Annotated in this window: 100 protein-coding genes, 1 CRISPR repeat array and 1 other annotated feature (1 of these 102 running past the window's edge); of the genes, 30 read left to right on the top strand and 70 right to left on the bottom strand. The window is 54.7% G+C overall.

Features of this window, described 5'->3' with window-relative positions; translation table 11 throughout:
• The 7 genes from R2K26_RS11900 to R2K26_RS11870 form a co-directional block, all read right to left on the bottom strand.
• Positions 1-1,066, bottom strand: a 1,066-nt coding sequence (locus R2K26_RS11900; protein ID WP_316521519.1) for a type IV secretory system conjugative DNA transfer family protein, incomplete at its 3' end; no start/stop codon positions are given.
• Positions 1,063-1,533, bottom strand: coding sequence for a PcfB family protein (locus tag R2K26_RS11895; RefSeq protein ID WP_025543433.1), 471 nt, complete (start codon positions 1,531-1,533; stop codon positions 1,063-1,065). The genes R2K26_RS11900 and R2K26_RS11895, both read right to left, overlap by 4 nt.
• 91 nt (positions 1,534-1,624) lie before the next feature.
• A complete protein-coding gene (locus tag R2K26_RS11890; RefSeq protein WP_316521503.1) occupies positions 1,625-2,674 on the bottom strand; it encodes a hypothetical protein in 1,050 nt (349 codons plus the stop codon).
• A gap of 14 nt (positions 2,675-2,688) precedes the next feature.
• Entirely contained in the window at positions 2,689-3,402 is a 714-nt protein-coding gene (locus R2K26_RS11885) for an antirestriction protein ArdA (protein ID WP_117567937.1), read from the bottom strand.
• Between the two features lie 4 nt (positions 3,403-3,406).
• Entirely contained in the window at positions 3,407-4,492 is a 1,086-nt protein-coding gene (locus R2K26_RS11880) for a DNA cytosine methyltransferase (protein ID WP_012741700.1), read from the bottom strand.
• Positions 4,479-4,835, bottom strand: coding sequence for a hypothetical protein (locus tag R2K26_RS11875; RefSeq protein ID WP_009901612.1), 357 nt, complete (start codon positions 4,833-4,835; stop codon positions 4,479-4,481). Before R2K26_RS11875 ends, R2K26_RS11880 begins: the two co-directional genes overlap by 14 nt.
• A gap of 309 nt (positions 4,836-5,144) precedes the next feature.
• On the bottom strand, positions 5,145-6,524 hold the full coding sequence (locus tag R2K26_RS11870; protein WP_316521495.1) for a ParB/RepB/Spo0J family partition protein: 1,380 nt from the start codon (positions 6,522-6,524) through the stop codon (positions 5,145-5,147).
• A gap of 401 nt (positions 6,525-6,925) precedes the next feature.
• On the opposite strand from R2K26_RS11870, the gene R2K26_RS11865 reads away from it, so the two are divergent.
• Positions 6,926-9,679, top strand: a complete 2,754-nt coding sequence (locus R2K26_RS11865) for an AAA family ATPase (RefSeq protein ID WP_316521492.1) — start codon at positions 6,926-6,928, stop codon at positions 9,677-9,679.
• A 159-nt stretch (positions 9,680-9,838) separates the two neighbouring features.
• Complete coding sequence (gene cas3, locus R2K26_RS11860; RefSeq protein ID WP_316521489.1) at positions 9,839-11,974, top strand: CRISPR-associated helicase Cas3'; 2,136 nt, start codon at positions 9,839-9,841, stop codon at positions 11,972-11,974.
• Positions 11,975-12,082: 108 nt separating this feature from the next.
• On the opposite strand, the gene R2K26_RS11855 is transcribed toward cas3, so the two are convergent.
• Both R2K26_RS11855 and R2K26_RS11850 read right to left on the bottom strand, forming a co-directional pair.
• Positions 12,083-12,505: a type II toxin-antitoxin system HicB family antitoxin gene (locus tag R2K26_RS11855; protein WP_316521483.1), complete on the bottom strand. Its 423-nt coding sequence runs from the start codon at positions 12,503-12,505 to the stop codon at positions 12,083-12,085.
• Between the two features lie 42 nt (positions 12,506-12,547).
• Entirely contained in the window at positions 12,548-12,736 is a 189-nt protein-coding gene (locus R2K26_RS11850; protein WP_316521480.1) for a type II toxin-antitoxin system HicA family toxin, read from the bottom strand.
• A gap of 192 nt (positions 12,737-12,928) precedes the next feature.
• On the opposite strand from R2K26_RS11850, the gene cas5c reads away from it, so the two are divergent.
• The 9 genes from cas5c (at position 12,929) to R2K26_RS11810 (ending at position 24,082) form a co-directional block, all read left to right on the top strand.
• Positions 12,929-13,576, top strand: coding sequence for a type I-C CRISPR-associated protein Cas5c (gene cas5c, locus R2K26_RS11845; protein WP_396897247.1), 648 nt, complete (start codon positions 12,929-12,931; stop codon positions 13,574-13,576).
• Positions 13,573-15,348, top strand: a complete 1,776-nt coding sequence (gene cas8c / locus R2K26_RS11840) for a type I-C CRISPR-associated protein Cas8c/Csd1 (RefSeq protein ID WP_316521474.1) — start codon at positions 13,573-13,575, stop codon at positions 15,346-15,348. The genes cas5c and cas8c overlap by 4 nt, the downstream gene beginning before the upstream one ends.
• Before the next feature lie 2 nt (positions 15,349-15,350).
• Complete coding sequence (cas7c, locus tag R2K26_RS11835; protein WP_308449382.1) at positions 15,351-16,274, top strand: type I-C CRISPR-associated protein Cas7/Csd2; 924 nt, start codon at positions 15,351-15,353, stop codon at positions 16,272-16,274.
• Entirely contained in the window at positions 16,275-16,946 is a 672-nt protein-coding gene (gene cas4 / locus R2K26_RS11830) for a CRISPR-associated protein Cas4 (RefSeq protein ID WP_316521470.1), read from the top strand.
• On the top strand, positions 16,943-17,974 hold the full coding sequence (gene cas1c, locus R2K26_RS11825; protein ID WP_316521466.1) for a type I-C CRISPR-associated endonuclease Cas1c: 1,032 nt from the start codon (positions 16,943-16,945) through the stop codon (positions 17,972-17,974). Before cas4 ends, cas1c begins: the two co-directional genes overlap by 4 nt.
• Positions 17,975-17,981: 7 nt before the next feature.
• Entirely contained in the window at positions 17,982-18,272 is a 291-nt protein-coding gene (cas2, locus tag R2K26_RS11820; protein ID WP_316521462.1) for a CRISPR-associated endonuclease Cas2, read from the top strand.
• A 179-nt stretch (positions 18,273-18,451) separates the two neighbouring features.
• A CRISPR array of direct repeats spans positions 18,452-21,181; the repeat unit is 33 nt; unit sequence GTCGCCCTCCACCCGGAGGGCGTGGATAGAAAT.
• Between the two features lie 398 nt (positions 21,182-21,579).
• The gene (locus R2K26_RS15480; protein ID WP_396897246.1) at positions 21,580-21,780 is read left to right on the top strand and encodes a helix-turn-helix domain-containing protein; all 201 of its coding nucleotides are present in this window, start codon (positions 21,580-21,582) and stop codon (positions 21,778-21,780) included.
• A 665-nt stretch (positions 21,781-22,445) separates the two neighbouring features.
• Positions 22,446-23,426: an HAD family hydrolase gene (locus R2K26_RS11815; RefSeq protein WP_316521458.1), complete on the top strand. Its 981-nt coding sequence runs from the start codon at positions 22,446-22,448 to the stop codon at positions 23,424-23,426.
• Positions 23,426-24,082, top strand: coding sequence for a DNA-3-methyladenine glycosylase 2 family protein (locus R2K26_RS11810; protein WP_316521455.1), 657 nt, complete (start codon positions 23,426-23,428; stop codon positions 24,080-24,082). The genes R2K26_RS11815 and R2K26_RS11810 overlap by 1 nt, the downstream gene beginning before the upstream one ends.
• A 220-nt stretch (positions 24,083-24,302) precedes the next feature.
• On the opposite strand, the gene R2K26_RS11805 is transcribed toward R2K26_RS11810, so the two are convergent.
• From R2K26_RS11805 to R2K26_RS11770, 8 genes are all read right to left on the bottom strand, one after another.
• Positions 24,303-25,145 carry a hypothetical protein gene (locus tag R2K26_RS11805; RefSeq protein ID WP_316521452.1) on the bottom strand — a complete coding sequence of 281 codons (843 nt, stop codon included), beginning with the start codon at positions 25,143-25,145 and terminating at the stop codon, positions 24,303-24,305.
• A gap of 224 nt (positions 25,146-25,369) precedes the next feature.
• Positions 25,370-25,777: an ATP synthase F1 subunit epsilon gene (gene atpC / locus R2K26_RS11800; RefSeq protein ID WP_308449389.1), complete on the bottom strand. Its 408-nt coding sequence runs from the start codon at positions 25,775-25,777 to the stop codon at positions 25,370-25,372.
• On the bottom strand, positions 25,777-27,180 hold the full coding sequence (gene atpD, locus R2K26_RS11795) for a F0F1 ATP synthase subunit beta (RefSeq protein ID WP_308449390.1): 1,404 nt from the start codon (positions 27,178-27,180) through the stop codon (positions 25,777-25,779). The genes atpC and atpD overlap by 1 nt, the downstream gene beginning before the upstream one ends.
• 5 nt (positions 27,181-27,185) lie before the next feature.
• Positions 27,186-28,085 carry an ATP synthase F1 subunit gamma gene (gene atpG / locus R2K26_RS11790; RefSeq protein ID WP_316521447.1) on the bottom strand — a complete coding sequence of 300 codons (900 nt, stop codon included), beginning with the start codon at positions 28,083-28,085 and terminating at the stop codon, positions 27,186-27,188.
• A gap of 24 nt (positions 28,086-28,109) precedes the next feature.
• Positions 28,110-29,867, bottom strand: coding sequence for a F0F1 ATP synthase subunit alpha (gene atpA / locus R2K26_RS11785; protein WP_316521444.1), 1,758 nt, complete (start codon positions 29,865-29,867; stop codon positions 28,110-28,112).
• Positions 29,860-30,348, bottom strand: coding sequence for an ATP synthase F0 subunit B (locus R2K26_RS11780; protein WP_176820565.1), 489 nt, complete (start codon positions 30,346-30,348; stop codon positions 29,860-29,862). Before R2K26_RS11780 ends, atpA begins: the two co-directional genes overlap by 8 nt.
• Before the next feature lie 15 nt (positions 30,349-30,363).
• Entirely contained in the window at positions 30,364-30,558 is a 195-nt protein-coding gene (gene atpE, locus R2K26_RS15475; protein WP_343285302.1) for an ATP synthase F0 subunit C, read from the bottom strand.
• Between the two features lie 217 nt (positions 30,559-30,775).
• A complete protein-coding gene (locus tag R2K26_RS11770; RefSeq protein WP_316521440.1) occupies positions 30,776-31,606 on the bottom strand; it encodes a F0F1 ATP synthase subunit A in 831 nt (276 codons plus the stop codon).
• Positions 31,607-32,048: 442 nt separating this feature from the next.
• On the opposite strand from R2K26_RS11770, the gene R2K26_RS11765 reads away from it, so the two are divergent.
• From R2K26_RS11765 to R2K26_RS11755, 3 genes are all read left to right on the top strand, one after another.
• Positions 32,049-33,638 (top strand): amidohydrolase, encoded by a 1,590-nt coding sequence (locus R2K26_RS11765; RefSeq protein WP_316521434.1) that lies wholly within the window; start codon positions 32,049-32,051, stop codon positions 33,636-33,638.
• Between the two features lie 106 nt (positions 33,639-33,744).
• Positions 33,745-35,064 (top strand): MFS transporter, encoded by a 1,320-nt coding sequence (locus R2K26_RS11760; RefSeq protein ID WP_316521428.1) that lies wholly within the window; start codon positions 33,745-33,747, stop codon positions 35,062-35,064.
• A gap of 10 nt (positions 35,065-35,074) precedes the next feature.
• Positions 35,075-35,458: a DUF3783 domain-containing protein gene (locus tag R2K26_RS11755; RefSeq protein WP_316521423.1), complete on the top strand. Its 384-nt coding sequence runs from the start codon at positions 35,075-35,077 to the stop codon at positions 35,456-35,458.
• Between the two features lie 109 nt (positions 35,459-35,567).
• Here R2K26_RS11755 and R2K26_RS11750 read toward each other — a convergent pair whose 3' ends face one another.
• The 3 genes from R2K26_RS11750 to R2K26_RS11740 form a co-directional block, all read right to left on the bottom strand.
• Positions 35,568-37,466, bottom strand: a complete 1,899-nt coding sequence (locus R2K26_RS11750) for a hypothetical protein (protein WP_316521420.1) — start codon at positions 37,464-37,466, stop codon at positions 35,568-35,570.
• A 317-nt stretch (positions 37,467-37,783) separates the two neighbouring features.
• Positions 37,784-38,344 (bottom strand): zinc ribbon domain-containing protein, encoded by a 561-nt coding sequence (locus R2K26_RS11745; RefSeq protein WP_308450118.1) that lies wholly within the window; start codon positions 38,342-38,344, stop codon positions 37,784-37,786.
• 205 nt (positions 38,345-38,549) lie between these two features.
• Positions 38,550-39,377: an AraC family transcriptional regulator gene (locus R2K26_RS11740; protein WP_316521416.1), complete on the bottom strand. Its 828-nt coding sequence runs from the start codon at positions 39,375-39,377 to the stop codon at positions 38,550-38,552.
• Between the two features lie 164 nt (positions 39,378-39,541).
• Here R2K26_RS11740 and uxaC point away from each other — a divergent pair, with 164 nt between their 5' ends.
• From uxaC to R2K26_RS11715, 5 genes are read left to right on the top strand one after another with little or no spacing between them, the layout of a single operon-like run.
• Positions 39,542-40,903: a glucuronate isomerase gene (gene uxaC / locus R2K26_RS11735; protein ID WP_316521410.1), complete on the top strand. Its 1,362-nt coding sequence runs from the start codon at positions 39,542-39,544 to the stop codon at positions 40,901-40,903.
• A 30-nt stretch (positions 40,904-40,933) separates the two neighbouring features.
• Complete coding sequence (locus tag R2K26_RS11730; protein ID WP_316521404.1) at positions 40,934-41,749, top strand: SDR family oxidoreductase; 816 nt, start codon at positions 40,934-40,936, stop codon at positions 41,747-41,749.
• A gap of 24 nt (positions 41,750-41,773) precedes the next feature.
• Entirely contained in the window at positions 41,774-42,538 is a 765-nt protein-coding gene (locus tag R2K26_RS11725) for a sugar phosphate isomerase/epimerase (protein WP_316521402.1), read from the top strand.
• Positions 42,539-42,547: 9 nt separating this feature from the next.
• Positions 42,548-43,396, top strand: coding sequence for a TIM barrel protein (locus R2K26_RS11720; RefSeq protein WP_316521399.1), 849 nt, complete (start codon positions 42,548-42,550; stop codon positions 43,394-43,396).
• Between the two features lie 18 nt (positions 43,397-43,414).
• Positions 43,415-44,599, top strand: coding sequence for a Gfo/Idh/MocA family oxidoreductase (locus R2K26_RS11715; protein ID WP_308450123.1), 1,185 nt, complete (start codon positions 43,415-43,417; stop codon positions 44,597-44,599).
• Between the two features lie 291 nt (positions 44,600-44,890).
• On the opposite strand, the gene R2K26_RS11710 is transcribed toward R2K26_RS11715, so the two are convergent.
• From R2K26_RS11710 to R2K26_RS11635, 16 genes are all read right to left on the bottom strand, one after another.
• The gene (locus R2K26_RS11710) at positions 44,891-46,669 is read right to left on the bottom strand and encodes a phosphoenolpyruvate carboxykinase (GTP) (RefSeq protein ID WP_316521389.1); all 1,779 of its coding nucleotides are present in this window, start codon (positions 46,667-46,669) and stop codon (positions 44,891-44,893) included.
• Positions 46,670-46,839: 170 nt separating this feature from the next.
• Positions 46,840-47,343, bottom strand: coding sequence for an anaerobic ribonucleoside-triphosphate reductase activating protein (gene nrdG, locus R2K26_RS11705; RefSeq protein ID WP_316521386.1), 504 nt, complete (start codon positions 47,341-47,343; stop codon positions 46,840-46,842).
• A gap of 11 nt (positions 47,344-47,354) precedes the next feature.
• Positions 47,355-47,516, bottom strand: a complete 162-nt coding sequence (gene nrdD / locus R2K26_RS11700; RefSeq protein ID WP_176820581.1) for an anaerobic ribonucleoside-triphosphate reductase — start codon at positions 47,514-47,516, stop codon at positions 47,355-47,357.
• A gap of 410 nt (positions 47,517-47,926) precedes the next feature.
• A complete protein-coding gene (locus R2K26_RS11695; protein WP_316521380.1) occupies positions 47,927-50,224 on the bottom strand; it encodes an anaerobic ribonucleoside triphosphate reductase in 2,298 nt (765 codons plus the stop codon).
• Positions 50,225-50,583: 359 nt separating this feature from the next.
• Complete coding sequence (locus R2K26_RS11690) at positions 50,584-51,189, bottom strand: pentapeptide repeat-containing protein (RefSeq protein ID WP_308449297.1); 606 nt, start codon at positions 51,187-51,189, stop codon at positions 50,584-50,586.
• Positions 51,189-52,970 carry an aspartate--tRNA ligase gene (aspS, locus tag R2K26_RS11685; RefSeq protein ID WP_316521375.1) on the bottom strand — a complete coding sequence of 594 codons (1,782 nt, stop codon included), beginning with the start codon at positions 52,968-52,970 and terminating at the stop codon, positions 51,189-51,191. Before aspS ends, R2K26_RS11690 begins: the two co-directional genes overlap by 1 nt.
• A 31-nt stretch (positions 52,971-53,001) precedes the next feature.
• On the bottom strand, positions 53,002-54,300 hold the full coding sequence (gene hisS, locus R2K26_RS11680) for a histidine--tRNA ligase (protein ID WP_316521372.1): 1,299 nt from the start codon (positions 54,298-54,300) through the stop codon (positions 53,002-53,004).
• A gap of 50 nt (positions 54,301-54,350) precedes the next feature.
• Positions 54,351-54,559 (bottom strand) — a binding site (T-box leader).
• A gap of 30 nt (positions 54,560-54,589) precedes the next feature.
• Positions 54,590-54,988 carry a methylglyoxal synthase gene (locus tag R2K26_RS11675; protein WP_308449294.1) on the bottom strand — a complete coding sequence of 133 codons (399 nt, stop codon included), beginning with the start codon at positions 54,986-54,988 and terminating at the stop codon, positions 54,590-54,592.
• 45 nt (positions 54,989-55,033) lie between these two features.
• A complete protein-coding gene (locus tag R2K26_RS11670) occupies positions 55,034-55,789 on the bottom strand; it encodes a P-loop NTPase (RefSeq protein WP_176820587.1) in 756 nt (251 codons plus the stop codon).
• 142 nt (positions 55,790-55,931) lie between these two features.
• Positions 55,932-57,989, bottom strand: coding sequence for a penicillin-binding transpeptidase domain-containing protein (locus R2K26_RS11665; RefSeq protein ID WP_316521364.1), 2,058 nt, complete (start codon positions 57,987-57,989; stop codon positions 55,932-55,934).
• Positions 57,990-58,015: 26 nt separating this feature from the next.
• A complete protein-coding gene (locus R2K26_RS11660; protein ID WP_316521362.1) occupies positions 58,016-58,570 on the bottom strand; it encodes a hypothetical protein in 555 nt (184 codons plus the stop codon).
• A gap of 15 nt (positions 58,571-58,585) precedes the next feature.
• The gene (mreC, locus tag R2K26_RS11655; RefSeq protein ID WP_316521360.1) at positions 58,586-59,497 is read right to left on the bottom strand and encodes a rod shape-determining protein MreC; all 912 of its coding nucleotides are present in this window, start codon (positions 59,495-59,497) and stop codon (positions 58,586-58,588) included.
• Between the two features lie 44 nt (positions 59,498-59,541).
• Entirely contained in the window at positions 59,542-60,606 is a 1,065-nt protein-coding gene (locus R2K26_RS11650) for a rod shape-determining protein (protein ID WP_316521568.1), read from the bottom strand.
• A 164-nt stretch (positions 60,607-60,770) separates the two neighbouring features.
• On the bottom strand, positions 60,771-61,220 hold the full coding sequence (gene dut / locus R2K26_RS11645) for a dUTP diphosphatase (RefSeq protein ID WP_308449290.1): 450 nt from the start codon (positions 61,218-61,220) through the stop codon (positions 60,771-60,773).
• Between the two features lie 193 nt (positions 61,221-61,413).
• Positions 61,414-63,495: a DUF3656 domain-containing protein gene (locus R2K26_RS11640; RefSeq protein ID WP_316521354.1), complete on the bottom strand. Its 2,082-nt coding sequence runs from the start codon at positions 63,493-63,495 to the stop codon at positions 61,414-61,416.
• The gene (locus R2K26_RS11635) at positions 63,476-64,033 is read right to left on the bottom strand and encodes a cell division protein ZapA (protein WP_316521351.1); all 558 of its coding nucleotides are present in this window, start codon (positions 64,031-64,033) and stop codon (positions 63,476-63,478) included. Before R2K26_RS11635 ends, R2K26_RS11640 begins: the two co-directional genes overlap by 20 nt.
• A 445-nt stretch (positions 64,034-64,478) precedes the next feature.
• Between R2K26_RS11635 and R2K26_RS11630 the strand changes: the two genes are divergently transcribed.
• The 7 genes from R2K26_RS11630 (at position 64,479) to R2K26_RS11600 (ending at position 74,154) form a co-directional block, all read left to right on the top strand.
• The gene (locus R2K26_RS11630; RefSeq protein WP_316521347.1) at positions 64,479-66,908 is read left to right on the top strand and encodes a glycogen/starch/alpha-glucan phosphorylase; all 2,430 of its coding nucleotides are present in this window, start codon (positions 64,479-64,481) and stop codon (positions 66,906-66,908) included.
• Between the two features lie 75 nt (positions 66,909-66,983).
• Complete coding sequence (locus R2K26_RS11625) at positions 66,984-68,882, top strand: glycoside hydrolase family 13 protein (protein WP_316521341.1); 1,899 nt, start codon at positions 66,984-66,986, stop codon at positions 68,880-68,882.
• Positions 68,883-69,034: 152 nt separating this feature from the next.
• Positions 69,035-69,697 (top strand): response regulator transcription factor, encoded by a 663-nt coding sequence (locus tag R2K26_RS11620; protein ID WP_316521338.1) that lies wholly within the window; start codon positions 69,035-69,037, stop codon positions 69,695-69,697.
• 18 nt (positions 69,698-69,715) lie between these two features.
• Positions 69,716-71,305: a HAMP domain-containing sensor histidine kinase gene (locus tag R2K26_RS11615; RefSeq protein ID WP_316521334.1), complete on the top strand. Its 1,590-nt coding sequence runs from the start codon at positions 69,716-69,718 to the stop codon at positions 71,303-71,305.
• Positions 71,302-72,462 (top strand): hypothetical protein, encoded by a 1,161-nt coding sequence (locus tag R2K26_RS11610; protein WP_316521332.1) that lies wholly within the window; start codon positions 71,302-71,304, stop codon positions 72,460-72,462. Before R2K26_RS11615 ends, R2K26_RS11610 begins: the two co-directional genes overlap by 4 nt.
• Positions 72,463-72,578: 116 nt before the next feature.
• The gene (locus R2K26_RS11605) at positions 72,579-73,319 is read left to right on the top strand and encodes a TraX family protein (RefSeq protein WP_316521328.1); all 741 of its coding nucleotides are present in this window, start codon (positions 72,579-72,581) and stop codon (positions 73,317-73,319) included.
• A 25-nt stretch (positions 73,320-73,344) separates the two neighbouring features.
• On the top strand, positions 73,345-74,154 hold the full coding sequence (locus R2K26_RS11600; RefSeq protein WP_316521325.1) for a C39 family peptidase: 810 nt from the start codon (positions 73,345-73,347) through the stop codon (positions 74,152-74,154).
• Between the two features lie 88 nt (positions 74,155-74,242).
• Here R2K26_RS11600 and R2K26_RS11595 read toward each other — a convergent pair whose 3' ends face one another.
• The 22 genes from R2K26_RS11595 to hflX all read right to left on the bottom strand — a co-directional run bounded on the left by R2K26_RS11595 (position 74,243) and on the right by hflX (position 98,720).
• On the bottom strand, positions 74,243-76,510 hold the full coding sequence (locus R2K26_RS11595; protein WP_316521565.1) for an ATP-dependent Clp protease ATP-binding subunit: 2,268 nt from the start codon (positions 76,508-76,510) through the stop codon (positions 74,243-74,245).
• A gap of 30 nt (positions 76,511-76,540) precedes the next feature.
• Positions 76,541-77,197 (bottom strand): CDP-alcohol phosphatidyltransferase family protein, encoded by a 657-nt coding sequence (locus R2K26_RS11590; RefSeq protein ID WP_316521322.1) that lies wholly within the window; start codon positions 77,195-77,197, stop codon positions 76,541-76,543.
• A gap of 50 nt (positions 77,198-77,247) precedes the next feature.
• A complete protein-coding gene (locus R2K26_RS11585) occupies positions 77,248-77,937 on the bottom strand; it encodes a CvpA family protein (RefSeq protein WP_316521320.1) in 690 nt (229 codons plus the stop codon).
• 66 nt (positions 77,938-78,003) lie between these two features.
• Positions 78,004-79,284, bottom strand: a complete 1,281-nt coding sequence (locus R2K26_RS11580; protein WP_316521317.1) for a DUF5711 family protein — start codon at positions 79,282-79,284, stop codon at positions 78,004-78,006.
• A 68-nt stretch (positions 79,285-79,352) separates the two neighbouring features.
• Positions 79,353-80,105, bottom strand: a complete 753-nt coding sequence (gene truA / locus R2K26_RS11575) for a tRNA pseudouridine(38-40) synthase TruA (protein WP_316521315.1) — start codon at positions 80,103-80,105, stop codon at positions 79,353-79,355.
• Positions 80,106-80,120: 15 nt separating this feature from the next.
• Positions 80,121-80,939, bottom strand: a complete 819-nt coding sequence (locus tag R2K26_RS11570) for an energy-coupling factor transporter transmembrane component T (protein WP_316521313.1) — start codon at positions 80,937-80,939, stop codon at positions 80,121-80,123.
• Positions 80,929-81,810 (bottom strand): energy-coupling factor transporter ATPase, encoded by an 882-nt coding sequence (locus R2K26_RS11565; RefSeq protein WP_316521311.1) that lies wholly within the window; start codon positions 81,808-81,810, stop codon positions 80,929-80,931. Before R2K26_RS11565 ends, R2K26_RS11570 begins: the two co-directional genes overlap by 11 nt.
• An 80-nt stretch (positions 81,811-81,890) precedes the next feature.
• On the bottom strand, positions 81,891-82,727 hold the full coding sequence (locus R2K26_RS11560) for an energy-coupling factor transporter ATPase (RefSeq protein WP_176820605.1): 837 nt from the start codon (positions 82,725-82,727) through the stop codon (positions 81,891-81,893).
• 29 nt (positions 82,728-82,756) lie between these two features.
• Positions 82,757-83,641 (bottom strand): class I SAM-dependent methyltransferase, encoded by an 885-nt coding sequence (locus R2K26_RS11555; RefSeq protein ID WP_176820606.1) that lies wholly within the window; start codon positions 83,639-83,641, stop codon positions 82,757-82,759.
• Positions 83,641-84,990, bottom strand: coding sequence for a phosphoglucosamine mutase (gene glmM / locus R2K26_RS11550; RefSeq protein ID WP_316521307.1), 1,350 nt, complete (start codon positions 84,988-84,990; stop codon positions 83,641-83,643). Before glmM ends, R2K26_RS11555 begins: the two co-directional genes overlap by 1 nt.
• Positions 84,991-85,093: 103 nt before the next feature.
• Entirely contained in the window at positions 85,094-86,131 is a 1,038-nt protein-coding gene (gene ruvB / locus R2K26_RS11545; RefSeq protein WP_176820631.1) for a Holliday junction branch migration DNA helicase RuvB, read from the bottom strand.
• Positions 86,132-86,183: 52 nt separating this feature from the next.
• Complete coding sequence (gene ruvA / locus R2K26_RS11540; RefSeq protein WP_176820608.1) at positions 86,184-86,798, bottom strand: Holliday junction branch migration protein RuvA; 615 nt, start codon at positions 86,796-86,798, stop codon at positions 86,184-86,186.
• 50 nt (positions 86,799-86,848) lie between these two features.
• Positions 86,849-87,343, bottom strand: coding sequence for a crossover junction endodeoxyribonuclease RuvC (gene ruvC, locus R2K26_RS11535; RefSeq protein ID WP_176820632.1), 495 nt, complete (start codon positions 87,341-87,343; stop codon positions 86,849-86,851).
• A 179-nt stretch (positions 87,344-87,522) separates the two neighbouring features.
• Entirely contained in the window at positions 87,523-88,857 is a 1,335-nt protein-coding gene (locus tag R2K26_RS11530) for an ADP-ribosylglycohydrolase family protein (protein WP_316521302.1), read from the bottom strand.
• A gap of 186 nt (positions 88,858-89,043) precedes the next feature.
• Positions 89,044-89,949, bottom strand: a complete 906-nt coding sequence (gene argF / locus R2K26_RS11525) for an ornithine carbamoyltransferase (protein WP_308449272.1) — start codon at positions 89,947-89,949, stop codon at positions 89,044-89,046.
• 15 nt (positions 89,950-89,964) lie between these two features.
• Positions 89,965-91,131 (bottom strand): aspartate aminotransferase family protein, encoded by a 1,167-nt coding sequence (locus tag R2K26_RS11520; protein ID WP_316521297.1) that lies wholly within the window; start codon positions 91,129-91,131, stop codon positions 89,965-89,967.
• 151 nt (positions 91,132-91,282) lie between these two features.
• Positions 91,283-92,158 (bottom strand): acetylglutamate kinase, encoded by an 876-nt coding sequence (argB, locus tag R2K26_RS11515; RefSeq protein WP_316521295.1) that lies wholly within the window; start codon positions 92,156-92,158, stop codon positions 91,283-91,285.
• Complete coding sequence (gene argJ, locus R2K26_RS11510; RefSeq protein ID WP_316521293.1) at positions 92,155-93,369, bottom strand: bifunctional glutamate N-acetyltransferase/amino-acid acetyltransferase ArgJ; 1,215 nt, start codon at positions 93,367-93,369, stop codon at positions 92,155-92,157. Before argJ ends, argB begins: the two co-directional genes overlap by 4 nt.
• Positions 93,370-93,419: 50 nt before the next feature.
• A complete protein-coding gene (gene argC / locus R2K26_RS11505; protein ID WP_316521290.1) occupies positions 93,420-94,460 on the bottom strand; it encodes an N-acetyl-gamma-glutamyl-phosphate reductase in 1,041 nt (346 codons plus the stop codon).
• 31 nt (positions 94,461-94,491) lie between these two features.
• The gene (gene argH, locus R2K26_RS11500; protein ID WP_316521287.1) at positions 94,492-95,871 is read right to left on the bottom strand and encodes an argininosuccinate lyase; all 1,380 of its coding nucleotides are present in this window, start codon (positions 95,869-95,871) and stop codon (positions 94,492-94,494) included.
• Between the two features lie 74 nt (positions 95,872-95,945).
• Positions 95,946-97,184, bottom strand: coding sequence for an argininosuccinate synthase (locus R2K26_RS11495; RefSeq protein ID WP_316521284.1), 1,239 nt, complete (start codon positions 97,182-97,184; stop codon positions 95,946-95,948).
• A 261-nt stretch (positions 97,185-97,445) separates the two neighbouring features.
• A complete protein-coding gene (gene hflX, locus R2K26_RS11490; protein WP_316521281.1) occupies positions 97,446-98,720 on the bottom strand; it encodes a GTPase HflX in 1,275 nt (424 codons plus the stop codon).
• A gap of 308 nt (positions 98,721-99,028) precedes the next feature.
• On the opposite strand from hflX, the gene R2K26_RS11485 reads away from it, so the two are divergent.
• The 3 genes from R2K26_RS11485 to R2K26_RS11475 all read left to right on the top strand — a co-directional run bounded on the left by R2K26_RS11485 (position 99,029) and on the right by R2K26_RS11475 (position 102,294).
• On the top strand, positions 99,029-99,616 hold the full coding sequence (locus tag R2K26_RS11485) for a hypothetical protein (protein WP_316521278.1): 588 nt from the start codon (positions 99,029-99,031) through the stop codon (positions 99,614-99,616).
• 186 nt (positions 99,617-99,802) lie between these two features.
• The gene (locus R2K26_RS11480; protein ID WP_316521276.1) at positions 99,803-101,062 is read left to right on the top strand and encodes a hemolysin family protein; all 1,260 of its coding nucleotides are present in this window, start codon (positions 99,803-99,805) and stop codon (positions 101,060-101,062) included.
• Between the two features lie 200 nt (positions 101,063-101,262).
• Entirely contained in the window at positions 101,263-102,294 is a 1,032-nt protein-coding gene (locus R2K26_RS11475; protein WP_316521274.1) for a sugar-transfer associated ATP-grasp domain-containing protein, read from the top strand.
• A gap of 71 nt (positions 102,295-102,365) precedes the next feature.
• On the opposite strand, the gene R2K26_RS11470 is transcribed toward R2K26_RS11475, so the two are convergent.
• The 6 genes from R2K26_RS11470 to spoIIP all read right to left on the bottom strand — a co-directional run bounded on the left by R2K26_RS11470 (position 102,366) and on the right by spoIIP (position 108,515).
• Positions 102,366-102,860 carry a nucleoside deaminase gene (locus R2K26_RS11470; protein WP_316521272.1) on the bottom strand — a complete coding sequence of 165 codons (495 nt, stop codon included), beginning with the start codon at positions 102,858-102,860 and terminating at the stop codon, positions 102,366-102,368.
• An 8-nt stretch (positions 102,861-102,868) separates the two neighbouring features.
• A complete protein-coding gene (locus R2K26_RS11465; protein WP_316521267.1) occupies positions 102,869-104,059 on the bottom strand; it encodes a type II CAAX prenyl endopeptidase Rce1 family protein in 1,191 nt (396 codons plus the stop codon).
• 2 nt (positions 104,060-104,061) lie between these two features.
• Positions 104,062-104,808, bottom strand: coding sequence for a hypothetical protein (locus tag R2K26_RS11460; protein ID WP_316521264.1), 747 nt, complete (start codon positions 104,806-104,808; stop codon positions 104,062-104,064).
• A 27-nt stretch (positions 104,809-104,835) separates the two neighbouring features.
• On the bottom strand, positions 104,836-106,716 hold the full coding sequence (htpG, locus tag R2K26_RS11455) for a molecular chaperone HtpG (RefSeq protein WP_316521259.1): 1,881 nt from the start codon (positions 106,714-106,716) through the stop codon (positions 104,836-104,838).
• 354 nt (positions 106,717-107,070) lie between these two features.
• Positions 107,071-107,361, bottom strand: coding sequence for a hypothetical protein (locus tag R2K26_RS11450; protein WP_316521256.1), 291 nt, complete (start codon positions 107,359-107,361; stop codon positions 107,071-107,073).
• A 41-nt stretch (positions 107,362-107,402) separates the two neighbouring features.
• Positions 107,403-108,515 (bottom strand): stage II sporulation protein P, encoded by a 1,113-nt coding sequence (gene spoIIP, locus R2K26_RS11445; RefSeq protein ID WP_316521253.1) that lies wholly within the window; start codon positions 108,513-108,515, stop codon positions 107,403-107,405.
• Positions 108,516-108,732: 217 nt separating this feature from the next.
• On the opposite strand from spoIIP, the gene R2K26_RS11440 reads away from it, so the two are divergent.
• Positions 108,733-110,100: a citrate/2-methylcitrate synthase gene (locus R2K26_RS11440; RefSeq protein WP_316521251.1), complete on the top strand. Its 1,368-nt coding sequence runs from the start codon at positions 108,733-108,735 to the stop codon at positions 110,098-110,100.
• A 249-nt stretch (positions 110,101-110,349) separates the two neighbouring features.
• On the opposite strand, the gene R2K26_RS11435 is transcribed toward R2K26_RS11440, so the two are convergent.
• The 6 genes from R2K26_RS11435 to R2K26_RS11410 form a co-directional block, all read right to left on the bottom strand.
• Complete coding sequence (locus tag R2K26_RS11435; RefSeq protein WP_316521248.1) at positions 110,350-110,478, bottom strand: hypothetical protein; 129 nt, start codon at positions 110,476-110,478, stop codon at positions 110,350-110,352.
• 212 nt (positions 110,479-110,690) lie between these two features.
• The gene (locus R2K26_RS11430) at positions 110,691-111,359 is read right to left on the bottom strand and encodes an HAD hydrolase-like protein (RefSeq protein ID WP_316521246.1); all 669 of its coding nucleotides are present in this window, start codon (positions 111,357-111,359) and stop codon (positions 110,691-110,693) included.
• Complete coding sequence (locus R2K26_RS11425; RefSeq protein ID WP_316521244.1) at positions 111,356-112,345, bottom strand: TPM domain-containing protein; 990 nt, start codon at positions 112,343-112,345, stop codon at positions 111,356-111,358. Before R2K26_RS11425 ends, R2K26_RS11430 begins: the two co-directional genes overlap by 4 nt.
• 32 nt (positions 112,346-112,377) lie before the next feature.
• A complete protein-coding gene (locus tag R2K26_RS11420) occupies positions 112,378-112,938 on the bottom strand; it encodes a LemA family protein (protein ID WP_316521242.1) in 561 nt (186 codons plus the stop codon).
• Between the two features lie 118 nt (positions 112,939-113,056).
• The gene (locus R2K26_RS11415; RefSeq protein WP_316521240.1) at positions 113,057-114,208 is read right to left on the bottom strand and encodes a toxic anion resistance protein; all 1,152 of its coding nucleotides are present in this window, start codon (positions 114,206-114,208) and stop codon (positions 113,057-113,059) included.
• A gap of 47 nt (positions 114,209-114,255) precedes the next feature.
• Positions 114,256-114,878, bottom strand: partial view of a 5-bromo-4-chloroindolyl phosphate hydrolysis family protein gene (locus R2K26_RS11410; RefSeq protein WP_316521238.1) — the final stretch only. 625 nt of this gene lie beyond the right edge of the window; only the last 623 of its 1,248 coding nucleotides appear in the window; its start codon lies beyond the right edge, outside the window; the stop codon is at positions 114,256-114,258.

The following is a 114,878-nucleotide window of genomic DNA, read 5'->3' as shown; positions in this document are numbered from 1 at the left end:
GAGCTGTGATTTTCTCATTTTTTCTCATAACTTGCGCTCCTTTCTTCGGTTTTAGGTTGTGTGTTCTAAGAGACTTCCCAACCGCTTGATTAAGAAGTCTTTTAGAGCATACAACACCGCTGGCGAGCTTGTATTTCTTATACTGCCTCACGGCGAAGTGCTGGGGGCTGCGGTGTTCCAGCCCGTCAAACATATAGTCCACCGCGTTTTTGAAGGTTTCGTCATCCTCCCGGACTTCCATGCTGTTTATCATTTCCACCAGCGTATTCATGTTGCGTTCTTCCTCCGGCCCCTCAAAGACGATGTAGGACACAAGGGCGCAGTACAAGAGGGTTTCTGCTTTTGTCCAGAACTCGTCGCCCTCCTTGCCGTCGCCTTTGGTGTTGGCAATCAGGGCGGTAACAAATTTCAAAACATCGCTTTCTGTCTTGATATAGGCCAGCGGATTGTAGTGCATGGATTTTGAAAAGTCGATACTGTTGAACACCCGCACCCTGTATTTCTCCCGTTGCAGAAACCGCCCGCACTGGTCGAGAGTGCCGCCCTTCGGGTCTACCACCACATACGAGGAATGGGCTTGAAGGAGCTGCGGGGTCAACCAGAACCTTGTCTTTCCCGAGCCGGACGATCCGATGACACAGGCGTTTAGGTTCCGGGCATTGGCGGGTATCTTCGGACGGGTGTTCATGGTAAGGAACTCCGTCCCGGTCAGAATGACATTGTTCTGAAATTTAGGGTCAACAAATGGCTTTATATCTTCCTTTGTTCCAAAGCGGGCGGTGCCGTACTCCGCATCCCGCCGGAATTTTTTCGCCTGCCTGATCTTTGACTGTATCAGCAGATACATCCCAGCCGCACCGGCAAGGCCCACCAGCAGGTCAATACCTCCCAGCCCCGGCCAGTAGGTTTCAAAGGCTTTGGGGAAGGTATCAAGCATCCCCATGAGCTTTGTCCCGAAGTCTGTGCCGGGGGCGATCCGGTAGGCCGTCCCGATTTTGGAGAAAAACCAGAACACAAAGAGGTACGGCAGGTTTGGGAGCACATATTTTCTGATCTTGTCACTCAACGTCCGTCCTTCACCGCCTCTCTGGTCCGCTGCTTTTCCTTTGCCTGCGTCCTGATTTGCTCCGTGAATTTCCGAAGCTGACCGAGGATGGAAGCCTTGTCCTGCTCTTTGTTCAGCACCTTTGCGCTGTACTTCTGGAAGGCCGCCGTGATAGCGTCCGCCTGATTGGCTTTGAAAAACAGCAGGTAATGACCGGGGCTCACTTTATGGAAAGCGTAGTCCACATGGAACTCCTTCGCGATCCGGTCAAAATCCTTTGGAGCTCCCACATAGGGCATGGCACTTTTGCCGCCATAGTGGTTCATCAGCTTTTTCACGCTCTGGCGTCCCTGCGGGGTCAGCGCCTTCTGGTGGTGCTTTTGCAGCGCCCGAACCACCTTGCCAAGAGCGGCAGCCAGCACTTTTCCTGTGAGCTTCGTTGTCCTGATCGAAAGGGCAACCGTTTTTTGGTTTACTTCTTCCTGCATAAAACCTCCTTTCCGTCGGGGTTCCCGCTATCCGGGAGGCCCCCGTACAATCTCGGGGAACAGAAAACCTCGGGCCAATGTGGCCCGAGGCTTACCGCTCGGCATCTCTGCCGGACGGAGCTTTCTTTTCCGGCTCCGTCTGGACTTTTTCGCCCTGTTCCCGCATGGTCTGCAAGATAGAGGGCTTCTTTTGAAGCTGGGAGGGCTTTTCGCCGGACAGCGGCTTGATACATTCCAGACAGTCAGCCGCCCGGATGGCGTTGTCCGTGAGCTGCCTCTGCCATGCGCCCACGCTGGGAGCCCAACGAAAGCCGCTGCTTTTCAGCTCGGCCCGGGTGTCCGCGTCAGGCTTTCCGTCAAAGAACACCTGCAAGCGGTTGTCCTCCCGGTTCATTTCCACACGACCCCCATCGAACTCCCAGCCGGAAAATTCCTGCTGTGCCTGTTTGGAAAGCTGTTCGATACGGGCCTTTACCCGGCGGATCTCCGCATTGTTATTGGTAAGCTGGTAACTTTCAAAGGGCCTCGGGTCGCTTCGCCAACTTGACGCCATGCTTGCTTTCAGCTTTTCGATCTGGTCCGGCGACAGCAGCGCACAGCCGTCCAGCTTGCCATGCTTGCGGTAATAGGCGTTGACCTCCTTCATAATGAGCTGGGAGCGTTCCAGCCCGTCCAGCTTCTTCTGGAGCTTTTCGATCGCTGCCGGGTCATCGGCGCTGATCCCGCCCATGCCGGTACTGCATATCTTATCCAGCAGCCCTTGAATATACCGCCATTCCTCCATGTTGCTGTCCCGGGCCCGGTTCTGTTTTTCCTTCTTTCCCACCGGGAAATTGGCAGGTCCGGCGATCATCACAGAGGGAACCCTTGCGTCAATGGCAAAGCCCTGGTTCATGTTTTCGGCCAGCTTGCGGGCGTAGGTGTCTAACAGATGGTCGATCTTCTCATGGTACATGGGGTCCACCCGGGATTTCTGCTTTTCCGCTACGGCGGCGGCCTTGTCCACCATTGCCCGGTATTCCGCCGTTGCGCTCCCTTCCTTGTAGTCGGAAAAGCTGTTCATTTCTTTTGCCCGGCGGGCGGCTCCTTCATTGATAGGGTAATAGTTGATGGTATGCACCTCCTTTATGCTTCGGGCCATGCTGGCCCGAAGTCTTACCGTTCTTCATGAGAAGGCCCCGCCTTGTCCTTTTTCGGAGCGGGTGGGGCTTCTTGAAACCGTTTGAGTGTAGCGAGAATGGAGTGGACAGGCTCGGCCTTTTCAGGATAGGCAAATATCCGGTGTTCCGGCGGAATGTCCTGCGGCCCGTGGTAATACTCCTTGAAGCCCTCCGGGACTGCCGACACATACCCACCGGGAGCGAATACGCCGCCCTCGTTGATACGCACATCCCGCCCGTATGCCTCATAATCGAAGTAGTTCTGAATGTGCTCCGGTATGTCGATAGTCCCAAGCTCGTCGGCGTAAAGACGGCCCAGCCCTTCATCATCGGAAATATCCGGGTAAAAGCGGTAAAGGTCAAGGTTCTGCGTCAGGTTTATCAAATCCTTCACGCTCCTTGTGTGGTTTCCCAAGACAAGAGCGGCTTCAAAGGTTTCCAGTCCGCCCTTATCCCGTACTTCCAGCAGGGCGTGGCCCAGCTCGTTCAGCTCGTCGATGTTCTCACATTCGTAGAGATGATCGTAGAGCCCCAGCACATCACTGTCAAAGCTGGTAAAGAACACTTCGCTGTACCGTTTCCCGTCTATCCCGATTTTGGCAAGGGCGGCCTGCAACTCCTGTGTCGTCATGGGGAAATGTACCGTTGTCCCTACCTCAATCCCCATTAAGGGGTATAGGGCTGTATTGGTTATATAGGCTTCAAACATGGGCTCATTCCTCCTTTCCGGCCCGGTCAGCCAGCACCTCATAAATCCCGGCCATAATGTAATCGGCGCAAGGGAGGGCAATCGCATTTCCCAGCGCCTTGTAGCGTTGCAGAGGCCGGATCTCCACGCCGTCCGCCCCGTACTTTGTCCAGCCCTCCGGCAGCCCCATCAGCCGTTCACTTTCTGTTTCCGTCAGAAAACGGATACAGCCGCCCTCCGGGTCGCCCTCATACCAGAAGGCAAAGGGCGTTACATCACTGGCTAAAAGAGTGGGAAAAGGGTCAGTTGGTAATCCGAAGCTGTTTCGGAAGGCCGTTTCTTCCTGCCTTTTTGCCGCTCCCCGCATACGGAAGCACTGAAAGGGGTGGATGACTGGTATCTGCCGCCCTGTTTCAAAAGAAGCTGTTCGATCTCCTTCGGCGGCGGCCCGCCCGCCCTCTCCGCAAGGCGGAGGAAGTGGGAGCATTGGACGGGGCTTAAATAGTATGTCTGCGGCACGTCTGCCTCCAAAATCCGCCACGACGAAAATCCGCTGCCTTCGTGCCAGCCTTCGGGAGCCTGCCCAATACTGGGCGTCCATGAGCCGCCAGCACACATCAGGCGTTCCCCCTCGCACCATTCCGGCGTTTCCCCATCTTCCCGAAGGAGGCATTGGAACTTCGGTGTCCGAGAAGGCGGATAGGACGGCTCTAAAGTCCATCCGGTCATTTGTAGAAAACGCTCCCATGACGTTTTCCCAAACAGCGATAGCTGGATATAGGTTATCAGTAGCATCCCTCATTTCCTGTATGATACGAAACGCCTGATAGAACAGACTTGATTTTGCCCCGGCAAGGCCGGAGCGGTTGCCGATCAGAGAAAGGTTCTGACAGGGGGAACCGAAGGTAATTATATGGACAGGTGGGATTTTCCCGCCGTCCACCTTCGTAATATCCCCCAAATGCACCATGTCGGGAAAGTGCCTTTTGGTTATGGAGATGGGCGCTTTTTCAATCTCGCTGGCCCATACCGGACGGATACCGCACCGGGAAGCAGCCAGAGGGAACACGCCGATCCCGTCGAAAAGGCTTCCCAGCTTAATGTCCGGCATGGCCCGGGGTACCATGTCCCTTCACGGCAAGCACCCCTTCCAGTGTGGTCGCCGCAATGCCCAGCCGCCCGGCAACCGCAATATCGTTTTTTACATCCTCGTCCACAACGCTGCCACAGACGATCAGGGTATGGGAGCGTCGCAGCATATCCCGGCGCATATCAATCCCGGCCTTATGTTCCTCGGGAACGCTGTCATTCAAAAACAGCGGCAGGTACAAGAGCGGGCAGATTGGGGAAAAGCCCGCCTCATAAGCAAGGCGGCAGTAGTGGGCCGCCAGCTCCATATCAACATCCGGCTCGCCGCTCCATGCGGCGGTCAGGTATGCTAAAGGTCGTTTCATTGGTTGAGCCTCCATTTCTGTTTTGGTTTAGGGAAAAGCAAGAGTTCGCCCAACCCCTCCGCCCCTTCCCCCGGGAAGGGGAACGGCTCTGGAGAATTTATATCCCCGTCGCTTGACCGGGAAAAAGCATAACCGGGAGAAATCCGTCAAGGGTGCCTCTGGCACCGCCTGCGGCGGCGCTGCCCTTGACTGATTTTCCCGGCTATGCTACGGAATAACTGGCGACGGGGAATAATTTATATCTCCAGAGCTTCGGGGCGCGGGGCAGAGCCCCGCAATCCTCGGGCCATGCTGACCCGAAGTTTGGGCTTACTTTTCCTGTTCGGTTTTCTTCTCCGGCTTTTCATGTTCCTTCTGCTGACCCTTCCAGTCGTCCAGCAGCTTGATGATCTGGTCCTTCATTTCCCTCGGCGTAGTTTCCTTGCCGAAATACTTGCTCAGTTCCGCACCTGTCAAAATCACTTTGTCTACCTCCTTTTTGTCCTCCATCATAATGCCGTCGATCACATCCCCGTTGAGCAGCTTCTTTTCGTCCAGCTCACGCATACGCTTTGCCTGCGCCTGCGAAGGAGAGGACTGCTGGCTGTCAATGGCAACGGCGATATAGTTCTGGTTCTTTTTGCTGACATAGGAAAGCTCCACCGCCGTAGTAAAGCCCAGCTTTTTTTCATCCATCAACTTCATCAGGTCGGGAACCAGCTCATTCAGCCGGATATACCGCTGCACCTGCTTGACCGCCATCTTATTGCGCTCGGCCACGATCTCGTTGGAGCGTTTGCCAGCGTCCTTCGGGTCAATCTGGCCCGAAGTGCGGGAGCCCTGGTGCTTGATAGCTTCAAGCTGCATTTTCAAGGCTTTGGCCCGCTCACTGGGGAGGATTTCTTCACGCTGGTTCAGATTATCCTCGACCATCTGGGTGATGGCTTCATCATCCGTCAGGTTTCGGACGATACAGGGCATATCCGCATATCCGGCAAGCTCGCTGGCTTTCTGGCGGCGGTGGCCGGACACGATCTCATAGCCGCCATCCTCACGGGGACGGACGATAGCGGGCTGGGTCACGCCCTTGTCCTTGACGCTGGACACCATAGCCCGCATTTCTTCATCATCCCGAACCTCAAAGGGATGGTTCTTGAAGGCGTGAAGCTCGTTCAGCTTGATATAGACGATCTGTTCCTTGCCCCGGCGTGGTGCATCCTTCGGTTTTTCGGGTTCCTTCGGAGCGGGAGCGGCCTGTACCGTTGGAGCCGTTTTTTTCTCCGGTTCCTTTTTGACCGCATTTTCCGGTTTCTGTGCGGGAGCTTTGGGCTTCGGGGTTGCGGCCTTGTCCTTATCTGCTTTCGGGGGACGGCCCCGGCGCTTCGGCTGTTCCGGCTCTTTGGGTTTTTCTTCCGCTTTCTTCGGAGCCTCCGGCTGCTTTTCCGGTTTTTCCGTTTTTGCCGGGGCAGGCTTTTCCCCGCTGGGAGCTGCCGCCCGTTCCTCGGCTTTCTTTTCCTTCATAATTTCAGCGAAGTTATAGACGGAAACCTGCGGGTTCTTTACCTCCGGTTCCGTCTTTTTTTCCGGCTCCGGAGAAACGGAAACCTTCTCCGGCTCTTTTGGGGGAGCGGGAGGCGTTTCCTTGCCCGGCCCGCTATCCGTTACCGGCTGTTCCGGCGTTTTTGTGGTTTTATCATCTGCCATAAGCATTTACCTCCTGTTTTTTGGCATGAAAAAAGAGGCTCAACTTCTCAGTCAAGCCCCCGTGGGAAGTTCCTCCTTTCTCCGCCATGATACAAAAATACCGCCCGTAGTCTCGTTTGGGCGGTACTTTGTGTAAGATTGGCAGTCCATTATTAAGTTTTTTATTATGTTCCCTTTGTACACCGTTGCAACAGTTCTTATTTGTCAATATTTCTCTATGCAAACCTCAAAACTTCTCATTAAACATTAAATACATATTTTTCCGAATATCGCAAATGATTTTCTACCCCACCCCCCACCTGTCGCTTTTCCACTCACCTAATCCGCACCGCCGATTTTCTGTATTTACATTGGATTTTCCATATGCTATGATGATGTAAATACTATAATAAAAGAGGTATCGATTCATGAATAGAAGAGACATTACACTATCTGATGAGCAACAAATCTTTATCGATACAGCAAAAGCAAGAAAAAACATTCTCGTTGACGCATGTATCGGCAGCGGAAAAACTACTGCTATTCAAAGACTGTGTAGCGAATTACCAAACACTGATAAAATTCTTTATCTTACATACAACAAACTGCTTAAACTTGATGCCAAATCTAAAATCAAAAATAAGAATGCTACAATCACAAATTATCATGGTTTTGCTTATTCGGCTTTAAGTCAAATCGGCGTATCCGTCGCTGTTCCAGAATTGATTCAACGCTTTAACTCTCAAAGACCCGAAATAGACAAATACGACGTTTTGATTATCGACGAATACCAGGATATCGAGCAAGAATTAGCTGAAATGCTTGAATACATCAAATCAACAAACCCCACCATGCAGGTCATTGCTGTCGGCGATATCGACCAGAAGATTTATGATAAAACGACACTCGACATTGTCAGCTTTATCAATGAATTTCTCGGTGATCACATCAACCTCCAATTCACAAATTGCTTTAGAATTTCGTCGGATTTAGCCAGTATGCTCGGTCGCGTTTGGGGCAAAACGATCAACGGCGTTAATTCCAACTGCATCGTAGAGCAGATGAATTTAAACGATGTCGTTGCATTTCTGTCCGAACAGGATCCGAAAGATATTCTCTGTCTCGGCTCAAGAACTGGGAAAATGTCCGATGCATTAAACGCATTGGAAAACACGCATACGGATAAATTCAATAAACGAACGGTCTATGCCAGTATCCGCGATGACGATTCCAGTGCGATAAAGCCAAAAAAGTCATCAGCGATTTTTACCACATACGACAGCAGCAAAGGTATGGAACGAAAGATATGTGTAGTTTTTGATTTTACGGAAAGCTATTGGCAGTCACGAATAGAAAAACCACAGCAATCCTACGAAATATTGAGAAACACCTTTTGTGTCGCCGCCAGCCGTGGAAAAGAACACATCATATTCGTAAACGATCAGGAAGCCATGCTTTCCGAAAAAACATTGTCTGAAAGAACCGAAACAAATTTCAATTTTCAAGACGTAAACATCTCGGAAATGTTTGACTTTAAGTACAAAGAAGACATTGAAAAATGCTATTCTTTATTGGAAATCACGCCACTAGATTACAACAACCATAACGAAATACGTATTAAAAGTAACGATGAACTTATCGATTTATCGCCTTGTATCGGCATTTATCAAGAAGCTGAATTTTTCTCAAATTATAACATTGACAAGGAAATTGAACTCAGAAAAGAGCTTGACGGTAATCGTAAAAAAGAAAAATACGATAAAATCTTATCAGAAAAGTCAATTGAAAAGAAAATTCTATTCTTAGTATCCGAAGAGACTAAGCAAAAACGATACAGAACGCAAGTTAATCTTCCTTTCGTGCCCGAAGAAAGTCGACTAAAACTTATAGATAGATTAAAAACAAAATTTTCGGAAAACGAAAATGTTCAGGTTCACTGTGAAATTCCATTTTTAGATAAAAACGGCAGAAAAATATGCAATGCAATAGGGTTTGCTGATGTTGTTAACGATGAAACCGTTTATGAACTTAAATTCGTTTCAGAACTTAAGCATACACATTTTCTGCAATGTGCCTGCTATATGATAGCTTTAAATTTGGATAAAGGTATTCTATGGAACACTCGAAACAACAAGGCATACGTCATAAAAATACTTGATCGAAATGCGTTTTTGACTTCGGTAATTCGCACCATAACCAAAGGCCATATATGCGAATATCATAAGACCAAATTCGCCGTTATCGATACGGAAACTAATTTTGACGGCGAAGCCATGTCTATAGGTATCGTCATCGCAGATACTCAAACATATCAACCCGTTGATGCTAAATACTACGTTCTGAACCCCGAATACAAAACAGGTGGTATGTTTTCACATGCCTTGCAAATAGAGGAAAATGCTCCAAATATGATTGATACCCGAGAGGTTATATTGTTAAATGTCAAAAGCTTATTGAAAAAACATAATGTGAAGTCGATTTTTGCCTATAACGCCTCTTTTGATTACAAACTTTTGCCCGAATTGTTACAGTATGATTGGTATGACATCATGAAATTGGCAGCTTACAAACAGTACAATTCTAAAATTACAGGTACCATGGACTGCTATTCCACAGGAAAACTAAAGCGTAATGCTGGCGTCGAAAGCATAATGAAACTTCTCACCGGTGACTGTTCTTACCACGAAAAGCATAACGCCGTTTACGACGCAATGGATGAGCTGAAAATCATGAAATATCTTGGACGAAAGTTTGAAGATTATAGCAAAGCAACATATAGGCCAAAAACCGTTTCCAAACAAAGCGCTTCCAGTATAAATTCAAACCGTTACAAAAAAACTGCGACAGTTGAAAACAGTTCAAGCATTCTATATCATGTCGGTGATAAAGTTGAACACGCTGCCTTTGGTACAGGTATCATTCTTTCCATCCAACCAATTGGAAATGACAATCTGCTCGAAATTGAATTTAGCCGTGTAGGCACAAAAAAACTTTTCGCCAAATTTGCAAGATTGGAAAGACAAGCAACAGCTGAAAGTAATCCCACCTTACACAAGAACATAACTCCACAACTGGTAGATGAACAAATTAGCTGCCCTATTCCTGAAAAGAGCATTGATGCCCATAAAAAGAAAAGTCTGTTCGAGCAAATTTTCAAAAAAGTCTTCAATTCAAAATCCTAACTCTCTCCCGCGATATCTGCCAAATATCGTGGGATTTTTTCTACTCCCGCCCCCGCCTGTCGCTTTTCCGCTCACCTTACCTATTCTTCAAATTTAGCATATTTACATTGTACTTTTCCCGTGCTATGATGGTCTTAACAAAGACGAAAAGGTGATTTTATGGCGAAAAAGCTGGCACATATAAGTGAAGATCATTCCCGCGAGCAAACCGTATACGAACACCTCACCGGCACGGCAGAGCTTGCAAAGCAGTTTGCCGCCGCATTCGGCGCGGAGGAAGACGGCTATCTGCTCGGTTTACTGCACGACATCGGCAAGTACAGCGATGCCTTTCAGCATCGATTAGACGGCGGCGTGCGCGTAGACCACTCCACGGCCGGCGCAAAAGAAGCTTGCGCGCACGGTGTCGGGTATCTGGCGCTCGCCATCGCAGGCCATCACGGCGGCATACCGAATTTCGGCTCCCGCGCCGATACCAAAAACGACGCTACCCTCTCGGGCCGCTTAAAACGCGACCTCGAACCGTATGACGATTGGAAAAACGAAGTCACTCTGCCGCCGGTCAAACCCTTTAACGTGCGAGAATTCAACACCGGGTTTCGGCTCTCGTTTTATATCCGCATGCTGTTTTCTTGCCTTGTTGATGCCGATTTCATCGACACCGAAACCTTTATGGACGGCGCACCTGCCCCGCGCGGCAACTACGATGCGCTCCCTGCGCTGCTCGACCGCTTGGAAACGTACATCGCACCGTGGTATCCGCCCAAAACCGAGCTCAACCGAAAGCGCTGCGCCATTTTGGATGCGTGCAAGGCCTCCGGCAGCACCGCCGCACCGGGTGTTTATACGCTTACCGTGCCGACGGGTGGCGGAAAAACGACCGCTGCCATGGCATTTGCGCTGACCGCTGCCGTGCAAAACTGCATGAGCCGCGTTATCTACGCCGCGCCGTACACGTCCATCATCGACCAAAACGCCGATACGTTTGAAAAAATCTTCGGCACGGAAAACGTCATCGAGCACCACAGCAGCGCGGAATATCTCTTTTCCGAAAGCCCGAACCCCGCAGAGTACCGCAAAATGCTGGCCGCAGAAAACTGGGACACCCCCATCATCGCCACGACCACCGTGCAGCTGTTTGAGTCCCTGTTTGCGAGCAAACCCGCCCGCTGCCGCAAGCTGCACAACCTCGCCAACAGCGTGCTCATCTTAGACGAAGTGCAGACGCTGCCCATGCCGTATCTAAAGCCGTTCACGGCGGCGCTTGCCGAGCTTGCCCGGAAGTACGGCGTCATTGTCGTCCTGTGCACCGCCACGCAGCCCGCGTTAGACGGTGTTTTTGCCGATTTGAAAATCGACCTGCCGATCAAAGAGATCTGTCCCAATGTCCCTGAAAATTTCGAGACCTTCCGCCGCACGAAAATCGCGCAGCACACATTTGACAGCACAGAATCGCTCACCGCCGAGCTCACCGCGCTGCCGCAGGTGCTTTGCATCGTCAACCGCATCGCAGACGCACAGAAAATCTATCAAGCACTGCCGGAAGACGGCGCGTACTGCCTCACCACGCACCTGTGCCCTGCCCACCGCAAAGCGCGCATTAAGGAAATTCGCGAGCGCCTAAAAATCGGCCTGCCCTGCCGCGTCGTTTCCACCTCGCTCATCGAAGCCGGTGTCGATGTGGATTTCCCGCGCGTTTACCGCGAAGAAGCCGGGCTTGATTCCGTCCTGCAAGCCGCCGGCCGCTGCAATCGCGAGGGCAAGCGCCCGCTAGATGAAAGCCTCGTGACCGTCTTCACCGTCCAGAACACCACCCCGCCGCCCTACATGCGCCAGCCCGCCGCAGCCATGAAGAACATTTCAAAACGCATGGAGGACATCACTTCGTTAGCTGCAATCCGCGCGTATTTTGAGTTCTATCGCGATTTGTACGGCAAAGAAGATCTCGACCGTGAGAAGATTCTCATAGCGTTCGAAAACGAGATGCTCCCGTTCGCCTCCGTTGCGGAAAAGGTACGGGTCATTGAAAGCTGCACCACGCCCGTGTATATCCCGATCGACCAAGGCGAAGCCCTCGTCGAGCAGCTGTATCGCGGCGAACGCAGCCGCACCCTGTTCAGAAAGCTCGGGCAGTACAGCGTGAACGTCTACCCGCAGCAGCTCGCTGCCCTGCGCGAAGCCGGCGCCGTGCAGAGCATCGACGGCGGCGCACTCTATGTCCTCGCCGATCCCCGCCGCTACGACAGTGCCCTCGGCCTCACCCTCGACCAAACCGAAACCGCTCTGTTTATATAAAATAGAAAAGCCGGTAAGGCAAACCCTTACCGACCTCTCTATACAAATCAACAACAATTATTTCTACCCACACTGCCTGTAAAAACAGACAGCGACCTTAACTTGATTTTATCCCATATGCAGTTGGGCTTTCAGCGCGTCCTGAAGGACCTGCGAAAAGTTGATGTTCTGCTCCAAGGCGGCGGTGTTCAGCCATGCGGGAATGGTCAGCGTCTTTTTGACGGCTTTTTCAAAGTGTGTTTTGGCGTATTCTTCCACGTCCACGGTGATGATGTTCACGAACGCGCCTTCCGTCGGCACTTCCAGCTCGGCGGCGACGTCTGCAAGGCGGATCGCGTCCACGGGCGAGGGCGCCGGGGCGGCTTCACCGTCTTTTTTCAGCCAGTACAGATACCCGGCAAGGCAATCGACCGCCATGCGCAGCGCCTCATCGAGCGTTTCGCCGCAGGTGGACAGATCGCTTAGATCGGGGAAAACAACAGAATAACCGCTTTCTTCCTTAAAAAAACAAGCGGGATAAGCTGACAGCATAAAATCGACCTCCTGATATAGTCTAAGCGGAAGCGGGGGAGATTATTTCAAACCTGCCTGCTTCAAAATGGAATTTTCCGTGCCTTTCGGAATGTCCTTGCAATGAAACGGAATGGTGACCTTGCCGGGCTTCGTCGGGTGCGTATAATGGCGGTACGAACCCGTCTGCATCTTGAACACCCAGCCGTCTTCTAAAATGATCCGTTCCAGTTCCTTTGGCTTCTTCGGCATTTCAATTCCCCTCCTGATTCAAATCTATTATACCATATGATACGTATTAAAGCAATACGTATTCAAATTATACTTTATAAGTTCCGTAAAAAATAGACCAAATTCAAATTTTATCTTGACAAGTTCAAATAATCGTTATATAGTTGGATTATAAAAACAACATCAATTGAAGTTTGAAAGGAGTTGATCTTATTGATTCAGTTGGAAGTCTGGGGCCCGTATGCGTTATTCACACGCGGAGAGATGAAAGTCGAGCGTGTAAGCTACGATGTCCCCACCCCGTCCGCCGCGCGCGGTATAGTTGAAAGTCTGTATTATCACCCCGGAATACGCTGGCATATCCGCCGCATCTACGTTTTGAACCCCATCGAGTTTACCACCATTCGGCGCAACGAAGTAAAAAGCAAAATTCTCGGGGGCACCGCCATGCGCATCGCGCAGGGCAAGGAAGATGAGCCGTACCTCGTCACGACGAAACAGATTGTCCAGCGTGCCTCCATGGTGCTGACAAATGTCCACTATGTCATCGAAGCGGAGTTCGAGATGCTGCCGGAAAAAGCCGCACCCGGCGATAACCCCGGCAAGTTTCAGGACATCGTCACGCGCCGCATGAGAAAAGGCCAGTGCTTTTCCACCCCGTACTTCGGCTGCCGCGAGTTTCCCGCACACTTCAAGCAGTGGGAGGGTGGCCCGATCCCGACGATTGACGAGACGCGCGATCTCGGCTTTATGCTGTACGATTTCGATTATTCCGACCCACAAAATATCACGCCCCTGTATTTCCGTGCCAAAATGGAGCACGGTGTCATTCAGGTGGCCGGCTGCGAGGTGTTCAGATGATCCTGCAAGCCTTAGTTCAGTATTACGAAGCGCTTCTTGCCCGCGGTGAGATCGACCGCCCGGGCTGGAGCAAAGTCAATGTCAGCTGGCGTCTGGACCTAAACCCGGACGGTTCCCTTTTCGATGTTTCTCCTCTCCAAAAGCCCTCTCCAAACGGTAAAAAGATGCTGCCGCAGCAGCTCGCCGTGCCCGCACAGGTCAAGCGCTCTTCCGGTGTTGCGGCAAATTTTCTGTGTGATACGTCTTCCTACCTGCTCGGCGTGGACGACAAGGGTAAGCCCGAGCGCACCAAAGCTTGCTTTGAAGCCAGCCGCGAAAAGCATCTGGAAATTTTGAAAGATACCCCCGGTGAAGCCGCCGCAGCCGTCCGTGCGTTTTTCGATACCTGGAATTCCCCCTCTGCCGTCGAGCACCCTGCTTTGCAGCCCTATCTTTCGGAAATTTATAAGGGCGGCAATCTGATCTTTTATTATAACAATAAGCCCGCGGCAAACGACTATGACATCGCCGCCGCGTGGCAGCAGGCCTATGATTCTGCTTCAGATTCCGACACGCCCACCCGGTGCAGTGTCACCGGCAAGCTCGCCCCCGCCGCGCGTCTGCACGGCAATATTCAAGGTGTGCGCGGCGCACAAAGCTCCGGCGCATCGCTCGTTTCGTTCAACGCCGAGGCCTTCTGCTCCTACGGGCACGAGCAGGGCGAGAACGCTCCCGTCAGCACCTACGCCATGACCGCCTACACGCAGGCGCTAAACTACCTGCTGCGCAGTGATAATGTCCGCCGCATCGGCGACGTCACCGTCGTATATTGGGTGGAAAATGCCGATCCTGCCATCGCCGCATTTGCGGGAGCTATGCTTTTCGGTCCGCAGGAACAGTCCGATTGGAGCGAAAACGACATTTTAGGCGCAATTCAAAAACTCGTATCCGGCAGAACAGCCGACCTACAGGACATGCACCTCAGCCCCGATACACACTTTTACATTCTGGGGCTCGCGCCGAACGCCGCGCGTCTTTCCGTTCGCTTTTTCTGGCAGGATACCTTCACAAAGCTCGCCAAAAACGTGAACGCCCATTACGAGCGTTTGGAGATCACCCGCCCGGCCTACGAAAAATTCGACACGCTTTGGCCCTACACCCTCGCGTGCTCTGCCGTCCGCTTTTCCAAAGACTGGAAAAAAGCCGATGAAGAGCTGCAAAAATCCTTCCCGCGCCTTTCCGGCGACCTGCTCACTTCCATCCTAAACGATACGCGCTACCCCGCCACTTTACTAAACGGCACCGCGCAGCGCATCCGCGCCGAGCACGATGTCACCTGGGCGCGCGCGTCCGTCATAAAAGCTTATTATTCTAAAAACGAAGACCCGCTTTGTCCAAAGGAGGTTTTGACCGTGTCCGTAAACAAAGAAAGCACCAATATCCCCTACAATCTCGGCCGCCTGTTCGCCGTTTTGGAGCGCACGCAGGAAGCCGCAAACCCCAACATCAACACCACCATCAAAGACCGTTTTTTCAACTCCGCTTCCGCTACGCCGAGCCTTGTGTTCCCCACGCTCATCAATCTGGCGCAGAAGCACCTCGCAAAGCTCAACGAGGGTCAGCGGATTGCACTGGATAAATCCATCGGCGAACTTTCGGACAAGCTCGGCGAAACCTTCCCAAAGCAGCTTATGCTCGCAGAACAGGGCGCGTTCCAGCTCGGCTACTACCAGCAGCGTCAGGAATATTTTAAGAAAAAGGCAGACACTACCGAACAGAAAGAGGAGGCATAACCATGCGTGAACCCATTCAAAACCGCTACGATTTCGTGATCTTATTCGATGTGGAAAACGGCAACCCCAACGGCGACCCCGACGCCGGCAACATGCCGCGCGTAGACCCGGAAACCGGCAACGGCATCATAACCGATGTGTGCCTAAAGCGCAAGATCCGCAACTACGTGCAGGACGTCAAAGAAGATGAGTCCGGCTGGCGTATTTACATTAAGGATCAGGTGCCGCTCAACCGCAGCGACCTCGAAGCCGGAGAAGCGCTCGGCATCGGCGAAGAGCTTGCCGAGATCCAAAAAGGCAAGGACGCCAAAAAGATTGTGACAAAGCTCCGCAGCAATGACCCGGATATCGACCTCAAGCTCCGTGACTTCATGTGCAGCGAGTTTTTCGACATCCGCACATTCGGCGCAGTCATGACAACATTCGTAAAGGGCGCTTTAAACTGCGGTCAGGTGCGCGGCCCGGTGCAGCTCGGCTTTGCCCGCTCCATCGACCCCATCGTGCCGCAGGAGGTCACCATTACCCGCACTGCCATCACCACCGAATCCGACGCCCAGAACAAAACCACCGAAATGGGCCGCAAATACGTCGTGCCCTACGGTCTTTACCGCGCAGAGGGCTTCGTTTCCGCCAACCTCGCCCGCCGCGTGACCGGCTTCTCCGAAGAAGACCTTCAAATGCTCTGGCAGGCCATTCTCAATATGTTTGAAAACGACCACAGCGCCGCCCGCGGCAAAATGGCCGTGCGCGAGCTCATCATCTTCAAGCACGCGTCCGAGCTCGGCAACGCCGCTTCCTATAAGCTGTTTGATGCCGTAACGGTTAAAAAGGTCGACGGCGTAGCCGTCCCGCGCAAATTCTCCGATTACACCGTCACCGTTTCCGAAGACCTGCCCGAAGGCGTCACCTGCGAACGTCTTTCCTAAATGGACGCGCGTGAAGACGGACTTTTAATGTCTGGCATCCAGCACTTCGCGTTCTGCCGCCGCCAGTGGGCGCTCATCCACATCGAGCAGCAGTGGCAGGAAAATGCCCGCACCGCACAGGGGCAGCTCGACCACGTCCGCTGCCACGATGAAACGTTGTCCGAAAAGCGTGACGACACCTTCACCGTGCGCGGCATGCGCGTGTTCAGCCGTAAATTGAACCTCTCCGGCGCGTGCGACGTCGTAGAGTTTCATAAAGACAAAAACGGCATTTCTTTAGAGGGGCAGCCCGGATTTTGGCTGCCCTACCCCATCGAGTACAAGCACGGCCGCGAAAAAGAGAACGATGCCGACCGCTTGCAGCTCTGCGCCGAAGCCATGGCGCTTGAAGAAATGCTCGTGTGCGATATTCCCGCGGGCGCGCTCTACTACATAGAAACGCGCCGCCGCGAGGTTGTTCCGTTCACGGAAGAACTCCGCCGCAAAACGGAAGACACCGCTGCCGAAATGAACCGCTATTTCGCCCGCGGCTACACACCAAAAGTCAAACCCGGCAAGCACTGCAACGCCTGCTCGTTAAAATCGATTTGCCTGCCGGTGCTGTGCAGCCGTGCAGACCCCGTCTCATACCTGCGCGCCCACATTTTTGAAAGCGAGGAGGATACTCCGTGAGACAACTGCTCAACACCCTGTTCGTGCTCAGCGAAGACGCGTATCTCTCCGTAAACGGCGAAAATGTCGTCATTAGTCGCGAGCAAAAGGAAGTCGCGCGCTTCCCGCTGCACACGCTCGAGGGTATTCTCTGTTTCTCCTACGCCGGCGCAAGTCCCGCCTTGATGGGTGCCTGCGTGCAGCGCGGTGTGGACATCGCGTTTTTCTCCCCGCGTGGGCAGTTTTTGGCACGCACCGTCGGCGAAGAGCATGGCAACATCCTCCTGCGGCAAACGCAGAATCGCGTGTCCGATGATCCCTATCAAAGCTGCCGCTACGCCCGCGGGTTCATCCTCGGCAAGGTCTATAACGCCCGCTGGGTCTTAGAGCGCGCCACGCGTGACCACCCCCAGCGCGTACCCGTGGAAGCGCTTAAAACAGCCGCCGCACAAATGGCACAGTCTTTGCCGCTCATCGCCTCCTGCGAAGACCCCGCGCAGCTGCTCGGCTTAGAAGGCGAAGCCGCAAAGCTGTATTTTGGTGTGTTTGATCACCTCGTTTTGCAGCAGCAAAGCGACTTCCGTTTTACCTCGCGCAGCCGCCGGCCGCCGCTCGATAACATCAACGCCCTACTTTCATTCGCCTATACACTTCTCACGCGCGACTGCACCGCCGCACTCGAAAGTGCCGGGCTCGACCCGTACATCGGCTTCATGCACCGCCCAAGACCCGGTCGCCGCAGTCTCGCACTCGACCTCATGGAAGAGCTGCGCGCCGTGTATGCCGACCGCTTTGTGCTCTCCTGCGTGAACCGCAAGATCATCACCGCAAAACACCTGCAAAAGCAGGAAAGCGGCGCCGTGCTTTTAACGGACGACGGTCGCCGCGCATTTCTCGGCGCATGGCAAAGCAAAAAGCAGGAGCAGATCACGCACCCGTTTTTAAAAGAGAAGATTCCGTGGGGACTCGTGCCCTACGTGCAGGCACTCCTGCTCGCCCGCACCCTGCGCGGCGATCTGGAAGCGTATCCGCCGTTTTTCTGGAAGTGAGGTCAAAATGCTGGTCTTAATTACCTACGACGTCAACACGGAGACCGCCGCCGGGAAAAAGCGTCTCCGCAAAGTCGCTAAAAAGTGTGTAGACCATGGGCAGCGCGTACAAAACTCCGTTTTCGAGTGCTTGCTGACCGCCGCGCAGTATGTTACACTGAAGGCAGAGCTCACCGCGCTCATCGAGCCCGAAACGGACAGCCTGCGGTTTTACCGCCTCGGCAATCAATATAAGCAAAATGTAGAGCACGTCGGCGTACAGCCCACCTACGCGCAGGATTCCGTCCTGCTCATCTGATTACCCGCAGTGCGAAGCCAAAGCGCACACGCTTTTCCCGCTTCCTTCGCACCAAATCAAAACCCAAAATTTGTCCTTTTTAAAACTCCACCGGCAAATTTTTCTCTTTCCGCGTCTTAAAGAGGCAAATTCTTCTCCCTTTTGCGCAAAAAAAGACGAAAACTTTGTCCGTTTTTGCTGTCGCCTTCCACCCGGAGGGCGTGGATAGAAATGTTTACAATTTGTTCACAGTTTGTTAACACATTTGTCGCCCTCCACCCGGAGGGCGTGGATAGAAATATTGAAAATCTGCGTTTTGATTTCATACAATTTGGTCGCCCTCCACCCGGAGGGCGTGGATAGAAATAATGCAAGAGCATATATCTGGAAAAAGATAAGGGAGTCGCCCTCCACCCGGAGGGCGTGGATAGAAATGCAAAGCGACATCGAGGAGCTGTTCAAAAATTAGAGTCGCCCTCCACCCGGAGGGCGTGGATAGAAATAAGCACTTTAGTGGGATAATCTGCCCATTCGCAGTCGCCCTCCACCCGGAGGGCGTGGATAGAAATATATCACCTCTTTTCGGATTGTCCTCTAATCCGGGTCGCCCTCCACCCGGAGGGCGTGGATAGAAATTCCGTCGTTTGTGTTAACTCGCCCCTTGCCAATTGTCGCCCTCCACCCGGAGGGCGTGGATAGAAATGATGTCCTCCAGGTCTGCAAGGCGGTGGTTTACGTCGCCCTCCACCCGGAGGGCGTGGATAGAAATATAGCCGCACTATACAGGCTAGTGTCCGGCACGAGTCGCCCTCCACCCGGAGGGCGTGGATAGAAATGCATTGCCCGACTGTTTCAAATCCCGCCCATTCCGGTCGCCCTCCACCCGGAGGGCGTGGATAGAAATACCAGCGCAAAAAATCCATTTAGCACGCCGCCTAAGTCGCCCTCCACCCGGAGGGCGTGGATAGAAATGCTTGCACTGTTAGCGGCGTTGGTTTCGGACGTGGTCGCCCTCCACCCGGAGGGCGTGGATAGAAATTCGAGCTCTTCGACCATTTTGTTCAAGAAAGCGGCAGTCGCCCTCCACCCGGAGGGCGTGGATAGAAATAACAGAGGCTAAAATACTGTTACGGTTTTGCGCGTCGCCCTCCACCCGGAGGGCGTGGATAGAAATACGTTTGAAGAGTTCCTTTTCAGCTACGGCCGGGGTCGCCCTCCACCCGGAGGGCGTGGATAGAAATCCGCTTCGCTCATGTTAAAGGCGCGGGCAAGGTTGTCGCCCTCCACCCGGAGGGCGTGGATAGAAATCCGCTTCGCTCATGTTAAAGGCGCGGGCAAGGTTGTCGCCCTCCACCCGGAGGGCGTGGATAGAAATCAGCAGCAGTAATTTCGGGGGTGGAGCTGCACGCGTCGCCCTCCACCCGGAGGGCGTGGATAGAAATTTGACATTGTAACCACGTTTGACGATACCGACGGCGTCGCCCTCCACCCGGAGGGCGTGGATAGAAATTATTAGGCTTCGTTGCGTTTTTACCGTTAAAGTGTCGCCCTCCACCCGGAGGGCGTGGATAGAAATGACGAATCCGACGGCATGGAGATCGTGTGTTTCGGTCGCCCTCCACCCGGAGGGCGTGGATAGAAATGAATTTTATAAAAGCAAACGCGCGCTGGGCGACGGTCGCCCTCCACCCGGAGGGCGTGGATAGAAATAAGAGGGTGCGGGCAGCATCCTCCCAACCTAAGCAGTCGCCCTCCACCCGGAGGGCGTGGATAGAAATTTTTGTTGTGGCGGTAAATGATTTGTAAATCCGTCGCCCTCCACCCGGAGGGCGTGGATAGAAATCTCCGATGGCGAGCCGGTCAAAGTGCCCGATTCGGTCGCCCTCCACCCGGAGGGCGTGGATAGAAATCAATCATCGGCTAAGGGGGGGGGGTAAGGCAGCAATGGTCGCCCTCCACCCGGAGGGCGTGGATAGAAATATCTGTTGTCACTTTTATTCCTCCTTCGGAATGTCGTCGCCCTCCACCCGGAGGGCGTGGATAGAAATTTCTCGACGGCTTTCCGCACATCGCGGTGAAAGCGTCGCCCTCCACCCGGAGGGCGTGGATAGAAATCGCCTACGAGGTTGCTCCAGCTTCCGCCTGAGAGGTCGCCCTCCACCCGGAGGGCGTGGATAGAAATTTCGGCAGTAGACGCAATATACATCAAAAAATCATGTCGCCCTCCACCCGGAGGGCGTGGATAGAAATGCGTATAGTCAATGGATTTTTGCAAAAGTGTCCTAGTCGCCCTCCACCCGGAGGGCGTGGATAGAAATCTTAATTTACTGTTTCGCATTTTGCCCTGATTGTGTCGCCCTCCACCCGGAGGGCGTGGATAGAAATCTTAATTTACTGTTTCGCATTTTGCCCTGATTGTGTCGCCCTCCACCCGGAGGGCGTGGATAGAAATAAAATTTTATTATATCACAGCGTCGTTATTTTGTGTCGCCCTCCATCCGGAGGGCGTGGATAGAAATAACTCCGTGTATTATTTTCCACCTAAATTATACCACGTCGCCCTCCATCCGGAGGGCGTGGATAGAAATTTGTACGTCGTGCTATAATATAATCAGAAAAAAGGTCGCCCTCCATCCGGAGGGCGTGGATAGAAATATATACAAATTTTTCATCGTCAGACGTTTACTTTGTCGCCCTCCATCCGGAGGGCGTGGATAGAAATAAACGGCGTGGGGTGGAATAAGTATAACGAGACCCGTCGCCCTCCATCCGGAGGGCGTGGATAGAAATAATAAGTCTTAACCCCCCGTTGCCGGAGGGTTTTGACGTCGCCCTCCATCCGGAGGGCGTGGATAGAAATAATAAGTCTTAACCCCCCGTTGCCGGAGGGTTTTGACGTCGCCCTCCATCCGGAGGGCGTGGATAGAAATTTCTCTATCTCTGCTCACGAAATGCGGATATAGAATATACAAGCCCGGCCCCAGCGGAGCCGGAGACGGAGAAAGAAAAAGCGAAAGCGGCCATAGAATCCACAAAAAAAGTAAAATCGCGGACGGCGCAAGTCGGCTACCGCATAGGGCAGGCGATCCGCTACCACAAGCAGAAAGAGGCACGCGAACGAAAAAAGTCAGGCAGCACGCACACCGCCGCGCGCACAAAAGTCGCCGCCCATGTCCGCCGCGGCTATTATCACCACTTTTGGCAGGGCAGTCGCAAAGACGGTACGCGTAAGCTAATCCTTAAATGGGTAGCGCCGATTTTTGTAAATGCGGGCAATGCGGATAATATGTTGCCCACAATCCATAGGATAAAATAAAGGAGCAAAAAAATGACAAATTTACAGCGGATAAGATTAGAGAACGGATTGTCTCAATCTCAATTGTCAGATAAGTCCGGCGTAAACGTCCGAATGATACAGCAATATGAGTGTAAAAATCGCAACATCAACAAAGCTCAATTTGAGACGGTCTGCAAATTAGCCTCTGCCCTATCAGTCAAAGCGGAGGATTTGCGAGAGATAGACGAGTAAAAGCAAAAGCCCCGGTAGCTGATACGCATACCGGGGCTTTTGCTTTTTTGTGCCGAAATTGTCAAAAGGACGGCACAATCAATTCCACGCCCTCAAAGGGGGTGACATTCGGAGGAAATCCGAACGATTTATAGTATACCTTAGCTCGCGAAAAAAATCAAGAATATTTCAAAGCTTTTGAAAAAACACTTGATATTATACAGCTGTAGGTGTATAATATAGATGTCAAAAGGACGGGGTCGCCCTCCGTCCGGAGGGCGTGGATAGAAATATTTTCTTTGCGGCGGTCATGTCATATTCGGAAAAGGTCGCCCTCCACCCGGAGGGCGTGGATAGAAATAGCGCAAGGCTGGCTTTTCTCCCGGCGTTATCGGTCGCCCTCCACCTAAAGGACGCGGGTAGAACGCAAATCGTAACACTTGACTTTTGGACGTGACATGCCCCCAAGTCTGCGAATAAAGCCAAAGAGGCGCCGGGCGTCAAAACGGCGGAACAGCTCGAAAAGCGCTTTCATCGGCTGCGAAAAGCGGCGGATGAGGGCGTTCTTTTGCCGTTAAAACCGGACATTGCAGGACAGTATAGGACATCGGCGGACAACTTTCGCAAAACCTCTTTACAGAACAAACGTTTTTAGCTATAATGAGATACAGAAAGGGGGCGGCAGCATGACGGAGAACAGGCCGCGCATGGCGATCTGCTACGATTTTGACAAAACACTTTCCCCGGACGACATGCAGACGTTCACGCTCATCCCGTCTTTTGGCATTGACAAAGACAAATTCTGGGCGGAAACGGACGCATTCGCGCGGGAAAGCAGCATGGAAAGCAACCTTTCGTGGATGTTCATGCTTGTTCGCTATTCACGCTTTCTCGGAAAATCCTTAAAACGCGAGTATTTTCGGGCCATCGGTGCGCAGGTGGAGCTGTACCGCGGCGTTACGGATTGGTTCGCGCGCACGACAGCGTATGCTGCGCAGCGCGGCATCGAGCTTGAACACTACATCATTTCTTCGGGTCTTAAAGAAATCATCGAGGGCAGCGCCATCGCGAAGAATTTCAAACGCATTTATGCCTCCTCCTACCTCTACACCACGGACGGCGTAGCGGAGTGGCCCGCGCAGGCCATCAATTACACGAATAAGACGCAGTTCATTTTCCGCATTGCAAAAGGCTTTTTGGAGGAGTACGACGAACGCGTAAACGACAGTATGCCCGAGGAAAACCTGCGCATTCCGTATGAGAACATCGTCTATATCGGCGACAGCGCCACGGACATTCCGTGTATGCGGCTCGTGAAAAGCAAGGGCGGCTACTCCGTCGGTGTATACGACCCGGAGAAAAACAACCGCGCCAAAGTATACAAGCTGTATAACGACAACCGATTAAATTTTTACGCGCCCGCCGATTATACAGAACGGAGCAACTTATACCGCTACATGCAGCAGATCATCGACGAAGTCGCCGCGCGGGAACAGATTAAAAGCGAGCGCGAAATTCTGCGTCAGCCTGCCGAAGCCTACAAAATGCGCTCCATGCTCGAAAAGCTCGAGACCGGCTACCCGGAAAAGCTGACCCCGCAAGAGATTACCGAGCTGCAAAAGCTGGAAGCGATGATCAAATCGCGCACTCCGGGAGAAATCGATTGATGAGCGAGATAAAATACTTTCCGTACGGCGAAAAAGAGCTCGCTTATTTACGGAAAAAGGACAAGAAGCTCTCGGCGGTCATCGACCGCGTGGGGCACATTGAGCGCGCCGTGGACGACGACCTTTTTTCCGCCGTTGTACACCACATCGTGGGACAACAGATTTCCACAAAGGCGCAGGCAACCGTTTGGGCGCGCGTGCAAAACGCCCTCGGCACGGTCGATGCCGAACACGTTTTGGGCTATGGCGAAGCAAATTTGCAGTCGCTCGGCATTTCCTTCCGCAAGGCGGAATACATCACGGACTTCGCGAAAAAGGTGCATACGGGCGAATTTGATTTAATCAGCATCGGCGAAAAGCCGGATGAAGAGGTCATTCGCAAGCTCAGCGCGCTCAAGGGCATCGGCGTATGGACAGCAGAAATGCTGCTTTTATTCTGCCTGCAGCGCCCGAACGTGCTCAGCTACGGTGACCTCGCCATTTTGCGCGGCATGCGCATGGTCTACCGCCACAAGGAGATCGACCGCGCGCGGTTCGAGCGGTACCGCAAACGTTTTTCGCCGTATTGCAGCATCGCAAGTTTATATTTCTGGGCGGTCTCCGGCGGCGCACTCCCCGAACTCACCGACCCCGCCGCGCCGAAACCGAAGAAATAAACGTACATTTTCGCACGCATAGAAAAAGATAGTCTTCCAAAGCGTTTGTTTTGCTTAGAAAGACTATCTTTTTTATATCGTTTTTATCATAACGAAATTCGTGAGCCAGACGCCGTAACGCTCTGCTTGCTGTTCTTTAATGGCCGCATAGTCGCGCTTTTGGAAGAAGCCTATTGCGGTCAAGGATGCGTGCGTTGTGACGGTTTTTGCAGCGACAAACTCAGTCCTTCGGGACTTTGACCCAGATGCCGGGGGTCTTTTCGGCTTCCATAAGGGCGCCCCAGGCGCTGATGATGGAGAGCGTCTCGCTGTGCGGGGCAGGGATGGTGCCGTTTTTGAAGAACTCGACGAGCGCCTCAATGAAGTGACGGAAGTAATCGGAGCGAATTTCCAGTACGGAATTTTCCGTGGAGCGCGCAATGTTCATCATGAACGGCGAGCCCTTTGCGTAGCCGGAAAGCGTTGCGGTGCGGCCGTCCGCAAAGCGCAGAACGCCGGTGTACACCTCGTCGTTTGTCAGGTGCATGACTTCCGTCGCGGGAGCCTGCATCATCATGAAGATTGGCTCCAGCTGGTGGATGGCGTAATCCTCAAAACCGTTCGGACCCCATGCATTGACACCCTTGATGTTCGTTTTATCCGCTGCCTGATACTCCTCCGCAAAACGCAGCGCGGAAGACGACCAGCACGGCGTACCGCTCTGCTCGGCAAGATCGAGCATACGCTTTGCAGCGAAGTGATCCGGCGCGAAGGTTTTATCCACATAGCAGCGCTTGCCGGAGCGCAGCGCGAGGTTTGCGAGTTCTTCGTGCTTTTTCGGGTCGCGCGGGGCGAGCACGAGCAGAACGTCACTCTTTTCGATGAGCTCCTCCTGCGTCATCATGCGGGTGAGACCGTATTTTTCGCACCATGCGTCCGTTGTGAGGCCGCCCTCGGGGCTGTCGATTTCAGCCCAGGCGTACACGGCTTCTACCTCGCCGTTTGAGTAATCGTGCAGCATGTGAACGTAGTTATTGGCGTGCCACTCGTCTAAATAGTAATCGATAAAACCGACTTTGATCATGCTTTTGACTCCTTTAAACTGAATTTCAATACAACTTTCCGGCGTACTTTTCCGCCGGTATTCGCGTTCATTATAGCACATTCCGCTGTTTTGCACCGCAGTTTTTGCGAAATTTTGAAAGTTCATGGAAAAAGCAAACCCTTTGTGTGAAATATGCAAAAAAGCGCCCCGAATACTCGGAACGCTTTTTGCATATTTGGAAATTCGGTGTGGTTTTTACCGCCTTATCTCGCGTTTTTCTTGACGCGCAGGCGGTTGATGGCGCGGGCAAGGTTTGCCTGCGCGGTGCGGTATTCGCGCACGCTGCGCTTTTGGAGAATGGCCTCCTTCGCCTCATCGGCGGCGCGCTGTGCACGTTTGGCATCGATCTCCTCCGGGTACTCGGCGGAGTCTACAAGCACGAGGATATCGTTGCCCTCGACCTTCACCATGCCCTCAGAAACGGCAGCGGTGCGCCACTCCTTACCCGGTGCGCGGTAAGAGAGCACGCCCGGCACGACGGCGGAGATCATATTGCTGTGACCCGCCAGAATGCCGTACTGGCCGACCGTTGTGGGCACGACAAGCGACTCGCACTCGCCCTCGAAAAAGACCTTATCGGCTTCAAGCAGGTGCATCTGAAATGTACGCATCAGATCGCCTCCGCCTCTAACTGCTTCGCTTTCGCGATGACGTCCTCGAGCGTACCTACGTTATAGAACGCCGCCTCGGGGTACTGGTCCATTTCGCCGTCTACGATGGCCTTGAAGCCGCGCAGCGTCTCTTTGAGCGGGACGTAAACGCCCGGCACGCTGGAGAACTTTTCTGCGACGTGCATCGGCTGCGAGAGGAAACGCTGGATCTTTCTCGCGCGCTGCACGGTGAGCTGGTCTTCGTCGCTGAGCTCGTCCATACCGAGGATGGCGATGATGTCCTGCAGTTCGCTGTACTTCTGGAGGGTCTCCTGCACTTCACGTGCGATGCGGTAGTGCTCCTCGCCGACAACATCGGCTTCGAGGATACGGGAGGTGGACTCCAGCGGATCGACGGCGGGGTAAATACCCTGCTCGGCGATCTTACGGCTCAAAACGGTCGTAGCGTCGAGGTGGGCGAACGTTGTGGCCGGGGCCGGGTCGGTAAGGTCATCGGCAGGCACGTAAACAGCCTGAACCGAGGTGACGGAGCCGTCTTTTGTGGAGGTGATGCGCTCCTGCAGCTCGCCCATTTCGTTTGCGAGGGTCGGCTGATAACCGACGGCGGAAGGCATACGGCCGAGAAGCGTGGAAACCTCACTGCCTGCCTGCACGAAACGGAAGATGTTATCGATGAAGAGCAGGACGTCCTTGTGCTCTTCGTCACGGAAATGCTCTGCCATGGTGAGGCCGGAGAGGGCGACACGCATACGCACGCCCGGGGACTCGTTCATCTGGCCGAAGACGAGCGCCGTTTTATCGCCGACACCGCTTTCACGCATTTCACGCCAGAGGTCGTTGCCCTCACGGCTGCGCTCGCCGACGCCGGTAAACACGGAGTAACCGCCGTGCTCCATGGCGACGTTATGGATGAGCTCCTGGATAAGGACGGTCTTGCCGACGCCTGCGCCGCCGAACAGACCGATTTTGCCGCCCTTCGGGTACGGCTCCAGAAGATCGATGACCTTGATGCCGGTCTCGAGGATCTCGACGGCCGGGTTCTGCTCGTCAAACGACGGAGCTTTTCTGTAAATGCTTTTGTGCGGCTCGGTTGCGGGAACGGCTTCGCCGCCGTCGATGGGATCGCCGAGCACGTTAAACATACGGCCGAGCGTGTTTTCGCCCACCGGCACTTCGATGGTTTTGCCCGGAGCCTCAACCTGCATACCGCGGGAAAGGCCCTCACTGCCGGAAAGCATGACGCAGCGGACCGTGTTGTCACCCACATGCTGGGCAACCTCCATCACATACCGCCGTCCGTCCACGGTAAGCGAAAGGGCTTCTCTGATTTTCGGCAGAACGCCGGACTCGAATTGTACGTCGATGACCGGGCCGGAGATCTGTACGATCTTACCTGTATTCACGTTGTTCACGCTTCCTTCCTGTGTTTTTGACGCTGTGCCTTCGCACCGGCGGAGACCTCTGTAATCTCCTGCGTGATGGCAGCCTGACGCACGCGGTTATACTGCAAGGAAAGCTCTGCGAGGAGCTTTTCCGCGTTGCTGTTGGCGGAATCCATCGCCGTCATGCGGGCATTCTGCTCGCTGCAGAAGCTATCGATGAGGGCACTGTAAACAAAGCCCGAAACGTAGCTTTGCATGATGTTGTTGAGAACCGCCTGCACGGAGGGTACAAACTCGAACGGCGTGGTGACCGCCTTTTCCACCGTATCCGTCTGGAAATAGGCGCGGTGGAACGGCAGCAGACGCGTGCAGTGTGCAGAGGACGTGAGGCTGTTCTCCATATCGGTATAAATGACAAAAATCTTCTTAAAATCCCCGCGGTCGTAGCCCTCAAGCAGGATGTCGCAAATTTCTCTCGCACGCTGCATGGTGGGGTTCTGTGCCGTATAGAGGAAGCTGTGTTCCATGGGGATATTGTGCTGCGTAAAGAAGTGGCGGCCGTATTCGCCTACAACGTAGAGCTTCGTGTCGGGATGCTCATCGAGCATGTGCATAGCTTCCTTGATGACGTTCTGGTTGTATGCGCCCGCGAGGCCCTTATCCGCCGTGATGACGAGGCACGCGTAGGTGCCCTCCAGCGGCGGCTCGCCCTCGGGGGGATAGAAATAGCGGCTGTCCACGTCGTTCTGGGTACGGAAGATACGCTTGATCTCCGTGCGCAGCGCCTCGAAATACGGGCGCGTGCGGTCCAGATCGTTGCGTGCTTTGCGCAGCTTTGTGGAAGCGATAAGGTACATGGCGTTCGTGATTTTACGCGTATCCTTAACGCTTTCGATTCTGGTTTTAATCTCTTTTGTATTAGCCATAGCGAAAACCGCCTTTCCGAGCGCTTACGCGTTCTGCGGGTTTTCCGCCTTGTACTTTTCGAGGAATTCCTTCGCGACTTTCAAAATCTCTTCGCGGTCGGGGTCGGAAAGCTGACCGGTGGTATCGACACGGCGGCAGACATCGCTCATATTCTTCTCGGCGTACTTGATGAGCTCCGTGTGGAAATGACCCATATCGTCAAGCGGGACGTCCTGCATGACGTGGTGCAGGGCGGAGACGAGCGTGATGACCTGATCGTGCTGGCTCATCGGATGGTACTGCGGCTGACGCAGCAGACGCATGAGGCTCTGACCGTAGGTGAGCTGACGCTTTGTGGTCTCGTCAAGGTCGCTGGAGAACTGGGTGAAGACTTCCATTTCGCGGTACTGGGCAAGGTCCAGACGGATGCCGCCCGCTGCCTTTTTCATGGCCTTTGTCTGGGCATCGCCGCCGACACGGGAAACCGAAAGACCGACGTTAACAGCCGGACGCTGGCCGGAGAAGAACAGGTCGCTCTCAAGGAAGATCTGACCGTCTGTGATGGAAATAATGTTCGTCGGGATGTAAGCGGAAACGTCGCCCGCCTGCGTTTCAACAATCGGCAATGCCGTCATGCTGCCGCCGCCGAGTGCATCGGAAAGATGCGCGGAACGCTCCAACAAACGGGAATGCAGGTAGAAAACGTCACCCGGATACGCTTCACGACCCGGGGAACGCTCCAAAAGCAGGCTCAGTGCACGGTACGCAATGGCGTGCTTTGAAAGGTCATCGTACACGATGAGGACATCTCTGCCCTGATACATGAAGTGCTCGCCGAGTGCGCAGCCGGCATACGGTGCGATGTATTGCAAGGAAGCCGGGTCACTGGCAGATGCGTTGACGACGATGGTGTAATCCATGGCGCCGCGGCGCTTTAAGGTCTCCACAAGCTGTGCAACGGAGCTGGACTTCTGACCGATGGCGACATAGATGCAAACGACGTTCTTGCCCTTCTGGTTCAAAATGGTATCGAGCGCGACGGCGGTTTTACCGGTCTGGCGGTCGCCGATGATAAGCTCACGCTGGCCGCGGCCAATCGGGAACATGGAATCGATGGCGAGAAGGCCGGTTTCCATAGGCGCGTTGACCGGCTGACGGTCGACGATGCCCGGTGCGGGGCACTCGATGGGGCGGTAGCCCTCGGCGCTGATGTCACCCTTGCCGTCGATCGGCGTACCGAGTGCATCGACAACACGGCCGAGGAAGCCGTCGCCGACCGGGATACCGGCGGTCTTGCCGCTTCTGCGCACAAGGCTGCCCTCGGTGATCTCGGCATCGTCGCCAAAGAGGACGCAGCCGATCTCATTGCGGCGCAGGTCCTGCACCATGCCCTTAACGCCGGAGGAGAACAGGAGAATCTCGCCGTAGGCGGCATGCTCAAGGCCGCTGACAACGGCGATCTCATCGCCGACGGTGAGAACCGTACCGGTCTCTTCCGCTTCTGCGGACGGGGTAAAATCTTCAACGGCTTCCTTCATCAGCGGAATGACGGAATCGCTGCCGGACTTTAACGCCTTTAGCTTTTCTTCAAACTGGCGCAGACGGCTTTTGAGGCTCCAATCGTACACATCGGTGCCGACGGTAAGCGTGAAGCCGTTCAGCATTTTATCTTCTTCAAAGGTGAGCGGAATCTCACGGCCATAGGTACGCAGCAGGAATTCCGCAAAGCGTTTTTCCTGTTCGGCATCCGGGCGGCGGCTGCCGCGGAGAACGGCTACGGCCTTTTCATCTGCATTACGCATTCGGCTCTCCCCTCTCTGCCTGATCGAGGAACGCGTCATACGGATCGCCGTCTTTATAAACAAGCTTCTTGGTCGCTTCCATAGCGAGCTCGGTAAGCTCCTTCTGTGCGTCTGCGATCATCTTATCATGTACACGGGCGGCATCCTTCTGCGCATCGGCGACGATCTTATCCGCCTGTGCATGGGCATCGGAAAGCTGCTGCTGTACGCTGCGGTCGAGCTCTTTCTGCGCTTCGGTTCTCTTTGCGCTGATCTCGCCCTCAACGGACTTGAGCTGCTCCTGATAATCCGCCTTGATCTTTTCGGCGGAATCGAGTTCACTTTGAGCCTTCTGTGCCATTTCGGCATAATGCGCTTCGCGCTTTGCCATGAAGTTCTTGACCGGCTTGTACAAAAGGAAATACAGGCCGCCGAACAAAATGACGAAATTCAGTACATGCAGCAAAATCTGCTGCCAATCAATATTCAGTGGGATGTTCACGATCTGCACTCTCCTTTACAGGACGAAGATGATGAGGATAACAACGAGCAGGGCATAAATGATGGCCGTCTCGATAAAGACGAGGCCGAGCATGAGGGTGGTACGGATCTTGCTTTCAGCCTCCGGCTGACGTGCGATGCCCTCAACAGCCTTACCTGCGGAGAGGCCCATACCGACTGCACCGCCGGCGGCTGCAATACCGACTGCAATAGCGGAAGCAAGTGCCTTAAGGCCGGTTGTGCTGTCTGCGGTGGTGGCTGCAGCTTCTACTGCGGTTTCGGCTGTTGCCGTGGTGGTTGCGGCATCGCCGTTTGTTGCGGCGAATACCGGAATGGAGATGGCGAGGATGGCGATGACTGCCAGCAGAATGATGGCAAGCTTCTTTAACTTTCTCTGTTTTGCGTTCATGATATTTTCCCTCCGTAGGTTAATTTTCAGCTTCTGCTTTTACTTTTTTCTTTTTCGGTTCCTGCTTCTCGGAAACCTCGCCGAAATAGAGCGCGACGAGCATCGTCAAAACATATGCCTGAATGAGCGCGTGCAGCAGCGTGAACATAACGCCCACGATGACCGGCAGCACAAAGCTCAGATTCACATAATAATACACAAGCTCCGTAACGAGCAAGCCGCTTAAAAGCGCGCCGAAAAGACGGAAGCTCATGGAAATCGGCAGCGAGAACTCCTTTAAAGTGCTGCCCACGCCCTTGAAGCCGTTATACGCGATACCGCCGCCCAGAATGACGAGGTACGAGAAGCAGCCCATGGCGATGGCGGCGTTGACATCGGACAGCGGCGCCGGAAGCGTGATGGGCGAACCCTCCGTTGTGATAGCCTGAATGCCGAACAGCTCAAAGAGCGTGCCGATGAAAATGTACGCGCCGGCCGTGAAGATGTACGCACCGAGGAAGCCGCTGCGTCCCGGGCTGTTGGACTTAGCCATGCCGTCGAACAGGTCTACCGCCTGCTCCAGGAGCATCTGGAACTTTCCGGGCACCATCTTAAAGTGCGGAATGACGAAAATGCGCACGATGACCGCAAACACCAGCAAGATGCCCGAGACCACCATGGCGGAGATCAGCGCCGGGTTGACATCTTTGATGCCAAAGAGGCTGATTCTGTTCGTCTCATGCAGAACCGCATCACGCATGGTCACCTGAATCGTTTCGGTCTTCTGCACCGAAGGAACCAGAATGCTTGCGACGAGCAGCACCACAATAGCGCAGATCCACAAAGCCAGCTTTGTTTTCTTTGCTTTCATTGTTTTTCCCTTTCTTTCTCAAAATTTTACCTTCCATTTCAATATCACCGGGCAAAAATTCCCCCTTCAGCGCTGCGCCCCAAAAGGGCACACGACCGCATCTTTCGCCGCTGTGAACAGCAGCAACAAGACACGGTCACAAGAGCACACGTTTTTGTTGACATTGACCAAATATCTTGCTACTTTTTTGTAAACTGTATTTGGAAGCATCTGTATTATACGCACATTAAATCGAATTGTAAAATGTTATATTGACATATCTACTATTTCATTTTTGATATTTTAGTAAGCTGTATGGAATTTCATTATGCCGTGCGCTATTTTTCTCTTTACGAATAAAGACAAGGTGGAACGGCGCACGGGAACAGTCCGTTTTTTCGGCTTGACAGGGGCTTTCCTCTTGCTTTATACTGGAGAAAACGGATGGAAACGGGGAGACAATATGCGGACGGTTTATAAAAACGGCACGGTTTACACGGGGAACGACTTTGCGGAAGACTTTGCAGTGGAAAACGGAAAATTCTGCTTTGTGGGCGAGACGGATAAAGCCACGGCAGATGAAGTAGTCGATTTAGACGGAAAATTCGTCTGCGCGGGGTTTAATGACTCGCACATGCATGTGCTGAACCTCGGCAATGTACTGACGATGGCGAACCTCGGCGCACACTCGACATCTTTAAAGGAGATGCTCGACTGTCTGCGCTCCTATATAAAGGAAACGGACGTGACACCCGGCACGTGGGTGCAGGGGCGCGGCTTTAACCACGATTATTTTACGGACGAGCGCCGCTTTCCGACGCGTTGGGATTTGGATTCTGTTTCGACCGAGCACCCGATCTGCATTACGCGGGCATGCGGGCACATCTGCGTAGTGAACTCGAAGGCGCTGGAAGTGTTGGGCATTACGAAGGACACGCCGCAGGTGGCGGGCGGCAGCTTTGCTTTAGATGAAAACGGCGAGCCGAACGGGCAGTTTTTTGAAAACGCCGTAGCGGTGGTGTACGCGGGCATCCCGGAGCCGGATGAGGCGCAGCTGTGTGCAATGCTGCGCGCCTCCTGCAAGCGGCTGAACCGTTACGGCATCACCTCTTGCCAAAGCGACGACTACGAGACGTTCCCCGGTGTGCCGTATGAGACGGTGCAGAAGCTTTTGAGAACGCCGGGGCTGATGACGGTGCGCGTGAACGAGCAGGCACAGTTTACGAACGTAGAGGCGCTTTCTGCTTATATAGAAAGCGGCGATGCGTATTTTGAAGACGATATGTTCCGCGCGGGACCGCTGAAGATCATCTCGGACGGGTCGCTCGGCGCACGCACAGCGTGTTTAAGCCGCCCGTATGCAGACGATGAGAACGCACGCGGCATTCCGCTATACACGAATGCGGAATTGAACGGACTTATCTCTCTTGCGAACGAAAAGGGACTTTCCGTTGCGGTACACGCCATCGGCGACGGGGCACTCGACAACGTATTGGACGCTTACGAAAAGGCGCTTCATGAGCACCCGCGCGACGACCACCGACATGGCATCGTGCACTGCCAGATTGTGCGGCGTGACCAGATTGAGCGCATGAAAAAATTAAAGCTGCGCGTGAATCTACAATCGATCTTCCTCGACTACGACACGCACATTGTGCGCGAGCGTGTGGGCGATGAATTGGCGGGCACGAGCTATCCGGCAAAGACGCTTCTGAATGCGCGCATTCCGTTCTCGAACGGCTCGGACGCGCCGGTGGAGGAGCCGAACGTGATGCGCGGCATCGAATGCGCGGTGACGCGGCGAAGCATCGGCTCAACGGACGCACCGTATCGCCCGGAGGAAGCGCTGACGGTACGGGAGGCCATCGACTCGTTTACAAAAAGCGGCGCGGTGGCATCATTTGAGGAGGGCAAAAAGGGCGAGATTGCAAACGGACAGCTTGCGGACTTTGTGGTGCTTTCCGAAGATCCGTTCCGGGCGGACGCAAACACGCTGCACCGTATTGAAGTCGAGGCGACGTATTTGGGCGGCAAATGCGTTTACAAAAAATAAAACGATGAAATTTCCGGGTAAGGCTTGTCTTTGCCCGGTTTTCGTTTATAATGGATAGGGTGCGTGTATTCGGCGCGCCGCTTATTTTTCTCAGGGGAGAACATTTATGGGTAAATTTACATTTCATCCGGTCAAATCGCTGCGGTCTGACCCGAAGCTGCGCATGCTGTGCCTTTTCGGCATTGAGGGCTTTTTATTGCAGTATGCCGTTTCGCTTTACACGCTGGCGAACAATTTGTATGCGACGAATCTTGGCGCGACGGACACGCAGATCGGCCTTGTGCAGATGGTGCCGAACATGGTGGCGGGTATTTGCATGATCCCGGTGGGATTCCTTGCGAACCGCACGAAGACAAGCCGCACGGTGCCGTTCGTTCTGGCGCTGTTTTTGAGCGCGGCGTATTTTGCTTACGGCTCTGTGCCGCTGTTCGGCGAGCACCGCATGACGGCGTTTTTTGTGTTTCTCGGCATGACGGTGGGCGGCATTGCACTGTATAACGCGCAGTGGCAGACATTCTTCGGCGACGCGGTAGAGCCGGGTCTGCGCAACAGTGTGTTCACGTTCCGCAGCCGGTGTCTGTTCTTTGTGGGCATTGTGGTACCGCTTTTGTGCGGCAACATCATGACGCTGATGCCGGACACCGAGGGAAAGCTCATTGTGCTGCGCATTTTCTTTTATACTGCAGGCGTATGCATGCTTTTGCAGGCGCTTGTGCTGCGCCGCATCCCCTGCCCGCCGCGCAAAGCGGAGGAAAAGCAGGAGATGGGACTGAAAATGTTCCCGGAGGCTTTGAACCAGATGGTACGCAGCAAGCCGTTCCGCGGCTTTTTCATCTGCATCATGCTGTTTTACCTGTCGTGGCATCTGGACTGGAGCCTTTGGTACATTGCGGAGACAAAATATGCCGGCATGAACGAAGCGCAGCTGAGCTTTTTTCAGGCTTTGTGTTCCATTTGCCAGATGATTTTCATCGGCTTTTTCTCGAAGTTGTGCCGCCGCAAATCCGAGCATTTTACAATCATTTTCGTATGCGCGGGCTTGTTGCTCTGCCCCATTACGGTGGCTTCTATGACGCTTCTGCCGCAAAGCGCGCGTATGCCGTACTTTATGATTCTGGCGCTCATCGGCAACATTCCGCAGGGCGCGACGAGCATGTGCGTGGTGCAGCTACTTTTGCAGGCGACGCCGAAAAAGAACCGCGCGCTCATCATCAGCATTTACACGCTGTTTGTGACGCTGAGTAACTCGCTTTTGCCGTTCTTCGGCGTTTCGGTCTACACGGCGCTCGGCGCGAACGACACGGCGATCTTCACGGTGAACGTAATCGAATCTGCGGCGCGCTTTGGGGTGCTGATTATGATGATCCTCCGTTACCGCATGATGAAGCGCCGCGGCGACTTGTTCCGCCCGCTGTGCGAGGAGTAAGGAGAAACGTATGGCTCTTGTTTTATACCATGTTGAAGACGCTGCGAAGGAAAAGCAGCTTTCCGCGCTGTGCAGAGAACTGCACCTGACGGCAAGACGGCTGACAAACGCCGACCGTGACCGCGCAGTTGCAGCGCTGTGCGGCGAGAAAGTGAACGCGAACGTGCAGAAAGCCCCGGCGGGCTACAAGCTGCCGGAGGTGCTGATTTTTTCCGGCTTTGCGGGTGAGATGCTGGACGTGTTCCTTGCGGCGTACAAAAAAGCGGGTATCGCGCCCATTCCGCTGAAAGCCGTGCGCACGGAGCACAACGACAAGTGGAGCCTTTACGCACTGTGCGAGGAGCTGCGCCGCGAGCACGCCGCCATGCTGCTGCGCGGGAGCTTTGGAAAGTAAGGTTATTGATAATTTAAAGATAACATGACCCCGAGGGTTTGAAACTCGGGGTCGTTTTTATACAAAAAGTGCCCGCAGGAGATGACTCTGCGGGCGCTTGGGTTTGGGATTAGTTTTCGTTTAAGGGGTTGGGGCCGGCGCCTACGTCGTAGATCTGGATATAGAACTGCGAATTGGAGACGAGGAGCATATAGGCGGGGTCGTAGCTGCGGATGGGATAGAGCGTATCATAGGCTTTGCGCACCTCGCCGTTTGCAAGCTGCTGCGCGCCGAGACGGTAAGTTGCTTCTGTGATGCGGGAGGCAGCGTCGCCGTAATCGCCGGCGGCCTTGAACTCCGCGATGGCGTTTTCGTAATCGGCGTTGTTGTAATACTGCTCCGCTTTCAGCGCGTGGATGCGCAGAAGCTGCGTCGGGCAGTCTTCATACTCGCCGAGCTTTGTGAAAATTTCGGTCGCCTTGTCATACTCGCCGTCTTCAACGAGCTTTAACGCCTGCGCATAGTAGGCGGCGTCGATCTTCGGGAGAAGGTCTTTATCGGTGACATACTCAAAATAGGTGAGCGCTTTTTCTTCGTCACCCTTTTCGTAGAACGCGATGCCCTTATCACAGAATGCGGCCTGCATTTTCTTATTCTGCTCCGCGTTGACTTCTTTAAAATGCGCGGCGGCAGACTTTAAGTTATCCGCTTCGAGGGCCTTCATGCCGAGCTCATAGTGACAGGTCTCTATTTTTTCGGCGGCCTCCTTGTAATCCTTGAGGGGCTCAAGGAGATTTAACGCGTCTTCGTATGCGCCGCTTTCAAACGTCTTTACGGCACGGCGGTACTCGGCCTCGGTGATTCGATCTTTGCTGTCTTCGTAATCGCCGAGGGCGGTGAAGGCTTCGATGGCTTCTGCGAATTTCTCGTTTTCGAGCAGGTCGCAGGCTTTTTTGTACTCTGCCTCCGTGATACGGGCGGCGCTGTCGCTGTATCCGTCGAGCGCCGTGAACGCGGTGATGGCTTCGTCATACTTGCCGGCTTCGAGCAAGGCGGCGGCATCGTTATAGTGGTTCTGCGGGATGATGTAGACGATGAGCACCACGACGAACGCGGCGATGAGGACGGCGAGCGGAATGGAAACGGACAGGAAAATTTTGCGGTGGAGCCGCTTTTTGCGGGCAGCTTCCTCAGCGGCAGCCTTTTCCTCTGCCGCTTTGCGGGCGGCAGCTTCGGCGGCGGCTTTTTCCTCTGCCGCTTTCTTTTCTGCGGCGATGCGGGCGGCCTCGGCCTTTTCAGCTTCAGCCTTGTTATAGGCTTCGAGGTTTTCTTTCAGCTTTTCTTCGTCTTCAAACAGTGCGTGCTGGGGCCCGTACTCGGCACCGCAGGCGGCGCATTTTTCTTCATCTTTGTGGTTCACTTCACCGCAGGCGCACATCCAGAGGTCTTTGTATTCCTGCGGGACGAACTGCGCCGCAGCTTCTTTATCCTCTGCCATTTCGGTGAAATCGCGCTGATACTGTGCACGGAGGTCTTCGTCCTCCATGACGTCCGCGATTTTCGCCTGTTCGGGGAGATTTTCAAACAGCAATGAGGCACTGCCGTTCCAGAACACGTCTTCGCCCTCGAACTGCACCTTCTTAATGGCGACGGAGAAGCTGTACGCGGCGTCATCAACGTCGATCTCCTCGTCTGCGCCGAAGACCGCATCGCGGCCCAAAATAGGCACGAGATAGCGGCGGTCGCGCACGACGGCGAGCTCGTTTGTGGCTTTGTCGAAAATGTGGATATCGACATAAACGCTCGTCACGGCACGGGGGTCGATATTGCGGAATGCGAGACGCAGGAATGTGCGCGGGGAAACCGCCTCTTCCTGCTCTGCGGGGAGAGTAGCTTCCGTAGTTTCGGTCTCTTCCGCTTCGGCGAACGCGGTGGGCTCTTCACGGTACAGCGCGCCGCTTTGCAGCAAGACCGGGCAGGACTCTCTATATTGATTTTTCAGTTCAAAAAGCGGCTCAAAATCAGCCATAGTTTCTTTCCGTCCTTTTTATCTGCTTATCGTCGAGGCCGTTGTGGCTTCGACGGTTTTCATACAATACATACTCAGTTTAATTATACCTGATTAGGGCGAAAAAGCAAGAAAAAAGTGCGTGGGTGGGGAGAAAGTTTATGGAGTCTCGGAGCAACGCCCAGAGCCGCTATTCGCAAATGGCGGAATACTTTTTGCCTAATCGAAGATCAGGAAAATAGAAAAACCGTCCAGTGGACGGTTTTTCGCAAGAAACCCTATCAAGGGTTTCTTGAAAGTGAGCTACGCGAGCCTTTTTAAACGTAACGTTGTATTTCTTACTTCAAGAACGGCAGCTTGCCGATGATGGCGGCGTCCTTTGCTTTGCCGCTGCATACCTGGAAGAAGCAGATGATGCGCACGACGAAGAGAATTGCAATGCAGACAGCGCCGGCAATCGGCACAATGAACGTGAAAGCAAGCACAGCGGAAACGATGAGCAGCAGGGTGCTGACGATGTCGAGCTTCAACGCCTGACGGGAATGGAACGCCGCGTATTTGCTCTGCGGTGCCGCAAGCAGTGCGATGATGATGCCGACGGTGCCGAGAATGTACGCTGCCATGGCGATGACCTTATTCTGGGAGACATCCTCCGGGTCGAACTCTGCGGTGTGATCTGCCGGGTCATACGCAGGCTGCTGGGGATAGACCGGCTGCTGGTATACGGGCTGCTGCGGGTAAACCGGCGGCTGGGGCTGCTGCTCGGGTGCCTGCGGCTGTGCTGCCGGCTGCTCCGGGATCCGGGTGGGCTGCGCCTGTGCCGCTACGGGCGCACCGCAAGCTGCGCAGAAGGTGCCGTTTTCGGGGATCTGTGCTCCGCATTTTTCACAAAAAGCCATAAATTTCTACCGTCCTTTCGCGCAGATACCCGCAGTCGACATGCCGCCGCCGTTTCGCTGCGCATTGATTTTTGTTATCTCCATTATAGCGAATTTGATTTCGGTTGTAAATGCTTGTCAGGAAATTTTAAGAAAACGTCAGCCGCTCTTCCTATGTTCTGTCTGCGGCTGCGAAAGCGCGTGAAGCATACGCATTTTTCCAAAATCAAGCCCGGCTTTTAAACTGCTGGGGTGAAAGGCCGGTTTGGGTTTTGAAGGCTTTGTAGAATGTGGAATAATCGGAAAAGCCGCACTCGCGGCCGGCTTCTACGGCAGGGATGCCTTCGCGCAGCATACGGCGGGCATGGGTGAGCCGAAGCGCCATGATGTAGGCGTACACGGTGGAATTGGTATATGCTTTAAAGTGTCGGTTTAAGTACGATTTGCTGACGAAGAACTCTGCGGCGATGTCTTCGAGCGTTAAAGGCTCGCTGAAATGCTCCGTGATATAGCGAATGACCTGCGGGATGACCTGTGTTTCATTGCGGTGCGTGGTATCGATAACGCCGTAGGAGCGGAAGATCGTCCACAGGTACAGCTCTACGGCGCCGGCGCAGAACTTAGGGTCGATATCGTTTTTCTGCATATACAAGAGCTTTTTTAAGAGCGCCGTGACGAACACCGTTTCATCGCCGCGAAAAGGCACGCAGTAGCCGTGCTCCCCCACCTTTTGCAGATTTTTTTGCAGGTCACCCGCGGGGCTGTCGATGCTTTGCAGGTACTGCGGGGTGATCCACAGCACCATGCGCTCATAGGCGGCGTGCTCGTTTGCGATGACGGGGCGGTGCATTTTGCCGGCGGGAATGATGAGCAGATCGCCGGGGCAAAGGTCGTAGACCTGATCTTCAATATAATACGTCACGCTGCCGTCCAAAAAGTAATAGAGCTCCAAAAAATCGTGCGCGTGAAACTCCATGGTGCGAAAATAGGGGTCTCGATTGTGCGAAAGCTGAAAATCTTGCCGCAGCATTTCGTCATTTTTACCTGTTTCCACGTTTTTCACCATCTTCCTTTGGAGAAATCATAGCACAGTTTGCGCCGATTTGCAATATATGTGCCGCAATATATCATTTATTTTGCAATTCATCGTGCTATACTTACAGTAGCAGCGGTGGGGAAACTTTGCCTTTTTCTGCCGCCCGAAAGGAGTTTATTCAGATGCGAAACGATCTGTTTTTGAAAAGCGATGTTGCTAAGAATTTATATGACGCGGTGCGCGACCTGCCGATCGTCGACTACCACTGCCATCTCTCGCCGAAGGAGATTTTGGAGGACAGGGAATTCCCGGATATTGCGCAGATCTGGCTGGGCGGCGACCACTACAAGTGGCGTTTGATGCGTGCCTGCGGCGTGCCGGAGGCGCTCATCACAGGCGACGCGGAGCCGCGCGAGAAGTTCCGCGCGTGGGCGGCGTGCCTCGAGACTGCGATGGGCAACCCGCTTTATGTGTGGTCACACATGGAGCTTTCGATGTTTTTCGGCATTGAAGACACACTGACAGCGGAAAGTGCGGACGATATTTTTGACCGCGCGAACGCGTATATCAAGGAACACCACCTCTCCCCGCGCAAACTGATGCTGCAAAGCCATGTGGAGCTTGTGGCGACGACGGACGACCCGGCGGATTCTTTGGAATACCACAAGGAAATTGCGAAGGAGAAGAACTTCCCGGTGCGCGTGGTGCCCTCGTTCCGCACGGACGCGGCGCTGAACATTTGCCGCGCGAACTATCGCGACTACGCCTTGCACCTCGGCGAGGTGTGCGGTTTTAGTGTGGAGACGCTCGACGACCTGAAAACGGCGCTTTCAAAGCGGCTTGATTTCTTCTGCGAGAACGGCTGCCGCGTGAGCGATATCGGCATTGAGGGCTTCCCGAAGGAAGACAAAAGCTGCGATGCCGCGGAGACGTTTAAAAAGGCGCTGAAGGGAAAGACAATCCCGGAAAACGAGTTCCGTAATTTTCTATTTGAAATGTATGTGTATTTGGCGCACGAATACAAGGCGCATAATGTGACGATGCAGCTGCACCTGAACGTAAAGCGTAACGCATGCACGCGGCTGTTTGAGGCCGTGGGTCCGGACGCCGGCGGCGATTGCGTGGGCGACCCGATCCCGGAGCACGAAGTTGCAGCGCTTTTGGACGCGATGGACCGCAGGGATTCGCTGCCGCACACAATCTTATACACGCTGGAGCCTTCGATGTATATGGCGCTTGCGACGACGGCGGGCAGTTTTAAGGGCGTTGTGCCCGGCGCAGCGTGGTGGTTCTGTGACCACAAGCGCGGCATGGAGGAGCAGCTGAACATTATGGCGGAAACCGGCCACCTTGGGCAGTTTACCGGCATGCTGACAGACAGCCGCAGCTTCCTTTCCTATGCGCGCCACGATTATTTCCGCCGTGTGCTATGCAACAGGGTTGCGGAAGAGCTTATGGACGGCACGTTCCTCAGCGAAAAGGCGGCGCTGAAGCTGCTGACCGACCTTTGCGTGGAAAACAGCCGCAAGCTATTCAGCGAATAAAAGTCACGTTATAATAAGGAGGAATTTCCTATGAATATTGTCATTACCGGCGCGGGCGGCGTGCTTTGCAGCGCTTTTTCCCGCGCGCTTGCCGCAGACGGGCACAAAATCGCACTGCTTGACCTCAATTTGGAAGCTGCGGAGCGCGAGGCGGAGGGTATCCGCAAGGCGGGCGGCAAGGCCATTGCCGTGCAGGCGAATGTGCTGGACAAAGAGAGCCTAAAAAAGGCGCATGACGTTGTGCTGGAAAAATTCGGCCCGTGCGAGGTGCTTATCAACGGTGCGGGCGGCAACAACCCGAAAGGCACCACGACGAGCGAGTATTTCAGCAAAGAAGATATGCTGGACGAAAACGCGCGGTCGTTCTTTGACCTTGACCAGGACGGCGTTTCGTTCGTGTTCAACCTGAACTTTCTCGGCACGCTGCTGACGACGCAGGCGTTTGCGACCGACATGCTGGAAACAGGCGGCTGCATTGTGAATATCTCCTCGATGAATGCGTTTACGCCACTGACGAAGATCCCGGCGTACAGCGGTGCCAAGGCAGCGGTCTCGAACTTCACGCAGTGGCTGGCGGTACACTTTGCAAACTGCAACATCCGCGTGAACGCCATTGCGCCGGGCTTCTTTGCAACAAACCAGAACCGCACCTTGCTCTTTAACGAGGACGGCAGCCTGACCCCGCGCAGCCACAAAATCATCTCGCAGACCCCGATGGGCCGCTTCGGCGAGCCGGAGGAGCTGCTCGGCACACTGCGCTTCCTCATCGACAATGACGCGTCCGGTTTTGTGACCGGCATCACAATCCCGGTGGACGGCGGTTTCTCCGCGTACTCCGGCGTATAATCTGACTTTTGGGAGGAATTTTTCATGATCATCGGTGCACAGGGCTTCACCATCCGCGACTATGCGCAGAACGAAGCCGACTTTAGAGAAACGGCGAAAAAGCTGCACGACATCGGCTACAAGACTTTGCAGGTCTCTGCGTTTGGCGACATTGACCCGCATATCATCCGCGAAATTTGCGACGAAAACGAGCTTTCCATCATCATTACGCATACGAACCCGCAGCTCATTTTGGAGAACACCGAAAAGGTGATTGAAAACCACCGCATTTTCGGTACGAACCACGTGGGCATCGGCATGATGCCGCAGAAATACACGGGCTCGCTGGAAGGTATGCGCGCGTTTTTGAAGGATTTCGGCCCCGCTGCCGACAAGCTGCACGACGCGGGCATGAAGCTGCATTACCACAACCACGGCTTTGAATACGAGAAATTTGACGGCAAGTGCCTCATCGACCACATGGCGGAGGAGACCGACCCGGCAAAATGGGGCTTTATTTTGGACGTTTACTGGACGCAGTACGGCGGGCGCTCGCCGCAGGTGCAGATTGAAAAAATGGCGGGACGCATTGACGTCATTCACTTTAAAGACATGAAGATGCACGGCCACGAGCAGCGCTTTGCAGCCGTGATGGACGGCAACATGGACTTTAAGTCCATCATTGAGGCATGCGAAAAGACAGGCATTCAATATGCGATGATCGAACAGGACAACTGCTACGACCGCAGCCCGTTTGACGAGCTGAAGCTGAGCGCCGAAAACCTGCTTCGTGCCGGCTGCACGTTCTAAGGAGGGCATATGACACAGTTTACACTTTCCGCGTTTGCGGACGAAGCCTCGCCGGAGTTTGACCGACAGATTGCGGCGCTGCACCGCAAGCATATTCCGCTGATGGAAATCCGCGGCGTGGACGGCAAGGGCATTTTAGACCTGACGGACGAGGAGCTTGATGTTGTTGAAAAGAAGCTTACAGCGGGCAATATCAGCATTTCCGCCATCGGCTCGCCCATCGGCAAGATCAGCATTGAGGACAATTTTGCACCGCACTTTGAGAAATTCAAGCGCGCCGTGGAGATTGCGAAAAAGCTGCACACCACGCGCATTCGCATGTTCAGCTTCTATATTCCGGAGGGCAAAAATCCGGAGATTTATCACGATACCGTGATCGAGCGAATACAGAAAATGGTGGACTACGGCGAAGCAAATGGCGTACACTGCTGCCACGAGAATGAGAAGGGCATTTACGGCGACACGCTCAAGCGCGTGGAGAAGCTGCACAAAGCCATTCCGGCGCTGCGGTGCGTATTTGACCCCGCAAACTACATTCAGTGCGGCGACGACCCGGCGGTGAACTTTAAGGCGCTCGCACCGATCATCGACTATATGCACATCAAAGACGCGCTGTTCAAGGATGGCAGCGTGGTGCCTGCGGGTGAGGGAGACGGCTCTGTGCCGAGTATTTTAAGAACGTTGGCGGAAACGGGTAAGCCGTACATGCTGACGCTGGAGCCGCATTTGTACGATTTCAGCGGCTTGCAGAATTTGCAGGGTGAGGACGTTCTGCACAAGCGCGTATATAAAGACGCGGACGAAGCGTTTGATGTGGCTTCCGATGCGCTGCACGATATTTTAAAAACCATCGAATAACAGAAAGAGGGTAATTTCATGAGCGAAACAGTAAAGGTCGGCATTGTCGGCATCGGCAACATGGGTTCGGCGCACGCAAAGAGCATTTTCTCCGGCAATATCAAGGGTATGGAGCTTGCCGCCGTGTGCGATATTGCGGAATCGAAGCGCCTTTGGGCGGACGAAAATCTGCCCGGCGTACCGTGCTATGAAGACTACAAGGAAATGATTGACAGCGGCGTGTGTGACACGGTGATCGTGGCGACACCGCATTACTTCCACTCCCCCATTGCGATCTATGCTTTTGAAAAGGGCAAGAACGTGCTGACGGAGAAGCCTGCCGGCGTTTACACAAAGCAGGTGGAGGAAATGAATGCGGCCGCGAAAAAATCCGGCAAGGTGTTCGGCATCATGTACAATCAGCGCACGAACCCGAAGTTCCAGAAAATGCGCGAGATCGTGCAGAGCGGCGAGCTGGGCGAACTGAAGCGCTGCATTTGGATCATTACGAACTGGTACCGCACGCAGGCATACTACGACAGCGGCACGTGGCGTGCGACGTGGGCAGGCGAAGGCGGCGGCGTGCTGCTGAACCAGTGCCCGCATCAGCTTGACTTGTGGCAGTGGATCTTCGGCATGCCGAACCGCGTGATGGGCCACTGCAAGTACGGCCATTGGCACAACATTGAGGTTGAGGACGAAGTGACGGCTTACGCCGAGTACCCGAACGGTGCGACGGGCGCGTTCATCACCACGACGGGTGAGTGCCCGGGCACGAACCGTTTGGAGATTACAGGCGACAAAGGCAAGCTTGTTTGGGAAGAAGGCAAGCTGACCTGGTGGAAGCTCGCCGTGCCGGAGCGCGAATTCTGCGTGACGTGCAAAGAGGGCTTTGCGCAGCCCGAAATGACCGTGACCGAAGTGGAAACGGACAACATTGAGCTTGGGCATAACGGCATTCTGCAGAACTTCACAAACGCTATTCTGTACGGCGAAGAGCTGCTGGCGCCGGGCTATGAGGGCATTAACGGCCTGAATATCTCGAACGCCATTCACCTTTCCGACTGGACGGGCAAGCCGCAGGCTGTGCCGGTGGACGGCGAGCTGTTCCTGAAATATTTAAACGAGCGCAGAGCGACCTCGCACGTGAAGGAAGAGAAAGAAGACAGCGGCAAGATTGCAGACCTTTCCGGCACGTATAACGACCGCTGGAAGGTAAGATAAGCGAGTTGCCGACAACGGCGGTTAAAAGTTTCGTCCACCTTTTCAAAGGTGGTGGTTTCCAAAGGCAACGCCTTTGGTCGAGCTTCGCAGAGCTTGAAATCCTTTTGCCTACACAAAGACTAAGATGAAAAAGCACGCAGATTGAATTTGTCTGCGTGCTTTTGTTTTGAATGTGGGATTTCCGTACAGCTTAAAACTATCCGTGCATAAAACAATATGCAAAAGCGCCGCTTCCGGGATGAACCGAAAGCGGCGCTTTCTATGCGTTAAATCTTACGATTTAAGTTTTGATTAAGCCTTGGTGCGCTCTTCGAGGCCGTTGAGCTCGTCTCTGAGCTCCTGCGGGAGCTTGTCGCCGAACTTCTTGTAGAATTCCTCTACGCCGGCAGCTTCCTTAGCCCACTTAGCGTTATCAACCTTGAGGATGGAAGCGAGCTTCTCCTCATCGAAGTCCTTGAGGCCTTCGATGTTGATGTCTTCCGGCTTCGGAACGTAGCCGATTGCCGTCTCAACAGCGTCAACTTCGTTATCGCAGCGCTTGAGGATCCACTCGAGAACACGGAGGTTGTCACCGAAGCCCGGCCAAATGAAGTGGCCGTCTTCGTCGACACGGAACCAGTTGACGTTGAAGATCTTCGGAGCCTTGTCGCCGAGCATCTCGCCCATTTCGATCCAGTGCTTGAAGTAGTCGCCCATGTTGTAGCCGCAGAACGGGAGCATAGCCATCGGGTCACGACGGACAACGCCGACTGCACCTGCAGCAGCTGCGGTGGTCTCGGAGCCGGTGATGGAACCGATGAAGACACCGTTGTTCCAGCTTCTGGACTGGTAAACCAGCGGAACCGTATCCGGACGGCGACCGCCGAAGACGATAGCGGAGACCGGAACACCCTGCGGGTTCTCAAACTCGCTGGAGAGGCACGGGCAGTTAGCGGTAGGAGCGGTGAAGCGGCTGTTCGGATGAGCCAGCTTGTTGCCGGCAGCAACATACTCGGGGCCGTTTACCTTAGCGCCCTTCCACTCTTCTGCGTTAACCGGCGGGTTCTTGTCGAGGCTCTCCCACCAAACGGTGTTGTCATCGAGGTTACGCGCAACGTTGGTGAAGATGGTGCCCTTCTGGGTGGAGATAAGAGCGTTCGGGTTGGACTTCATGTTCGTGCCGGGAGCGACGCCGAAGAAGCCGTTTTCCGGGTTGATGGCATACAGTCTGCCATCCGGGCCCTTGCGCATCCAAGCGATGTCGTCGCCGACGGTCCAGACCTTGTAGCCCTTTGCACGGTAGCCTTCCGGCGGAATCATCATAGCCAGGTTGGTCTTGCCGCAAGCAGACGGGAATGCAGCGCAAACGTACTTAACCTCGCCCTTCGGGTTCTCAACGCCGAGGATGAGCATGTGCTCTGCCATCCAGCCTTCGTTCTTAGCCTGATAGGAAGCGATACGCAGAGCGAAGCACTTCTTGCCGAGCAGAACGTTGCCGCCGTAAGCGGAGTTTACGGAGATGATGGTGTTGTCTTCCGGGAACTGGCAGATCCAGCGCTTCTCCGGGTCAACGTCGCACTTGCAGTGCAGACCGCGAACCCAGTCGTTGCTGTCGCCGAGAACGTCCATGACCTTCTGACCGACTCTGGTCATGATGGACATGTTGAGAACAACATAGATGGAGTCTGTCAGCTCAACGCCGATCTTAGCGAGCGGGGAACCGACCGGGCCCATGGAGTACGGGATAACGTACATGGTACGGCCCTTGTAGCTGCCACGAGCAATATCGTACAGCATCTTGTATGCTTCCTGCGGCTCTTTCCAATGGTTGGTCGGGCCTGCGTCCTCTTCTTTTCTGGAGCAGATGAGGGTTCTGTCCTCAACACGGGCAACATCATTCGGAGCTGTTCTGTGATAGTAGCAGCCCGGGAGCTTTTCCTGATTCAGCTTGATCATTTCGCCGGACTCAACCGCTTCCTTGCGGAGCTCTTCGAGCTGCTCTTCGGAGCCGTCGATCCAAACAACCTGATCCGGATTGACAAGAGCTTTCATCTCGTCGATCCAAGCAAGAATTGTCTTGTTGTTAGTCATTGTTATTTCTCCTTTCGCCAAAAAGGCAAATAAAATGTAAAATAACCCATTTGTCTTTATTCTACCACAAGTTTTCCGCATAATCAATTACAAAATCATGAATTGCCCCCATCTTTTTTCGATATAGCGGTATTGATTTAGCGCATATCAGAGGAAATTTGCGGAGATTTTTAATAATCGAGCTGTAAAAGCGTTACGCGTCCGTTTCGGCGGGTGGCGTTCATATCGATAAGACGCTGGTTTTCGCTGCCGCGAAAGAGCAGCTCAAGATTGCGCTGCTGTTCGATATACGGCCCGTCCACCAGAACGTCGCACGCGTTTAAAAGCGCGTCCACATCGGGGTTGTGCATAGAAACAAGCTGCTCATATGTCCAGCCGGAATAGACGGTGACGTCTTTGTGCAGGGCGTGCACCTGCTTTGCGAGCGCTAAAAGCGGCTTTGGCTGGCAGAACGGCTCACCGCCCGAAAATGTGATGCCGCGCAGCAGCGGATTTTTTTTGAACATGTCAAAGATGACATCGGTGTCTTCCACCCTGCCGCCCGCAAAATCATGCGTTTGAGGGTTATGGCAGCCGGGACAATGGTGCGGACAGCCCTGTGTGAACACGGTGAGGCGGATGCCGCGCCCGTCCACGATGGAATCGTTCAAGATGCCGGAAATGCGGATTTCCATTTTGCCGTGCCTTACAGGCTGTGCTTTACGCGGTCGTGTTCTTCGGCGCGTTTGGCGTCGTTCCAGCGGTCGGTGGTGCCGACAAGGTAGCCTGTGATGCGGCGGATGCGGTCGAACCCGCGGCCTTCGCCGACGATGATGGTTTTGGTATTTTTCTGCGTTTTGGGTGACATGATAACTGCCTCGATTCTTTTTATAAATACATTTTTACATTCATTTCAATTTTTCTAAAGGCGGCGGATGCCGTCTTTTAGGTGGTTCTTGGGCTGGTTTCGCGCAGCGAAATTGATGATTTTCAATCATCAAAAGCACAAAACCATAGCTGAACGACTTGTCGTTCAGGTTAAACCCATGTGTTGCCGTTTTGCTTTTATGAACTTGCGATGCAAGTTCATTGGGAGACCCCCTAATTGGGTCTCCCACACTTCAACAGTCCACCGGACTGTTGAAGTTCCCGTCCTGATTTTTGGTAGGCAAATAGATTTCGCTTTCTGCAGAAAGCGACTCGGGGCTTCGCCCCAAGACCCCACCGCCTTTGAAAAGGCGGGCGAAACTTTTAATCACCGTTGAGGGTAACTTTGCTCTATCGAATCAAATGCGAATAATTCGGGACGTCGTGGTAGCGTTTTTTCAGCTCCAGAAGCCTTTCGAGCGGAATGCCTTCACCCTCTCTTCTGCCGCACCTCGGGCACACCTCGTCGATGATTCCGTTATACCCGCACACAGGGTCTCTGTCTACGGGGTGGTTGACCGAGCCATAGCCGATGCCCATTTCTTTCATGCAGCGCACGATGCTTTCAAATGCGTCGATGTTTTTGCACGTATCGCCGTCGAGCTCCACGTAGCTGATATGCCCCGCATTCGTGAGCGCGTGAAACGGCGCTTCTCTGCGAATCTTTTCATAGGCGCTGATGGGGTAATACACCGGCACGTGGAACGAGTTTGTGTAATACTCTCTGTCCGTAACGCCGGGAATTTTGCCGTATTTCTTTTGGTCTATGCGCACAAAGCGGCCGGAAAGCCCCTCTGCGGGCGTTGCGAGCAAGGTGAAGTTGAGGCCGGTCTCATGGCTTTTTTCGTCCATTTTCTCCCGCATATGGGAGATGATCTCAAGCCCCAGCTTCCAGCTTTCTTCGCTTTCGCCGTGGTGCTTACCGGTGAGGGCTTTTAAGGTCTCGGCAAGGCCGATGAAGCCGACACTTAAGGTGCCGTGCTTTAAGACTTCGGCAACGGAATCGTTGCGGTCGAGCTTTTCGGAATCGATCCACACGCCCTGCCCCATGAGGAACGGATAATTATACACCTTTTTGCTGCACTGGATTTTGAAGCGGTGCAGAAGCTGTTCTTCCACGAGCGCGATTTTTTCATCGAGCAGCTTATAGAACGTTTTCATATCGCCCTTCGCTTCAATGCCGATGCGCGGCAGGTTGATAGAGGTGAAGCTCAAATTGCCTCTGCCGCAGGTGACTTCCTTTGTATTATCGAATACATTGCCCATGACGCGCGTACGGCAGCCCATGTACGCCACCTCGGTGTTATAATTGCCGGGTTTATAATATTGCAGGTTGAACGGGGCGTCCAAAAAGCTGAAATTCGGGAACAGGCGCTTGGCGGAGCAGCGCAGCGCGTGGCGGAACAGGTCATAGTTCGGGTCGCCCTCGTTGTAGTTGACGCCTTCCTTGACTTTAAAAATTTGAACCGGGAAAATGGGTGTTTCGCCGTCGCCGAGCCCCGCCTCTGTAGCGCGGAGCAGGTTGTGCACGGCCATTCTGCCCTCCGGCGAGGTATCCGTGCCGTAGTTTAAGGAGCTGAACGGTACCTGTGCGCCGGCGCGGGAATTCATGGTGTTTAAATTGTGGACGAGCGCTTCCATGGCCTGATACGTGGTAGCATCCGTCTCTTTGTAGGCGGTTTTTGCGGCGTATTCCGCGGCGGCGCGGGCAGCGTCGCCCGTGATGATCTGGAAGCCGTTTTCTGCTTGATGGCGCGGCAGAAACGCGCGCAGCTTTTCGGCGTAAGCTTCTGCGGTGTGCATTGTGACATCGGTGCCGAGCGCTTCTTTGATGGCAGCCGTCAGCGCGGCGGCATCGGAGGCGCTCATATCAAACCGCACCTCAATATACTGCGCAAGCGCACGAAAATACTGCTTGCGGTATGTTTTCTTCACGCCCTCCGCCATAGCGTAGTCGAAATTCGGCACGCTTTGGCCGCCGTGCATCTCGTTTTGGTTTGCCTGAATGGCGATGCACGCGAGCGCGGCGTAGCTGCGGATGTCGTTCGGCTCCCTCAAATAGCCGTGGCCTGTGGAAAATCCGTCTTGAAACAGCTTTAAAAGGTCAATCTGACAGCATGTTTCGGTGAGGGCGTAAAAGTCTTTATCGTGAATGTGGATGTCGCCGCTCGCGTGTGCTTCGGCAATCTCCGGCGGGATGACATATTTATCGTAAAACGCCTTGGCGCTTTCGGAGCCGTATTTCAGCATGGTGCCCATGGCGGTATCGGCGTTGATATTCGCGTTTTCGCGCTTTAAGTCATCCTCTTCGGACGGGCGGAACGTGAGATTTTCAAAAATCTTCACGAGCTCGTCGTCCATTTCGCGCAGGTGCTCGTGCTCCGTGCGATAATTGATGTAAGCGTTCGCCGTTTTGGCGTAATCGGCGGCAAGAAGCTTTTCCTCCACCACGTTTTGAATTTCCTGCGCCGTGGGTGTACCCGGCAGCTTTTCGAGCGCCGTAAGCACATCTTCGGTCAATTCGTTCAGATCGGCGTCGCTCATACGCTCTGCGGCGATCCTGGTATTGGCCTTAAAAATGGCGCTTTTGATTTTCCGCGCATCGAACGACACCTTGTCCCCGCTGCGCTTGACAATATATCGAATCATACGTTTAACTTCCCTTTCCGTTTCTCCCCTGCGGCAAAGCCTAAGAGCCTTCGCTTTGCGCTTTCTGTACTTTCGATTATAGGCGCTTTTCCTATACATGTCAAGGGCATATTTAGTGTCAAAACCACTATATATAGTATCAGGTTTACATAATAATAACAAAATATACCGCGCGTCATAGAAACGGTTTTCTCCATAACGCGCGGTATAACTTGTGATTTCATGGCGTTTTTTCACGGTTTTTGGGGCACATTTCGGCGCGGTTGCACACCGTCTATACCCGTTTATAAGCCCTATGCACGCCATACGGCGGTTGACAAAATAAAACGCGTTTTTTCACGAAATTTTTTGCCGGTTTTTTAGTTGACGACGGCGCCAAGCAGTCCTGCGAGATACACCGCGCCCTCCAAATCGATCTTTGTTTTCTGCATTTTTGCAAAGCGGATATCGGTGCGCGAAAATTTGGCACGGCGCAGGTCGCATTCTTTCAGCTGCGCATTGCGGAACACGGTCTCCGTAAGGTCGCAGCCGGAAAGATCGGCTTTTTCGAGGTCCGCTTCCGCAAAGCTCGTACCGCGCAGACTGATGCCGGAAAAATCCTGCTTTTTGAGCGGACAATGATCGAGCACACAGTATTCGAGTGTGCCGCCGCGCACGGCCCAGCCGGTGAGGTCTGCGCCCGCAAAGGAGCAGCCCGAGACACGGCAATTCTCAAACGCGGTGACAAACAGGCTTGCGCCTGAAAACGTGCAGTTTTCAAACGAACAGCCGCGCGCCAAAACGTCGTTTAAGCGAGAAAAATCGAATGCGCACGCAGAAAAGCGGCATTTTTCAAGCAAAGCGCCGGAAAACATCGCGCCGCGCAGGTCGCAATTTTCAAACGTATAGCCGCGCAGCTCGGCGTCCGTGAAATCGGTATCGCCGAGCCGCGCGTTTTTATACGTGTTCTGTTCTAAAGAGAACATTACTCTTCTTCCGTCACGGCGATGTGCAGCTCTTTGAGCTGTGCCTCGGTGACTTTGGACGGTGCGTCCATCATGACATCCTGTGCGCTCTTGTTCATCGGGAACGCGATGACCTCGCGGATGGATTCTTCGCCGGAGAGCAGCATAACCATGCGGTCTACGCCCGGGGCGATGCCGGCGTGCGGCGGCGCTCCGTAGCAGAATGCGTTGTACATGGCCGGGAACTTCGCCTTTACGTCGTCTTCGCCGAGGCGTACCATCTCGAACGCCTTGACCATGATCTCCGGGTCATGGTTACGCACAGCACCGGAGGAAAGCTCTACGCCGTTGCAAACGAGGTCGTACTGGTCTGCCAGAATGTCGAGCGGGTCAATCTCGCCGCGCTCGGCCTTAAGCAGCGTTTCCATACCGCCGGAGGGCATGGAGAACGGGTTGTGGCAGAACTCCAGCTCGCCGGATTCCTCGCCGATCTCGTACATGGGGAAATCGACGATCCAGCAGAACTCGTAGCGCTCTTTATCCATGTGGCCCTCGCACGCCGCGCCGAGCATACGACGCATGACGCCTGCGGTCTTCTGGGCCTCCTCACGCTTGCCTGCGGAGAGGAACACGAGCGTATTCGGCTCGAGAGACAGCGCGGATTTGACGGCTTCCACGGTCTTTTCATCCGCATTGATAAACTTTGCGATGCCGCCGGCAATGGCGCCGGATTCATCGACCTTGAACCAGTACGGCTTCTGGCCGGCCTGCACCTCTACGTCTGCGCAGAGCTTATCGACCGCCTTGCGGGCAAGCTTGCAGTTGGAGACTGGGACAGCCTTGACGATGTTGTTTTCAAACGGGCCGAAGCCGCAGTTTTGCAGAATGTCCGTAACATCCTTGACGCGCAGGTCGATGCGCAGGTCCGGCTTATCGGAGCCGAACTCCTCCATGGCCTGACGGTACGGGATGCGGGCAAACGGTGCGGAGGACGCGATGTTATACGTGCCGTACTTTGCAAAAATCGGCGGAAGAACGTCTTCGATGACGGCAAAAACGTCTTCCTGCGAGGCAAACGCCATTTCCATATCCATCTGGTAGAATTCGCCCGGAGAACGGTCGCCGCGCGCATCCTCGTCGCGGAAGCACGGTGCGATCTGGAAGTAGCGGTCAAAGCCCGCGGTCATGAGGAGCTGCTTAAATTGCTGCGGTGCCTGCGGCAGGGCGTAGAACTTGCCCGGGTGCTTACGCGCCGGGACGAGGTAATCGCGCGCGCCCTCCGGCGAAGAAGCCGTGAGGATCGGCGTGGTGATCTCTAAAAAGCCGTGCTCCGTCATAGCGGTGCGCAGAGCGGAAACAACGTTGCAGCGCAGGATGATGTTGGCTTTCACTTCCGGATTACGCAGGTCGAGATAGCGGTATTTTAAACGCTGGCTCTCGTCCGCTTCGCGGGAGTGGTTGATCTCGAACGGCAGCTCGTTATAACGGCAGCGGCCGAGCACGGTGATCTCCGTCGGCGCGATCTCGATGTCGCCGGTGGGGAGCTTCGGGTTTTTGCTGGTGCGCTCGCGCACGATGCCCGTAACGGAAATCGTGGATTCCTTATTGAGGGGCTTTACAATGTTCATCATCTCTTCGTTTTCGATGACGACCTGCGTGGTGCCGTAGAAATCGCGCAGCACCAAAAACGCAAAGTTATTGCCGACTTCGCGGATGTTTTCCATCCAGCCGACCAGTGTGACGGTCTCGCCTGCGTTTGCAAGGCGGAGTTCGCCGCAGGTATGGGTTCTCGATTGTGTCATGATTGATTTCCTCTTTCGTTAGTGTGACCGGTTAAAATGTGATGGGCATGGCGTCTTCCTGTTCGGTGACGGCCGTGATGTACGTATCAACAAAGTCATCGTTGAGGGAGATCTTCTTCTTTTCGCCCGTCTTCATGTTTTTAAGCACGGCTTCGCCGTTTGCGATCTCATCGTCGCCGAGGACGATGCTGTACTGCGCGCCGATTTTGTCGGCGTATTTCATCTGGGCTTTCAGACCGCGTGCACACAGGTCGCAGTCTGCCGCGATGCCGCAGCTGTGCATTTTTTCGGTGAGCTGGAACGCCTTCATCTGCGCCGCTTCGCCCAGAGACGCGATGTAGACCTCGCACTTTGCGTCATTTCCGAAGTCTGCGCCCATCTCGTTCATCGCCATCAGGATGCGGTCAAGACCGAGACCGAAGCCGAGTGCCGGTGTGGGCTTGCCGCCGACTTCCTCCACGAGGCCGTCGTAGCGTCCGCCGCCGCCGAGTGCAAAGCCGAAGCGCTTCGAGGGGAACTCAAACACGGTGCGGGTGTAGTAATCGAGGCCGCGGACGAGGCCGGGATCGATGGAAAACGGAATATTGATAGATTTCAGCAGCGTCTGCACCTTTTCAAAGTGCGCACGGCAGTCGTCGCAGAGATAATCCGTGCTCTTCGGCGCACCTTTGGCAATCTCGCCGCAAACGGGGCTTTTGCAGTCCAGAATACGCATGGGGTTGCGCTCCAAGCGGGAATTGCAGGTCTCGCAGAGCTGATCCTTATAGCCCTCGAAATACGTTCTCAGCGCCTTTCTATACTCTGCGCGGCAGGTGGGGCAGCCGATGGAGTTGATAGAGACCTCAATGTCATCGGCAAGGCCGAGACGATTGAAAATGGACATGGCCATGGCGATGACCTGTGCGTCCGCCGCCGGTTCTGCGGTGCCGAACATCTCCACGCCGAACTGATGCAGCTCGCGCAGACGGCCTGCCTGCGGCTTTTCGTAGCGGTAGCAGGAGGTCTTATAGTAGAGCTTTACCGGGTAACCGCCGTTATACAGGCCGTTTTCCAGCATGGCGCGCACAGCGCCTGCCGTACCCTCCGGGCGCAGCGTAATGGAGCGGCCGCCCTTATCTTCAAACGTGTACATCTGCTTTTCCACCACGTCGGTGGTGTCGCCGACGGAGCGCAGGAAGAGCTCGGTGTGCTCAAACACCGGGGTGCGGATCTCGGAAAAGCCGTTCAGTTCCGCTTCATCCGTCATAACGGCTTCCACAAGCGACCATTTTTCGGATTCACCCGGAATGATATCCACGGTGCCCTTAGGCGCTTTTGTGATCAATTCCATAAAATATCCCTCTCATTCATGAAAAATAAAAAAACCCTTACCCAAAACGGATAAGGGACGAAACAGGTTCGTGGTGCCACCCTTTTTCGGGAGAAAAAGCGAAAGCTTCCCCTCCCCTTTCTTTCCTTAACGCGGAAAACGCACTTTCGTGCGGCTCACGGGTGTCTTTCTCTGCCGGATGCACGCGCCGCTCTCAGCATTTGCGGCGCTCTCTGTTTTGTGCCCCATGGCAGATACTCTTCCCGGTCAATGCCGGTGTATTTTCAAAGCATACGCTTTGGTTTTAAATTTACAGCTTTACAATCTCGCGCCAATCGAGGTCGCCTCGCTCGAGGCCATGGATGAGCACCTCTGCCGTTGCGATGTTCGTCGCCACGGGAATGTTATTCAGGTCGCAGAGACGGAGCAGGTTTTTATCGTGCGGCTCCAGTGCCTGCTTCTGCATGGGGTCGCGGAAGTACAGCAAAAGGTCGATCTCGTTGCAGGAGATACGCGCCGCAATCTGCTGATCGCCGCCCTGTGGGCCGCTTAAAAAGCGGTGGACCGAAAGACCGGTTGCTTCCTCTACAAGCTTACCGGTGGTGCCGGTCGCACAGAGATTATGCCGGCTCAGGATGCCGCAGTAAGCGATGCAGAACTGTACCATAAGCTCTTTTTTTGCGTCATGCGCCGTAAGCGCGATATTCATGAAAATTCCTCCCTGTTTATAATCATTCGGCCCCTATCCCAAATGTCACAACGATAAGGGAACCGAAACACCGTTCATGCGTGCCGCTATGCGGGAAAGCGCCGTCATGCCGGGCAGGTCATCCGCCGGCACGCAGCCACGCTGAAAAGCAGCCGTCATTTGTCTATCTTCGGGTACGATGCCGATGAGCCGCACGCCGCTTTGGTCGATGACGTCATCGAGGTCGCGCAGGCCGCCGGCGTCTTCCCGCCCGGCGGAAAGGCTGCCGAAATATTCGGCGTTAAAGCGATTGATGACGAGCCGCTGCTGCGGTACCTCAAGCTCTGTTAAAAGCCTGCGCACGATGGACGCATCGCGGATACACACGGGGTCCGAGTTGCACACAATAAGCGCGCAGTCCGCCGCCGCTGCCGCCGCGCGGAAGCCACGCCCCACGCCCGCGGGAGAATCAAGGATCACGCGGTCAAAATAGCGCTTTAAAAGCGGAACGAGTCTAAGCATGACGCGTTCCGGCACAAGGTCTTCGCCGCTTGCCGGAGCAGGCATTAAAGACACGCCGGGCATGGTCACGCACGGGTAAATCGCATCCGCAGGCGCGCAGCGCCCTGCCACAACGTCCGAACTGTCGAACACGAGCGCTTCCTCTGTGCCGGTCATACGGTCCAGACTGCGCAGGCCCGCGTCACAATCCAAAAGCAGAACGCGTTCGCCGCCCGCCGCAAACTGAGAAGCCAGCCCAAGCGAAACGGTAGACTTTCCCACGCCGCCTTTTCCCGATGTGACAACAATAGCAGTACCCATAGATAATACCTCATTAAACATAATAACACAAAAATGCACGGTAGTCAAAAGTAAAAATGGCTATACCGCAATTTTATCACAGCGAGACAAAAACACGGCGGCTTTTTTGTCGAAGCAGACAAATATCCTCCCTAAACACGCGTCATTCCGTACCCTCTGTTACCGTGGTTTCTGCGTTTTTTGCCTCCTTTTGGAGCGTTTCGGCAAAATAAGCTTCAAAAACGGCCTTTGCCGTCTCTTTTGCGGCATCGCCCTTGCCGCCGTATTCGATGACGACCGCCACGGCAATCTCCGGGTTCTCGTACGGCGCAAAGCCGATGAACGTCAGGTTATCGGAATGGTCGGCGTTTTCCGCCGTGCCGGTCTTGCCCGCAACGGCAATGCCGAAATCCGAAAAGGTCGAGGCCGCCGTGCCCTCTGTGCACACCTGCCGCATGCCCTCGCGCACGACCTTGAAATATTCGTCTTCGATCTCCGCTTTTAACACGACCTCCGGCTCTGCGGCCTCTTTTTCCACCGCGCGGTCGTAGTCCGTGACTTTATTTAAGAAATGCGTTTTGTAGCGCGTGCCGCCGTTTGCGATCATGGCGCAGTATTCCGCAAGCTCGATCGGCGTGAACATATCGTCGCACTGGCCGATGGCCGCCTGAATGGTGAGGCCGTCATACCAATTTGCGCCGTGGCGCTCCGTATACGTTTTGGGGTCGGACATGATGCCCGCGCTCTCGCTCAATTCACACCCGGTCTTTTCTCCGAGAGCGAACAGCTCTGCATATGTGTGCATTTTGTGGATGGTCAGCATGCGGCCCACGTCAAAGAAAAACGCGTTGCAGGAGTTGCGGATGGCGCCGTACACGTCCACCTCGCCGTGCACGCCGAGGCAGCCCGGTTCGTAATCCGGCGCATAATAGTGGTACGCGCCGTCGCAGTTCACGGGGTGAGAGGTCGGCGTGATGACGCCTTCCTCCAGCGCTGCCAAGGCGACAAGGGGCTTAAAAACGGAGCCCGGCGTAAAGATGCCGTTTAATGCGCGGTTGAAAAGCGGTTGGCTTTCGTCCGCATAAAGCTGCGTCAAATACGCATCGTCCGTATTGTACTTTTCAAGGTCGAAATTCGGGTAGGTCGCGCCGGCAATGATGCCGCCGGTGTTCACGTCCAAGGCGACAACCGCACCGGCCTCGCAGTCTTCGGTCGGCTTCGCTTCAATCTGCTCGGCGAGCGCGTTTACGGCCGCGCGCTGCACATTGCTGTCTATGGTAAGCCACACGGAATCGCCCGCTTCCGGCGGCTCCGTCACGGTGGTGGAGGTCACTTTGCCGGTGGCATCCGTTGTGACGCTCTCTTTGCCGTTTTTGCCGCGCAGGGTGGACTCGAACACGCTCTCAATGCCGCTTTGGCCGACGGTATCCGTATAGGAATAGCCGGAAACGTTTGAGGCGGAATACGTGTTGCCCGCTTCCTCGGCGGCATCGTATTGCTCCTGCGAAATGGCACCCAGCGTGCCGACGATATGCGGGGCCAAATCGCCCTCCGGGTATTCGCGCGTCTGCTCCACCTGCGTTTCAATGCCCGGCAAATCTGCGCTGCGCTCACTTAAGAGCTCCACCGTTTCGATGGAAATGTCTTTTGCGAGCACGAACGGGTTCGTGCGGCTGAAATACGCGCGCTCCATGCCGTAGCGCACGGACGCGATACAGCGGATGTCTTCGGGGCTTGTATAGGCTTCGAGGTCATACCGCTCGATGAGCGATTCCATGCACTCGTCTGCCGTGACGCTCGAGGGTAAGTCTAAGATGTCTTCGCTTTTCAGCGTTTCGATCTCGGCGGTCATTTTGGTTTTAAACTGATATTTGCCCGATTTGATTTCGATGGGAAGGCGATCCGTCCACGGGACGTTCAGCGTTTCGAGCAGCTTTACAGCCTCCAAAACGACGGCATTGCGCGTTTCATTGCTACCGGAAAGACGACTGTATATGGCATTATACACGGAGCGGTTGCCTGCGAGCACGTTTCCGTTACAGTCCAAAATTTCGCCGCGCGTGCCGGTGAGCTTTAAGTACGTCGCGGAGGACTGTACGGCCTCCTCTTCAAACGTGCTGCCCTCTAAAAGCTGCCACTGGGCAAGCCGCCCGATATACAAAAGAAAGACGGCAGCAAGCATAACGCCGCAGAAAATATAGCGGCCGCGTCCTTTTTTCACAGCTGTCGTCTCCCTTCGTTGAAAACTTAAATTTTTTGCAGCTTATGCAGCTTTGACCTGCGCCGCCGTATGGCGCTGCGCACGCGGGGCTTTCGCACCCACGCCTGCAAACCGTAGCACACGGGTATCGTTAAAAGCGTGTAAAAATAGATGGGCAGATACTTTGTGACGAGCGCGTACAGCGTCAGTGAATACCCGGCTGCAACGTACAGCACGAGCCAATCGAGCAAAACGGCGACGGCACAGCTCCACAGACCCATCAATACCGATGTGAAAAGCTGAATTTGAATTCTGGTGCCGCACAGGCCGCTCAGCAAAAAGCACAGCACGCCGAACGTGAGCGCGTGATGCCCGAACACAGCCCCACTGCCGATATCGGCAAGAAACCCGGCGTACATGCCGAACGCCATAGCGGGCGTGCACGCCTCCACCATGGCAACGGTGAGCGCGGCGGAAAGCACCAGAAGTGGTTTTGCGCCCATGATCTGCGGCAGCAGCCCCGGTGTATCCTGTAAGAGGAACAGCAGCAGGATCTCAACCGCATACAAGACATAGCGTATCCATTTTTTGCGGTTCGGCACAGCGGTTCACTCCTTTTATTCATTTCCCTTGCTTGCGGTCTGCGCGGGGTCTTCTTCATCTTTGTTATTCGTCTCCGGCAAGCCGGTTGTAACGTCGCCCTTGCCGTCGAAATCCGTCACGACGAAGACATCCGTCACCTCTGTTACGTCCACGTATGGGGTCAAAATGGCATAGTACGAGGAATCCGCGTTGCTGCGCTCCACACTGTCCACACGCCCGATGAGCAAATCGCCCGGGAACACGCCGCCCGCGCCGCTCGTGGTAATGATGGAGCCCGGCTGCACCTCGGTATCTCTTGTAAGGTACAGCATTTTCACCTTGCCGCTGTTTGCGAACTGGATGTCGCTTGTAACGACGCCGCTTTCCTTGCATGATTTATCCGTGGCGCCGATCTGCGTCTTTTCGGATAAAATCGACCGCACGCGGCTTGACGCGGCGTAGACCTCCTCCACAACACCTACGACGCCCGTTTCCGTGATGACGGCATCGCCGACGGATACGCCCGCAAGGCTGCCGCAGTTGATGGTGAAATCACCGAACACGTCGTTCGGGTCGCGCCCTACGACGCTTCCCGCGGCTAATTGCAGGTCAGGCATGGCTTTTTTGACGGAGAGGATATTTTCATACGAAGCATTCTCGTCTTTTAAGGTGTAGTAATCCACAAGCTGTTCGCGCAGCTTCCGGTTTTCCTCCGAAAGGTCGTTGTACAGCGCTTTAAGCTCCTCTTTGGACATGCCGTCCAAATTTAAAAACTCCTTTGCGCCCTCGGCGGTATTCGTCCCCGCCGTGAGCAGCGGTGCGGATACCGTGCCGAACACGTTTGAGAACACGGATGTTCCGGCGTTTAAGCCGTACACGAGCACGCCGAGCAGAACGACAACCGCGATCATTAAAATTTTAAAATTTTTAGAGGTGAATTTCTCCATGCGCCGCACCTGCCTTTCGATTTTTATTTAAAGTCAAATTCAATTTATTTTTCTGCAGCTTTTACCGCACCGCGCGCGTTTGCGGGGATATGCGCTTTGCCCTCTAATGTGCGGCCTGCGCCCTCGGCTACGCAGTCGAGCGGGCGCTCCGCGACCTGCACGGGCAGGCCCGTCGCTTCATGCAAAAAGCGGTCTAAGCCACGCAGCAGTGCACCGCCGCCCGTGAGCGTGAGACCCATATCCAAAAGATCTGCGGAAAGCTCCGGCGGGGTCCGCTCCAAAACGCGGTGTACGGACTCAAACACAGCTTTCAGCGGCACCAAAAGCGCCTCGCGCACGTCTTCTGCCGTGACGGTAATATTTTTCGGCTGGCCGTCCGCCGCGCTGCGGCCGCGTACCTCCATGGAGACACTGCCGAGTTCCTCAAGCGGGTAAGCGGAGCCAATCTGCAATTTCACGTCCTCCGCAGTGCGTTCGCCGATGAGCACACCGTACTTTTTGCGCAAGTACGAAACGATAGCTGCGTCAAATTTATCGCCTGCCACACGGACGGAATCTGCCACGATGGGGTCGCCGTAGGAGATGACCGCCGTTTCGCTTGTGCCGCCGCCGATGTCCAGAACCATGCTCGCAACCGGCTCGCCCGTGGGCAGCCCTGCGCCGATAGCCGCCGCAACCGGCTCCAAAATGAGCTCCACGCGGCTTGCACCCGCCTGCTTTGCGGCGTCCTCCACCGCGCGGCGCTCCACCTCCGTAACGCCGGAGGGAATGCAGATGACGATGTGCGGGCGCGTGAACGAACCGGCCTTGATGGCCTTGCGCACAAAGTATTTGAGCATGGCTGCCGTCACCTCAAAATCCGCAATGACGCCGTCTTTTAACGGGCGCACCGCCGTGATGGACTCCGGCGTGCGGCCGAGCATTTCTTTGGCTTTTTTGCCGATGGCTAAAACCTCGTCGGAGTTCGCGTCCACCGCCACCACGGACGGCTCGCGCAGCACGATGCCCTCACCGCGCACATAAACGAGCGTGTTGGCCGTGCCGAGGTCGATGCCAATGTCTTTGATAGATGTTGAAAAAAGAGAAAAAAGCGAGGAAAGACCCGCCATGATCGTAGATTGCAGAGAACCCATAGGATAAGACCTCCCGAAACGGGTAAAACTTTGGCAAGCCGCACGTCTTTGCGGCGCACGGTACTCATACTTATTCAGTATAACAAAACAGCGGCGGAGCTTCAACCGAAAAATCGTGAACACCGCCGCAATTTGAAAATTTATTTTGTCCCCGTGCTTCCGAATCCACCCGCACCGCGGTCAGTCTCCGTTAGAGATGTGACCTCCTCAATCACCGGCGCGAAATACGGCATAATAATCATTTGCGCAATGCGCTCGCCCGGCTGCACCGTGTACGGCTCCGCGCTGAGATTGTGCAGGCCGATCTGGATTTCACCGCGGTAATCGCTGTCGATGACACCGACACCGTTCGTGACATGAATGCCCTTTTTGATGCCGAGACCGCTGCGCGTGAAAACGAAGCCCGCCGTGCCCGCGGGGATCTCCGCCGCAAGACCGCTCGGAAATACGCAGCGCTCGCCCGGCTCGATCGTCTGCGGGGCGTCCATACACGCGCACAGGTCATAGCCCGCGCTGCCCGCCGTCGCCTGCTTCGGGATGATCGCACCTTCGCGTACACGCATCAGTTTTAAAACCATATTTTGTTCCATTTTTTGCTCCTTGTCTATATACAGTATCCCAAAAATTCCCGTTTTTCACACTTTTTCCCGGTTTTCCCTCATTGTGGATAACTGTTTCCACAGCGCTGTGGAAAATGAAAAACGGCTTATTTCTGCGGTTTTTTTGAGTTCACAGTCTGTTCAAAAAGAAAGTTCTAAACACTTTCCACCGAGTTTTCCACAATCAAAGCACGCCGCGGAGGAAAAGTCCTCGGGTGCAGTCGGAATGCGGCTTTTCGTGGCGAACGGCAGCGTCTAAAATCGCCTGCGTTTCCACGGCGTTTTCCACAGAGAAGCGCAAAACACCGAAATCGACATTTGAAACAGGGCGGTCAAAGAGCACGAGCGGCACGCTGTTGAAGACCTCGGAATACACGGTTTTACCCTCAAAACGCGTGCAGTGCACGGGAAATTCCACGCCCTTGCGGTCGCGGATTTTGCCCGCATGCTTGCAGTTTAAGCAGCCCTTCGGCGAATTTGCAAGCGGACAGTTACGCGTGAGCATCAGGGGCTGACGGCCGTAGAGCAAAATGCCGCGCGGCAGCTCGCCGCCAAGGCCGCGAATTTCGTCGCCGGTCAGTTCAAAGGAAAGCTCGGTATCGTCTAAGCCGAATTCTTCAAAAAAGCGCAGGCATTCCGTATTGAATACATTGAGCGAAAATCCGCCGTGCGCGGACACACCAAGCTCCTTGCACAGGGCGAGCGCACCGAGATTGCCGCAGTAAAAGTGCGTATCGCCCATGGCTTTGCACGCTTTCATGCGTGCGCGCACCGCGTTTTCGATACCCCACAGCGCGCGCGGCAGGGCAAGAATTACCTTAACACCCGCGTTTTTGCAACGCGTGCGCGTCGTTTCGTCGGCGTCGAGCGGCAGAACGACCGCTTCCAGCATGGAAATATTTTCCGGAACCTGCGCGCAATCTTTGAAGAACGCGCGGAGTTTAGGCCGGCCGCTTCCACCATGTGTACGCGTATCGAGCGGAATATTTTTAAACGGCACTGCGGGCTTTTCGCGGCGCTGTTCGCCGAGCTTTTCCAGCGCTTCACGGCGCAGACCGTTCAAAACGGAAATAGGCAATGTGGTTTTTTCATCGGTGTCGATCTGCACCGCTTCGCACAAATACGGCGTGCCGCCGGTTTTTCTTAACTGCTGCTCCCAGCGTTCGGTGTTGACGGGCAGCTTCTGCGCGATTTCGCATATGCAGTCTTCTGCCGTGACGACAGATTCGTTTTCGCCGTCCGAGACTGTGACGCGCGGATTTTCGCCCGCAAAGGCGCTTAATGTGAATGCCACCGGCACACGCTGCGCTTCGTTTTTATATAAAGTATGCAGCTGCGCGAACACGGCGGAATTTGCGCTTTCCACGTCTTCCTTTGTGCGGGTGCCGAACATGATGCGTCCTCTGTGAGCGGACAGATAGCCGTCCGTAAAGCCGGAGCGCGAGAACACCGCGTTTAAATGTTCGAGCAGGTTTTCCGGCACAGACTCGCCGTCTGCCGCTTTTCGGCACGCCGCGACTGCCGCCGCCACGTATTCCGGCCGCTTCATGCGACCCTCGATCTTTGCGGAACATACGCCGGCGTTATGCAGCGTTTCGATGTGGTCGATGAACGACATGTCCTTTAAACTGAGGTCGTGCCCCGTGCCACCGGGCGCGGCAAACGGCAGACGGCAGGTTTGAGCACAGCGCCCACGGTTGCCGCTGCGGCCGCCGAGCATGGCGCTGAAATAGCACTGGCCGGAAAGCGACATGCACAGCGCACCGTGCACGAAAGCTTCAAGCTCCACATCGGTCTTTTTTGAGACTTCTTCGATTTCTTTCAAAGACATCTCACGCGCCAAAACGACGCGTGACGCACCGAGTTTCTTTAATAAGGCCGCACCGCCGGGCGTGTGCAGGCTCATCTGGGTGGAGGCGTGCAAAGGCATCTCGGGGCAGGCTTCGCGCAGAATATTAAACAGACCCATGTCCTGGATCAAAATGCCGTCTACGGGAACAGAACACAGGAACTTGCAGAAATCGAGCGCTTCGGGAAGTTCGTCATCTTTTAAAAGCGTGTTAACCGTGACGTACACGCGCACATTGCGCTCGCGGGCAAAAAGCACCGCTTCCCGCATTTCTTCACGCGAAAAATTCACCGCCGACGCTCTGGCGGAAAACAGCGAGCCGCCCATGTACACGGCATCCGCACCGGCGAACACCGCCGCTTTCAGGGCCGCGGGATTACCGGCGGGCGCGAGCACCTCAATCTTCTTCGTCTTCACGCGCGGTCTCCTTTACGTCTGCCTTTTCGAAAAAGCTCACAAGCCCCGTTTCATCGCCGTAATCGGGCAGCATGGGGTTGCGCAGGTCGATGGGCGGCAGGTCGAGCGGTTCTGCAGCTGCCGTGTGCGCTGCGTTTTGGGCAGCGGCTTTCGCTTCTTCCGCTTCCTTTTCCGCAGCTTCGGCGCGGTTTTCGGCAAGGCGCAGCTTTTCCTGCAAAACGCCGAGCTTCATTTCCGCTTCGGAAAGGCGGGCCTTCAGGCCGTCCGCACCGACAAATTCCTTTGTCTTTGCGCGCAGGGCATCCGCTTCCTCGCGGGCCTGATTCAAAGCGGCCTCCGTGCGGGAAAGCTCCTCGCTCAGGTTCATGGCCGCAATGACCGCCGCTTTCTCTATGGTCGCGCCGTAGGCGTTGTTTAAAACCTCTTCCATACGCACGCGCACACGCTCTGCGATGGCTTCCGCACCGTCGCGGTCCACATCGCCGGAAACGGTGACGTCCACGCCGCAGATATTCAGTTTGAATCTCGTTTTTTCCATTGCACAGATTCCTTTCCCCGCGCCGATTTTGCGCAGGTTATACTCTGTTCTGCATTATATACCAAAAGCCCCGCCTTGTCAAAAAAAGCGCGCAAGACGGGCGTTTCGGCGGTTTTCTGCAAAATTCGGTACGGATTTTACACAAATATACTTGTAACCCGCTGTTTTCCCCTATATAATGGTATACGGTGTGTGTAAGGTCGAAAAAAGACAGGCGTACCGCGGTTTTCGGCCGGTTTATACCGAAAGCCGGTATTTTCTGTCGAAACTATACAAAGCCACAGCTTTAATTTCTGCTTATCCGCCCGCTATTGGTCTTGAATTTTTCATGATTTTAGTATATAATGGGTATAAACCATTTGTTTTTTAAGTAAAACGCATTTAATTTTGTGCATATAACACAAATCTGGCGTGTTTTTCACGCATAACACATGGAGGACAAAGAATGAATTACAAGATGACCCCCGCGCAGGTCAAGAGCGCAATCCGTGAGAAGCTCTCGCACATTTACGGCGTTTCCGCAGAGAACGCTTCCGACGATGAATTCTACAAAGCATCCGCACTTGTGGTGCGCGACCTGCTCGTTCGCGGCCGCAATGAGTTCGTACACGAAGCTGAAAAGCAGGAGACAAAGCAGATCTACTACCTGTGCATGGAGTTCCTGCTGGGCCGCTCCCTGAAGAACAACCTGTTTAACCTCGGTCTTGAGGACAGCTTCCGCAAAGCGCTTTCCGAAATGGGCGTAAAGCTCGATAACCTTTACGAGCAGGAGCCGGACGCCGGCCTTGGCAACGGCGGTCTCGGCCGTCTTGCCGCCTGCTTCCTTGACGGCCTTGCAACACAGGGCTACCCGGCCATGGGCTATTCCCTGCGCTATGAATACGGTATTTTCCGTCAGAAGCTCGTTGAGGGTTGGCAGACGGAGCTGCCGGACTTCTGGCTGCCGGGCGGCGAGGTCTGGATGCAGAAGGTCGACGAAAGCGCCATTGAGGTGCACTTCGACGGCTACATTGAAGAGCAGTGGCACGACCACTACCATTCCGTACGCCATAAGGACTATAACCCCGTTATGGCGATTCCGTACGATTTGTATGTTTCCGGCATGGACGGCAAGGGCATTTCTGTGCTGCGCATCTGGCGTGCGGAAGCCAACGAATTTGATATGAAGCTCTTCAACAGCGGCAACTATATGCGTGCTATGGAGCAGAAGGCTATGGCAGAGACCATTACAAAGGTTCTCTACCCGGAAGACAACCACTACGAGGGCAAGAGCCTGCGCCTTGCACAGCAGTACTTCCTCGTTTCCGCCTCCGTACAGGACATCGTACGCCGCCACCTGTACACGCATAGCTCTCTTGATGATCTGCCGAAGCTTGCGGCGATTCACCTCAATGACACGCACCCCGTGCTCGCCATTCCGGAGCTCATGCGCATCATGCTCGACGAATGCGGCTACGAGTGGGACGCAGCCTGGGACATTGTGACCCGCACCATCGCGTACACGAACCACACCGTTATGAGCGAGGCACTTGAGTGCTGGAGCGCAGACCTGTTCAAATCCCGTCTGCCGCGTATTTACCAGATTGTGGAAGAGATCAACCGCCGCTTCTGGATGGAGATGCGTGCAAAGGGCGTGGACGAAGGCAAGATCTGGCGCATGGCCCCGCTGAATGACGGCTATGTACGCATGGCAAACCTTGCTGTATACGCAACACACAGCACGAACGGCGTTTCCGCGCTGCACAGCGAAATTTTGAAGGACAGCGTGTTCCACGACTTCTACACCGAGTGGCCGAATAAATTTAAGAACGTCACAAACGGCATTGCACATCGCCGCTGGCTGAACCAGTCGAACCCGGAGCTTGCTTCCCTTATCACCGAGTTGACGGGCGACGGCTTCATCCACGATGCTGCTCAGCTTGAGAAGCTGATGAAATATAAGGACGATACCTCCGTGCAGAAGAAGCTTGCCGAGATCAAGCTGCACAACAAGCAGCGCCTTGCCGAGCACGTTAAGCGCACGCAGGGCCAGATCGTTGACCCGAACAGCATTTTCGACGTGCAGGTCAAGCGTCTGCACGAGTACAAGCGCCAGCACATGAATGCGCTGCATATTCTTTCCGTATACCAGTGGCTGCTCGAAAACCCGAACGCGGATTATACCCCGCACACGTTCTTCTTCGGCGCAAAGGCAGCCCCGGGCTATTATTTCGCAAAGGAAATTCTCCAGTTCATCGTCTGCCTTGCCGATACCATCAACAACGACCCGCGCGTCAACCAGAAGCTGCGCGTCATCTTCGTTGAAAACTACTGCGTATCCTGGGCAGAGCTGCTCACCCCGGCGGCGGAGATCAGCGAACAGATCTCCCTTGCGGGTACAGAGGCTTCCGGTACCTCCAACATGAAGTTTATGATCAACGGCGCCATCACCCTCGGCACGCTGGACGGCGCGAACGTGGAAATTCACGACGCAGTGGGCGACGATAACATCATCCTCTTCGGCATGACGACGCCCGAGGTCAACAGCCTGCGCGCTTCCGGCTACAACCCGAGAAACCAGTATGAGCACAACGACATCATCCGCAAGGCAATCGATGCACTCGGTCAGGGCTTTAACGGCAAGACGTTCCAGAACCTGCACCAGGCACTCCTCAACGTCGACCAGTACATGGCGCTTGCAGACTTTGCTTCTTACAGCCATGCACAGCAGAAAGCCGAACAGCTTTATAAGGATCAGACCAAGTGGAACTCTATGTCCCTTGTCAACACCGCAAAGGCAGGCATTTTCGCTGCCGACCGCGCCATCCGCGATTATGCGAACACCATTTGGCTTGCAAAACCGGTCGAGACGAAAGCCGAGACGAAAAAGAAGTAATATCACGTAAGTCTATGTAAAAAGCAGGGCGCTGCGGTCGTAGTGCCCTGCTTCTTCATGCAGGAGAGTTTACCGATGACGCTATTTAATTCCAGAAATTCCATACACCGCAGCCCGCTGGGTGCTGTGGCAGACGGCACGCGTGTGCACTTTAAAATCACGCTGCCGCGCGACATGCAGTGCTCTGCCTCCTACCTTTTGGTGCAGCACCCGGATAACCGCATTGAGTGCCTTGATATGTTCTGGTGCGGCATGAACGGCAATGACTACGAGTGGTGGGAGTGCCACTTTACGCCGCAGAAAACGGGGCTTTACTTCTATCATTTTGAGTTGCGCACATCGCGTGGGCGCTCTGTCCTTAAAAAGGACCTCGGCGGCGAGGCGCGCGCCGGTGCACGTGAAGACTGGCAGCTGACCGTGTACGACGGTGCATATAAAACGCCGGACTGGCTTGCGGGCGGCATTTTGTATCAAATCTTCCCGGACCGTTTTGCGTCCTCCGGCAAAGCGAAAGAAAACGTTCCGGCAGACCGCACGCTGCATGAAAACTGGCTTGACCAGCCGGACTGGAAGCCAAACGCACAGGGCATTGTGACAAACTCGGATTTTTTCGGCGGTGACTTAAAGGGCATCGAGGAAAAACTCGATTATTTAGCGTCTCTCGGCGTGACCTGCATTTATCTGAACCCCATTTTTGAATCGCACTCCAACCACCGTTACGACACGGCGAACTATGAGAAAATTGACCCGCTGCTCGGCGATGAGGAAGACTTCCGCTCGCTGTGCGCGGCGGCAAAAGAGCGCAACATTCACGTTTTGCTCGACGGCGTTTTCAGCCACACGGGCAGCGACAGCATTTATTTTAACCGCGAGGGCCGCTACGGCGACGGCGGCGCGTACCGCTCGCAGTCTTCCCCGTATTACCCGTGGTACAGCTTTCGGAGCTGGCCGAACGACTACGAATGTTGGTGGAATTTCATCACGCTGCCGAATGTGCGCGAGGAAAATCCCGCGTATGACAACTATATCAACGGCGAAGACGGTATCATCCGGCATTGGCTTGAGGCTGGTGCTTCCGGCTGGCGCTTGGACGTTGCCGACGAGCTGCCGGACGGCTTTATTGACCGCCTGAACCGCGCCGCGAAAGCGCAGGATGAAAACGCCATGGTGCTCGGCGAAGTGTGGGAAGACGCCTCCAACAAGACAGCTTACGGTGTGCGCCGCCGGTATCTGCTGGGCGGGCAGCTGGACAGCGTGATGAACTACCCGTTTCGCGATGCAATCCTCGGGTTTCTGCTCGGTGAGCACGCGTCGCTCATTATGGATCGCATTGAGACCATCGTGGAAAACTACCCGCCGCAGGTCTTACGCATTTTGATGAACCACATCGGCACGCACGATACGGAGCGTGCTTTGACGGTGCTCGGCGGCGAACCGGCGGGCAGCCGCGGCCGCGAGTGGCAAAGCGCGCACACGCTCTCCCCGGAGCAGCGCGAAACCGGCCTTGAGCGCATGCGCCTTGCCGCGTTTTTGCAGTTTATGCTGCCGGGCGTGCCGTGCATCTACTACGGCGACGAAGCCGGCATGGAGGGCTACCGCGATCCGTTCAACCGCGCATGCTACCCGTGGGGACACGAAGACGAGGACCTTATCGCGTGGTACCGCTACCTCGGCCTGCTGCGGCAGGAGCACGGCGACATTTTAAAGGGCGGCGGCCTGCGCAGTGTTTATGCACACGACAATGTGCTTTCGTTTGAGCGCTATGTGGAAACGGACGGCGGCGAGGACGCGCTGTTCGTTGCAGTGAACCGCAGCATGGAAAACGCGGTCATTCCGGGGCTGCATCTTGACAATGCAGAGTTTATTTTCGGCGCGCCATACCCGAACCCCGCAGGCGGCGATTTCAAGCTGCCGCCGTTCGGCTTCACTTTGCTGCGCATCCACCGCGAAAAAACGGAGAACGGTGAAAGTTAAATTTTCCCTTTCTGCAAAATTTTTGCAAAATTGAATTTACACACCGTTACCGGCGGGCTTCTTTCCTTGAAGCCCGCTTTTTTCTATGCTACAATAGGGTTAACATAATCGTCGGATGGGTGCCGGCGAAAAGGGGAAAAGAGGAAGACTGTATGATCCGCATTCTGATTGTGGAAGACGATGAAAATATCTCGAAAATGCTGGCCGCCACGCTCTCGATCGGCGACTACGAATATGACCGCTGCGCAGACGGCGAAGAGGCCGTACAGACCATTATAAACGGCACGTATGACCTCATTTTGCTCGACGTGATGCTGCCCGGCATGGACGGCTTTGCCGTTTTGGAGCACATCCGCGGGGAAAGCTGCGAAACGCCGGTGATTTTCCTGACGGCGCTCGGCGCGGTGGCGGACAAGGTAAAGGGTCTGCGCGGCGGCGCAGAGGATTACATTGTAAAGCCGTTTGAGCCCGTGGAGCTTTTGGCGCGCATTGAAGTGGTGCTGCGCCGCGCGGGCAAAAGCGAAATGCACCTGCGCTACGGCGATATTCAGGTGGACATTGAAAAGCACACGGCGCTGAAAAACGGCGTGCCCGTGGCGCTGACACCGAAGGAGTTTGACGTACTCGTCTTTTTCATGCGCAACCCGGACGTTGCCATCACGCGCGAGCAGCTGCTCTCGAACATTTGGGGCTTTGATTTCACCGGTGAATCGCGCAGCGTGGACATTCACGTGCAGCAGGTACGCCGCAAAATGGGATTGCAGGGCAAGCTCATCACCATTCCGAAGCTCGGCTACCGCTTAGAGCGCCGATAAGCTTAAAGGGAGTCTTTTATGAAGCTATGGCAAAAAATATCGCTCATTGCGCTCGTGTTCGTCACACTCGCCGTGCAGCTCACGCAGTTTTACATACTGGATAGTCATTTTCGCAGTGCCATAGCCCGCGAGGTCAACTCCGCCGCTTCCGCACATTCGGCATTGGCGGCTTCGCTTTCCAACCACGCGGCGTATGAGCGTTTAAAGGCGAACACGCTGTTTTTGAGCACCGATCAGCTGACAGACATGCTGAAGGATACCATTACGACAGACATTTCCACTGCAGACGTGATAGAAGTGAAAAAGGGCGGCAAGACCATCACGGCAGTCGGCACCGAGGTCTTGGACGGCGCTTCGTATGATTTAGCTTCCGTCAAGCCGAACGATGCCATTACGGACGGCAAAACGGTGATCTTCGACGCCGGCGAAAAGACGTACCTCATGGTGGTCTCCGTCATCAAGCTGGAAGCCATGTCGTATGAGCTGCGCACGGTGTATGACGTTACGAATGTGTATGACGAGCACGACGCCAGCCTGAACAACGCGCGCTTGTGGGGGCTTTGCTGCGGCGGCGGTATTTCTGTGCTGCTGCTCATTTCCGTACTGGGATTTCTGCGCCCGTTAAAGCGCGCCGTGAAGACCATCGGCGCGGCGGCCGCGGGCGACTACACCGTGCGTATGCCCGAAAAGGGCAGCTCGGAGCTGAAAACGCTTGCACACAGCATCAACGAGATGACCGCTTCCATCAACGAGCGCGAGGAAAAGCTGCGCGGTATTGCAGAAAGCCGCAAGCGCTTTGCGGACGCCATGGCGCACGAGATGAAAACGCCGCTGACGAGCATTTTGGGGTTTGCGGATATTCTGCGCATTAAAAGCGTTGTCACGGACGAGCAGCGGCGCGACTTTGCCTCTGCCATTGTGGAGGAAGCCAAGCGCTTGCGCGGGCTTTCCGCAAAGCTTTTGACGCTGGCTTCTACCGATAACACCCCGCTCGATTTTGCGGATATTCCCGCGGCACAGCTTTTCTCTGATGTGCACGCCACCATGGCGCCGGTGCTCGGGCGGCGCGGCATCAAGCTGACAACGCTGCACAAAAACGCCGTGCTGCACATTGACCGCGAGCTGTTTTTATCGCTGCTTTACAACCTCATCGATAACGCCGCGAAGGCTTCCCCGGACAACTCCGAAATCTGGCTCATTCAGTCCGAGCTGGACGGCCACACGGTGGTCTCCGTCATCGACCGCGGCATGGGCATGAAGCCCGATACCGTGCGCCGCGCAACGGAAGCGTTCTACATGGAAGACAAAGCGCGCAGCCGCAAGGCAGGCGGCGCGGGCCTCGGCCTTGCGCTGTGCGACGACATCTGCCGCCGCCACGGGGCGCGGCTTGAAATTCGCTCCACCTACCAGAAGGGCACCACGATTATCATTCACATGAATGTAGCGCCCATTCCGAAAAATCAGGGTGACGAGCCGGAGGCGCTTTTGCAGAAGCGCCCGCCGCGCGAGAAAACACGCGATAAGGCCCGCGACAAAGCGCGTGAGAAAGAACGCCAAACGCGCAAAAAGCAGCGCGAGACCCGCTACAAAGGAGGCAGAACGATATGAAACGCAACATTTTTCTTTCAGCTTTTCTGCCCATTTTTCTTTGCGCCGCCATTTTGACGCTCGGCTATTTCTCCCCCACGCTATTTAGCCGCGTGATGCCAAACTTTAAAAACAAGGAAAGCGCCGCGCAGATTACCGGCGCGGAAAGCCCGCTGTATTTGGAAGACCCCTCCAGTCTTGTCCTGCCGCCGTGGAATGAGATCGACACTTCAAAATCCTCCATATATGCAAACAATGACAACGCCACGCCGAACACGATGCGGAATTTCATTTTGCAGGAGCTCAGTGTCTACGGTGAAAGGAATATGGACGACTGGCTGTATCAGCTCAGCAATGAGCTTTCCGACCAGAAGACGTACATTGAAGTTTCAGATGCGTATGTGCGCAGCATCATTCAGCCGTTTTTAAAGGGCTGCAATATTTCGCCGAATTTGAAATTCTCCGGGCTGATGTACACATACGACCCGTTCGACAACTTGGCTTCGATTCCGAAATACGTGTATGCACAAGATGTGACCGTCACCACGGTGCAGGGGCGCGATTTTAAAGTGGACTTCGCATTCACGCCGCAATCCGGCATACCGCTTTATGTCCACGCGACGGAGATTGACAAAGAGACCGCCTCTCTGCCGGACAACGAAGCCTTTATGGACATTGCAGGCGCCTCACTGACCATGTACTTTTATTGCTCCGATATGCGTTATAGCGAGACCGAGTTTGACAAGATTTTTCAAGATTTCTACGGCAGCCGTGATGTCTCCGGCAACAGCAGCGCCTATTATGATGTTTATGAAGCGATTTCACGCCTGCCGGACGAGCTTTTCTCCTCCTTCATCAGCGAAAACGACTCCCTGCGCAACGCGGAATGGACCTCTAAGCTGTTCACCCGTCTTTCCAACACGACGCTCGACATCTGGTACGGCTTTTGTTATGACTTAGATTCTCATTACGGCATCGATTACAACAATGAATCGCTTTTGGTGGTCCGCAACAGCGGGGGCTGCACATTTACCCTGACATACGACGCCATTTCCAAAAGCGTGACCGGTTTCGGCTTCGACCCGGATTACAGTGATGCTTTTGACAACAGCCGATTCTTATTGAACCAAACCTACTGGATAAACCGGGATTCGGAAGCAGAGTACTCCTCGCCGTGACCTTATCACATCTAAACCTTGTCCCCCGAAATTTTGCAACTTTTTTGCAGTTTGCGGGGGACTTTTTTGCTTCTTTTTCGGTATAGTTAAAGCAGAAAGAGGAGAGGGGCGAATGCATGACCGATATAAAACAAACTGCATGTGCTTTTGCACGCCCCGCGCTGAACGCAAACACCTTAAAGCTCATTGCGGTCCTCGCCATGGTGCTGGACCACGCCGCCACCGTCTTTTTGGCAGATACCGCGCCCGCCGCGCTGTTTTTCCACGCCGTGGGGCAGATTGCCGCGCCCATCATGTGCTTTTTCGTTGCGGAGGGCTACACGTACACGTCGAATCTGAAAAAGTACCTGCTGCGGCTGTTTATTGCGGCGGTCATCTCCCATGTGCCGTATGCGCTGTGCTTTAAATTCACGGTTTGGGAGTTCTGGTACGTGACGGGCGTTTTGTGGGGGCTCTTTTTGGGGCTTCTCGCCGTCACGCTGTGGAAACGGCTGCGCGCGCCCGTTTGGGTGCGGCTGCTTTTGCTCGGGCTGTGCTGCCTGCTCGCCTACCCCGCAAACTGGAATTACATCGCCGTGCTGTGGATCTTCGGCTTTGCCGTCTTTCGGGAAAGCCCCAAAAAGCAATGGATGTTTTTTGGGCTTGTCACGCTTTTGTATGTTTTGCAGTATTTTGTCTACGGCTCTACGCTGCCCGTGTGGCTGAGGCCGTTCGTACTGCTGTGTGTACCGCTTCTTTTATGCTACAATCACACGCTTGGTCGCCGAAGCAAAGTTTTGCAGTGGGGCTACTACCTGTTTTACCCCGCTCATTTGCTTGTGCTCACTCTGCTAAGAGAAATTTTCACCCGTTTATAAAGGAGTTTTAAAAAGGGGGATCTTTATGCAAACGCGCAAAAATGCAAATTTGGCACCCGAAAGCTTCCGACACAGTGCTGTGCCGCGCCGCCTAAAGCACCGTGCACGGCGTCGCAGACGCATTTTGTGCCTTTTGCCGGTGATACTCGTGTTCGGCGTGCTCGCCGCGGCGCTGCTGCACTTTACGCCCGCGCTTGCTTACGCCGATATTTTCCCCGCGCAGGCAACCACCCGCCGCATTAAAGACGTGCCGTACATTTCGCAACTGCCTACGCTTCCCACGGGCTGCGAAAGCGCCGGTGCCGCCATGCTGTTAAACTACTACGGCTGCACCGTCACAGCGGAGGAATTTGCTTCCTATTACCTGCCGACGGGCGACGCGCCGCACACGGACGAAAACGGAGAACTTATCGGCTGCGACCCATGGGAGGCATTCCCCGGCGACCCGTTTTCGGAAACCGGCTGGGGATGCTACTCCACCGTCATTGAGCGCGCCATGAACGAGTTTCTCACAAACACCGGCTACCACGCCGAGCGTCTGAGCGGCGTGCCGCTTTATCGCCTAAAAAGCTATATTGACAACAACACCCCGGTGATGATCTGGGCGACTATCTGCATGGAGCCACCGATTGAAAGCGACATTTGGACGGTGCCGGAGACCGGCCGGGAGATTACGTGGGTCTACCCCATGCACGCACTCGTCCTTACGGGCTATGACGAAAACGGCTACTACTTCAATGACCCTCTCGCCGGTCAGGACATCTATTACGGCAAAGACAGCGTGGAGGTCGCCTACACCGCCCTTTTCGAGCAGGCCATCATCCTGACAAACTGAATACATCGGACTTACTTCCTCCGCATGCAAAAATCCCCGCACAGGCTTTTAATGAACAGCGCTGTGCGGGGATTTGCGGTTTATAAGGTTAGATTGACTCCACGTCGATCTCGCCGTCCTTTTCGGTGACGAGAATACCGGTGACGTTGCCTTCGCCTTTCTCGACAATGAGGGACGCGATTTTGTCTTCCACGGTGCGGCGGATGGTGTTGCGGATGTCGCGGGCGCCGCTCTTGCCGCCTACGGCACGGTGCGCGATGCTCGCGACGGCTTCGTCTGTCCAGCGCAGCGTGATGCCACGCTCGTTAAGCGTGCCGACGTACTCGTTCAGCATGAGCACCGCGATCTTCTTGTAGTCCTCCTCATTCAGCGGGCGGAAGACGACGATCTCATCGATGCGGCTCAGGAACTCGGGACGCAGGAAATCAGACAGCGCGCGCATGGCCTTTTCGCGGCTGATGTCCGCACTGGTGCGGTTGAAGCCGACGAGCGCTTCGCGGCTGTTGCTGCCCGCGTTGGAGGTCATGACGATGACGGTGTTCTCAAAGTTGACCGTGCGACCGTGCGCATCCGTAATGCGGCCTTCGTCGAGAATTTGCAGCAGGATGTTCATAACATCCGGGTGTGCTTTTTCGATCTCATCGAAGAGCAGAACGGAATACGGGCGGCGGCGCACCTTTTCGGTGAGCTGACCGGCTTCATCGTAGCCGACATAGCCCGGGGGCGAACCGATGATCTTCGAGACCGAGTGCTTTTCCATGAACTCGGACATATCGAGGCGGATGAGCGTCTCCGGGGAATCGAACAGCTCTTTCGAAAGCACGCGCACAAGCTCGGTCTTGCCGGTGCCGGTGGGGCCGACGAAGATGAACGAGGCCGGGCGGCGGCGCGGGTTGATCTGCACGCGGCTGCGGCGAATGGCGGCGGAAACAGCCTTGACGGCCTCCTCCTGCCCCACGATGTGCTCGCTCAGCTTTTCTTCCAGGTGGGCAAGCTTGCCGAGCTCGCTCTGCTCAATCTTTGCAGCGGGAATGCCCGTCCAAAGCTCGATGACATACGCGAGATCCGCTTCCGTTACCGGCGCGGTAACTTCGTTCGGGTCAAACGCGGCAAGCTCTTTTTCGAGCGCCGCGACTTTATATTTCGCTTCGGCAAGCGCTTCGTAATCGACATTCTCTGCGCCCTCGATCTCGGCTTCCGCCTTGCGCTGCTTTTCGAGCTTCAAATTTGCTTCTTCATAATCCGCAAGCTTTTTGTTGCGCAGCGCGGCGCAGGCGCATGCTTCGTCCAACAAATCGATGGCCTTATCCGGCAGGTAACGGTCGCTGATATATCGCTCGGAAAGCACGACGATGCGCTTCGCGATTTGGTCGGAAACGCGCACGTTATGGTATTTTTCGTAGTAATTCTTGATGCCGCGGATGATATCCGTTGCGTCGTCGATGGACGGCTCTGTCACGGTGACGGGCTGGAAGCGGCGCTCCAGTGCGGCGTCTTTTTCGATGTACTTGCGGTACTCGGAGAACGTCGTTGCGCCGATGACCTGAATTTCGCCGCGGGACAGCGCGGGCTTTAGAATGTTCGCCGCGTTCATGCTGCCCTCTGCATCGCCTGTGCCGACGAGGTTATGCACCTCATCGATGAAGAGGATGATGTTGCCGTCCTGCTTCACTTCGTCCACAAGCCCCTTGATGCGGCTTTCAAACTGGCCGCGGAACTGCGTACCGGCGACGAGCGCCGTGAGATCCAGAAGCTGCACTTCTTTTTTGCGCAGCTTCGCGGGCACTTCGCCTGCCGCAATGCGCAGGGCAAGCCCCTCTGCAACGGCCGTTTTACCGACGCCCGGCTCACCGATGAGACACGGATTATTCTTTGTGCGGCGGGACAAAATCTGCACCACACGCTCAATCTCGCGCTCGCGGCCGATGATGGCATCCAGCTCGCCGTTTCTCGCCTTCATGGTGAGGTCGGTGCAGTACGCCGCAATGTGCTTACGCTTCGATTTGTGGAAGTTCTCCTTCTTTTTCTTGTCATTCGGCTGGCTTTCGCGGGTTTCCGGCTCTGTGCCGTCACCGTTTGCGTTCATACCGAATTGACCCAGCAGTTCGGACGGGAACGGCACCGCGCCGCCCGGCTCAAAGCTGCCGTCGTCGGACATCGACATCAAATCGTTCATGCTTTCGGTCATCGCCTCCAGTTGCTCCTCCGTGATGCCCATTTTCTCCATAATATCATTCACCGGCTTAATGCCGAGCTCTTTTGCGCAGACAAGACAGTAGCCCTGCGTGGCGTTCATATCCGTTGAAGGGGAAACGAACACAACCGCAGGCCGCTTCTTGCAGCGTGTACACATCATCATAGACATTTTCCTTTCCGGCGCAGACCGTTAGTTTTTCGGTGTGCGCTCTTTCTTTGCCCGCATTTCTTCGGGCAGGTTCAAATCGTATTTGCCGTCGGTCGATCTCAAAATTTCGCGGAACACGCCGAAATATCGAATGAACGTGTACACCATGAAGCCCGCCGTGATGACGAGCGCCGTGGTGGATGCGATATTAAACGTGCTCTCGGAAACCTTCATAAAGCCGTCCATGACGACGATGAGTCCGATGGCGATATAAAACAGTGTTGTGGAGACCTTGCCGTACCACTTTGCCGCGCACGGCTTTTTGCCGTTTTTCAGCAGATAGCATGCGCCGCACAACATGACGAGCTCCTTTAAGACGAGCAGCGCCAAAAGCGGCCAAATGGACGGGTAGTGCACGGCGATACAGATGGCCACCGTGCCCTGCGTCAGCTTATCGGCTAACGGATCCAGCATTTTGCCTAATTCCGTGATCTGGTTGAAGCGCCGCGCGATCATGCCGTCCAGCGCATCGGAAAGGCCGGAAAGCCCCAGTGCGACGATGGCCGCTGTGAGGTTGCCTTTCAGAAAAAAATACGCAAAAAACGGAATGACCAAAATGCGGAACACAGACATGGCGTTCGGCACCGTTAAATTCTGATTGATGGGTTTCTTTGTCTTTTGGCTTTTGGCATCAGACATAGTGTAGTTCCTTTCCCTTACGAATTTCCGAATCTCCTTTTAGCCGCTGCTCACTGCATTAAGTGGTAAGCGGGGTTAAAGCTGCCAAGCAGCTTCAAAAGCATGGAGGTATTCTCAAACGCCTGCACCTTTACCTGCTGCGCTGCGCTCAGCATGGGCACAAATACCTGCGTACACGCGAGGACGACCCACAAAATGAGCACGAGCATCAGCACATCGAATACTGCGCCGAGCGCACCGTTGATGCCGCTTAAGACCGGCAGCGAGAAAATGCCCGTTAAAAGCGTTGCAACGCCTCTCAGTACCACAATGAACAATACGAATAGCACCAGCATGACGAACACGCCGATGACGTTGATGAGCATGGGGCTGAGTGCATCCGTAATGGCCTCTGCGATGCTGTCCGTCTTATCCTGCACCTGCGCCATGATACTGCCCTGTGTGATGCCGGCAGCCTTGAGCGCGCGCTGGATAAGCTCCGGGAAAGCATCGAAAACGGTGTTCACGGCTTCGCCCGCGCCAAGCCCCATGACCGCCGCAGAGATCTTCTCCACAAGCGAGGGGCGAAAGAACGTTGTAAAGATCCACTCTGCAACAGGACTGCTCAAAAGCCCCGCCGCAATCATCGCGATGAGCGCGCCGCAGAAATCAAAGCATGCTCTGAAAAATCCCTTTTTTGCACCGATGACGGCCGCGATGATGACGAGCACCACAACGGCAATGTCAAATATCCATCCCAATAAAAACACTCTCCTTTTCCCGGCACGCCTGCCGCGCGCCTTGTGCGATACAGTGATTATACCACATTACTCTGTTTGCGACAATGTATTATCGGCCTCGATCACCTTAAGATTTTCTTTCCGAATCTCGCGCACGCCGAGCAGATATACGGTGCTTTCGTCCGCCATGGCGATGCTTTTCGTATCGGCCGGCACATTGCAGGCGGCTTCCTGCCGCCCGGTCGTGAGGTCCGTGGACACAACGGAGCTTGAAAGCAGCGCCGCCACCTTATTGCCCGCTGCGGAAAGCCACACGGCGCGGCCGGAAAGGTCGCTTTCCACGGGCTCTGCGCTGTCACGGAAAATGAGCAGCGTGCTGTCGCCGCCGTAAGCATAGTTGGAAACGGAGACCACCGCGCCCGAAGGGATGAGCGTGTAGGCCGTCACGGTGCGGCCGTCATACGCATACGGCGTAAAGTTATAGCTCGTATCGCTGACGAGCGTTTCCGTGTCGCCGATGGCCGTTACGCGGCCGCTGCGGTTCCACTGCACGGCAAAAATCAGGTTGCCGTCGCTTTCGTACTCCGCTATCGGTTCCGTTTCGGACATATCCAGCACCGTAATGCGCGAAATGAGCGTACCTGCGTGCGTGATGGTGCTTGCCACCGCGGCTCTTGTGCCGTCCGTATTCAGTGCCACCGCCGTAATATAGGAATCCGCAAAGCTGTATTTATACTGCAAGCTGCCGTTTTTGTTATATACGCGCAGCTCGGAAGCGTAGTCCGAGGGCTGCACCGCCAGCGCAAATTTGCCGGAATCGCAAATGACGCCGGTCGTGATACTGCTGTCGCTCGTGCCGGAAATCTCCGTGCCGGAGGACGTTTCCACACGGTAACCCGTGCCGCCGGCGTTATACAAAAGGTAGCGTCCGCTCGCTTCGGAGACCGCGGGGTCGTTGTAGCTGTGGCGCGCGGAGAACATCTCCTTTGCGGAGCCGTTCAGAACCGTCAGCGCCGTGTCGCTCACAACGTACAAATTGCCGTCCGCCGCGCCGAAATTACCCGCAAGCGCGGTGCTGCCGGTCAGCTCCGCCGGATAGCCGTCGCCAAAGCCGAAGCCGACTGCCTTTGTGCGGATCCAGTTGCCGATGTTTTCCGGCGTTAAATTATCTTTATTTTCCAAAATGATAAGCAGCACTACCGCGATGAGCAGCGCCGCAATGATGCGGTACAAAAGCTTCGATACGCGCGGCTTTTTCTTTTCCGAAAGCGCAGGGTGTTCCGTTTCATCCGGCATATCCTGCACAGGCGGTGCTTCTTTTTTGCGCAGCGCGTGCTTTTTTTCTGCTTCATGCTTTTTTCTTGTCATACGTTTCTCCCTTATTCCGCGTTATAAAAATCGGAATACAGACCATTTATCCAACCGAACCGCAGGCATTATATTTGCGGTTCGTAAAAGACCTTTTCTAAATACAGACCACACGCCGGGGCAGTCGGCCCCGCAAGCTTGCGGTTTTTCCCCTCGATGATCTTCGGGATATCCGCGGGGACAAAGCGCCCCTGCTGCACGGCGAGCAGAGTGCCCGTCATGATGCGCACCATGTTGTAAAGGAACCCGTCCGCCGCCACGGTAAAGCGCACCATGTCGCCCTCGCGCGTGACGGAGCTTTCCGTAACCGTACGGGTAAAGTCCCCCATGTCACGGTTATCGAGTGTACAGAACGAAGTGAAATCGTGCGCGCCCAAAAAATGCTGCGCGGCTTCGTTCAGCTTTTTTTCATCGATGTGGTGGTAGTAGTGCAGCGCGCGCCCATGCAGAAACGGGCTGCGAATGGGGTTGTTCCAGATTTCATACACATACCGTTTCCCACAGCAGGAGTACCGTGCGTGAAAATCAAGCGGCACTTCTTCGCAGGAAAGCACAGCAATGTCCGGCGGCAGAAAATGATTGAGTGCGCCCAAAAGGCGCTCCGGCGGGATATTGTGCGAAAGCTTCATGCTCAGGCAGAATTCCCGCGCATGCACGCCGGTATCCGTACGGCTGCACGCTTTGATGTCCGGCTGCGTATGCAAAACCTGCTTTAACGCCTCCTGAAACACCCCTTGCACACTGCGGGCGTTTTCCTGCACCTGCCAGCCGTGGTATGCGCTGCCGTCATATTGAATTTTCAGCAGCAGGTTTCGTTCCATAGTTTCTCCTCAATTTTATCGCACAATGGCGGCAGGCAGCAAAATGTTCGCTGTGATGAACGCCGCAAGGTACAAAACGCACACCGCGAGCGTAATATAATCGTCTTTTGAAAGGTGCAGCACCTTCATTTTCGTGCGCCCCTCGCCGCCGTGGTAGCAGCGGCTTTCCATGGCTGTTGCAAGGTCAAACGCACGGCGGAACGCGGAAACAAACAGCGGGATAAGCACCGGAATCAGCGCCTTGATGCGTTGCATCAGACCGCCACTTTCCATATCTGCACCGCGGGCCTTCTGCGCCGCCATGATCTTCTCGGTCTCTTCGAGGAGCGTCGGCACAAAGCGCAGCGCGATCGTCATCATCATTGCGAATTCATGCACCGGCACATGCAGCAGCGCAAGCGGCTTTAGCAGACGCTCAATGGCGTCCGTCAACTGCGTCGGGGACGTTGTAAACGTCAGAATAGAGCTGATGAGGATGAGCACCACGATGCGCACGGCGATCATGATGCTGTTCACGATGCCGTTTCGCGTAATGTGAATGAACCCGAGCGTGAAGATCGGGTCGCCGGTGCCGTAAAACAAATTCAATACGCCGGTGAACACCACGATGAACAAAATAGGCTTCATGCTTTTTAAATAGAGCTTCAGCGGTACTTTGGAAAGCACCACGCCAAGCAGGCTCATAAGAATCGTCGCGCCGAGCGTGACAAAATTCTTCGAGCAGAAAATGAGCACGATGAAATACACGGTCAGGCACATTTTAATGCGCGGATCGAGCCGGTGCATGACGGACTTACCGGGGAAAAACTGCCCCATGGTGACATCAGATAGCATGGTTTTTGTCCTCCTCTTTCCTTTTTTTGAGGAGCGGCAAAAGCTCCATGACGGCTTCGTCTACATTTAAAACCGTCTCGCTGACCGGCAGGCCCATTTTGCGCAGACGGCGCATGATGGACGTGATCTGCGGCAGGCGCAGACCCATCGGCTCCAAAAGCTCGCCGCGCGAGAACACGGCGCGGGTCTCGTCGTACATTTCGGCATGGGCGTTGTTCATCACAAGCACGCGGTCTGCCACGCGGCCGATGTCCTCCATACTGTGGGAGACGAGCAAAATGGTGTTGCCGCGCTGGCGGTGATATTCGGAGATCTGCGCTAAGATAACATCTCTGCCCTTCGGGTCAAGACCGGCGGCGGGCTCATCCAAAACGAGTACCTCCGGGTCCATGGCGATGACGCCCGCAATGGCTGCACGACGCTTTTCGCCGCCCGAAAGCTCAAACGGAGATTTCTCCAAAAGCTCAGGCTTTAAGTCTGTAAAGTGTGCCGCTTCTTTGGCGCGCTTCAGTGCTTCTTCATCGGAAAGCCCCATGTTTTTCGGGCCGAACATGATGTCTTTGATAACGGTCTCTTCAAACAGCTGGTATTCCGGGTACTGGAACACCATGCCCACCTGAAAGCGCACGCGGCGAATTTCCTTCGGCTTTGCCCAAATGTCCTCGCCGTTTAAAAGCACCTGCCCGCTTGTGGGGCGGATGAGGCCGTTGAGCATCTGGATCAGCGTGGATTTACCGCTGCCCGTATGCCCGATTACGCCGACGAACGCGCCCTTTTCTACGGAAAGGTTCACGTTTTCCACCGCCGTTTTTTCAAACGGTGTGCCGACGCCATAGGTATATGTGAGATTTTTGGTTTCCAAAATTGCCATCGATTTTCCTCGTTTCCTCTGCCGGGTGCAGGTCCTTTCGGTTCTTGCCCCGCACAAAAAACAAAATCCCTTTTATATTCTTATCCCAATTTTAAATACTCCGCAATCGCTTTTACGCACTCGTCTTCATCGAGCGGCGTGCCGGAAATGCTGCACCCGGCGGCGTTTAAGCGGTAAATAAGCTCCGTTGCCTGCGGAACGTCGAGCTTGTGGCGCTTCAAAAGCTCCACCTGCGCGAACACCGTGCGCGGGTCGCCGTCCGTCAGAATGTTACCGCCGTCCATCACCACCACGCGGTCGGCCTGCACGGCCTCGTCCATGTAGTGCGTGATGAGAATGACGGTGATACCCTTTTCGCGGTTCAGATACCGAATGGTATCCATAACCTCCTGTCGGCCGCGCGGGTCCAGCATGGCGGTCGGCTCATCAAGCACAATGCACATGGTCTCCATCGCGATAACACCCGCAATCGCGACGCGCTGCTTCTGACCGCCGGAGAGCTTATGCGGCGCATGGTCGCGGTACTCGTACATGTTGACCGCTTTCAGTGCCGCATCGACACGGCGGCGGATTTCTGCGGGCTCAATACCGAGGTTTTCCGGGCCGAATGCCACGTCTTCCTCAACAATACCCGCGACAAGCTGGTTATCCGGGTTCTGCTGCACAAGGCCCACGCGGCGGCGCACGTCAAGCTGCGTTTCCTCCACGGCGGTATCGATGCCGTCCACCGTCACGGTGCCGGAAGTCGGCACCAGCATACCGTTAAACAGCTTCGCCATGGTGGATTTACCGCAGCCGTTGTGGCCGAGCAGCGCCACAAACGAACCCTTTTCAATGTCGAGATCGACGCCGTGCAGGACCTCGCCGCTCTCTTCGCTGTATGAAAAATGCAGGTCTCTGCACTCAATAAACGCCATTTTATCCCTTCCGTTTCAAAAAAGTCCCGTTATACCGGCTCGCCCGACCAGATTGCCGTGCTGCCGCAGGGCAGAACAAGCCCCGTTTCCGTCACCGGCAAGCCGATTTCATCTGCGGAAACATAGCCGCCGAACTTCGGGCGCAGCAAAACGCCGAGCAGATACGCCATAACGGACGGAGAAAGTCCCGTTGTGTACGAATTCAAAATAAAGAACAGCGGATCGTCCGTCAAGACCGGCACGCACATTTCAACAAGACCGTAAAGCTGTTCCTCAAGCTTCCACACCTCGCCGCCGGGGCCGCGTCCGTAGGACGGCGGGTCCATGATGATGCCGTCGTAATGGTTGCCGCGGCGAATTTCGCGCTGCACGAATTTCACGCAGTCATCGACAAGCCAGCGCACCGGGCGCTCTGCCAAATTCGATGCCGCTGCGTTTTCGCGCGCCCACTGCACCATGCCCTTGGAGGCATCTACGTGCGTGACCGTCGCGCCCGCTTCCATACACGCGAGCGTCGCCGCGCCGGTGTAACCGAATAAGTTTAGAATTTTAATTTCGCGCTCGGGATTTTTCTCCTTTGCCGCGCGGATGCGCGCCGCGGTGTAATCCCAGTTCACGGCCTGCTCCGGGAAAACGCCCGTGTGCTTAAAGCCCATGGGCTTTAAGCGGAACGTGAGGTCGCCGCGCGTGATTTTCCACACGTCCGGCAGCTTTTTATAAACCTCCCATTTGCCGCCGCCCGTAGAGGAGCGCTTATAGCGCGCGTGAGCGGAACGCCAACGGGGATCTTTTTTCTCCGACTTCCAGATGATCTGCGGATCGGGGCGGATGAGGAGAATGTCTCCCCACCGCTCCAACCGCTCGCCGGAGCCGGTATCAATCAATTCATAGTCTTTCCAGTTTGCTGCTCTCATCAGACCAATTCTTCCTTAATCACTTCAGAAATATCGTTTGCAAGCTTTTCAATCAGCGCCAGATCTCTGCCTTCCACCATGACGCGCAGCAGCGGTTCTGTGCCGGACGGGCGCACAATGACGCGGCCTTCGCCGTTCAGCGTTGCGGTTGCCTGCTGAATAGCCTTCTTCACCTTCGGGTCGGTGTGAAACGCCAGCTTGCCCTCCGGCGAGACCTTGATATTCACCATCGTCTGCGGGTAGCGCTCCATGACGGTCTTGAGGGAAGAAAGCTTTGCTTCGCGCTGCTTTAATATGCTCAAAAGCTGCGCTGCCGTCAGCTGACCGTCGCCGGTCGTTGCGAAATCGCGGAAAATGACGTGGCCGCTCTGCTCGCCGCCAAAGCTGTAGTTTTCAAGCAGCATTTCTTCCAGCACGTAACGATCGCCGACCTTCGTCGCTTCAAAGTGGATGCCGTTTGCTTCGCAGCACTTTACAAAGCCGAGGTTCGTCATGATGGTGCCGACAATGCAGTCCTTATTCAGCTTACCGCGGCTCTTCATATCGAGGCCGCAGATTGCCATGATGAAGTCGCCGTCGATGACTTCGCCGTTTTCGTCCACGGCAAGGCAGCGGTCGGCATCGCCGTCAAACGCGATGCCCGCGTCGACCTTATGCGTCTTCACATATTCCACGAGCGATTCCATGTGGGTGGAACCGCAGTTATCGTTGATGTTCGTGCCGTTCGGCTCATCATGCAGCATGTGCACCTTGGCGCCGAGCTCCGTAAACAGTGTTTCCGCCGTCATCGCGGAGGAGCCGTTCGCGCAGTCGAGCGCGATTTCAAGGCCTGTCAGCGAGAAGTGCACCGTGGACTTCACGTGATCGATGTAATCGCGCAGCGCGTTCGGCGCATACGACACCGTGCCGAGGTCGCTGTCTGCGGGCAGCGGCGGCAGAGCCGCTTCGCCGAGGATCAGAGACTCAATGCGCTCCTCAAGGTCGTCCGGCAGCTTGTAGCCGTCGCCGCTGAAAATTTTAATGCCGTTATACTCGTAAGAGTTGTGTGATGCAGAGATCATCACACCGGCGTCTGCCTTGTATTTTTCCACAAGGTACGCCACGGCCGGGGTAGGCACAACGCCCAGCAGAACGACCGATGCGCCTACGCTGCACAGGCCGGCTGCCATGGCGTTTTCCAGCATGTCGCTCGAAAGGCGGGTATCCTTGCCGATGATGACGCGCGGGTGGCGGTTTGATTTGTTGATGAGCACGGCAGCGGCCGCACGGCCAAGCTTCATTGCAAGCTCGCAGGTGAGGTCATGGTTCGCGACACCACGAACACCGTCTGTACCGAATAATCTTCCCATAATCGTATGCTCCTTTTTATGTCAAAAATTTTAAGGGGTGACTTTTTTGATTCTTTTCAACCTGTTCCCCCGCATGCCGATTGCATGCGTTCCCAAAAGAGTGTCATACGTCGAATCTCGGGTTATCGTCCGCAACGGTTCCCGGCGGCGTAAGTCCGAGGTGCAAGTAAGCCGCGCGCGTGGCACAGCGGCCGCGCGGGGTACGCTGCAAAAAGCCGATTTGCATCAGATACGGCTCCACAACGTCTTCGATCGTCACGGCTTCCTCGCCAATGGCCGCCGCCAGCGTTTCCACACCCACGGGGCCGCCGTTATAATACTGGATAATCGCGTTCAGCATGCGTCTGTCGCCGGAATCGAGCCCAAGCTCGTCAATCTCGAGGCGGTCAAGCGCAATCTTCGCCGTGCTGTATGTGATGACGCCGTCGCTCATGATCTGCGCAAAGTCGCGCACGCGCTTTAACATGCGGTTTGCGATACGCGGCGTACCGCGCGAGCGCGAAGCAATCTCCAGCGCACCGTCCGCTTCAATGTCAATACCTAAAATGCCGGCGCTGCGGGTGACGATTTTCGCAAGCTCCTTCGGCTCGTAGAGCTCCAAACGCAGCACCACGCCGAAACGGTCGCGCAGCGGCGCAGAAAGCTGACCGGCTCTCGTCGTTGCACCGACAAGCGTAAAGCGCGGCAGCGGCAGGTGATAGGACGCCGCCATTTGCCCCTTGCCTGTAATAATGTCGAGCGCAAAGTCCTCCATGGCGGGGTACAAGATCTCCTCTACACTGCGCGGCAGACGGTGAATCTCATCGATGAACAGCACGTCGCCGGGGTTCAGATTCGTCAATAATGCGGCGAGGTCGCCCGGCTTTTCGATAGCCGGGCCGCTCGTGATGCGCAGATTGACACCGAGCTCGTTTGCAATGATGCCCGCAAGCGTCGTTTTGCCGAGACCCGGCGGGCCGTAGAGCAAAACGTGGTCAAGCGATTCTTTTCTCTGCTTTGCCGCCTGAATGAACACCTCTAAGTTTTCTTTTACCTTTTCCTGGCCCACATAGTCCGCAAAGGTACGCGGGCGCAGCGGGTTTTCCACCTCCGCGTCCTCCGGCACATACTCCGGCGCAATGACGCGGTTTTCAAAATCCATTTCGTTGTCTCTGTCAAACGTCACGCGAAAAGCACTCTCCTTTCAGCGTGTATTAAAAGCGGCTTGCCATACTCTTTAAAGCGCCGCGAATAAGCTCTTCCGTAGAGAGGGAGCCGTCCAGCTTCGCCACGGCCTGCGCGGCTTCGGACTGTGTATAACCGAGCACAATAAGCGCCTGCACGGCCTGCTCGGCGTTCTGAGATGCGGAAACAATACCCGCGTCGTCCGTGCCGGTCAGCTCCAGCGTGCCGCCCGTAAAGCCCATCTTCTTCACGCGGTCTTTCAATTCCAGCACGATGCGCTGTGCAAGCTTCGGGCCCACGCCGCTCGCCTTTGTAAACTTTTTGCTGTCGCCGGAGGCCGCCGCCATGGCAACGCCCTCCGGGGTCATTTCGGATAAAATGGAGAGCGCCGCCTTCGGGCCCACGCCGCTGATGGTCGTCAGCATCTTGTAGCAGTTCAGCTCGCTTTTTGTAGAGAAGCCGTATAAATCGAGCGCGTCCTCGCGCACGTTTAAATGCGTATAGACCGTAGCCGTTTCGCCGATGCGCGGCATGTTTTTCTGCGTGTTCATGGAAGTGAAGCACTTAAACGCCACGCCACCGCATTCAATAGCGACAACGCCCGGCTCCATGTGTACAAGTTTCCCGGTAAGACTGTAAAACATCGCTTTTGTCCTTTCTATACCCTCTGTACTCTCTGTCTAAATAGACGGTGTTACCTCAAAAACTGCCGCAGCGCCGTGCCGGAGGCATGGCAGTGGCAAATGGCAATGGCGAGCGCGTCCGCCGTGTCGTCCGGCTTCGGCACCTCGCGCAGGCACAAAAGACGGCGGGTCATTTCCATCACCTGCGGCTTTAAGGCCTTGCCGTATCCCGTAACGGCCAATTTCACCTGCACGGGGGTGTATTCAAAAACAGGCACGCGGGCCTTCTGCGCCGCAAGCAAAATGACGCCACGGGCTTCCGCCACACCGATGCCGGTCGTTTTATTGTTTGAAAAATAGAGCTTTTCCACGGAGATTGCATCCGGATGATACTGCGCCAAAACCTGCGCGATGCCGTCGTAAATGATCTCCAAACGGCGGTTGAAATCCGTGCCCGCCTTGGTTGTCACCGCGCCGTGCTCCAGCGTGCGGTAACGGTTATTTTTCATTTCCACCACGCCGTAGCCGACAATGGCGTATCCGGGGTCGATGCCGAGAACGATCATGCCGTTTTTCCTTTCAAAACAAAAGGGCAGAAAAGCCCATACTGCTTTATAGTATATCATATCTCAGCCCTTTTGAATAGCCGAAAATTTCGAAAAAATTGTGAACGGCACGCGGGTTTTCCGTATAAAAAGCGGACACACCGCCAAAAAGCCGTGTGCCCGCAAAAGCTTACTATTTTTTACTCGGCGAGCGCCTGTGTACGCGCTGCCATGTCCGAAATATGCACGAGTCCGAAGCCGTCCACGCCGGAAAGCACACGGTCGTTGAGCGGCGCCGTCCAGACCTCCGGCAAAAGCTGTGCACCCAGTACCATACCAAGCACAGAGCCCGCCGTGGCGCAGTTGCAGTCCGTGTCAAAGCCCATCGTCAGGCACAGCTCCATCGTGTAGGTGAAGTCCTTCTTGCCCCACAATAAGCCCATCGCGACGATTGCCGCATTCGAGACGGTGTGACACCAGTGGTGCTGATTATTTTCATTGTACTTGCCGAGGATATATGCTTTCGTCTCCTCAGCGGTGTCGCCGCTTTCAAAGCGGCTCAAAATTTCCGCAAGCTCTTCATAAAGACGACTCTTTTTCGGGATCTGCTTCATGCCGGAGCGAATGATGGTCGGCATGTCGTCGTTAACCGCCGCTTTCGCAAGCATCGAGGCAATCCACATTTCGCCGTAGATGCCGTTTTTCACGTGAGAGATGGACGCATCGCGCCATGCCATTTCCGCCGCCGTTTCCATATCGCCGGGGCAAATATAGCCGAACAGATCGCCCCTGATCTGTGCGCCGATCCACTCCCTGTACGGGTTGCGGTACAACGCCGATTCCGGCGGGAAAACGGATTGTGCGAGGTTGATATACGCCACGCGCTCCGCCGTGCACAGGTGTAAAAGCGGCAGGTTCATCAGCCAGTTTTCCGCCGCGTCATCGGGTGTGAAATCGCGCCCGTACTGCTCGACGAGCTTTAACGCGATGAGCGTGTAGTTCGTGTCATCGTCCTCCGGCATGTAAGAGACGTTGTTGATCCACCCGGTTTTCTCCGCGCCGTAGGCGTGTCCGTCGTCGCGCACGTTGTATTTTTCGCGCAGAACAGGCCCGATGTCGGACGAAATGTAGTTTTGCAGCGGCAGGTTGCCGGTCTCTTTCAAAAGTCCGTTGATGCGTGCGCGCCGCCAGCCCTCTACCGGCTGACCCAACAGGCAACCCGCACAGCGGCCGAGCCACGCGCCGTAGATTTTGTCGCAATCCGCTTCGGCTTTCTCTTTCGGCTCACCGACAGATGCCGCCTTGATGCCCGGAAGGTCGGACGGCTCGTCTTTGTCCTGCGGGTTTTCAAGCGCACAAAGCTGCTCTAAAAGCTCTGCGCCTGCGGCGGTACGCGCCGCGCCGCGCGGCATTTCCTTTACCTGCTCGGCACGCTCTTTAAAGCGTTCCGCTTCCAAAATGCCCTCGTCAATCCTCTGCTCGATCTCAATGGGCAAATCGTCACAAAAATCAAACCACAACTGTTCTCTGAGCATAAGCTGTCTCCTCTCCGGCGCATTTGCGTCTGCATAAACATACGACATGCAATCGCTTTGCGCGTAATGGCTGAAACGGTTATTTCACGCACATATCGTGCGCGATATTTCTGTTTTTAATTATACCGCATCATTTTTCAAAAGGCAAATAAAAAACGCCGTGCGAAAACACAGCGTTTTGTACAATCAATCTTTCATTAACGTGACCATAACAGCCTTTTGTGCATGCAGGCGGTTCTCCGCTTCGTCGAAGATTGGGCCTGCGTTCGCCTCGAACACCTCTTCGGTAATCTCCTCGCCGCGGTGTGCCGGCAGACAGTGCTGTACAATGGCATCGCTCTTTGCAACGCCCATGATCTTCTCATCGATGCAATAGCCTGCAAACGCCTTTTCGCGTGCTGCGCGCTCTTCTTCCTGACCCATAGATGTCCACACGTCGGTGATAACGACATCTGCGTCCTTTGCGGCAACCATCGGGTCATCGGTCAGCGTGAAGCAGTCATAGCCGGCTGCAAAATCGAGAATCTCCTGCGGCGGGCGGTAGCCCTCCGGGCAAGCCACAGCAACTTCCATGCCAACCTTCAGGCCGCCGACGATGAGGGAGTTCATCATGTTGTTGCCGTCGCCGATGAAGCACATCTTCAGGCCGTCGAACGAGCCCTTATATTCGCGGATCGTCATGAGGTCGGCTAAGATCTGGCACGGGTGGCAGAAATCCGTCAAACCGTTGATGACCGGCACGGAGCCGTACTTTGCGAGGTCTTCGACCTCCTTCTGCTCGAAGGTGCGGATCATGATGCCGTCCACATAGCGGGAAAGCACGCGTGCGGTGTCCTGCACCGGCTCGCCGCGACCGATCTGCGAGCCTTCGCCCGCGAGCACAACGGCATAGCCGCCGAGTTGATTGATGCCCACTTCAAACGAAACGCGCGTTCTGGTGGAAGACTTCTCAAAAATCATGGCAAGGCACTTGCCCTTTAAGTGGTGGTGCTCGATGCCGTGCTTTGTCTCATACTTGAGCTGGTCGGCAAGGTTCAGAATGTCAATGATCTCCTCTTTGGAGAGATCGAGCAGTTTTAATAAATGTTTCATGGGAATTTCCTCCGTTTATTTAATCTGTTCCGCAAAAATCGCGAGACCGGCATCGATCTCTTCTTTTGTGATGGTGAGCGGCGGCAGAAAGCGCACAAGGTCCTTCGCCGTCAAAATGAGCAGACCCGCTTTCGCGCAAGCATTCAGCACATCATGGGCGTCCTTGTCCTTCACTTTCACGCCGATCATCATGCCGCGGCCGCGCACAAACTCGACGTTCGGCATTTTAAGCAGCCGCTCTTTGAAATACTCACCTTTTTCCTGCACTTCTTTTAAGAATTCCGGCTTGGATACGCGGGAAACGACCTCCACCGCACCGGCGCACACCACGGGGTTTGCACCGAACGTGGAGCCGTTCATGCCGGGGGCAAAGCTGTCCTTTACTTTCTCGCCCGCGATGCATACGCCGATCGGCAAGCCGCCGCCAAGCCCCTTCGCCGCCGTTACAACGTCCGGCAGAATGCCTGCGCGCTGATAGCTGAAGAAGTAGCCCGTGCGGCCGATGCCCGTCTGCACTTCGTCAAGCATCATCAGCACGTCACGCTCCGTGCACAGTGCACGCACGGCCTTTAAATAGTCTTCCTCCATCGGCACCACGCCGCCTTCGCCCTGCACGCTCTCGAGCAGCACGGCGCAGACCTCGGGGTCAGAGAGCTTCGCTTTCAGGTCTTCCACATCGTTGCCCTTGGCATACACAAAGCCCTCGGTCAGCGGGGTGAAAAGCCGATGAAAGCCGTCCTGACCCGTTGCCGCCAATGTGGTGAGCGTTCTGCCGTGAAAAGAATTTTCCAGCGTGACAATCTTATACGCGTGCTTCTTTTCGCCGTATTTACGGGCAATTTTAATGGCGCACTCGTTCGCTTCCGCGCCGCTGTTGCAGAAGAACGAACGGCAAAGGCCGCTGTTTTTTGCAAGCAGTTCCGCAAGCTGTGTGTTTTTATCACAGTAATAATAGTTCGACATGTGCTGAATTTTGCCCGCCTGTTCGGTGACGGCCTTCACCCAGCCCTCGTCGCAATAGCCCAGCGCATTTACGCCGATGCCGGAGGTGAAATCGTAGTAATGCTTGCCCTCCACGTCCCAAGCCTCGGCGTTTTTGCCGTGGCTGAGCGCCACGTCCACACGGCCGTAGGAATGGAGGATATACTCCTGTTCCTGCTTTTTAATTGCTTCAAAACTCATATTCAAAATTCCTTTTGTTTCCACAATATCGTCTGTATCCTGTTGAAAACATATCCGTACTTGTCTTCCACACCGATACTATCGCCGATGAACCCCAATGCTTCTCCCATTCGCCGTTTTCGTTCACGGGTACGGGCGCGGTTTTTCCCTCTTAATAGAACATCGTGCCGATGCCTTCATCGGTGAAGAGCTCGACCAGAATGGAGTGCGGCGTTCTGCCGTCGATGATATGCGCGCGCTCTACGCCGCGGCGCACAGCCTCCACGCAGCAGTCAATCTTCGGAATCATGCCGCCGCTGATGATGCCGTCGCGCTTCAGCTTCGGCACGTCGCTGACGTTTACGACCGGGATAAGCGTGTTTTCGTCGTCCTTATCCCGCAGCAGACCGACAATGTCGGTCATCAAAATGAGCTTGCGCGCGCCGAGCTCCGCCGCAATGCGCGCCGCCGCCACATCAGCGTTGATGTTGTACACCTCACCGTGGTAGCCTGCCGCCACCGTAGAGATAACGGGTGTGTAGCCAGAAGCAATGGCATCTTCAACGATCTTCGTGTTCACTTCGCGGATCTCGCCCACAAAGCCGAGGTCTTCGGCTGCGGGCAGCTTATCCGCCTTCAGCATGGAACCGTCAAGGCCGCACAGGCCGACCGCCTTGCCGCCGGTGTTTTCCAAAAGCTGTACGAGGTCTTTATTGACTTTGCCTGCCAGCACCTGCTGCACAATGTCCATCGTCTCCGCGTCGGTATAGCGCATACCGCCGACAAAGCGGCTTTCCTTGCCGATCTTTTTCAGCATGCCGCTGATCTCCGGGCCGCCGCCGTGCACCAGCACGACATTCACGCCGACGAGCTGCATCAGCACAATATCGTTCATCACGGCTTCTTTCAGCTCCGGGTTAATCATAGCATTGCCGCCGTATTTGACGACGATGGTCTCGCCCGCCCACTTTTTGATATACGGCATCGCCTGCACGAGCACATGGGCGCGGTCGCTGTTCGAGATGCCGATCTTCTTTTCTTCACTCATGTTCTGTAATCTCCGTTGATTTTCACATAGTCATAGGTGAGATCGCAGCCGAAGGCTTCCGCCTCCGCGTCGCCGCTGTTGAGCTCCACCAGAATGGTAATTTCCTTTTCATGCAGCACCTTTGCGGCTTCTTCCTCGCTGAAGTCGATGCCCGCACCGTTCACGCAGACATCTACCTGCCCGTACGCGCTCTTAAAGGACACGTCCACCTTGTTGATGTCGATATCCGCGCCGGCATAACCGATGGCGCACAGCACGCGGCCCCAGTTGGCGTCTTCGCCGAACATGGCAGCCTTGAGCAGAGAGGAGCAGATGACGGACTTTGCAACCGTCTTCGCCGTCTCCCAGTCCTTCGCGCCGGTCGTCTTGCAGATGAGCAGCTTCGTTGCGCCCTCGCCGTCGCCCGCCATCATCATGGAAAGCTTTCTGCAAACCGCCGTCAGCGCCTCAAGAAACGTCTTGTACGCTTCGTTTTCTTCGGTGATCTCCTCGTTTTCCGCCTCGCCGTTCGCCATAATGGCAAGCGTGTCGTTCGTGGAGGTATCGCCGTCCACGCTGATCATGTTGAATGTGGTGTCTGCCGCCGCCTTAATGGCCTTTTGCAGCATCGGCACGGAAATGGCGCAGTCCGTCGTGACAAAGCACAGCATCGTCGCCATGTTCGGGTGGATCATGCCGGAGCCCTTGGAGATGCCGCCGATGCGCACTTCTTTGTCGCCGAGCGTAATCTTTACGGCGCACTCTTTTTCGATGGTGTCGGTCGTCATGATGGCCTTTGCCGCCATGTTGGAACCGTTTTCGTTCAGCAGTGCCGCCAACGCCGGGGCTGCATTCTCAATCGGCGCGATCGGCAAAATCTGCCCGATAACGCCCGTAGACGCGACGATGACATCGTGCGGGTCAATGCCGAGCGCTTCGCCCGCGATTTCGCACATGCGCCACGCTTTCTTTTCGCCGTCTGCGTTGCAGGTGTTGGCGTTGCCGCTGTTGCAGATGACCGCCTGTGCGCGGCCGTCCGCGATATTTTTGCGTGTGACAAGAATCGGCGCACCCTTTACAAGGTTCTGCGTGTAAACGCCTGCCGCCGCACACGGTGTTTTGCTGAAAATCATAGCCAGATCGGCTTTGGACTTATTTTTGCGGATGCCGCAGTGGATGCCGCCGGCTAAAAAGGCCTTGGCCGCGGTGACGCCGCCTTCGATAAACTGCATACTGAATTGCTCCTTATATAAAAATCGCTTTCCCTTAATTTCGTACTCTTTTAGAATGCCGGCGGAACGAGCTTTAAGCCGCAGGTCTCGTCCAGACCGAACAGAATGTTCATGTTCTGAATGGCCTGCCCTGCCGCGCCCTTCACCATGTTATCGATAGCGCTGATGGCGATGAACGTGCCGGTGCGCGGGTCCGTAAAGATGGACACGTCGCAGAAATTCGTGTACTTGATGTTGTGAATATCGGCGCTCTTGCCCTTTGGCAGCAAACGCACAAACGGCTCTTTGCCGTATCTTTCCTCATACGCCGCGCGAAGCATTTCTTCCGTAACGCCCGGCTTGAGTTTTGCATAGCATGTCGCTAAAATGCCGCGGTTCACCGGCAGCAGATGCGGCACGAACGTGATGTGCATTTTCTCACCCGAAATTTTGGAAAGCGTCTGCTCGATTTCCGGCGTATGGCGGTGGCACGCGACTTTATACGCGGACATACCCTCATTCAGCTCCGGGTAGTGGCTGTTCTGCGCCGGCTTTCTGCCCGCGCCGGTCACGCCGGACGCGCAGTTTGCGATGATACCGGTCGTCTCGATATAGCCCTTTTCCAGCGCCGGCACGAGTGCAAGCGGCACCGCCGTGGTGTAGCAGCCCGGGTTTGCAACGAGCTTTGTCTTCTTAATTTCCTCGCGGAACAGCTCCGGCAGACCGTACACGGCTTTTTCGTGCAGCGCCTTATCCGTAAATGTGCCGCCGTACCACTCGGTGTATTCTTCCTCGCTCTTTAAGCGGAAGTCCGCGCCGAGGTCAATGAACGCCTTTCCTTTTTTGTCACACTCCGCAGCAAGCTCCTGCGAAAGGCCGTGCGGCAAAGCGGCAAAGATGACATCGCTTTTTTCCACAACCGCTTCCTGCGTGGTGCAGATGAGGTCGCACATTTCGCGGTATGCCGGGTAAACGTCCGACAAAGCCTGTCCCTCAAAGCTTACAGAGCTGACGGCCGCAAGCTCCGCTGCGGGATGCTCCGCAATCAGGCGGCAGATCTCCGCGCCCGCATAACCGGTGGCGCCCACGACGCCGACCTTAATCTTTTCCATTTTGATACCCCCAACAAAGGTAAAATTGAATTTATAACCCGTTTACGATCGTGCGCACTTCTTTTGCCGCCGCGCGGACGTTCTCCGGGCACGGCGCACCCTTGACCTTGCGGTCGCGCACGCATTTTTCAAGGTTGATGGCCTCGTACACGCCCTCGTCAAACGCATTACAGACCTTTTTGTATTCGTCGATCGGCAGCGTCTCCAGCGTCAGGCCGCGCTCGATGCACAAGGCGACAAGCTCGCCCGTAATCTTATACGCATCGCGGAACGGCAGGCCCTTTGAAGCCACCAGATAATCCGCGCAATCCGTTGCATTGATGAAGCCCTTTGCCGCTGCGGCGCGCATGTTCTCTTTTAAAACGCGCATTGTTTTCAGCATCGGGATAAACGGCGTCAGGCACAGGCGCAGGGTATCCACCGCGTCAAACACGGCTTCCTTGTCCTCCTGCATGTCCTTGTTGTACGCGAGCGGCAGACCCTTCATCATGGTCAAAAGCGCCATCAGGTCGCCGAACACGCGGCCGCTCTTGCCGCGGATGAGCTCCGTAATATCCGGGTTTTTCTTCTGCGGCATGATGCTGGAGCCGGTGGAAAACGCGTCGTCCAGCTCGATGAATTTAAACTCCCACGAGCACCAGAGAATGATCTCCTCGGAAAATCTCGAAAGATGCACCATCGCAAGCGAGATCGCCGCGGCGATTTCCGCGCAGAAATCGCGGTCGGCAACGCCGTCGAGGCTGTTGCGGCTCACGCCGGAGAAGCCGAGCAGCTTCGCCGTCAAATCACGGTCGAGCGGGTACGTTGTTCCGGCCAAAGCGCCGGAGCCGAGCGGGCAAACGTCCATGCGCTTTAACGCGTCCTGCATACGGCCGATGTCGCGCAGGAACATTTCGGCATACGCCATTAAATGATGCCCGAACGTGATGGGCTGTGCGCGCTGCAAATGTGTGTATCCCGGCATAACGGTGTCGGCATATTCCTCCGCCCGGTCGCACAGTACGTTGATGAGCTCTTTTAACTGTTCCATGAGCCCCGCGCACTCCTTGCGCAGCGTCAGACGAACATCCAGCGCAACCTGATCGTTGCGGCTGCGGGCGGTATGTAATCTCTTGCCTGCGTCGCCGATGCGCGCCGTCAGCTCGCCCTCGATAAACGTGTGAATATCTTCGGCATCGGGGTCAATGTGCAGAGCGCCCGTCTCGATGTCCTTTTCGATTTTCTCAAGCTCCGCGCAGATCTTTTCGCTTTCGCCTTTGTCGATGATTCCCGCCGCGCCGAGCATTGTGGCATGCGCAATGCTGCCCTCAATGTCCTCTTTGTACATGCGGCTGTCAATAGAAATAGACGAGTTAAAGTCGTTCGTCTTCGGGTCTGCCTCCTTCTGGAAGCGGCCTTTCCATAATTTCATGGCTGAATCTTTCCTTCCCGTTTATGGCAGAAAAGGGCAGGCAGATGAATGCCTACCCTAAATCTACTTTTGGATTATTTATTTTCGGTCTTTGCCTTCATGTGTGCATAAACCTTGATCGGCAGGCCGAACAGGTTGATGAAGCCGTCTGCATCCGCCTGATTGTAGACCTCATCCTCATCGAACGTTGCGATCTCCGGGTCATACAGGCTGTACGGAGAGGTGACACCTGCATCAATGATGTTGCCCTTATAAAGCTTCAGCTTGACATCGCCGGTGACGGTCTGCTGGGTGGAATCTACAAATGCGGAAAGCGCCTCGCGCAGCGGGGTGAACCACTGGCCGTAGTAAACAAGTTCCGCAAACTTCAAACCGATCTGCTGCTTGTAGTGGAACGTGTCTCTGTCCAGGCACAGCTCTTCAAGCTTATTGTGTGCGTGGTAAAGGATTGCACCGCCCGGAGTCTCATAAACGCCGCGGCTCTTCATGCCGACAAGTCTGTTCTCTACGATATCCGCAAGGCCTACGCCGTTCTTGCCGCCGAGCTCGTTGAGCGTCGTTACAACTTCCACACCGTTCATTTCCTTGCCGTTGATGGCGGTCGGCTTGCCCTTTTCAAAATGAATCGTCACATAAGTGGGCTCGTCCGGGGCCTGCTCCGGGGAAACGCCGAGCTCAAGGAAGCCCGGGTGGTTGTACTGCGGCTCGTTTGCCGGGTCTTCAAGGTCAAGGCCCTCATGGGACAGATGCCAGATGTTCTTATCCTTGGAGTAGTTTGTTTCACGGTTGATCTTCAGCGGAATGTTGTGTGCTTCCGCATACTCGATTTCTTCTTCTCTCGATTTGATGCTCCACTCTCTCCACGGAGCGATGATGGTCATTTCGGGAGCAAACGCCTTAATGGTCAGCTCGAAACGAACCTGATCGTTGCCCTTGCCGGTGCAACCGTGGCAGATGGCGTCTGCGCCCTCGGCCTTGGCAATTTCAACGATGCGCTTTGCGATGATCGGGCGGGCAAAGGACGTGCCGAGCAGGTACTTGTTCTCGTAGACCGCACCTGCCTGTACGGTGGGATAAACATATTCCTGAATGAAGTCTTCCTTGAGGTCTTCAATGTAGAGCTTCGATGCACCGGTCTTCAGTGCTTTTTCTTCCAGACCGTCAAGCTCCGTGCCCTGACCCACGTCGCCGGAAACCGCGATAACCTCGCAGTTGTTGTAGTTTTCCTTCAGCCACGGGATGATGATGGAGGTATCCAGACCACCGGAGTACGCCAGAACGACCTTTTTAATATCCTTCTTTGCCTTTGCCATGATGTAACCCTTCCTTTTTTCATAAACCGCCGTCATCGTGCGGCGGAGAATTATTTGTTTCAACGGTCATTATTATACACCGTTTTCCGGAAAAATCAACCTTTTTTTGAATATTTATTCATCTTTTTTAAAAGTTGTCGAAATTTCCAGATTTCATGCGGGTTTTTCGGCTTTATATTTGTGTATTTTTCAAAATTCAACCTTCAAAAGTATGCATTTTAGAATGAATAAAGCGCATATTATACATTTGTATACACTGTTTTATACATTTTCGCTTTCGGAATTGTTTTCTACGATATAGGGCTTTATAAGTGCCATTTCGCGCGGCTCCACACGGGCATGAATAAGGAGCCCTTCCGCCACGTATTCTTCGGAGACGAGCGCGCCCGCTTTTCTCAGCTGTGCCGCAATGCCCGTCTTTGCAAACGGCAGCAGCGCCGTCACGTCCACAGGCTTCACCGGCAGGTTATCTTCAATCGCCTGCAAAAGCGCCGGGATGCCTTCGTTTTTCAGCGCACTGATGCGCACCGCGCCCGTCAAATGCAAAGCGCTGTCCGCATCGCTCACAAGATCCCATTTATTGAGCACCGGGATAACCGGGCGGTCACCGCAGCCGAGGCTCTGCAAAATTTCATTTGTCACGTCCAAGTGCGTGCGCGCTTCGGGGCTGGAAGCATCGCACACGTTCAAAATGATGTCCGCCGTTGCAGCCTGCTCCAACGTGGAGCGGAACGCCTCCACCAAATGGTGCGGCAAGCGGCGCACAAGGCCGACCGTATCGATGAGCATAACGGTCTTGCCGCCGGGCAGCTTCAACGCGCGCGCCGTGGGGTCCAGCGTCGCGAAAAGCTTATCCTCCGCCAAAACGCCCGCTTGCGTCAAGAGATTCATCAAGGTCGATTTGCCCGCGTTCGTGTAACCGACGAGCGCCACCGTCACCGCGCCGTCCTTTTCGCGGCGGCGCTGCGTCTCGTGGCGGCCGACTTCAATTTTCTTCAACTGCTCGCGCAGCGCTTCAATTCTGCGGCGAATGTGTCGACGGTCGGTCTCCAGCTTCGTTTCGCCCGGGCCGCGCGTGCCGATGCCGCCGCCGAGACGCGAAAGCGCCGTGCCTTTGCCGGTCAAACGCGGCAGAAGGTATTTCAGCTGCGCCGCTTCCACCTGCACCTTACCTGCGCGGCTCTGCGCACGCTGCGCAAAAATATCGAGGATCAGCATCGTGCGGTCCACAACGCGCACGTCCGTCGCATTTTCAAGGTTGCGGATCTGCGTCGGCGTCAGCTCGCGGTCAAAAATAATCAGCTCAATCTCGTTGTTCTCGCAGAAATTCCGAATTTCCTCCACCATGCCGCTGCCTACACACGTCGCGGTCTCCGGGGAGGGGCGCTTCTGCATCATCGTCGCAATAGGCTCCGCGCCGCCGCTTTTTGCAAGCTCCCACAGCTCGCGCAGTGATTCCTCCGCGTCATACTCGCCTGTGTCCAGCGAGACCAAAAGCGTGCGCTCCGGCACGATTACGTTTTCCGTATAATTCATAAGGTTCTCCTTTTTCGTGTCTGATTTATCGTTTCAAAGCCGCAGCGTTTTCCGCCGCACAGCCTGTGTTTTCATTTCTTATTATACAGAAAACAGCACGGAAAACAACGTGCTTTTACGAAAAACAGACCCACACCGCGTAAAATAACATTTGCACCAACCGCCGCCCTGATGTTTTGGCGGTTTCTTCCATAGTTTTCGCCCATAGCTTTATGCTATAATGGAGCTGTAAAACTCGGAAAGGATGAGCCTCATGTATCGCTTTGCCCCCCAGTAAACACACCCATTTTTAAGAAAGGGCCGATTTTATGAAAAAGCAATTTGCGGTCATGTTCTGCCTTTTGGCGATATTTACATGCCTTGTCGGGTGCTCCGGAAAAACGGAAGGTCTGTTTCCGTCTGCGTTTGTCCGTGCGGTGGGACAGGAAAAAGCGGACGCGCTGAAAACGCTCGGTGTCACCGAGCAGGCGCTCTCCGGCTATACTGTGGACGTTTACGGCAAAACCGCCGATGTGCAGCTTTCATTTGACGCATATCGCGGCGATGAAACCTCCGCCGGCAAGCTCAACTACGCAGAGCTCACCGTACCGTGCACGCCGAATGATGACGGCTTTTCATACATGCGCACCTGCTATGATGAGCTTGAAAAAGCGCTCGGCGAACCGTTCACGACCGACGTGAACATGGACAGCGCTTCCGCCGAAGACGGTGCCGATGCGCTCTTTGCGGCGCTGCAAAAAGATGCAGGCGGCGAAAACATCTGCGCCTTACAATACCAGTGGCGCGGCCTCGGTGAAAACGAATCGCTGCTTTACCTTTACTATTACCCGAACGAAAACGGCACAGCGCGCGTGAAGCTCACATTCTTGCCCCAAAGCCGCGCACAAATTCCATAATCGCTTTCACAAAACGGCGCGGGTGTTTCCAAAAAACGCCTGCGCTTTTTGCGTTTTCAAAAAATTTACAGGTTTTCGATTTGCTTTTTTTCGCGTATTGTGGTAATATACGATATTATCATACATGCCAAGCGGCATATGGCTGCGGCAAATTTTTTGTAGGAAAGACAGGTTATTTTTTCTCAGATGGACAGTCACAGTACAGGGTTGATCATAGCGTTGATCGTTCTGATCGTTTTGTCCGCCTATTTCTCCGCCACGGAAACGGCGTTTTCGTCGCTCAACCGTATCCGGCTCAAAAACTTGGCCGATAACGGCAACAAGCGCGCAAAGCTCGCCTATAAGCTCGTGGATAATTACGACGAGCTCATCTCTTCCGTTCTGGTGGGAAACAACATCGTCAACATCAGTGCGTCTTCTCTCGCCACCGTTTTGTTTATCAAAGCATTCGGCGACAACGGTCCCACCGTTTCCACCATCGCCATGACGATCATCGTGCTCATTTTCGGCGAGGTCACGCCGAAAAGCATCTCAAAAGAGGCCCCGGAAGCGTTCGCTATGTTTTCCGCGCCCATCATCAACGTGCTCATTTACGTCTTCAAGCCCATTAACGTATGTCTTGTGGGCATCAAAAAGCTGGTGAAAAAGTTCGTAAAGGTCTCCAACGACCGTACCATTTCGGAAAGCGAACTGCTCACCATTGTGGAGGAAGCCGAGCACGACGGCGGTATCAACGAAAACGAAAGCGAGCTTATCCACAACGTCATCGAGTTCGACGACCTTGAAGCCATCGATATCATGACGCCGCGCGTAGACGTGGAAGCCGTGGATAAGACGAGCACCGTGCAGGAAATCGCCGACCTCTTTACGGAAACAGGCTTTTCGCGCCTGCCGGTGTATGAGGAGACGATTGACAGCATCGTCGGCATTATCAATGAGAAAGATTTCCATAACCTCGTGCTGCGTGACGGCAACGCGGTGAAGCAGATCATCAAGCCCGTGGAGTTCATCCCGCCTTCGATGAAAATTTCCGCGCTCTTAAAGCTTTTGCAGCAAAACAAATCGCACCTTGCCGTCATCGTGGATGAGTTCGGCGGCACCGAGGGCATCGTCACGCTGGAAGACATCATCGAAGAGCTTGTCGGCGAGATCTGGGACGAACACGACGAAGTGGTGGAAGCGTTTCAAAAGGTCAGCGACAACGAATACCTTGTCGATTGCTCCACCAACCTTGACGAGCTTCTTGAATACTTCCATTTGAAGTCCGATTCCGAAGCCTCCACCATCAACGGTTGGGTCATTGAGCAGCTCGATCGCATCCCCGAAAAGGGCGACTGCTTTGATTTTGAAAACCTGCATGTCGTTGTAGAAGAAACAGAGTACCAGCGTGCCACCCGCGTGCGCATCACTGTGTCCCCGAAAAAGGAAGAGTCCGAAGAAGCATAAAACTCCATAATTCATAAATCGTTCCTAATTGCGCCCCGCTGTTTAACGCAGCGGGGTTTCGCTTTGCAAAAGCATTTGCTAATATTATTTGCAAATCTTTTTCTTTCCTTTTAAACAGGTTTATGCTATAATAAAATCAACAAAAATCATTCTTGTATTTTATTTAAAATTGTAAGAATTTCGTAAGGAGTTTTTAAGAAATGCTGAAGCTGGAGCTTTTACTGCGCCGCATTCGCGGTTTTGACGCAAAGCGCATGATGGTGTATGTTCGCGACGTCAAAAAGGAGACCAAAACGCCCACACCCGTCATCATGGCGGATATGCTGTACTGCATTTTGCGGTATAACGTGGGATTTTACGATTACCACATTTTCGGTTTTGCGCACATCCACGGTGCAAAGGCGAGAAACACATTCTTCACTATGCAGGATAACTGGCGCTTGACCCGCATGGTAAACAGCCCTGAAGACCGCCCCTATTTTGAAAACAAGCTGCTGTTCTGCCGCACGTTTGCGCCGTACCTCGGACGGTCATTTTTAGACCTCAATGAAGCCGGTGAGGACGCGCTTGCCGATTTCCTGCGCCACCACCCCGTGGTGTTTTTAAAAGAGCCGGAAAGCTTCGGCGGTCTGGGGGTCAAACGCTTTGACAGCGCCGGGACCGATTTAAACGACCGAGAGGCCGTGAAAAGGCTGCGCGAAAACTGGGTGCAAAGCGGCTTACTGCTCGTGGAGGAAGCCTTACAGCAGCACCCGGAAATGAGCGCGCTGTATCCGTATTCGCTCAACACCCTGCGCGTCTGCACCTTAACAGATGACAAAGGCGACGCGCATGTGCTGTACAGCTTTGTGCGCACGGGCCGCCACGGCTCATTTGTAGATAACTCCACAAGCGGCGGGCTCAACGCGCTCATCTGCGACGACGGTGTCATCCGCCGCCCCGCTATGTCCGATAAAACCGGCATGTATTTCGACATGCACCCCGATACCTGCACGCCATTCATAAACTTCCGCGTGCCATATTTTGATGAAGCGATTGCGCTGTGCAAAAAAGCCGCGAAGGTCCGCCCCGACATGCGGTACGTCGGCTGGGACGTGGGCATCACCCCCACCGGCCCCGTTTTGGTGGAGGGCAACAACCTCCCCGCCTACGACGGGCAGATCTACCACCAGCAGGAGAACCCCGGCATCGGCCTCCGCCCCCTCGTCCGCTCCATCATCCCGGAGTTTTAGTTTACATAATTTTAAAACCATACGCAAAGACCCGCATTGCAGCCGGAAATTCCGTTTGCAATGCGGGTCTTTTATTTTTCGGTTTGTTCCGCGCGTCTGGCTTTGAAGAACCGACGGAGGATTGCCGTGCATTCTTCGCACAGCAATCCGCGGTATAATTCGGGTTTAAAGGCATTTTTGAGCGACGTCACCGCCACAGCCGTGCCGCACGCACCCATAGCTTCGTCTTCCGTACCGAACACGATGCGGTCCACGCGGGCGTTTACCGTCGCGCCCGCACACATGGGACACGGCTCCAGCGTCACATACAGCGTACAGCCGGTTAACCGCCAAGAGCCGAGCACTTTTGCCGCCTGTTCCATCGCTTCCAGCTCCGCATGGCCAAGCACACTCTGATGCTCTTCTCGCCGATTCCGCCCACGCCCGATGACTTTGCCGTCCTTCACGACAACGGCGCCCACCGGCACTTCACCTGCCGAAAAGGCTTCTTCCGCGAGCGAAAGCGCCTCGCGCATGAACTTTTCCTCCGGCACAAACGCGCGGTTTTTCATGGCATTATACGGCATATGTCCCCTTACGAATACAGCGTCACGATACACATGACGACAAACAGCACATAGTAGCAGATGAAACCGGGATTCACGAACATCCACAACGCCTTCCCGCGTACCGGGACGCCGCGCTGCATGGGCGTGCGGAACACCTTATGACCGGTGAAATTGCGGATAAGCAGCACCACAAGCGCAATCAGCCCCAAGCCGTACACGATATACGTCAGCAAATTGCTCGCGATATTCGCCGCATCCGCGCCCACAAGCCCCTCAAGGGCGATGGGCAGCGTCGCAAGCAGGTTATTGAGCATGTGCACGAAAATGTTCACCCAAATGTTGCGGGTGCGCACATACAAAAGCGCCATTACAAATCCCGCCGTAAGCACCACGGGCAAGGACTGAATGCTGTAATGCGCCATGCCGAAGATCAGTGCGGAGAAGATCACCGCAGGCCAGTCACCCCAGCGGCGCATGACGGCCGTCGTCACGCTGCGGAACGCAAATTCCTCCGTCACCGGCGCGACGAGCACGACCGAGACGAACATCGTCAGCGCCTGCACGGGCGTCATCGCCAAAAGGTCTGCCGTGTTTGCGTCGCCGTTCAGCCCCGCGCCCTCCAAAAGCTGCGAGATGAGGTTTGCGGGAATGTTCATCAAAACGCTGACGGCAAGGCCCGCAAAGACGAGCAAAACACTGTTCAGCACACCGTTTTTCTCCACAAGCACCGTGTCCGAGAGCTTTCTTTTCCCAAAGAACAGAAAAAACGAGAACGGCAGCACAATGGATAAGAACGATGCAATGGACGAAATAAGGTAATACGCCGTCGGCGGAAAGTCGCCAATGGTGTTCGGCCCCATCAAATTCACGCCGCACACCGTTAAAATCAGCGTTGCAAGCGTCGTCCACAAAACCTGTATCGGCAAAGAGGTCATGGTCGCAAACGAAAGGCGGGAGGCCGCGCGGCGCAGCTCCTTTTGCTCCAAACGCGCGGGATCCGCCCACTTCGGCGGCTGTACGGGTGCGTAATATACGGACTGCTGCGCCGGCTGTGCATAAACGGGCGCGCCGTTACCGCCCTGCGGCGGATATGTATACACCGGCGTCGGGTTCTGCACCGGCGCGGGATTCTGCGGTGCGGTATACACCGGCTGCCCGTTATAAAGCGGCTGCGTCACCGGCTGCCCAGCGGGCGTGTGGTTCCGGTTATCGTTCATGCTCATTCATCCTTTCCCTTTTTGGTTTTCCCGTTTTTTTCGGGCTTTTTCACGTGAAAACGGATCGTCAGCTTTTCCACCCAGCCCTTTTTGTACTTGAGGGAAATGTAGCCGACGGTGCTCATCACCAGTGCGCCGATGGCGTCCACGATGATGTCCTTCATCGTGTCCTGCAAGGCTGCCTGCCCAATAAGCACCGTGCCGTTATCCAGCATATATTTCTGCATGTTGGTGCCGAAAACGGAATCCATCGTGAATTCATAAATTTCCCACACCGCGCCCAGCGCAAGCGCAAAGCAAAACGCAAATACGGCGATGAACACCGGTGAAAGATTCAACGGTATGCGCTCCGCATTGTTGAAAATCGCAATCATGGAAAAGCCAAGCGCACCCAGCATTGCACCGCTCATCGTGTGCAGAATCGTGTCCCACTGCGGTACGGCGTAGTAAAAGCTTCGCACCTCGCCGAGGAAAATCGCGCAGTACAAAAACGCAATGTACAAAACCAGCATCATGCGTGGGATCTGCAGCGTTTTCTGCCGAATGAGCCGCAGCGGCAGCACAATGGCAGCAATGCCCAAAAGGCACTGCAAAAGCATCAGCACATAGTCTTCGCGGCTGCGCACTTCCTCCGTCCCGCCGCCGTACGACACAATACGTACTACAAGGTAGCCAAGCGGCAGAATAAAGCTCAGCAGCACCGCCATGATGAACATGCCGGTAAAGTCCCGTTTTCTTTTCGGCTTCATAGCCCGTCCTCCTAATGGGGATATTTTTTACTGTGCAAGCAGCTCCGCGACGTTGTTTGCGTAAGCAACCGGGTCTTCAATGGAGCGACCCTCAATAAGCAGCGCCTGATCGTACAGCACTTCGGTGTACTTTTTCAGCTTGTCTTCGTCATTTTCAAAGCGGCGCAGCACCTCAAACACCGGGTGTTCGGTGTTGAACTCAAATATCTGCTCGGCCTTCACCTTCTGCTCCGCGCCCGGCATGGAGTTTAGCACCTTCTCCATCTCCATGGAGATCGCGCCGTCCGTCGTGATGCACACGGGGTGATTTTTAAGTGTCGTCGAAACGCGCACGTCCTTTACACGCTCGCCGAGAATCGTCTTCATCTTCTCAAGCAGAGCCTTGTTTTCCTCCGCCTGCTTTTCGGCAGCCTGCTTTTCTTCTTCGGTCTGCACGCGTGCGTCTTCCGCCGCAACGTTCTTGAAGCTCTTGCCTTCGTACTCCTGCAACACCATCAGCGCGAACTCGTCCACATCGTCCGTAAGGTACAGCACCTCGTAGCCGCGGTCAAGCACGGCTTCGGTCTGCGGCAGATGCGCAATGCGCTCCGGGGTCTCGCCTGCCGCGTAGTAAATGCAGGTCTGGTCTTCCTTCATGTCCTTAACGTACTCTTTCAGCGTGCGCATCTTGCCTGTGGAGGAGCGGAACAGCACAAGATCCTTGAGCTTATCCTTGTTGATGCCGTAGTTCTCGTACATGCCGAATTTAAGTCTCAAGCCAAAGCTCTCAAAGAACTTCTCGTAGTTCTCTCTGTCGTGCTCCAGCATGGATTTAAGCTCCGACGCAATCTTCTTCTCAATGCGCGTCGCGATAAGTTTTAACTGACGGTCGTGCTGCAGCATTTCACGGGAGATATTCAGCGACAGATCCTGCGAATCGACAAGGCCCTTCACAAAGCCGAAGTAATCCGGCAGCAGGTCTGCGCACTTTTCCATAATGAGCACGCCGGAAGCATACAGCTGCAAACCCTTTTCGTAGTCTCTCGAATAATAATCCATCGGCGCTTTTGCAGGGATAAACAGCAGTGCGTTATACGTCGCTGTACCCTCTGCGGAGGTATGGATAACCTTCAGCGGGTCCTGCCAATCGTAGAACTTCTCCTTATAGAAGCTGTTGTATTCTTCTGCCGTGATCTCGTTTTTATTCTTCTTCCACAGCGGCACCATGCTGTTGAGGGTCTCCACCTCAAAGTAGTGCTCATATTCGTTCTCCGTACCCTCCTTCGCACGGGTCTTTTCGACCTCCATGCGGATGGGGTAGCGGATATAATCGGAATACTTCTTCACGAGCGAACGAATGCGGTATGTATCGAGGAACTCGCTGTACTTTTCTTCCTCGGTGTCCTCTTTGATATGCAAAATGATCTCGGTGCCGTGATCAGCCTTTTCGCACTCGCGGATGGTATAGCCGTCCGCGCCGTCGGACTCCCAGCAATACGCCTGCTCTGCGCCGTACGCCTTGGATTCCACGCGCACGTGGTCGCTGACCATAAACGCGGAATAGAAGCCCACGCCGAACTGACCGATGATGTCGATATCCTCGTTCTTTTCGTTTTCAGACTTGAATTTCAGCGAGCCGCTCTTTGCGATGACGCCGAGGTTCTGGTCAAGCTCCTCCTGCGTCATGCCGATGCCGTTATCGCGGATACGCAGCGTGCGGCTGTCCTTATCCGCCGCAAGGAAGATCTGGAAGTCGTCACGATTGAGTCCCGTAGCGCCGTCCGCCAGGGATTTATAATAAAGCTTATCGATCGCGTCGCTCGCGTTGGAGATCAGCTCGCGCAGAAAAATCTCCTTATGGGTATAAATAGAGTTGATCATGAGATCAAGAAGTCTTTTAGACTCCGCTTTAAACTGTTTTTTTGCCATGCAAATTCTACCTCTTTTTCATTTTGGGCATCAAAATCGCGCATTCATCCGCCCGCGTTCTCTTTCTAACAACTATACTATATATTTGTTAAAAAATCACGAACAATTTTAATTTGGTTAAAAAAAGAACGGCTTAAATTTAAATTTCGCATGGACTATTTTTTCTAAAGGCGGCATTGCCGCCTTTTAAGAAACCCCTTGATAGGGTTTCTTACGAAAAATCGTCCACCGGACGATTTTTCTATTTTCCTGATCTTTGGGTAGGCAAAAGGATTTCGCCATTTGTGAATGGCGACTCAAGGCTCTGCCTTGAGAATCCGCAAGTTTTCTCGAAGAAAACTTGACTAAAGACTTTTAACCATGCTCGCCGTCAGAACTCTGCGGCAAACAAAAGAACTTTTCAAAGAACCGCCACACCTTCACTGCCCCGGTCACGGGGATTCTCGCGTCCAGCTCAAACGCGTTGATTTTCAAAAATGCCTTACCGTCCGCTTGATACAGCATTTCCGCCGGCGGGGCGTTGTCATTAAAGCTCAGCCGTCTTCCCTCGGCGTCCACCATCAGCATACCGAACACGAACAGCAGCACCAGCACGGTGCAGAAAAACGACATCAAAAACGCGCGGGAACACACACATTTGCGCATGCAAAACACCTCCGCATGCAGTATGCCCCGTCCGTTTTCCGCTATTCCTCCGCTATGTCGTTTAAAACCGCCAGAATCGTCTCGCCCAGCAGCTTTCCGGCGTAGTCCGCCTCCCTTTGCGTATTCACCTCTGTGCCGACCTCCACCAAAAGCGAGCCGTGCGTGGCGTGCATATTGTAGTTTCTCTGCGCGAAAAACAGCGGTCGAAACAGCCCCGGATATAATAAATCGCCTTTTTGCTGCAAGCGCAAGGCCAAATGCAAGTTTTCCCGCCAATCCGGGAACAGCGGGTCTTCCGAAAGGTCACACCCCGCCATGATCATGATCTGCGCGGCATTCTCTCCGTTCACCTCCGCCACGGGCTTATACCGTGTGCCGTCGTCCTCCTCACCGAACGCGTCTCTGTGCACATCCACGGTGATCTGTATCGTGGGGTATTTCAGCAAATTTTCCTGCATCGCATCCATTGAGCGCTGGTAGCTGCCGGAATACGTCTCGTCAAACCTTGTCGTGTCGTGGATCACGCCGAACCCGCCCGCTTCTATCACGTCTTTCGCCCTTTTTGCCACCGCCACAACGCTTTTTTCTTCTTCCTCCGTGCGAAAGCTCTCGTCGCGGTAATACCAGTCCGATTCATACTGCAAGTACGCTTCTGACGTATGCGTGGAGTAAAACAGCACCACCGGCGAGCCGTCGCGCTTCACGTGCACATCGGGGTCAATTAAAATTTCTTCCGATAAATCAAGCCCCGAGTCCGAAGTATCCTTCACAAAAAAGCCGTTTATCTCTTCTCCTCCGCCCATAAAGGTCGCGGCGACCGCTGCCGTTTCACGCTCCGGGTCAGGTGTCGGCGCCGGCAGTACGGGCAGCTCCGTGTCTGTTTCCTCCTGTACGGGCACAGGTGTCGCCGTGGGGAGCGATGTTGCTTCCGGCTCCGTTTCTTTTACGGCCTCCTTTTGGGGCGCAGGCGATGCTTCCGCTTGCGGCACTTCTTGGCTTGTTGCCGCCTGTAAGCCCGCCGCCCTAAGCGCCCACGCCGCGCCGTTTTCCTTTACAACCGGCCATAAATTATCCCCCATGCACCAAAGTGACACGGCCGCCGCCAGCACCGCGCAAATTCTGTATCCGATTTTGCCGATCCGTTCCTTTCGCATCGCACTGCCTCCATTTGTGTGGCATATCCGTCTTATCATGCTTATGATACGGCATACAAAATTATGCACATGTACACGGTTCGGACGCGGAAAATTCACAAATTCGACATTTTCACACAGCACCAATATGCTATAATAAAATATATCATTCTTAGTTTTGAACGATTTTAAAAAACTCGCAGAACCCCAAACGGGAAACGAAGAAAGGATGGACTGCATGGCTAGATCCGTATACTCAGAAATCACCCCCGAAATGGAAGCCCTCGCCGATCTTTGCGTGAAAAACGGTAAGATTGACCCGGAGCTCTATACAAAATACGACGTAAAACGCGGCCTGCGCGACATTAACGGCAACGGCGTTCTGACCGGCCTTACCGATATTTCGGAGATCCGCTCCAGCCGCATGGAAAACGGCGTGAAAATCCCCTGCGAAGGGCAGCTTTTCTACCGCGGTTACAGCATTGAAGATCTTGTCCGCAGCATGCCCTCTGATCACAGCTTCGGCTTTGAAGTGACCGCCTACCTGCTCCTTTTCGGCGAACTGCCGAGTAAAGAACAGCTTGACGGGTTCATCAAACAGCTTTCGTTCTACCGCACATTACCCACAAATTTCGTGCGCGACATCATCATGAAAGCACCGAGCGGCGACATGATGAACACCCTCGCCCGCAGCGTGCTGACGATGTATTCCTATGACGACGCCCCGGACGACATCTCCATCCCAAACGTGCTGCGCCAGTGCATTCAGCTCATCGCCATTTTTCCGCTTCTTTCCGTCTACGGCTATCAGGCGTACCGCCACTATCACGACGGCAAAAGTCTTTACATTCACCAGCCGAAGCCGGAGCTTACCACCGCCGAAAATATTCTGCGCATCCTGCGTTCCGATAAACAGTTCACCCCGCTGGAAGCCAAGGTGCTCGACATCGCGCTTATGCTGCACGCAGAGCACGGCGGCGGCAACAACTCCACGTTCACAACACATGTCGTGTCGTCCTCCGGCACGGATACGTATTCCGCCATTGCCGCGGCACTCGGCTCTTTAAAAGGCCCAAAGCACGGCGGCGCGAACATCAAGGTCGTACGCATGTTTAGTGACATGAAGGAGCAGGTCAAGGACTGGACGAACGAGAATGAAATCTGCGATTACCTCACCCGCCTGCTTGATAAAAAAGCATTCGATAACGCCGGGCTCATCTACGGCATGGGCCACGCCGTGTATTCCGTCTCCGACCCCAGAGCACGCATCATGGAGCGCTTTGCAGAGGGCCTTTCCAAAGAAAAAGGCCGTGAGGACGAGTACGGACTATACATGCGCGTCGCACGGCTCGCGCCGCAGGTCATCGCCGAAAAGCGCCGCATCTATAAAGGCGTCTCCGCAAACGTAGACTTTTACAGCGGCTTCATTTACAGCATGCTCGATTTGCCGATGGAGCTGTATACACCCATCTTCGCCTGCGCCAGAATTGCCGGCTGGAGCGCCCACCGCATCGAAGAGCTCATCAATGCCGGTAAAATCATCCGCCCGGCGTATAAAGCCATCCACCCCGAGCGCGCGTTTCCGGGTATGGAAAGCGAAACCTAAAGCTTCCGGCAACCTTAGCGAAGCGACGAATAAAATTTCGTCCACCTTTTCAAAGGTGGTAGTTTTCAAAGGCAAAGCCTTTGGTCGCTTTCCGCAGAAAGCGAAACTCTTTTGCCTACCATAGATCAGGAAGATAGGCGGAAACTTCCAGTGGACGTTTCCGCCGTAAGAAACCCTATCAAGGGGTTTCTTGAAGAACTCGCCACGCGAGTTCTTCAAAATGAAACATAGTATTAAAGCGCACAGCCCTCAAGCTGCGCGCTTTTTTCTTACAAAAACTATGATAAAAGCAATCACCAAACCCGCCAATCCGATCACCCAAACGGGAACCGTCACCGTCTGCGGCGAGCTCATCACCGTGACGACATATTCCGGCATCACACTTTCTCTTTCCGCGTGTACTCCACGCCATCCTGCGGGCTGAAAGGATTGAGATAGTCGTTCACGGACACGGTGATCTCATCGTCTTTCGTAACGGACACATTATTCAGCTGCAAAACGAGCACCGTGCGGTAATTTTCTTCCCCGCAAAGTCATTTTATTCTTCTTAACTACACTCTATCAAAAAGCGAACGGAGTGTCACCAGATTTCAATTCTCGGCTTCCGTCACAAGCTTCATCAGCAATGTTTTCAGTTCTTCCGTGGTCTCCACGGTGTAATCCGCGCCCGCTTCTTCCAGCTCGCCGGGTTCCGCAAAGCCGAAGTACACGCCGATGCCCGGTACGCCGCAATTTTTTGCGCCGATCATATCAAAGCTTCGGTCGCCGACCATGAAAAACGTATTGTTTTCCTTTCCGCCTGCGCGGCGCATGGCCTCCTGCATCACTTCGGTCTTATCCGTCATGGAACCATCGAGATTCGCGCCGACAATCTGGTCGAACAGCTCAAAGATCCCGTTTTGCTTCAAGATCTTCTCCGTGAACACCGTCGGCTTTGAGGTGGAAACACTCAATTTCACACCTGCGCTTTTCAGCGCCTCCAACAGTTCTTTCATGCCGGGATACAGACGGTTTTCGTACACGCCTTTTTCTTTGTAGCGCACGCGGTAGCGGTCTACCGCCTCAAACGCCTGCTCTTTGGAAAAGCCGTAGAATTCCATAAAGGATTCATGCAGCGGCGGACCGATGAACTTTTTCAGTGTCTCCATCGGCTGGTTCGGATAGCCGTAGCTGTCGAGCGCAAACTGCGTGCTTTTCGTGATGCCCTCGCTGTTGTCGACAAGGGTGCCGTCTAAATCAAACAAAACCCAAATACTCATCTTCTTCTGCCTGCACCTCCGCCATGCGTGGAGCCTCCGCCTGCGCGCGGCGCACCGCCGCCCGAACGGCCGCTGCCAAAGCCGCCGGAGCGTCCGCCACCGGGACGGGGACCGCCCGAGGGACGCGAGCCGCTAAATCCACCCGGTCTCGGGCCGCCGAATCCGGGACCGCCCGGGCCGCGCGGCGGACGGGGTCCGCGCCAGAAGCCGCCCATCGGAAGCGGCGGGGGCGGCGCGCCCCAACCTCTGCGGTAATACCGTCTGCGCGGACGCAGCACGCTCAGCGCAATAATCAAAATGACAAACAGAACGATGAAAACAAAACGTATTATCCGGGTAACCGCAACACGTCTCGCTTGCGAAAAAACATTTTGAACCCCGGATAAAAATCCGCCGGATGTATTATTATTCGCATAATTATAATTGGTGTTCGCATTCGCGTTGTTTGTTGTACCCGTGGAATACGAGACATTGTAGTGGTCTTCCAAAATCTCCACCGCGCGGGCGTAGACCTTTTTCACGCCGCTGTCGTACTCTTTCGCGGCAAAATCGTCCTCAAGGTAGTCATACAGCATCGCGTCCAGCACGCCGCCGGTAAAAACATCGGTCAGCCCCACGCCCGGCTCGGCGTAGTAATCCTCCGCACCGATAGAAAGCAGAATCAAGAGACCGTTATTCGCTTTCTTGTCACCGATGCCCCACTTGTTAAAGAGGTCATACGCATAATCGGCAATGTCCTCGCCGTCGGTGAAATCCACGGTCGCCACCACGACCTCCGCGCCGCAGGCTTCGGCAAGCGCGCTGCCCGTGCGCTCAATATAGCTTTCCGTCGAGGACGAAAGCACATTCGCGCCGTCATACACATAGCCCGTCGGGGCATCCGGCAACGCCACGGCAAATGCCGGCACCGCCACAAGTACGAGCACCAGCACCGTAAGCAGCACAGCGCCCGTCTTTTTCAAAACAGGATGTACGGTCTTTGTCATAAGCATTTCCTTTCCCTGTCCGTTTCAAACTTTTACGCGAACAGCTCCACGTCGCCGATGCCCACCAGCTTCGCCAGTGCATACGCAGGCGAATTGTGCAGCGCATCGTTGAATGCGGCGGCTTTATCGTTGTAATCGTCGCGCATCAGATAATCCAAGTCGGAATTGTAGTTCGACATCAGCGATTCGCGGTACGTTGCGTCCTCCTCGTTCATGTCGATATTCTTGATCTGGCGATACATCGCCTTCACCGCCGTCGTCAGGTCGTTTAAAGCTGCGTACTTGTCCGCCGGGCGCTCGGCCTTTTTCACCGCGTTCTGCGCGGTACGCACGGCATCTACAAGCGTCAAATCCGTCTCGCTGTATTTTTCCGCGACCGTCACCAGATTCGATGCTTCGGAAACCATCATCGAGACCTGGTCCAAAACGCCGTACACGTCGTCGGAGCCGTAATATTCCGCCGTCACATTGTTGCGCTCGCGCGACAAAGATATACACGCGCCGACTGGGATCGCCGCCAAAATTAACACCACCATCGCAATGACCGCCGAAACACGGCCCACGGCTTTTACGCCATCGTTTTTCTTTTTCATAAAAATTTCCTTTCTGCTTTTTTCTGTCTACATGCAAATCCATGACACGCAAATCTAAAGTCTATAAACGCACAGCCGGGCAGTACTGCAAGCACAACCCGGCCGGTGTTCTCTTTATTTACGCGCGAATGTCTAAAAGCTTCTGCTTCAGCTCGTTTTCCAAACGGCCGAGCTCCTGCTCCGCTTCGCGGCGGCGGGTCTTGCCCTCTTCCTGAATTTTCACAACTTCATCGAGTGTCGAGATGAGCGACTGGTTTGTCTGGCGCAGCGTCTCCATGTCAACAATGCCGCGCTCGGATTCGCGCGCCGTCTCAATGGTGCTCATCTTCAGCTTCTCTGCGTTCTTGCGCAGCAGCTCGTTCGTCATATCGGTCACTTCACGCTGTGCGCGCACCGCATCTGCAGAGTGCGCCACGCCAAGCGCCAATACCATCTGGCTCTTCCAAAGCGGAATGGTGTTCACAATGGTGGACTGAATTTTCTCCGCCATCAAACGGTCGTTGTTCTGCACAAGACGAATTTGCGGCGACATCTGCACGGAAACCATGCGGGTCAGCTCGAGGTCATGCAGCTTCTTTTCAAAGCTGTCGCACTGCTGTGCAAAGTCGTTTGCCGCCTGCGCATCCTCCGGCAGGCCGGAGCGCTGTGCTTTTGCTTTCAGCTCTTCCAGCGTCGTTTCGCGCTCTCTTTTCAGGCGCTTTTTGCCCGCCAGAATGTACATGGAAAGCTCTTTGTGGTACGCAAGGTTCGTTTCGTACAGCTTATCGAGCATCACGATGTCCTTCATCAGCTGCACCTGGTGGCCCTCAAGGGAAGACGCAATCTTATTCACGTTCACTTCGGCCTTGTCGTAACGCGCCTTCATGCCATCGAGGCGGTTTGCCTGCTTTTTAAAGAAGCCGAGGAAGCCCTTTTCCTCTTCGCCCGCATCAAAGCTTTTCAGCTCTACAACAAGGTTCGCGATCTCATCGCCCACTTCGCCGAGGTCCTTCGTGCGCACATTTGCAAGCGCCGTGTCGGAGAAGTTTGCAATTTTCTTCTGTGCGCCGGAACCATACTGCATCACGAGCGCAGAGCTTGTAATGTCAATTTTTTCCGCAAAGTCGTCTACGACCTTCTGTTCTTCGGGCGTAAGCTGTACTTCGGGCTGTTCCTCTTCTTTTTTCTCAGGGGCTACGGGCTTTTCTTCCTCCACGCCGTCCAGCGTCAGGGTAGGAATGCCGGCGGGGGTCTCCAGCTCGGGCTCTAAGGTCAATTTCACGTCGCTCATGTTGTTCGTCCTCCTTATATTCACCGTGTGCGTCACACGGTCAAAAATCACTTTGTCTGTGTTTTGCTTGTGTCGTTCGGGTCAAGGCCCGGCATTTTCATGTCTTCGCCGGAAAGGCCCTCCTGCTTCAAAATGGATTCCATCACGCTGATGTCCGCCGCAATGTCCAGCGCATCGTCATCAAACAGGCTATCCAGCTGCTTTTCAAACGCGCCCGCGATCGTCTCCATCATGCCTTCAATCTCAAACATCGTCTTTTGAATGTTCTCGCCCTTCACTCTCTGGCGGCTCAGCTTATCGTAGCTGTTCAGAAGCTTCAGCGTTGTCGGCAGATAGTAGTTCATAAACCGGCGGATCTCCGCTGCTTTTTCGGGGTGCTCCGCGATATACGCAAAAATATCGGCAGAAGCCACTTCCATGCGGTCAATGCGCTTTGTCATCACCTCATCCGGGATGCGGATGTTCACGTCGCGCAGCTCATGCAGATATTTGTAGCCTTCCTCAATGATCTTGTCCACCTCGGGATCGCCGGTGGAGACCTTTTTCTGCGGCTCCGCTTTCGGCTCCGGCTTCTTTTCGGGCTCGGGCTTTTTCTCCGGCTGTACGGATTCCGCCGGCACATAATACTTTTTGCCCTTGAAAATTTTGCCGCCGATGAAAAACGCCGCCG

Origin of the sequence: Neglectibacter sp. CSJ-5 (assembly GCF_032490475.1) — a bacterium.
Lineage (GTDB): Bacteria > Bacillota > Clostridia > Oscillospirales > Acutalibacteraceae > Hominenteromicrobium > Hominenteromicrobium mulieris.
This window is presented reverse-complemented; position numbering and strand designations above follow the sequence as displayed.

Bases quoted from the DNA above. Each gene is read 5' to 3' on its own strand.
- R2K26_RS11895 (WP_025543433.1), bottom strand. From the start codon at position 1,533: ATGCAGGAAGAAGTAAACCAAAAAACGGTTGCCCTTTCGATCAGGACA.
- R2K26_RS11890 (WP_316521503.1), bottom strand. From the start codon at position 2,674: ATGGCCCGAAGCATAAAGGAGGTGCATACCATCAACTATTACCCTATC.
- R2K26_RS11885 (WP_117567937.1), bottom strand. From the start codon at position 3,402: ATGTTTGAAGCCTATATAACCAATACAGCCCTATACCCCTTAATGGGG.
- R2K26_RS11880 (WP_012741700.1), bottom strand. From the start codon at position 4,492: ATGCCGGACATTAAGCTGGGAAGCCTTTTCGACGGGATCGGCGTGTTC.
- R2K26_RS11875 (WP_009901612.1), bottom strand. From the start codon at position 4,835: ATGAAACGACCTTTAGCATACCTGACCGCCGCATGGAGCGGCGAGCCG.
- R2K26_RS11870 (WP_316521495.1), bottom strand. From the start codon at position 6,524: ATGCTTATGGCAGATGATAAAACCACAAAAACGCCGGAACAGCCGGTA.
- R2K26_RS11865 (WP_316521492.1), top strand. From the start codon at position 6,926: ATGAATAGAAGAGACATTACACTATCTGATGAGCAACAAATCTTTATC.
- cas3 (WP_316521489.1), top strand. From the start codon at position 9,839: ATGGCGAAAAAGCTGGCACATATAAGTGAAGATCATTCCCGCGAGCAA.
- R2K26_RS11855 (WP_316521483.1), bottom strand. From the start codon at position 12,505: ATGCTGTCAGCTTATCCCGCTTGTTTTTTTAAGGAAGAAAGCGGTTAT.
- R2K26_RS11850 (WP_316521480.1), bottom strand. From the start codon at position 12,736: ATGCCGAAGAAGCCAAAGGAACTGGAACGGATCATTTTAGAAGACGGC.
- cas8c (WP_316521474.1), top strand. From the start codon at position 13,573: ATGATCCTGCAAGCCTTAGTTCAGTATTACGAAGCGCTTCTTGCCCGC.
- cas7c (WP_308449382.1), top strand. From the start codon at position 15,351: ATGCGTGAACCCATTCAAAACCGCTACGATTTCGTGATCTTATTCGAT.
- cas4 (WP_316521470.1), top strand. From the start codon at position 16,275: ATGGACGCGCGTGAAGACGGACTTTTAATGTCTGGCATCCAGCACTTC.
- cas2 (WP_316521462.1), top strand. From the start codon at position 17,982: ATGCTGGTCTTAATTACCTACGACGTCAACACGGAGACCGCCGCCGGG.
- R2K26_RS15480 (WP_396897246.1), top strand. From the start codon at position 21,580: ATGACAAATTTACAGCGGATAAGATTAGAGAACGGATTGTCTCAATCT.
- R2K26_RS11815 (WP_316521458.1), top strand. From the start codon at position 22,446: ATGACGGAGAACAGGCCGCGCATGGCGATCTGCTACGATTTTGACAAA.
- R2K26_RS11810 (WP_316521455.1), top strand. From the start codon at position 23,426: ATGAGCGAGATAAAATACTTTCCGTACGGCGAAAAAGAGCTCGCTTAT.
- R2K26_RS11805 (WP_316521452.1), bottom strand. From the start codon at position 25,145: ATGATCAAAGTCGGTTTTATCGATTACTATTTAGACGAGTGGCACGCC.
- atpC (WP_308449389.1), bottom strand. From the start codon at position 25,777: ATGCGTACATTTCAGATGCACCTGCTTGAAGCCGATAAGGTCTTTTTC.
- atpG (WP_316521447.1), bottom strand. From the start codon at position 28,085: ATGGCTAATACAAAAGAGATTAAAACCAGAATCGAAAGCGTTAAGGAT.
- atpA (WP_316521444.1), bottom strand. From the start codon at position 29,867: ATGCGTAATGCAGATGAAAAGGCCGTAGCCGTTCTCCGCGGCAGCCGC.
- R2K26_RS11770 (WP_316521440.1), bottom strand. From the start codon at position 31,606: ATGAAAGCAAAGAAAACAAAGCTGGCTTTGTGGATCTGCGCTATTGTG.
- R2K26_RS11765 (WP_316521434.1), top strand. From the start codon at position 32,049: ATGCGGACGGTTTATAAAAACGGCACGGTTTACACGGGGAACGACTTT.
- R2K26_RS11760 (WP_316521428.1), top strand. From the start codon at position 33,745: ATGGGTAAATTTACATTTCATCCGGTCAAATCGCTGCGGTCTGACCCG.
- R2K26_RS11755 (WP_316521423.1), top strand. From the start codon at position 35,075: ATGGCTCTTGTTTTATACCATGTTGAAGACGCTGCGAAGGAAAAGCAG.
- R2K26_RS11750 (WP_316521420.1), bottom strand. From the start codon at position 37,466: ATGGCTGATTTTGAGCCGCTTTTTGAACTGAAAAATCAATATAGAGAG.
- R2K26_RS11745 (WP_308450118.1), bottom strand. From the start codon at position 38,344: ATGGCTTTTTGTGAAAAATGCGGAGCACAGATCCCCGAAAACGGCACC.
- uxaC (WP_316521410.1), top strand. From the start codon at position 39,542: ATGCGAAACGATCTGTTTTTGAAAAGCGATGTTGCTAAGAATTTATAT.
- R2K26_RS11730 (WP_316521404.1), top strand. From the start codon at position 40,934: ATGAATATTGTCATTACCGGCGCGGGCGGCGTGCTTTGCAGCGCTTTT.
- R2K26_RS11725 (WP_316521402.1), top strand. From the start codon at position 41,774: ATGATCATCGGTGCACAGGGCTTCACCATCCGCGACTATGCGCAGAAC.
- R2K26_RS11720 (WP_316521399.1), top strand. From the start codon at position 42,548: ATGACACAGTTTACACTTTCCGCGTTTGCGGACGAAGCCTCGCCGGAG.
- R2K26_RS11715 (WP_308450123.1), top strand. From the start codon at position 43,415: ATGAGCGAAACAGTAAAGGTCGGCATTGTCGGCATCGGCAACATGGGT.
- R2K26_RS11710 (WP_316521389.1), bottom strand. From the start codon at position 46,669: ATGACTAACAACAAGACAATTCTTGCTTGGATCGACGAGATGAAAGCT.
- nrdG (WP_316521386.1), bottom strand. From the start codon at position 47,343: ATGGAAATCCGCATTTCCGGCATCTTGAACGATTCCATCGTGGACGGG.
- nrdD (WP_176820581.1), bottom strand. From the start codon at position 47,516: ATGTCACCCAAAACGCAGAAAAATACCAAAACCATCATCGTCGGCGAA.
- R2K26_RS11695 (WP_316521380.1), bottom strand. From the start codon at position 50,224: ATGATTCGATATATTGTCAAGCGCAGCGGGGACAAGGTGTCGTTCGAT.
- R2K26_RS11690 (WP_308449297.1), bottom strand. From the start codon at position 51,189: ATGTTCTCTTTAGAACAGAACACGTATAAAAACGCGCGGCTCGGCGAT.
- aspS (WP_316521375.1), bottom strand. From the start codon at position 52,970: ATGACACAATCGAGAACCCATACCTGCGGCGAACTCCGCCTTGCAAAC.
- hisS (WP_316521372.1), bottom strand. From the start codon at position 54,300: ATGGAATTGATCACAAAAGCGCCTAAGGGCACCGTGGATATCATTCCG.
- R2K26_RS11675 (WP_308449294.1), bottom strand. From the start codon at position 54,988: ATGAATATCGCGCTTACGGCGCATGACGCAAAAAAAGAGCTTATGGTA.
- R2K26_RS11670 (WP_176820587.1), bottom strand. From the start codon at position 55,789: ATGGGTACTGCTATTGTTGTCACATCGGGAAAAGGCGGCGTGGGAAAG.
- mreC (WP_316521360.1), bottom strand. From the start codon at position 59,497: ATGGAGAAATTCACCTCTAAAAATTTTAAAATTTTAATGATCGCGGTT.
- R2K26_RS11650 (WP_316521568.1), bottom strand. From the start codon at position 60,606: ATGGCGGGTCTTTCCTCGCTTTTTTCTCTTTTTTCAACATCTATCAAA.
- dut (WP_308449290.1), bottom strand. From the start codon at position 61,220: ATGGAACAAAATATGGTTTTAAAACTGATGCGTGTACGCGAAGGTGCG.
- R2K26_RS11635 (WP_316521351.1), bottom strand. From the start codon at position 64,033: ATGGAAAAAACGAGATTCAAACTGAATATCTGCGGCGTGGACGTCACC.
- R2K26_RS11630 (WP_316521347.1), top strand. From the start codon at position 64,479: ATGAATTACAAGATGACCCCCGCGCAGGTCAAGAGCGCAATCCGTGAG.
- R2K26_RS11625 (WP_316521341.1), top strand. From the start codon at position 66,984: ATGACGCTATTTAATTCCAGAAATTCCATACACCGCAGCCCGCTGGGT.
- R2K26_RS11620 (WP_316521338.1), top strand. From the start codon at position 69,035: ATGATCCGCATTCTGATTGTGGAAGACGATGAAAATATCTCGAAAATG.
- R2K26_RS11615 (WP_316521334.1), top strand. From the start codon at position 69,716: ATGAAGCTATGGCAAAAAATATCGCTCATTGCGCTCGTGTTCGTCACA.
- R2K26_RS11610 (WP_316521332.1), top strand. From the start codon at position 71,302: ATGAAACGCAACATTTTTCTTTCAGCTTTTCTGCCCATTTTTCTTTGC.
- R2K26_RS11605 (WP_316521328.1), top strand. From the start codon at position 72,579: ATGACCGATATAAAACAAACTGCATGTGCTTTTGCACGCCCCGCGCTG.
- R2K26_RS11600 (WP_316521325.1), top strand. From the start codon at position 73,345: ATGCAAACGCGCAAAAATGCAAATTTGGCACCCGAAAGCTTCCGACAC.
- R2K26_RS11595 (WP_316521565.1), bottom strand. From the start codon at position 76,510: ATGATGTGTACACGCTGCAAGAAGCGGCCTGCGGTTGTGTTCGTTTCC.
- R2K26_RS11590 (WP_316521322.1), bottom strand. From the start codon at position 77,197: ATGTCTGATGCCAAAAGCCAAAAGACAAAGAAACCCATCAATCAGAAT.
- R2K26_RS11580 (WP_316521317.1), bottom strand. From the start codon at position 79,284: ATGACAAGAAAAAAGCATGAAGCAGAAAAAAAGCACGCGCTGCGCAAA.
- truA (WP_316521315.1), bottom strand. From the start codon at position 80,105: ATGGAACGAAACCTGCTGCTGAAAATTCAATATGACGGCAGCGCATAC.
- R2K26_RS11570 (WP_316521313.1), bottom strand. From the start codon at position 80,939: ATGCTATCTGATGTCACCATGGGGCAGTTTTTCCCCGGTAAGTCCGTC.
- R2K26_RS11565 (WP_316521311.1), bottom strand. From the start codon at position 81,810: ATGGCAATTTTGGAAACCAAAAATCTCACATATACCTATGGCGTCGGC.
- R2K26_RS11560 (WP_176820605.1), bottom strand. From the start codon at position 82,727: ATGGCGTTTATTGAGTGCAGAGACCTGCATTTTTCATACAGCGAAGAG.
- R2K26_RS11555 (WP_176820606.1), bottom strand. From the start codon at position 83,641: ATGAGAGCAGCAAACTGGAAAGACTATGAATTGATTGATACCGGCTCC.
- glmM (WP_316521307.1), bottom strand. From the start codon at position 84,990: ATGGGAAGATTATTCGGTACAGACGGTGTTCGTGGTGTCGCGAACCAT.
- ruvB (WP_176820631.1), bottom strand. From the start codon at position 86,131: ATGGATTTTGAAAACCGCGTCATTGCGCCGGAGTATGTGCCGGAGGAC.
- ruvA (WP_176820608.1), bottom strand. From the start codon at position 86,798: ATGTTTTACAGTCTTACCGGGAAACTTGTACACATGGAGCCGGGCGTT.
- ruvC (WP_176820632.1), bottom strand. From the start codon at position 87,343: ATGATCGTTCTCGGCATCGACCCCGGATACGCCATTGTCGGCTACGGC.
- R2K26_RS11530 (WP_316521302.1), bottom strand. From the start codon at position 88,857: ATGCTCAGAGAACAGTTGTGGTTTGATTTTTGTGACGATTTGCCCATT.
- argF (WP_308449272.1), bottom strand. From the start codon at position 89,949: ATGAAACATTTATTAAAACTGCTCGATCTCTCCAAAGAGGAGATCATT.
- R2K26_RS11520 (WP_316521297.1), bottom strand. From the start codon at position 91,131: ATGAGTTTTGAAGCAATTAAAAAGCAGGAACAGGAGTATATCCTCCAT.
- argB (WP_316521295.1), bottom strand. From the start codon at position 92,158: ATGAGTGAAGAAAAGAAGATCGGCATCTCGAACAGCGACCGCGCCCAT.
- argJ (WP_316521293.1), bottom strand. From the start codon at position 93,369: ATGCAGTTTATCGAAGGCGGCGTCACCGCGGCCAAGGCCTTTTTAGCC.
- argC (WP_316521290.1), bottom strand. From the start codon at position 94,460: ATGGAAAAGATTAAGGTCGGCGTCGTGGGCGCCACCGGTTATGCGGGC.
- argH (WP_316521287.1), bottom strand. From the start codon at position 95,871: ATGAAATTATGGAAAGGCCGCTTCCAGAAGGAGGCAGACCCGAAGACG.
- R2K26_RS11495 (WP_316521284.1), bottom strand. From the start codon at position 97,184: ATGGCAAAGGCAAAGAAGGATATTAAAAAGGTCGTTCTGGCGTACTCC.
- hflX (WP_316521281.1), bottom strand. From the start codon at position 98,720: ATGAATTATACGGAAAACGTAATCGTGCCGGAGCGCACGCTTTTGGTC.
- R2K26_RS11485 (WP_316521278.1), top strand. From the start codon at position 99,029: ATGAAAAAGCAATTTGCGGTCATGTTCTGCCTTTTGGCGATATTTACA.
- R2K26_RS11480 (WP_316521276.1), top strand. From the start codon at position 99,803: ATGGACAGTCACAGTACAGGGTTGATCATAGCGTTGATCGTTCTGATC.
- R2K26_RS11475 (WP_316521274.1), top strand. From the start codon at position 101,263: ATGCTGAAGCTGGAGCTTTTACTGCGCCGCATTCGCGGTTTTGACGCA.
- R2K26_RS11470 (WP_316521272.1), bottom strand. From the start codon at position 102,860: ATGCCGTATAATGCCATGAAAAACCGCGCGTTTGTGCCGGAGGAAAAG.
- R2K26_RS11465 (WP_316521267.1), bottom strand. From the start codon at position 104,059: ATGAACGATAACCGGAACCACACGCCCGCTGGGCAGCCGGTGACGCAG.
- R2K26_RS11460 (WP_316521264.1), bottom strand. From the start codon at position 104,808: ATGAAGCCGAAAAGAAAACGGGACTTTACCGGCATGTTCATCATGGCG.
- htpG (WP_316521259.1), bottom strand. From the start codon at position 106,716: ATGGCAAAAAAACAGTTTAAAGCGGAGTCTAAAAGACTTCTTGATCTC.
- R2K26_RS11450 (WP_316521256.1), bottom strand. From the start codon at position 107,361: ATGCGCAAATGTGTGTGTTCCCGCGCGTTTTTGATGTCGTTTTTCTGC.
- spoIIP (WP_316521253.1), bottom strand. From the start codon at position 108,515: ATGCGAAAGGAACGGATCGGCAAAATCGGATACAGAATTTGCGCGGTG.
- R2K26_RS11440 (WP_316521251.1), top strand. From the start codon at position 108,733: ATGGCTAGATCCGTATACTCAGAAATCACCCCCGAAATGGAAGCCCTC.
- R2K26_RS11435 (WP_316521248.1), bottom strand. From the start codon at position 110,478: ATGCCGGAATATGTCGTCACGGTGATGAGCTCGCCGCAGACGGTGACG.
- R2K26_RS11430 (WP_316521246.1), bottom strand. From the start codon at position 111,359: ATGAGTATTTGGGTTTTGTTTGATTTAGACGGCACCCTTGTCGACAAC.
- R2K26_RS11425 (WP_316521244.1), bottom strand. From the start codon at position 112,345: ATGACAAAGACCGTACATCCTGTTTTGAAAAAGACGGGCGCTGTGCTG.
- R2K26_RS11420 (WP_316521242.1), bottom strand. From the start codon at position 112,938: ATGAAAAAGAAAAACGATGGCGTAAAAGCCGTGGGCCGTGTTTCGGCG.
- R2K26_RS11415 (WP_316521240.1), bottom strand. From the start codon at position 114,208: ATGAGCGACGTGAAATTGACCTTAGAGCCCGAGCTGGAGACCCCCGCC.